This window comes from Trinickia symbiotica, from assembly GCF_002934455.1.
Lineage (GTDB): Bacteria > Pseudomonadota > Gammaproteobacteria > Burkholderiales > Burkholderiaceae > Trinickia > Trinickia symbiotica.
Genome location: NZ_PTIR01000004.1, coordinates 111,663 through 226,607, shown reverse-complemented (window position 1 = coordinate 226,607; position 114,945 = coordinate 111,663). Strand labels below are relative to the sequence as shown.

Annotated in this window: 98 protein-coding genes, 1 tRNA gene and 2 pseudogenes (1 of these 101 cut by a window edge); 61 read left to right on the top strand and 40 right to left on the bottom strand. The window is 64.1% G+C overall.

Annotation, left to right across the window (positions count from 1 at the left end):
- Window positions 1-119: 119 nt before the first annotated feature.
- Window positions 120-1,856, top strand: coding sequence for an autotransporter assembly complex protein TamA (locus tag B0G57_RS08795; protein WP_083925785.1), 1,737 nt, complete (start codon window positions 120-122; stop codon window positions 1,854-1,856).
- 24 nt (window positions 1,857-1,880) lie between these two features.
- Entirely contained in the window at window positions 1,881-6,047 is a 4,167-nt protein-coding gene (locus tag B0G57_RS08790; RefSeq protein ID WP_035469360.1) for a translocation/assembly module TamB domain-containing protein, read from the top strand.
- A 25-nt stretch (window positions 6,048-6,072) separates the two neighbouring features.
- Here B0G57_RS08790 and metG read toward each other — a convergent pair whose 3' ends face one another.
- Entirely contained in the window at window positions 6,073-8,244 is a 2,172-nt protein-coding gene (metG, locus tag B0G57_RS08785; RefSeq protein ID WP_018443105.1) for a methionine--tRNA ligase, read from the bottom strand.
- A gap of 347 nt (window positions 8,245-8,591) precedes the next feature.
- A complete protein-coding gene (locus B0G57_RS08780; protein WP_018443104.1) occupies window positions 8,592-9,257 on the bottom strand; it encodes an OmpA family protein in 666 nt (221 codons plus the stop codon).
- A gap of 284 nt (window positions 9,258-9,541) precedes the next feature.
- Between B0G57_RS08780 and apbC the strand changes: the two genes are divergently transcribed.
- The 5 genes from apbC (at window position 9,542) to B0G57_RS08755 (ending at window position 15,131) form a co-directional block, all read left to right on the top strand.
- Entirely contained in the window at window positions 9,542-10,630 is a 1,089-nt protein-coding gene (gene apbC / locus B0G57_RS08775) for an iron-sulfur cluster carrier protein ApbC (protein ID WP_018443103.1), read from the top strand.
- Between the two features lie 136 nt (window positions 10,631-10,766).
- On the top strand, window positions 10,767-11,312 hold the full coding sequence (locus B0G57_RS08770) for a superoxide dismutase family protein (protein WP_018443102.1): 546 nt from the start codon (window positions 10,767-10,769) through the stop codon (window positions 11,310-11,312).
- 93 nt (window positions 11,313-11,405) lie between these two features.
- Window positions 11,406-11,975 (top strand): dCTP deaminase, encoded by a 570-nt coding sequence (gene dcd / locus B0G57_RS08765; protein WP_018443101.1) that lies wholly within the window; start codon window positions 11,406-11,408, stop codon window positions 11,973-11,975.
- A 115-nt stretch (window positions 11,976-12,090) separates the two neighbouring features.
- Complete coding sequence (locus tag B0G57_RS08760) at window positions 12,091-14,370, top strand: arginine/lysine/ornithine decarboxylase (protein ID WP_018443100.1); 2,280 nt, start codon at window positions 12,091-12,093, stop codon at window positions 14,368-14,370.
- A gap of 2 nt (window positions 14,371-14,372) precedes the next feature.
- The gene (locus B0G57_RS08755) at window positions 14,373-15,131 is read left to right on the top strand and encodes a lysozyme inhibitor LprI family protein (protein WP_026230117.1); all 759 of its coding nucleotides are present in this window, start codon (window positions 14,373-14,375) and stop codon (window positions 15,129-15,131) included.
- A gap of 140 nt (window positions 15,132-15,271) precedes the next feature.
- On the opposite strand, the gene B0G57_RS30860 is transcribed toward B0G57_RS08755, so the two are convergent.
- The 7 genes from B0G57_RS30860 to B0G57_RS08725 all read right to left on the bottom strand — a co-directional run bounded on the left by B0G57_RS30860 (window position 15,272) and on the right by B0G57_RS08725 (window position 21,691).
- Entirely contained in the window at window positions 15,272-16,057 is a 786-nt protein-coding gene (locus tag B0G57_RS30860) for a hypothetical protein (RefSeq protein WP_146013363.1), read from the bottom strand.
- Between the two features lie 267 nt (window positions 16,058-16,324).
- Entirely contained in the window at window positions 16,325-16,732 is a 408-nt protein-coding gene (locus B0G57_RS31650; RefSeq protein WP_018443098.1) for a hypothetical protein, read from the bottom strand.
- A gap of 130 nt (window positions 16,733-16,862) precedes the next feature.
- Window positions 16,863-17,414 carry a hypothetical protein gene (locus tag B0G57_RS08745; protein WP_020566477.1) on the bottom strand — a complete coding sequence of 184 codons (552 nt, stop codon included), beginning with the start codon at window positions 17,412-17,414 and terminating at the stop codon, window positions 16,863-16,865.
- Between the two features lie 131 nt (window positions 17,415-17,545).
- Window positions 17,546-18,964: an argininosuccinate lyase gene (gene argH, locus B0G57_RS08740; protein ID WP_018443096.1), complete on the bottom strand. Its 1,419-nt coding sequence runs from the start codon at window positions 18,962-18,964 to the stop codon at window positions 17,546-17,548.
- A 172-nt stretch (window positions 18,965-19,136) separates the two neighbouring features.
- Complete coding sequence (locus B0G57_RS08735) at window positions 19,137-19,973, bottom strand: anti-sigma factor (protein WP_018443095.1); 837 nt, start codon at window positions 19,971-19,973, stop codon at window positions 19,137-19,139.
- 1 nt (window position 19,974) lies between these two features.
- Window positions 19,975-20,616 (bottom strand): sigma-70 family RNA polymerase sigma factor, encoded by a 642-nt coding sequence (locus tag B0G57_RS08730; RefSeq protein WP_051090111.1) that lies wholly within the window; start codon window positions 20,614-20,616, stop codon window positions 19,975-19,977.
- A 151-nt stretch (window positions 20,617-20,767) separates the two neighbouring features.
- Window positions 20,768-21,691: a helix-turn-helix transcriptional regulator gene (locus tag B0G57_RS08725; protein ID WP_102607142.1), complete on the bottom strand. Its 924-nt coding sequence runs from the start codon at window positions 21,689-21,691 to the stop codon at window positions 20,768-20,770.
- 283 nt (window positions 21,692-21,974) lie between these two features.
- Here B0G57_RS08725 and B0G57_RS08720 point away from each other — a divergent pair, with 283 nt between their 5' ends.
- Window positions 21,975-22,727: a class I SAM-dependent methyltransferase gene (locus B0G57_RS08720; RefSeq protein ID WP_018443092.1), complete on the top strand. Its 753-nt coding sequence runs from the start codon at window positions 21,975-21,977 to the stop codon at window positions 22,725-22,727.
- A 186-nt stretch (window positions 22,728-22,913) separates the two neighbouring features.
- Here the strand turns inward: B0G57_RS08720 and ppc are convergent, their stop codons facing one another.
- Complete coding sequence (ppc, locus tag B0G57_RS08715; RefSeq protein WP_018443091.1) at window positions 22,914-25,844, bottom strand: phosphoenolpyruvate carboxylase; 2,931 nt, start codon at window positions 25,842-25,844, stop codon at window positions 22,914-22,916.
- Between the two features lie 112 nt (window positions 25,845-25,956).
- Here ppc and hemC point away from each other — a divergent pair, with 112 nt between their 5' ends.
- From hemC to B0G57_RS08700, 3 genes are read left to right on the top strand one after another with little or no spacing between them, the layout of a single operon-like run.
- The gene (hemC, locus tag B0G57_RS08710; RefSeq protein WP_026230115.1) at window positions 25,957-26,940 is read left to right on the top strand and encodes a hydroxymethylbilane synthase; all 984 of its coding nucleotides are present in this window, start codon (window positions 25,957-25,959) and stop codon (window positions 26,938-26,940) included.
- 8 nt (window positions 26,941-26,948) lie between these two features.
- The gene (gene hemDX, locus B0G57_RS08705; RefSeq protein WP_018443089.1) at window positions 26,949-29,015 is read left to right on the top strand and encodes a fused uroporphyrinogen-III synthase HemD/membrane protein HemX; all 2,067 of its coding nucleotides are present in this window, start codon (window positions 26,949-26,951) and stop codon (window positions 29,013-29,015) included.
- A 2-nt stretch (window positions 29,016-29,017) separates the two neighbouring features.
- Window positions 29,018-30,211: a heme biosynthesis protein HemY gene (locus B0G57_RS08700; RefSeq protein WP_018443088.1), complete on the top strand. Its 1,194-nt coding sequence runs from the start codon at window positions 29,018-29,020 to the stop codon at window positions 30,209-30,211.
- 50 nt (window positions 30,212-30,261) lie between these two features.
- Here B0G57_RS08700 and B0G57_RS08695 read toward each other — a convergent pair whose 3' ends face one another.
- On the bottom strand, window positions 30,262-31,020 hold the full coding sequence (locus tag B0G57_RS08695; RefSeq protein ID WP_018443087.1) for an SDR family oxidoreductase: 759 nt from the start codon (window positions 31,018-31,020) through the stop codon (window positions 30,262-30,264).
- 78 nt (window positions 31,021-31,098) lie between these two features.
- Entirely contained in the window at window positions 31,099-32,538 is a 1,440-nt protein-coding gene (locus B0G57_RS08690) for an aldehyde dehydrogenase family protein (protein ID WP_018443086.1), read from the bottom strand.
- Between the two features lie 315 nt (window positions 32,539-32,853).
- On the opposite strand from B0G57_RS08690, the gene ppa reads away from it, so the two are divergent.
- The 12 genes from ppa (at window position 32,854) to B0G57_RS08630 (ending at window position 47,871) form a co-directional block, all read left to right on the top strand.
- The gene (gene ppa, locus B0G57_RS08685) at window positions 32,854-33,381 is read left to right on the top strand and encodes an inorganic diphosphatase (RefSeq protein ID WP_020566475.1); all 528 of its coding nucleotides are present in this window, start codon (window positions 32,854-32,856) and stop codon (window positions 33,379-33,381) included.
- A gap of 649 nt (window positions 33,382-34,030) precedes the next feature.
- Window positions 34,031-36,760: a TonB-dependent receptor gene (locus tag B0G57_RS08680; protein ID WP_026230114.1), complete on the top strand. Its 2,730-nt coding sequence runs from the start codon at window positions 34,031-34,033 to the stop codon at window positions 36,758-36,760.
- A gap of 14 nt (window positions 36,761-36,774) precedes the next feature.
- Window positions 36,775-37,443 carry an energy transducer TonB gene (locus B0G57_RS08675; protein ID WP_018443083.1) on the top strand — a complete coding sequence of 223 codons (669 nt, stop codon included), beginning with the start codon at window positions 36,775-36,777 and terminating at the stop codon, window positions 37,441-37,443.
- Between the two features lie 143 nt (window positions 37,444-37,586).
- Window positions 37,587-38,513 (top strand): MotA/TolQ/ExbB proton channel family protein, encoded by a 927-nt coding sequence (locus B0G57_RS08670; protein ID WP_018443082.1) that lies wholly within the window; start codon window positions 37,587-37,589, stop codon window positions 38,511-38,513.
- A gap of 12 nt (window positions 38,514-38,525) precedes the next feature.
- Window positions 38,526-38,945, top strand: coding sequence for an ExbD/TolR family protein (locus B0G57_RS08665; RefSeq protein WP_018443081.1), 420 nt, complete (start codon window positions 38,526-38,528; stop codon window positions 38,943-38,945).
- A gap of 12 nt (window positions 38,946-38,957) precedes the next feature.
- Window positions 38,958-39,389 (top strand): ExbD/TolR family protein, encoded by a 432-nt coding sequence (locus tag B0G57_RS08660; protein WP_026230113.1) that lies wholly within the window; start codon window positions 38,958-38,960, stop codon window positions 39,387-39,389.
- A gap of 26 nt (window positions 39,390-39,415) precedes the next feature.
- A complete protein-coding gene (locus B0G57_RS08655; protein ID WP_018443079.1) occupies window positions 39,416-40,624 on the top strand; it encodes a tetratricopeptide repeat protein in 1,209 nt (402 codons plus the stop codon).
- A gap of 17 nt (window positions 40,625-40,641) precedes the next feature.
- On the top strand, window positions 40,642-42,588 hold the full coding sequence (locus B0G57_RS08650) for an extracellular solute-binding protein (protein WP_083925783.1): 1,947 nt from the start codon (window positions 40,642-40,644) through the stop codon (window positions 42,586-42,588).
- Between the two features lie 8 nt (window positions 42,589-42,596).
- Window positions 42,597-43,643 carry an ABC transporter permease subunit gene (locus B0G57_RS08645; RefSeq protein ID WP_018443077.1) on the top strand — a complete coding sequence of 349 codons (1,047 nt, stop codon included), beginning with the start codon at window positions 42,597-42,599 and terminating at the stop codon, window positions 43,641-43,643.
- Complete coding sequence (locus tag B0G57_RS08640) at window positions 43,597-44,706, top strand: ABC transporter permease (RefSeq protein ID WP_026230112.1); 1,110 nt, start codon at window positions 43,597-43,599, stop codon at window positions 44,704-44,706. Before B0G57_RS08645 ends, B0G57_RS08640 begins: the two co-directional genes overlap by 47 nt.
- Window positions 44,703-46,355: an ABC transporter ATP-binding protein gene (locus tag B0G57_RS08635; protein ID WP_018443075.1), complete on the top strand. Its 1,653-nt coding sequence runs from the start codon at window positions 44,703-44,705 to the stop codon at window positions 46,353-46,355. The genes B0G57_RS08640 and B0G57_RS08635 overlap by 4 nt, the downstream gene beginning before the upstream one ends.
- A 13-nt stretch (window positions 46,356-46,368) precedes the next feature.
- A complete protein-coding gene (locus tag B0G57_RS08630) occupies window positions 46,369-47,871 on the top strand; it encodes a peptide MFS transporter (RefSeq protein ID WP_018443074.1) in 1,503 nt (500 codons plus the stop codon).
- A gap of 43 nt (window positions 47,872-47,914) precedes the next feature.
- On the opposite strand, the gene B0G57_RS08625 is transcribed toward B0G57_RS08630, so the two are convergent.
- The 3 genes and pseudogenes from B0G57_RS08625 to B0G57_RS08615 all read right to left on the bottom strand — a co-directional run bounded on the left by B0G57_RS08625 (window position 47,915) and on the right by B0G57_RS08615 (window position 50,076).
- Window positions 47,915-48,490, bottom strand: a complete 576-nt coding sequence (locus B0G57_RS08625) for a helix-turn-helix domain-containing protein (protein WP_018443073.1) — start codon at window positions 48,488-48,490, stop codon at window positions 47,915-47,917.
- 150 nt (window positions 48,491-48,640) lie between these two features.
- A pseudogene (locus B0G57_RS08620) lies at window positions 48,641-48,904 on the bottom strand (GIY-YIG nuclease family protein); the annotation flags it as partial.
- A gap of 2 nt (window positions 48,905-48,906) precedes the next feature.
- On the bottom strand, window positions 48,907-50,076 hold the full coding sequence (locus B0G57_RS08615) for a GNAT family N-acetyltransferase (protein WP_026230110.1): 1,170 nt from the start codon (window positions 50,074-50,076) through the stop codon (window positions 48,907-48,909).
- Between the two features lie 63 nt (window positions 50,077-50,139).
- On the opposite strand from B0G57_RS08615, the gene B0G57_RS08610 reads away from it, so the two are divergent.
- Both B0G57_RS08610 and B0G57_RS08605 read left to right on the top strand, forming a co-directional pair.
- Complete coding sequence (locus B0G57_RS08610; protein WP_018443070.1) at window positions 50,140-51,855, top strand: NAD+ synthase; 1,716 nt, start codon at window positions 50,140-50,142, stop codon at window positions 51,853-51,855.
- A gap of 65 nt (window positions 51,856-51,920) precedes the next feature.
- Window positions 51,921-52,259: a P-II family nitrogen regulator gene (locus tag B0G57_RS08605; protein ID WP_018443069.1), complete on the top strand. Its 339-nt coding sequence runs from the start codon at window positions 51,921-51,923 to the stop codon at window positions 52,257-52,259.
- 222 nt (window positions 52,260-52,481) lie between these two features.
- Here B0G57_RS08605 and B0G57_RS08600 read toward each other — a convergent pair whose 3' ends face one another.
- The 5 genes from B0G57_RS08600 to B0G57_RS08580 all read right to left on the bottom strand — a co-directional run bounded on the left by B0G57_RS08600 (window position 52,482) and on the right by B0G57_RS08580 (window position 57,404).
- Window positions 52,482-53,615, bottom strand: a complete 1,134-nt coding sequence (locus B0G57_RS08600) for a porin (RefSeq protein WP_018443068.1) — start codon at window positions 53,613-53,615, stop codon at window positions 52,482-52,484.
- Between the two features lie 590 nt (window positions 53,616-54,205).
- Window positions 54,206-54,973 carry an ABC transporter ATP-binding protein gene (locus B0G57_RS08595; RefSeq protein WP_018443066.1) on the bottom strand — a complete coding sequence of 256 codons (768 nt, stop codon included), beginning with the start codon at window positions 54,971-54,973 and terminating at the stop codon, window positions 54,206-54,208.
- Window positions 54,974-55,000: 27 nt separating this feature from the next.
- Window positions 55,001-55,714: an ABC transporter permease gene (locus tag B0G57_RS08590; protein ID WP_018443065.1), complete on the bottom strand. Its 714-nt coding sequence runs from the start codon at window positions 55,712-55,714 to the stop codon at window positions 55,001-55,003.
- A gap of 16 nt (window positions 55,715-55,730) precedes the next feature.
- Window positions 55,731-56,420, bottom strand: coding sequence for an ABC transporter permease (locus tag B0G57_RS08585; RefSeq protein ID WP_018443064.1), 690 nt, complete (start codon window positions 56,418-56,420; stop codon window positions 55,731-55,733).
- A 432-nt stretch (window positions 56,421-56,852) separates the two neighbouring features.
- Window positions 56,853-57,404 (bottom strand): periplasmic heavy metal sensor, encoded by a 552-nt coding sequence (locus B0G57_RS08580; RefSeq protein WP_018443063.1) that lies wholly within the window; start codon window positions 57,402-57,404, stop codon window positions 56,853-56,855.
- Window positions 57,405-57,632: 228 nt separating this feature from the next.
- Between B0G57_RS08580 and B0G57_RS08575 the strand changes: the two genes are divergently transcribed.
- Window positions 57,633-58,355, top strand: a complete 723-nt coding sequence (locus B0G57_RS08575; RefSeq protein ID WP_018443062.1) for a response regulator — start codon at window positions 57,633-57,635, stop codon at window positions 58,353-58,355.
- Window positions 58,339-59,652: an ATP-binding protein gene (locus tag B0G57_RS08570; RefSeq protein ID WP_018443061.1), complete on the top strand. Its 1,314-nt coding sequence runs from the start codon at window positions 58,339-58,341 to the stop codon at window positions 59,650-59,652. Before B0G57_RS08575 ends, B0G57_RS08570 begins: the two co-directional genes overlap by 17 nt.
- Before the next feature lie 28 nt (window positions 59,653-59,680).
- Here the strand turns inward: B0G57_RS08570 and B0G57_RS08565 are convergent, their stop codons facing one another.
- Window positions 59,681-59,944: a hypothetical protein gene (locus tag B0G57_RS08565; protein ID WP_018443060.1), complete on the bottom strand. Its 264-nt coding sequence runs from the start codon at window positions 59,942-59,944 to the stop codon at window positions 59,681-59,683.
- 450 nt (window positions 59,945-60,394) lie between these two features.
- Between B0G57_RS08565 and B0G57_RS08560 the strand changes: the two genes are divergently transcribed.
- Both B0G57_RS08560 and B0G57_RS08555 read left to right on the top strand, forming a co-directional pair.
- Entirely contained in the window at window positions 60,395-62,152 is a 1,758-nt protein-coding gene (locus B0G57_RS08560) for an ABC transporter permease (protein ID WP_018443059.1), read from the top strand.
- Between the two features lie 41 nt (window positions 62,153-62,193).
- Window positions 62,194-63,555: an ABC transporter ATP-binding protein gene (locus B0G57_RS08555; protein ID WP_018443058.1), complete on the top strand. Its 1,362-nt coding sequence runs from the start codon at window positions 62,194-62,196 to the stop codon at window positions 63,553-63,555.
- A 32-nt stretch (window positions 63,556-63,587) separates the two neighbouring features.
- Here the strand turns inward: B0G57_RS08555 and B0G57_RS08550 are convergent, their stop codons facing one another.
- The gene (locus B0G57_RS08550; RefSeq protein WP_018443057.1) at window positions 63,588-64,652 is read right to left on the bottom strand and encodes a sigma-54 interaction domain-containing protein; all 1,065 of its coding nucleotides are present in this window, start codon (window positions 64,650-64,652) and stop codon (window positions 63,588-63,590) included.
- Window positions 64,653-64,926: 274 nt separating this feature from the next.
- On the opposite strand from B0G57_RS08550, the gene B0G57_RS08545 reads away from it, so the two are divergent.
- The gene (locus tag B0G57_RS08545; protein ID WP_018443056.1) at window positions 64,927-65,196 is read left to right on the top strand and encodes a hypothetical protein; all 270 of its coding nucleotides are present in this window, start codon (window positions 64,927-64,929) and stop codon (window positions 65,194-65,196) included.
- Window positions 65,197-65,331: 135 nt separating this feature from the next.
- Window positions 65,332-66,750 (top strand): sigma-54-dependent transcriptional regulator, encoded by a 1,419-nt coding sequence (locus B0G57_RS08540; RefSeq protein ID WP_018443055.1) that lies wholly within the window; start codon window positions 65,332-65,334, stop codon window positions 66,748-66,750.
- Window positions 66,751-66,802: 52 nt separating this feature from the next.
- Here B0G57_RS08540 and B0G57_RS32110 read toward each other — a convergent pair whose 3' ends face one another.
- On the bottom strand, window positions 66,803-66,925 hold the full coding sequence (locus tag B0G57_RS32110) for a hypothetical protein (RefSeq protein ID WP_262984467.1): 123 nt from the start codon (window positions 66,923-66,925) through the stop codon (window positions 66,803-66,805).
- A 1-nt stretch (window position 66,926) separates the two neighbouring features.
- On the opposite strand from B0G57_RS32110, the gene B0G57_RS08535 reads away from it, so the two are divergent.
- From B0G57_RS08535 to otsA, 3 genes are all read left to right on the top strand, one after another.
- Window positions 66,927-67,103 carry a hypothetical protein gene (locus tag B0G57_RS08535; RefSeq protein ID WP_189595333.1) on the top strand — a complete coding sequence of 59 codons (177 nt, stop codon included), beginning with the start codon at window positions 66,927-66,929 and terminating at the stop codon, window positions 67,101-67,103.
- Window positions 67,104-67,241: 138 nt separating this feature from the next.
- Window positions 67,242-67,463, top strand: coding sequence for a hypothetical protein (locus B0G57_RS08530; RefSeq protein ID WP_026230108.1), 222 nt, complete (start codon window positions 67,242-67,244; stop codon window positions 67,461-67,463).
- A 192-nt stretch (window positions 67,464-67,655) separates the two neighbouring features.
- The gene (gene otsA, locus B0G57_RS08525; RefSeq protein WP_026230107.1) at window positions 67,656-69,077 is read left to right on the top strand and encodes an alpha,alpha-trehalose-phosphate synthase (UDP-forming); all 1,422 of its coding nucleotides are present in this window, start codon (window positions 67,656-67,658) and stop codon (window positions 69,075-69,077) included.
- A gap of 102 nt (window positions 69,078-69,179) precedes the next feature.
- Here the strand turns inward: otsA and B0G57_RS08520 are convergent, their stop codons facing one another.
- On the bottom strand, window positions 69,180-70,670 hold the full coding sequence (locus B0G57_RS08520) for an RNA polymerase factor sigma-54 (protein WP_018443051.1): 1,491 nt from the start codon (window positions 70,668-70,670) through the stop codon (window positions 69,180-69,182).
- A gap of 313 nt (window positions 70,671-70,983) precedes the next feature.
- Between B0G57_RS08520 and B0G57_RS08515 the strand changes: the two genes are divergently transcribed.
- Window positions 70,984-71,367: a BON domain-containing protein gene (locus tag B0G57_RS08515; protein ID WP_018443049.1), complete on the top strand. Its 384-nt coding sequence runs from the start codon at window positions 70,984-70,986 to the stop codon at window positions 71,365-71,367.
- Between the two features lie 84 nt (window positions 71,368-71,451).
- Here the strand turns inward: B0G57_RS08515 and B0G57_RS08510 are convergent, their stop codons facing one another.
- From B0G57_RS08510 to B0G57_RS08495, 4 genes are all read right to left on the bottom strand, one after another.
- Window positions 71,452-72,816, bottom strand: a complete 1,365-nt coding sequence (locus B0G57_RS08510; protein WP_018443048.1) for an MFS transporter — start codon at window positions 72,814-72,816, stop codon at window positions 71,452-71,454.
- Window positions 72,817-72,851: 35 nt separating this feature from the next.
- Entirely contained in the window at window positions 72,852-73,361 is a 510-nt protein-coding gene (locus B0G57_RS08505) for a YbhB/YbcL family Raf kinase inhibitor-like protein (RefSeq protein ID WP_018443047.1), read from the bottom strand.
- A gap of 68 nt (window positions 73,362-73,429) precedes the next feature.
- The gene (locus B0G57_RS08500) at window positions 73,430-74,863 is read right to left on the bottom strand and encodes a heavy metal sensor histidine kinase (RefSeq protein WP_018443046.1); all 1,434 of its coding nucleotides are present in this window, start codon (window positions 74,861-74,863) and stop codon (window positions 73,430-73,432) included.
- On the bottom strand, window positions 74,860-75,546 hold the full coding sequence (locus B0G57_RS08495; RefSeq protein WP_018443045.1) for a heavy metal response regulator transcription factor: 687 nt from the start codon (window positions 75,544-75,546) through the stop codon (window positions 74,860-74,862). Before B0G57_RS08495 ends, B0G57_RS08500 begins: the two co-directional genes overlap by 4 nt.
- Window positions 75,547-75,889: 343 nt before the next feature.
- Here B0G57_RS08495 and B0G57_RS08490 point away from each other — a divergent pair, with 343 nt between their 5' ends.
- From B0G57_RS08490 to B0G57_RS08475, 4 genes are all read left to right on the top strand, one after another.
- On the top strand, window positions 75,890-76,231 hold the full coding sequence (locus B0G57_RS08490; RefSeq protein ID WP_020566470.1) for a DUF4148 domain-containing protein: 342 nt from the start codon (window positions 75,890-75,892) through the stop codon (window positions 76,229-76,231).
- A gap of 80 nt (window positions 76,232-76,311) precedes the next feature.
- Window positions 76,312-76,974, top strand: coding sequence for a carbonic anhydrase (locus tag B0G57_RS08485; RefSeq protein WP_018443042.1), 663 nt, complete (start codon window positions 76,312-76,314; stop codon window positions 76,972-76,974).
- 21 nt (window positions 76,975-76,995) lie between these two features.
- On the top strand, window positions 76,996-78,597 hold the full coding sequence (locus B0G57_RS08480) for a SulP family inorganic anion transporter (RefSeq protein ID WP_018443041.1): 1,602 nt from the start codon (window positions 76,996-76,998) through the stop codon (window positions 78,595-78,597).
- A gap of 193 nt (window positions 78,598-78,790) precedes the next feature.
- Complete coding sequence (locus B0G57_RS08475; RefSeq protein WP_018443040.1) at window positions 78,791-79,321, top strand: TIGR00645 family protein; 531 nt, start codon at window positions 78,791-78,793, stop codon at window positions 79,319-79,321.
- 76 nt (window positions 79,322-79,397) lie between these two features.
- On the opposite strand, the gene B0G57_RS08470 is transcribed toward B0G57_RS08475, so the two are convergent.
- Entirely contained in the window at window positions 79,398-80,213 is an 816-nt protein-coding gene (locus B0G57_RS08470) for an IclR family transcriptional regulator (protein WP_018443039.1), read from the bottom strand.
- 248 nt (window positions 80,214-80,461) lie between these two features.
- Here B0G57_RS08470 and B0G57_RS08465 point away from each other — a divergent pair, with 248 nt between their 5' ends.
- The 7 genes from B0G57_RS08465 to B0G57_RS08435 all read left to right on the top strand — a co-directional run bounded on the left by B0G57_RS08465 (window position 80,462) and on the right by B0G57_RS08435 (window position 86,238).
- Window positions 80,462-82,033, top strand: a complete 1,572-nt coding sequence (locus tag B0G57_RS08465) for a class I adenylate-forming enzyme family protein (RefSeq protein WP_018443038.1) — start codon at window positions 80,462-80,464, stop codon at window positions 82,031-82,033.
- A gap of 25 nt (window positions 82,034-82,058) precedes the next feature.
- Complete coding sequence (locus tag B0G57_RS08460) at window positions 82,059-82,853, top strand: citryl-CoA lyase (RefSeq protein WP_018443037.1); 795 nt, start codon at window positions 82,059-82,061, stop codon at window positions 82,851-82,853.
- 51 nt (window positions 82,854-82,904) lie between these two features.
- Window positions 82,905-84,230 carry an MFS transporter gene (locus B0G57_RS08455; RefSeq protein ID WP_018443036.1) on the top strand — a complete coding sequence of 442 codons (1,326 nt, stop codon included), beginning with the start codon at window positions 82,905-82,907 and terminating at the stop codon, window positions 84,228-84,230.
- 97 nt (window positions 84,231-84,327) lie between these two features.
- Entirely contained in the window at window positions 84,328-84,810 is a 483-nt protein-coding gene (locus B0G57_RS08450; RefSeq protein ID WP_018443035.1) for a cupin domain-containing protein, read from the top strand.
- 252 nt (window positions 84,811-85,062) lie between these two features.
- Window positions 85,063-85,425: an SNARE domain-containing protein gene (locus B0G57_RS08445; RefSeq protein WP_146013362.1), complete on the top strand. Its 363-nt coding sequence runs from the start codon at window positions 85,063-85,065 to the stop codon at window positions 85,423-85,425.
- A gap of 118 nt (window positions 85,426-85,543) precedes the next feature.
- The gene (locus B0G57_RS31645) at window positions 85,544-85,837 is read left to right on the top strand and encodes a hypothetical protein (protein ID WP_020566468.1); all 294 of its coding nucleotides are present in this window, start codon (window positions 85,544-85,546) and stop codon (window positions 85,835-85,837) included.
- 116 nt (window positions 85,838-85,953) lie between these two features.
- Complete coding sequence (locus B0G57_RS08435; RefSeq protein ID WP_223258665.1) at window positions 85,954-86,238, top strand: hypothetical protein; 285 nt, start codon at window positions 85,954-85,956, stop codon at window positions 86,236-86,238.
- A gap of 67 nt (window positions 86,239-86,305) precedes the next feature.
- Here B0G57_RS08435 and B0G57_RS08430 read toward each other — a convergent pair.
- Both B0G57_RS08430 and B0G57_RS08425 read right to left on the bottom strand, forming a co-directional pair.
- Window positions 86,306-86,380 (bottom strand) — tRNA-Arg (locus B0G57_RS08430).
- A 145-nt stretch (window positions 86,381-86,525) separates the two neighbouring features.
- The gene (locus B0G57_RS08425) at window positions 86,526-86,708 is read right to left on the bottom strand and encodes a rubredoxin (RefSeq protein ID WP_026230105.1); all 183 of its coding nucleotides are present in this window, start codon (window positions 86,706-86,708) and stop codon (window positions 86,526-86,528) included.
- A 260-nt stretch (window positions 86,709-86,968) separates the two neighbouring features.
- Between B0G57_RS08425 and B0G57_RS08420 the strand changes: the two genes are divergently transcribed.
- From B0G57_RS08420 to B0G57_RS08405, 4 genes are all read left to right on the top strand, one after another.
- Window positions 86,969-88,906 (top strand): ATP-binding cassette domain-containing protein, encoded by a 1,938-nt coding sequence (locus tag B0G57_RS08420; RefSeq protein ID WP_018443030.1) that lies wholly within the window; start codon window positions 86,969-86,971, stop codon window positions 88,904-88,906.
- Window positions 88,907-89,165: 259 nt separating this feature from the next.
- Window positions 89,166-91,151 (top strand): DNA topoisomerase IV subunit B, encoded by a 1,986-nt coding sequence (locus B0G57_RS08415; protein ID WP_018443029.1) that lies wholly within the window; start codon window positions 89,166-89,168, stop codon window positions 91,149-91,151.
- Between the two features lie 52 nt (window positions 91,152-91,203).
- Complete coding sequence (parC, locus tag B0G57_RS08410; RefSeq protein WP_020566467.1) at window positions 91,204-93,519, top strand: DNA topoisomerase IV subunit A; 2,316 nt, start codon at window positions 91,204-91,206, stop codon at window positions 93,517-93,519.
- 66 nt (window positions 93,520-93,585) lie between these two features.
- A complete protein-coding gene (locus B0G57_RS08405) occupies window positions 93,586-94,044 on the top strand; it encodes a CopD family protein (RefSeq protein ID WP_018443027.1) in 459 nt (152 codons plus the stop codon).
- 55 nt (window positions 94,045-94,099) lie between these two features.
- On the opposite strand, the gene B0G57_RS08400 is transcribed toward B0G57_RS08405, so the two are convergent.
- The 6 genes from B0G57_RS08400 to B0G57_RS08370 form a co-directional block, all read right to left on the bottom strand.
- Window positions 94,100-95,368 carry a chromate transporter gene (locus B0G57_RS08400; RefSeq protein ID WP_102607139.1) on the bottom strand — a complete coding sequence of 423 codons (1,269 nt, stop codon included), beginning with the start codon at window positions 95,366-95,368 and terminating at the stop codon, window positions 94,100-94,102.
- Between the two features lie 62 nt (window positions 95,369-95,430).
- The gene (locus B0G57_RS08395) at window positions 95,431-97,788 is read right to left on the bottom strand and encodes a bifunctional diguanylate cyclase/phosphodiesterase (protein ID WP_018443025.1); all 2,358 of its coding nucleotides are present in this window, start codon (window positions 97,786-97,788) and stop codon (window positions 95,431-95,433) included.
- Window positions 97,789-98,387: 599 nt separating this feature from the next.
- On the bottom strand, window positions 98,388-99,275 hold the full coding sequence (locus tag B0G57_RS08385) for a PhzF family phenazine biosynthesis protein (RefSeq protein WP_018443022.1): 888 nt from the start codon (window positions 99,273-99,275) through the stop codon (window positions 98,388-98,390).
- A 12-nt stretch (window positions 99,276-99,287) separates the two neighbouring features.
- Window positions 99,288-99,752: a RidA family protein gene (locus B0G57_RS08380; RefSeq protein ID WP_020566466.1), complete on the bottom strand. Its 465-nt coding sequence runs from the start codon at window positions 99,750-99,752 to the stop codon at window positions 99,288-99,290.
- A 104-nt stretch (window positions 99,753-99,856) separates the two neighbouring features.
- Window positions 99,857-101,053 carry an aminotransferase-like domain-containing protein gene (locus tag B0G57_RS08375; RefSeq protein WP_018443020.1) on the bottom strand — a complete coding sequence of 399 codons (1,197 nt, stop codon included), beginning with the start codon at window positions 101,051-101,053 and terminating at the stop codon, window positions 99,857-99,859.
- Window positions 101,054-101,135: 82 nt separating this feature from the next.
- Window positions 101,136-102,056: a DMT family transporter gene (locus B0G57_RS08370; protein WP_020566465.1), complete on the bottom strand. Its 921-nt coding sequence runs from the start codon at window positions 102,054-102,056 to the stop codon at window positions 101,136-101,138.
- 133 nt (window positions 102,057-102,189) lie between these two features.
- Here B0G57_RS08370 and B0G57_RS08365 point away from each other — a divergent pair, with 133 nt between their 5' ends.
- The 7 genes and pseudogenes from B0G57_RS08365 to B0G57_RS08330 form a co-directional block, all read left to right on the top strand.
- On the top strand, window positions 102,190-103,671 hold the full coding sequence (locus tag B0G57_RS08365) for an aminotransferase-like domain-containing protein (protein ID WP_018443018.1): 1,482 nt from the start codon (window positions 102,190-102,192) through the stop codon (window positions 103,669-103,671).
- A gap of 44 nt (window positions 103,672-103,715) precedes the next feature.
- A complete protein-coding gene (gene htpG, locus B0G57_RS08360; RefSeq protein WP_018443017.1) occupies window positions 103,716-105,608 on the top strand; it encodes a molecular chaperone HtpG in 1,893 nt (630 codons plus the stop codon).
- Window positions 105,605-106,321, top strand: coding sequence for a chorismate--pyruvate lyase family protein (locus B0G57_RS08355; RefSeq protein WP_018443016.1), 717 nt, complete (start codon window positions 105,605-105,607; stop codon window positions 106,319-106,321). The genes htpG and B0G57_RS08355 overlap by 4 nt, the downstream gene beginning before the upstream one ends.
- Window positions 106,318-106,818, top strand: a complete 501-nt coding sequence (locus tag B0G57_RS08350; protein ID WP_026230104.1) for a DNA-deoxyinosine glycosylase — start codon at window positions 106,318-106,320, stop codon at window positions 106,816-106,818. Before B0G57_RS08355 ends, B0G57_RS08350 begins: the two co-directional genes overlap by 4 nt.
- 307 nt (window positions 106,819-107,125) lie before the next feature.
- Entirely contained in the window at window positions 107,126-107,416 is a 291-nt protein-coding gene (locus B0G57_RS08345) for a type II toxin-antitoxin system ParD family antitoxin (protein ID WP_035469335.1), read from the top strand.
- 688 nt (window positions 107,417-108,104) lie between these two features.
- Window positions 108,105-108,767, top strand: a complete 663-nt coding sequence (locus B0G57_RS08335) for a glutathione S-transferase family protein (RefSeq protein ID WP_199189631.1) — start codon at window positions 108,105-108,107, stop codon at window positions 108,765-108,767.
- Between the two features lie 149 nt (window positions 108,768-108,916).
- Window positions 108,917-109,300, top strand: a pseudogene (locus tag B0G57_RS08330) (DNA-deoxyinosine glycosylase); the annotation flags it as partial.
- Window positions 109,301-109,778: 478 nt separating this feature from the next.
- Here the strand turns inward: B0G57_RS08330 and B0G57_RS08320 are convergent.
- The 3 genes from B0G57_RS08320 to B0G57_RS08310 all read right to left on the bottom strand — a co-directional run bounded on the left by B0G57_RS08320 (window position 109,779) and on the right by B0G57_RS08310 (window position 112,438).
- A complete protein-coding gene (locus B0G57_RS08320; protein ID WP_018443009.1) occupies window positions 109,779-110,372 on the bottom strand; it encodes a nucleotidyltransferase domain-containing protein in 594 nt (197 codons plus the stop codon).
- A gap of 304 nt (window positions 110,373-110,676) precedes the next feature.
- Window positions 110,677-111,051, bottom strand: a complete 375-nt coding sequence (locus B0G57_RS08315; RefSeq protein ID WP_018443008.1) for a nuclear transport factor 2 family protein — start codon at window positions 111,049-111,051, stop codon at window positions 110,677-110,679.
- A gap of 442 nt (window positions 111,052-111,493) precedes the next feature.
- On the bottom strand, window positions 111,494-112,438 hold the full coding sequence (locus tag B0G57_RS08310; RefSeq protein WP_223258664.1) for an alpha/beta hydrolase family protein: 945 nt from the start codon (window positions 112,436-112,438) through the stop codon (window positions 111,494-111,496).
- A gap of 232 nt (window positions 112,439-112,670) precedes the next feature.
- On the opposite strand from B0G57_RS08310, the gene B0G57_RS08305 reads away from it, so the two are divergent.
- The 4 genes from B0G57_RS08305 to B0G57_RS08290 all read left to right on the top strand — a co-directional run.
- Window positions 112,671-113,228 (top strand): hypothetical protein, encoded by a 558-nt coding sequence (locus tag B0G57_RS08305; RefSeq protein WP_018443005.1) that lies wholly within the window; start codon window positions 112,671-112,673, stop codon window positions 113,226-113,228.
- 55 nt (window positions 113,229-113,283) lie between these two features.
- Entirely contained in the window at window positions 113,284-113,574 is a 291-nt protein-coding gene (locus B0G57_RS08300; protein ID WP_018443004.1) for a hypothetical protein, read from the top strand.
- A gap of 60 nt (window positions 113,575-113,634) precedes the next feature.
- Window positions 113,635-114,555, top strand: a complete 921-nt coding sequence (locus B0G57_RS08295) for a class I SAM-dependent methyltransferase (protein ID WP_018443003.1) — start codon at window positions 113,635-113,637, stop codon at window positions 114,553-114,555.
- A 213-nt stretch (window positions 114,556-114,768) separates the two neighbouring features.
- Window positions 114,769-114,945 carry the 5' portion of a DUF3311 domain-containing protein gene (locus B0G57_RS08290; RefSeq protein ID WP_018443002.1) on the top strand. Its footprint extends 72 nt past the window's final position, so only the first 177 of its 249 coding nucleotides appear in the window; it begins with the start codon at window positions 114,769-114,771; its stop codon lies off the right edge, out of view.

Sequence of the window (114,945 nt, the reverse complement as noted above, 5' to 3'; positions counted from 1 at the left end):
CCGTAACCGATTCGCCCCGTGGCTCGCGCCGCGTACGCGGGCGCGCCGCGCCGGCCGCGGCGCTCGCGCTCCTCGTGCGGCCCCTGAGGCCCCCGAGGCCCGTGACGCCCACGGGCTGCGTGCGCGGCTGGCTTCTCGCCGCCGCGCTGGGCGGATTGCTCCTCGCGCTATCGGCGCCGGCCGCCGCCCGATACCGCATCGACATCGATGCGCCGCGCTCGGTCCGCAAGCTGCTCCAGCAGCATCTCGATCTGGCGCGCTTCGCCAAGCGGGACGACGTCAGCGACGATCAATTCGAGTTCCTCATTACCGCCACGCCGCAACAGGTGCGCGATCTCGTTGCGACCGACGGTTACTTCTCGCCCGTCGTGCGCACCGACGTGCGAACCGCGGGCGGCAAGCGAAACGTCACCGTGCACGTCGATCCTGGCCCGCGCGCGACCGTTACCTCCGTCGAGCTCGAGTTCGAGGGGCCCGTTTCGACGGAGGCGCCCGCGCGCGAGAACGCGGCGCGTTTCGCCTTTTCGTTGCACGTCGGGGATCCGTTCACGCAATCGGGTTGGAGCGAGGCGAAGGACGCGGCGTTGAAAGCGCTGCAGGCGCGACGCTATCTCGGCGCCAAGATCGCCCGTTCGGAGGCGCGCATCGACCCGCTGCGAAAGTCCGCGGCGCTTTCCGTGACATTCGCGAGCGGGCCGACCTTCACGCTCGGTCCGCTCGACGTTTCCGGCGTGCGCCGCTATCCGGGGTGGATCGTGTCCAACGTCAATCCACTGTCGGTCGGCGAGACCTACAACAGCGATCGCATCGCCGAGCTCCAGCGCCAGCTGCAAAATACGCCGTACTACGCGAGCGTGGCGATCGACATCGACAACGACGTCGACAAGCCGCACGATACGCCGGTCCATGTGAAAGTCAGCGAGTTTCCGTATAACAGCGTGCGCAGCGGCGTAGGCTATGCGACCGATACGGGTGCGCACATCCAGGGAGCCTACTCGTATTTGAACACGTTCGGCGCCGCCTGGCCGTTTTCGGTGCAAGGCCGGCTCGACCAGATCCAGCAATACGGTCAGATTCAGCTCTCGATGCCGCCGGGCAAGCGCGGATGGGTCAACAGCGCGCTCGCCTCGTACACGACGACGAACGTCTCGGGCACGCGCATCTACAGCGCGCGCGCGGGCCTGCAGCGCACGCGCACGTCGCAGTTCATCGACTATGCCTATTCGATCGAGTACTACTCGGACCGGCTCGATCAGAATACGGCGGGCCCAACCACGAGCCATGCGCTCATGCCGCAATGGTCGTGGACGCGCCGACACGTCGACGACCCGCTCTTTCCCCGCTCGGGTAACCTGCTTCATGCGGAAGCCGGGTTCGCGATCAAGGGGCTGCTCTCGGATCAGACGTTTACGCGCGCCTACGCTCGCGGCGAGCAGTATCTGCCGATCGGCAAGCGCGATCTGATGGTGTTCCGAGCCGAGTTCGGCGGCGTATTCACGACGGGCGGCTCGCGCGGCATCCCCGCTTCGCTGCTCTTTCGCGCGGGCGGCTCGAACTCGATCCGCGGCTACGGATTTCAGAGCATCGGCACGACTGTCGACGGCTCGGTCTTGCCGGCGAAATATCTGATGACGGGGACGGCCGAGTATCAGCATTGGTTCTCGCACGACTGGGGCGCAGCCGTGTTTTACGACATCGGCACCGCGACCGACACGTGGCACGACAAGACGTTCTATCCGGGCGTCGGCGTCGGCGCGCGCTGGCGCAGCCCGGTCGGACCGATCAACGTCGACCTCGCCTACGGCATCCGCAACCGGAGCGTGCGGCCGTACCTGACGCTTGGCATCGCTTTTTGAGTTCCCCGGAGCATGACAAACGAATTGCCGCCCTCGCCATCCGCCGCCACGAAGCCGCACGCTCCGCCTTCGCCACCCGGCGGCGCCGCGCCACCTGGGCCGCCAGGGCGGCCCGAACCGCCGCGGCGGCGTCGGCATCGCGCCTTGCGCGCGGCGTTTTGGACGGCCGGCGTCCTCGTGGTCCTCGTCGTGCTCGCCGCGCTCGCGCTCTATGGCGCGCTCACGACCGAGCGAGGAACCCGGCTCGCCTGGCGAGCGGCAGTCGCGGTCGCGGGCGGCCGCTTGTCGGGTACGCTGATCGGCGGCACCCTCGCGACGGGCGTGCAGCTTGCCGACGTCCGTTGGCGCAGCGGCGCGACGACGGCAGCCGAGGCGCCAGCAGCAGCGGCGTCGAGTGCAACGACTGCGTCCGGGCCGGCGGCCGGCGGCACCGACATCCGAATCGATCGCCTGACGGGTCGCTGGGCGCTCACGCACTCGCCGTGGCGCTTCACCGTCGAAGAACTGAGCGCCGGCACGATCGACACGCAGCTCGCGCCGTCCGGCCGCCATGCGCCGCTGAAGCTGCCGACGAACCTCAGGCTGCCGCTCGAGCTCGAGATCCGATCGGTTGCCGTCGACAGGCTGCGCCTTCGGAACGGAACCAGCACGGAGGAGTACGATCGATTGAGGCTGCATGGGCGCAGCGACGGGCGCCATCATGCTCTGTCGCTCGACGGGATCGACACGCCCTACGGCGCGGTCACCGCGGAGCTGTCGCTCGACGGCGTTCGGCCCTTCGCGCTCGCCGGCGACGTCGGCTATGCCGGCAATGTCGACAAAGAGGCGGTGCGGGCAAGCGCGCGTTTATCGGGCACGCTCGAAGCGCTCGCCGCCGATGTCGCCGCGAGCGGCTTCAAGCTCTCGGGCCAAGCGCACGTCGAAGCCGAGCCGTTTGCTGCCGTTCCGTTGAAGCGCGTTGCGCTCTCGTTCGCCCATATCAATCCGCAGGTTTTCAGCGCGGGCGCGCCGTTCGCCGACTTGTCGATCGAGGCGCGGCTCACGCCTGTCGACGGCTCGAGCGGCGCCTCGCTCGTCGTCGCGGGACCGCTTTCCATCGTCAATGCCGCGCCCGGTGCGATCGACGCCAAGTTGTTGCCGCTGATCGACGCCCATGCCGACATCCGGTTCGACGCAAACACCGAGCGCATCGACAACCTGCGCGTGAGGCTCGTGCCCGGCGCGACGCTCACGGGCGGCGGCGTGCTGCACCGTGGGAAGGGTCGTTTGAACCTGCATGCAACGGGGCTCGACGTCAATACGTTCACGCCATACGTGCGGCCCACCGCGTTCGACGGTCCGATCGGCATCTCGCTCGACGGCGGGACGCAGGCGGTCGATTTCGATCTGGCCGACGAGCACGCGCGGCTCGGCGCGCGCGCCGAGGTGACGCTCGACCGAACGCGGATCGCGTTGCAGGGCGTGCGCGTGAGCGCAGGGGCCGGCCGTGTCGAGCTCGACGGCACGCTCGCGCGCGATACACATGAAACCTACAATCTGCGCGCGAAGCTCAGCGATTTCGATCCGCGTTTGCTGATGGCTTCTGCGCACACGACGAAGGCGCACTCGCCAGCGGGCGGTGCGAAGGTGCCCGCAACGGCGACCCGGGGCGCCACAGGCAGACCACCCAAGAAGCTACCGAAATTGCCGGAGGCCCGCGTGACGGGGACGCTGGCGGCGACGGGCGCGCTCGCGCCGGCGTTCGCGACGAAGCTGCGCTTCGAGCTCGGCGACAGCGTCTACGACGGTTTCCCGCTCACGGGCTCGGGCACGGTGCAACTCGTCGGCAACCGGCTGCTGCCGAGCGACGCGGCGGTTTCGATCGCGGGCAACGACGTCGAGCTGCACGGCAGTTTCGGCGGCCGAGGCGACCGGTTGCGCTTTCACGTTGCTGCGCCGAGGCTCGATCGGCTCGGCTTCGGCTTGGGCGGCACGATCGTCGCCGATGGAGATCTGACGGGCACATTGGCCCATCCCGATGCGACGTTGACGTACGACGCGAAGGACGTCGCGTTCGGAGAGAACCGTGTCGGGGCGGCCACGGGCCGCGCGTTGATTCGCGACGGCGCAAACGGGGCACTCGAATTCTCGACGGATGCGCGCGACGTCCATATGAATGCGGGCGACTTCACGAGCCTGTCGGCCCATGCGAGCGGCACGCGCGCAAAGCATACATTCGATGTCGCGGGCAAAGGCACGGTGCGCGGCCGGCCCGTCGACCTGACGCTGGCCGCCTCGGGCGGCTTGCAGGAGACCCCCGGCGGCCCGCGCTGGGACGGCACGGTGACGCGTCTGGCGAACCGCGGCATGCCGTCGCTCGAGCTGCAATCGCCGCTGGCGGTAACGGCGTCGCGCGACCTGATCACGCTCGGCGCGACGCGGCTCGCGCTCGAAGGAGCGCGCTTCGACCTTAAATCGTTCGCGTACGATCGCGGGGCGCTGAGCTCGGCCGGCTCCGCCACGAACCTGTCGATTGGCCGTCTGCTCGCGGTACGCGAGGAATTGACCGGCACGCCGTCGCGCGTGAGAAGCGATCTCGTGCTCGCGGGCGATTGGGACTTCTCGGTCGGCCGCACGGCGCGCGGATATGCGCATATCGATCGCGTCGGCGGCGACCTATCGGTCGATACGGGGCGCGGGGGGCTGGTGCCGCTCGGGATCACGGCGCTCAGCGCCCGCGTGGAAGCGAGCGGCGGCACACGGATCACGGCGACCCTGCACGCCGCGGCAAGCCGGGTCGGCAAGGCCGATGCCAATGCGAGCGTGCCGCTCGCGCCCGACGCGGCGCGCGGCGGCTTGCTCCGTGTCAGCGCCGATGCGCCGCTTGCCGGCGCGGTGACGGCCGACGTCCCGTCGCTGACAACGACGGGCGGCCTCATCGGCCCGAGCTACCTGCTCGACGGCCATCTTGCGCTGAAATTGACGCTCGCCGGCACCGCGGCGAAACCGGCCGTTTCGGGCTCGCTGACAGGCGACGGCCTTTCGGCGACATGGGTGGACCAGGGCGTACAACTGAAGGATGGCGTGGTGCGCGTGGCGCTTTCGAACAATCTCGTCGAATTTCGGCAGGTCGAGTTCCACGGCGGCAAGGGCACCCTGCGCGCGACGGGGCGCATCGGGCTCGATCGTGCCGAGCCCGATCTGACAGCGCAAATCGTCGCGGACAAGCTCGAGCTGTTCGCCGCACCCGATCGACAGCTCTCGCTCTCGGGCAGCGCGACGGTCGCCAATGGCGGCCCCGAAGGCGGGATGGACATCAACGGCAAATTCAAGGTGGATCGTGCCCACTTCGATATGCCCGAGCGGCCGGCGCCGAAGTTGTCGGACGATGTCGTGATCGTACGCGACAACGGGGGCCGGCCGAGCGGCGGCAATGCAACGCGCGCGTCGTCCGACACGACGCAATCGATGAACAAGCCCGTCGGCCGTTTCGCGCCGCGCGCCAACATCGATATCGATCTGGGCTCCGATTTCCGCTTCCGCGGCCAGGGCGCCGATCTCGGCCTGCGCGGCACGGTGACGCTGATGTCGGCGCCTTTGAAGCCGCTGCGGGCGATCGGCAACGTGCGCGTGACCGAAGGCTCGACTTACACGACGTTCGGCCGCAAGCTCGCGATCGAGAACGGGTTCTTCACGTTCAACGGCCCCGTGGCCAATCCCGGCATCAACATCCTGGCGATGCGGCGCAACCAGGACGTCGAAGCGGGGGTACAGGTCACCGGCACGGTCGGCGCACCGGTCGCCAAGCTCGTCTCCGAGCCGAACGTGCCCGACGACGAAAAGCTCTCGTGGCTGCTGTTCGGGCATGGGACCGATCAGGGCAACAACCTCGGCCAGCAAAGCACGATGACGACGGCGCTCGCACTGCTCGGCAGCGCGACGGGCAAGCGCGTCGCGCAAACGGTCGGTCTCGACGAGGTCTCGGTGGGACGCAGCGAGGTAGGCCTGACGGACCCGCAGGTCGTGATGCTCTCGAAGGCGATCACCGAGCGGCTCGTGCTCGGCTATGAGCAGGGGCTGCAGTCAGCGAGCAATGCCTTCAAGGCGACCGTGAACCTGTCCCGCTTCTGGTCCATTTCCGCTTACGGCGGCACGTTCGAGGGCGTCGACATCAGCTTCAGCCGCCGTTTCGACGGCTTCTGGTCGCGCTAGGGCCGATAAGCAGGGCGAGCAGGCCCTAACGCACGCGCATGCCCGGCCGCGCGCCGCTGTGCGGCTCGAGGATGTATAGGCCGGGCTCGGCTTTTTCGTCGGCAGCGGAGGCCGCGAGCACCATCCCTTCGGAGACGCCGAACTTCATCTTGCGCGGGGCGAGGTTCGCGACCATCACCGTCAGCTTGCCGACGAGATCTTCGGGGCGATACGCCGACTTGATGCCCGAGAAGACGTTGCGCGTCTTCCCCTCGCCGACGTCGAGCGTGAGCTGGAGCAGCTTGTCTGAGCCTTCCACGGCCTTGCAATCGACGATGAGCGCCACGCGCAGATCGATCTTGGCGAAATCGTCGATGCTGATGACGCCGTCCGCGTTCGCGCTCGCGACGGTCGCCTCGGCCTTGGCGCCTTTCGCGCCCTTTCCGTTGGCCTGCTGAGCCTTGCCGGCCTCGGCGGGCTGACCGCTTTGCTCAGCGGGCGCGCCGTTCGCGGGCAGCAGGCTTTGGCGATTCGCCGCGACGAGCGCTTCGATCTGCTTCGCGTCGACGCGCGTCATCAGATGCTTGTAAGCGTTGATCGGCCGTTCGGACGAGAGCGGCCGAGCGGCGTCGGCCCAGACGAGCGGCGCCACCCCGAGGAACGTTTCGACGTTCTCGGCGAGCACCGGCAGCACGGGTTTCAGTGCGATCGAGAGCAGGCGGAACGCTTCGATGCTGACGCTCACCGTCTCGTGCAGCGCAACGGCGTTCGCCGGGTCTTTCGCCTGATCCCAGGGCTTCGCTGTGTCGACATAGGTATTGACGGCGTCCGCCAACTCCATCGTCTGGCGGATGGCGCGGCTGTACTCGCGCGCTTCGTAATGCGCGGCGATCTGCGGCAGTGCCGCGCGCAACGTGTCGAGCAGCGGATGGCGCATCGCGCTGTCCTGCACGCGTCCGTCGAACCGCTTCGTCAGAAACCCGGCCGCGCGGCTCGCGATGTTGACGTACTTGCCGACGATGTCGCTGTTCACGCGCGCCTGGAAGTCCTCGAGGTTGAGGTCGATGTCTTCCATCGTCGAGTTCAACTTGGCGGCGAGGTAGTAGCGCAGCCATTCGGGGTTCAGGCCCGTTTCCACGTAGCTCGACGCGGTGATGAAGGTGCCGCGCGACTTCGACATCTTCGCGCCGTCGACGGTCAGGAAACCGTGGGCGAAGACATTCGTCGGCGTGCGGTGCCCCGAGAACTCGAGCATCGCGGGCCAAAAGAGCGTATGAAAATAGAGGATATCCTTGCCGATGAAGTGATACTGCTCGGCGTCGGAGCCTTTGCAGATCCAGCTCTCGAAGTCGAGCCCCTTGCGCGCGGCCAGGTTCTTGAAGCTCGCGTAATAGCCGACCGGCGCGTCGAGCCAGACGTAGAAGTACTTGCCCGGCGCCCCGGGGATCTCGAAGCCGAAATAGGGCGCATCTCGCGAGATGTCCCAGTCGGCGAGCTTGGCCTCGCCTGCCTCGCCGAGCCACTCCCTCATCTTGTTCGTGGCCTCGGGCTGCGCGAGGCCGCTAACCCATCTGCGCAGGAACGCTTCGCAGCGCGGATCGGAAAGCCGGAAAAAGTAATGTGTCGACGTCCTGCGCACCGGCGTCGCGCCCGAGACGACCGAGTACGGGTTGATGAGGTCCGTCGGCTGATAGGTCGAGCCGCAGACTTCGCAACTGTCGCCGTACTGGTCCTTGGCGCCGCACTTCGGGCACTCGCCTTTGATGAAGCGGTCCGGCAGGAACATCTCTTTGACGGGGTCGTACGCCTGCTCTATCTCGCGCGCATCGATGAACCCGGCGTCCCTCAGAGCGAGGTAGATCGACTCGGACAACTCGCGGTTCTCTTCTGACTCGGTCGAGTAGTAGTTGTCGTACGAGATGTGAAAGCTCGCGAAGTCACGCTGGTGCTCGCGCGCCACGCGCTCGATCAGCGCGGCGGGCGTGATGCCCTCCTTTTCGGCGGACAGCATGATCGGCGTGCCATGGGCATCGTCGGCGCAGACGTAGTAGACCTCATATCCGTGCATTCGCAGGGCGCGGACCCAGATATCGGTCTGGACGTGCTCGACCATGTGGCCGAGGTGGATCTGTCCGTTCGCGTAAGGCAAGGCGGACGTGACGAGAATCCGGCGGCGCGGTGCGTCGGTGCTGGCGGCGAATGGGGCGTGCGATGTCATCTGCGTTTCGGGACGGACTGCCGGTGCAAGGGGAAGCAGCGATTTTAACAGGCGGGGCACGCTTCATCGTGCCAGCGGCCGACGGCGGGCGATTCGCGCGGCACGGGGCAAAAGGCACGAGGCAAAAAAAACCGGGGCAATCGCCCCGGAGCAACAACGACAAGAGGAGAATGGTGACGCGGCTGGCTCGCGCCAACCACGTACCAATTCTAGTGACAGCGAATCGCTCGGCGAGTTCGAAATTTTTTTCGATTCGTTTACCGGCAGATTCCGGGCGGCTTCCGCGCCCGTCCGACGGGGCTCCCAGCCGATGTCGGCAGCGCCCCGCGGCCTCCCCTCGTTAATCCTTACTGGTAACGAGGTTGTTGACCGGGCTGAGCCGTCGCACGCAAATAGATTTCGACACGGCGATTTTGGGCACGACCCGCGTCGGTATTGTTGTCGGCGACCGGATTGTTCTCGCCGTAGCCCTGCGCGGCCAGGCGATTGGGCGAAATGCCGTGCTGGGTCAGATAAGTGGCCACGCTCTGGGCGCGATTCACCGAAAGCGTCTGGTTGTACTGAGGGCTGCCCGTGCTGTCGGTATATCCGCGAACCTCGGCGACGAGCTCGGGATGCTGCTGCATCTGCGTCGACAGCTCGTTCAGCGTCGGGTAGAGCGCCGGGTTGATCTGGTAGCTGTTCGTCGCGAACGTGACGTTGCTCGGAATGTTCAGCTTGAGCGAGCCGTCCGGCTGCTCGCTGACCTGCGTGCCCGTTCCCCTCGACGCCCCCGAGAGTCGGTTGCGGATCGCGTCCCACTTGTAGCCCGTGATGCCGCCGAGCAGCGCACCGGCGCCGGCGCCGATGGCCGCCCCCTTGCCGCCGCCCGCCAGCGCGCCGATCACGGCGCCCACGCCGGCACCGGCGCCCGTGCCGTAGGCGGCGTTCGTCTGGTCTTGCGACGCGCAGCCGGCGACGAGCGCGCCGACCACGGTCAACACTGCCAGGCGGGTCACTGTTTTCGCTTGCATTTTTCAGGTCCTCTCATAAAAACGTGTCGGAACGGCGTAACCGTGCCGCGCGCGAGCGTCAGCCGACGCCCGCGGCGCGAACCACTACAATAGCGTTTATGCGGCCGGATGCGGCCCCACGGTGTGCCGACGCGAAGGTGCCCCTCGGGCCTGTTTTTGGCAATGGCGCGCAACATTTTTTTTCAATTTTCCGCTTAACGGCGAGCGGGGCGCCGGTCGCCGCAATGCGAGCGCTGCCGATCCGCCCGTTCGCCGCAAGCCGTTTCCTTTCCGGAGTCGTCTCAATGAGCATTGATCGGGCCTTGGTCGACGCTGCCCTCGCGGCCGTCACGGACCCCAACACGGGCCGCCCGTTCTCGGCAGCGAAAGGCGTCAGGAACGTCACGATAGACGGCACGACGGTGCGTGCCGAAGTCGTCCTCGGCTACCCCGCCAAAACGCGGCATGAGTCGCTGCGCGCGCTCGTCGAGGGCGAGCTGCGCAAAGTGCCCGGCGTCGAGCGGGCCGAGGTCGCGATCTCGCAGTCGATCGTCGCCCATGCCGTGCAGCGCGGCGTCAAGCTGCTGCCGAACGTCAAGAACATCGTCGCCGTGGCCTCGGGCAAGGGCGGCGTCGGCAAGAGCACGACAGCCGTCAACCTGGCGCTCGCGCTCGCGAGCGAAGGCGCGTCGGTGGGCCTGCTCGACGCCGACATCTACGGGCCGTCGATCCCGACGATGCTCGGCATTCATGACCGGCCCGACTCGCCGGACGGCCAGTCGATGAATCCGCTCGAAGGCTACGGGGTGCAGGCGAATTCGATCGGCTTTCTCGTCGAGCAGGACAACCCGATGGTCTGGCGCGGTCCGATGGTGACCTCGGCGCTCGAGCAGCTCCTCAGGCAGACGAACTGGCGCGAGCTCGACTATCTGATCGTCGACATGCCGCCCGGCACGGGCGATATCCAGCTCACGCTCGCGCAGCGCGTGCCCGTGACCGGGGCGGTCATCGTGACGACGCCGCAAGACATCGCGCTCATCGATGCGAAGAAGGGCTTGAAGATGTTCGAGAAGGTCGGCGTGCCGATTCTCGGCATCGTCGAGAACATGAGCATCCATATCTGCTCGAATTGCGGCCATGCGGAGCACATCTTCGGCGCGGGCGGTGCCGAGCGGATGGCGGGCGACTACGGCGTCGAGCTGCTCGGCAGCCTGCCGCTCGATATCGCGATCCGGGAGCAGGCGGACAGCGGGCGCCCGACCGTCGTTGCGGAGCCCGACGGGCGCGTTGCCGAGACCTATCGCGAGATCGCCCGCAAGGTCGCGATCCATATCGCCGAGCGCGCGCGCGACATGACGTCGAAGTTCCCGAGCATCGTCGTGCAGAACACCTGAGCGCGGTTGCGCCCCGGCCGTTCGGACATGCCGCGCGCGTGCGCCGCGCGTCGCGGTATCATGTCGCCTTCGCTTGAGTCCGGCATGGCGGTGCCCGCGTGAGACGTGTAGGGTACGCGGCCGGCGTGAGGATCGCATGAGAGAACGAACCGACGGGCGGTGCGCGCATGCGCTGAGCGTCCTCGCCTGCATCGGCCTGCTGGGTCTGATGGGCGCGACGCTCGCTGGCTGCACCGCTTTTTTCGGACCCCACGAAAAGCGCGCGAACGCGCAACTGCTCCCGACCGTCGGCAACACGGCGCGCGGCTCCGTCACGTTCATCGAACGCTCGGATGGCGTCCAGGTCACCTATAACCTGACCGGCCTGCCGGCCAACAGCGATCATGCGCTGCAAGTGCACGAGCGCGGCGATTGCAACGCGGCGGACGGCTCGAGCGCGGGCGCCGTGTTCGCGCCGGCGGCATCGAGGCTCCGGGCGGGCGTGCGCGTGGAGGGCGATCTCGGCAACATCCATGCGGATGCCACGGGCGTGGCGACGGGGTTCATCGTCGCCCCGGATCTGGCGCTCGATGGCGTGCGCTCGGTGATCGGCCGTTCCGTGCTGATTCACCGCGAACCGGACGATCCGGCGTTCCCCGATCACAGTGTCGGTCCGGCGCTTGCCTGCGGCACCATCCGGTAGCGGGCGCGGCAGTGAACGACGGGCGGCGGACGCCGCGAGGCGATTGAAACCAGCGAGCAGTGAAAGGCAGTCTCCGAGGCTAACCACACCTTTATGACAATCAAATCCGACAAGTGGATTCGGCGCATGGCCGAAGAGCACAAGATGATCGAGCCGTTCACGGCCGATCAGGTGCGCACGGCCGAGGACGGCCGCAAGATCGTGAGCTACGGCACGTCGAGCTACGGGTACGACATTCGCTGCGCGGACGAATTCAAGATCTTCACGAACATCAATACGACGATCGTCGACCCGAAGAACTTCGACGAAAAATCGTTCGTCGATTTCAAGGGCGACGTCTGCATCATTCCGCCGAACTCGTTCGCGCTCGCGCGCACGGTCGAGTACTTCCGGATTCCGCGCAATGTGTTGACGGTGTGTCTCGGCAAGTCCACGTATGCGCGTTGCGGAATCATCGTCAACGTGACGCCGTTCGAGCCCGAGTGGGAAGGCTATGTGACGCTCGAGTTCTCGAACACGACGCCGCTGCCGGCGAAGATCTACGCGAACGAGGGTGTCGCACAGGTGCTCTTCTTCGAGAGCGACGAGGTGTGCGAGGTCTCGTACGCGGACCGCGGCGGCAAGTACCAGGGGCAGCACGGCGTCACGCTGCCGAAGACGTAACGCGTCGTCCGTCATACTGTTGACGCATAGCGGCGAGAAGCTGTCGGGTTGTTCGAGCGACCGCTCGGCACGGAGCTGAAACCGGGCCGGCGGTCCTTGTTTTTGGAGATGGTTCATGAAGTTTCGTTTCCCCGTCGTCATCATCGACGAAGACTTTCGCTCCGAGAACATCTCGGGTTCCGGCATCCGGGCGCTCGCCGAGGCGATCCAGGGCGAGGGTGTCGAGGTGCTGGGGCTGACTAGCTATGGTGACCTCACCTCGTTCGCGCAGCAGTCGAGCCGCGCGTCGTGCTTCATCCTGTCGCTCGACGACGACGAGCTGATGCTCGGCGAGACCGGACCTGACGGCGAGCTGCCCGAGCTCGCGACGGCGATCATCGAGCTGCGCGCGTTCGTGACTGAAGTGCGGCGCCGCAACGCGGACATCCCTATCTTTCTCTACGGCGAGACGCGCACCTCGCGCCATCTGCCGAACGACATCCTGCGCGAGCTGCACGGCTTCATTCACATGTTCGAGGACACACCCGAGTTCGTCGCCCGCCATATCGTGCGCGAAGCGAAGGTCTACCTCGATTCGCTTGCGCCGCCGTTCTTCAAGGAGCTCGTCAAATACGCGGACGAAGGCTCGTACTCGTGGCACTGCCCGGGCCACTCGGGCGGTGTCGCGTTCCTGAAGAGCCCGCTCGGCCAGATGTTCCACCAGTTCTTCGGCGAGAACATGCTGCGCGCCGACGTCTGCAACGCCGTCGACGAGCTGGGGCAGCTGCTCGATCATATCGGCCCAGTGGCGGCGTCCGAGCGCAACGCCGCGCGGATCTTCAGCGCGGACCATCTGTTTTTCGTAACGAACGGCACGTCGACGTCGAACAAGATCGTCTGGCATGCGACGGTGGCGCCGGGCGACATCGTCGTCGTCGATCGCAACTGTCACAAGTCGATCCTCCATGCGATCACGATGACGGGCGCGATTCCCGTGTTCCTCACGCCGACGCGCAACAACTTCGGCATCATCGGGCCGATTCCGCTCGACGAGTTCAGGCCCGAGAATATCCGCAAGAAGATCCAGGCGAATCCGTTCGCGCGCGAGGCGCTCGAGAAGAACCCGCGCCTGAAGCCGAGGATTCTCACGATCACGCAAAGCACTTACGACGGCGTCGTCTACAACGTCGAGATGATCAAGGAACTGCTCGGCGACTTCCTCGATACGCTGCACTTCGACGAGGCCTGGTTGCCGCACGCCGAATTCCATCCGTTCTACAAGGACATGCACGCGATCGGCGCGGGACGCCCGCGCACGGGCGCGCTCGTCTTCGCGACGCATTCGACGCACAAGCTGCTCGCCGGGATCTCGCAGGCTTCGCAAATCGTCGTGCAGGATTCGGCCGACGGTGCCTTCGATCGGCACCGCTTCAACGAGGCGTATCTGATGCATACGTCGACGAGCCCGCAATACGCGATCATCGCCTCGTGCGACGTAGCCGCCGCGATGATGGAGCCCCCGGGCGGCACGGCGCTCGTCGAGGAATCGATCGCCGAGGCACTCGATTTCCGGCGCGCGATGCGCAAGGTCGACGCCGAGTACGGCGACGATTGGTTCTTCCAGGTCTGGGGGCCGGAGGCGCTCGCCGAGGAGGGGATCGGCTCGCGCGAGGACTGGGTGCTTCGCGCGAATGATCCGTGGCATGGTTTCGGGCCGCTCGCCGAGGGCTTCAACATGCTCGATCCGATCAAGGCGACGATCGTGACACCGGGCCTCGATCTGGCGGGCGATTTCGGCGAGACGGGCATTCCGGCCGCGATCGTGACGAGGTATCTGGCCGAGCACGGCATCATCGTCGAGAAGACGGGCCTTTACTCGTTCTTCATCATGTTCACGATCGGCATCACGAAGGGCCGCTGGAACTCGATGGTGACGGAGCTGCAGCAGTTCAAGGACGACTACGACGGCAACCAGCCGCTCTGGCGCGTGCTGCCGGAATTCGTCGCGCAGCATCCCGCTTACGAGCGCATGGGCCTGCGCGATCTGTGTCAGGCGATTCACAGCGTCTACCGCGCAAACGACATCGCGCGGCTTACGACCGAGATGTATCTCTCGAACATGGAGCCCGCGATGAAGCCGTCCGATGCGTTCGCGAAGCTCGCGCATCGCGAGATCGACCGCGTGCCGATCGACGAGCTCGAAGGGCGCGTCACCAGCGTGTTGCTGACGCCCTATCCGCCCGGCATTCCGCTTTTGATTCCGGGCGAGCGGTTCAACAAGACGATCGTCAGCTACCTTAAGTTCGCGCGCGATTTCAACGAGCGCTTCCCCGGGTTTTCGACCGATATTCACGGGCTCGTTGCCGAACCGGTCAACGGGCGCTTCGAGTATTTCGTCGATTGCGTGCGGACCTGACGATGAGTGTTGCCGACCGAAGCTTCGGCCGCGCGCTGTTGACAGTTGCCGCGGCCGTCGCCGTTCTTTACGGCGCTGCCATACCCACCCTCGGGCGCGCGGAAGCCGCGCCCGCGGACCCGATCGATACGGCGATGCGCGCTTGCCTCGCGCGGGCCGATCGTTCGACGCCCGCGGGCCAGGCGCAATGCATGGACGCGGCGCGCGCTTCGTGGGAGGCGGCGATCGATTCCGCTTACCGGTCGATTATCGCCAATGCGCCGGACAAGGCACGGCGCGGCTGGCAGGAGAGCCAGAAGCGGTGGCTGACTTGGCGCGAGCAGGAGGCATCGCTCGTGCATGCCGTATTTGCCACGACAGACGGCTCGTCGTACCTGATCGCCGAAGCGAACGTGCTATTGCAGCCCGTGCGCGATCGTGCGTTGCAACTGCGGCGCGCGGCGGCGCAGTTTCAGGCGCAGGCGACGGGCGTGGCGGCCAGTGCTTCCGATCCCAAGTCGGAGAAGAAGTCTTCGCGTATGCGGTCTTGCACGGCCGATGCTGCGTGCGAGCATGCGCTATTCGATTTGAATCGCTACGTGCATCGGCTGCGCGTTAAGTTGCCGGCGCAGTCGCGCACCGTACTGACGCGCGCGCAACGCGCTTGGCGCAGCTATTTCGATGCGACCGCGGGGCTCGGGTCGGAAACCGATCGCGTCGATCTGATCGGCGGGCGCGTCGCGACGTTCAAGCGGTTGTCGGATACGGTGGGGGGGGATTGAGGAGAAGGTGTTGCCAGTAGCCGCCCCTCAAACACTGTGTCCGAGTGGTACTGCAAATCTGGGCTACTGGCTTTTCGTCCAGACTTGCTAGTCAGCGATTGGCGCTCGAGAATCTCTTCTGTTGCTGCCTAATCTCGTCCCTATCGGGGAAAGTGCAAGTCGCTTGGCCGTGTTCCTGCTGGCAGCGTAACGCGATGGTCCGGAACGTTAGCGTCGGGGTTCGGCCAGTGTGACCAGACCACGTCCAAACTTTTATCCAGAGTTACGGCTGTCCATGTCCCCGAGCTACCTTGCCGCGGAACGCTAACGTGCGGCGGAAGGTGAGGTGGCTGAACGCCGGCAGTTGGCGAGACTGGATTTCTCCCAAGCGTTAAGCTGCTTGTATCGATTTTGCTGAAATCGAAGTTCGGTATTTCCGCTTCCGGCGGTAGCACGGCGATACCCTGACGAGAAGTGGCGAGGACCAAACCGCCATCTTTCATTTTCATGATTGTGGCTAGGCCTAACCGAGGATCGTAAAATTTTTCCTGGAACCGATCTCCGTTCCAAATTCGATCATGCGTCTGGTTGTTGTTATCGATCCAATGCTGCTCTGCCAGTGGTGAATTGATGTCTGCAGAGGCATGGATCTCCTCGTAATACTTTCCATCCGGACGGACGACTTTTTCGTGCAATCGACCCGCTGAATCAACGAACTGTTCTTGATTGTTTGATGGGCGTATTTTTATCACGTCGTATTCAACCAAGTGGCCGAATTCGTCCCATGTCGCAGACTCCTTGAGCGTCCCGTCTGGATGGTAATTGAATACTGTTGAGCTGCCGTCCGCATTGAACATTCCGCGTACAGCATCTCGATTAAATTTACTGTAATCGATTTCAACTTTACTGTGGCCGCTGCCTGCATAACGTGGTAAGCCGCTTTGCATAATTTCTCCAGACGCGCTGGCGATTTTTATGCCGCCTGTATAATGTTGCAGGCTGGTTTGTATGCTTTCTTCCGATGCGTTAGTGACGATTGTTTCTAAAAATAGTGGTTTGAAATTAGTTATCGTTCTTTTGACAATTGGCCAGAGATACCGACTTGCAATGCGTCTAGATTGTTGAGCAGCGACTTGATGTGTGCCGCCCGCTCCCTCGACTTGTCGGCCAGTGCTCCAATATCATCCGCAATCTTTCGCAGTGCCTCTCCCGCTTCAGTGGAAAGCTTTGCAGCATATTTTGTGGCAGTTTCTTGCGCCGCGGTGCTTGCAATTTCTTGATGATCGATTCTTATTGACATTTTTTGCTCTGATTTGTTTAAAAATTAGGATAAATACGATAAGCGTGATTCCGATCGTCCACCACCATACGAGCCATTGCTTGACGTCGGAAAGCAGTTCGGTCGCGCTCTCGATGCAGGCTCTCACCGCCGAATCAGAGACGAGATCGCCCGAGTAGTCCGACAGGTTGCGCTGTTTGCGCAAAGCATCAAGCACGATGACCCCCTCCGCGGAAAGACCGACCGTCTTTGACAGCGTTTGAATCGCCGTCTGATGATGTCCGGAGCGACTCGTCAAAGTACGGTAGCCGTGCGCGTGCAGTGCCAACATCGCCAATTGCATGACAGCTTTATATGCAGCATCGAATCAATTTTCGCTGCTGAGGCCAGCTAGCCTCGCGTCGGCCAGATTCCGTTCGGCTGCGGCGAGAAATCTGGCAACGTGTCCGCGGTCGGGTTGAACGGCGTCGAGGCTAACGCCGAGCAAGTTCTGCAATGTCATGGTCATTACCAATCAGAAAGATTTTTGGTTTGCCCATGACATCTATCAGAAACGGCTCCAGATTACGTATAGCGTCGGTCCATTCGGACGGAGTCAGCACCTTTGGGTTGATCTCGCGACCGATGGTGGTTTGCGCCTCGTACAGTGCACGCACGGCATCGGCGAAGCTGATTGAGCCGATGATCATGACATCGACATCGCTGGCCGCGCTTTCTCGGGCGCGCGCGACTGATCCATAGATGAATGCAGCTTCGATTCCCTTCGACAGTGGGGCCAGCGCTTCGGCCAATACGTCCGCAAGCCCGGCTGTCTTGCGCATGATGCTCGCCAACTCCTCGTAAATCGGCGAGCTCCGGTTGGCGCAGTAGAGAATTTGATTGCCTCTTCGTTCGCGGCTGAGAATGCCCGCGTCGCCGAGCTTGCTCAGCTCCTTGTGAAGCGTTCCAGCGACGGTCCCCGTCAAACGAGCAATCTCGCGAACGTGATATGCCTTCTCAGGATGCAGCAGCAGGAGGCTCAGCACGCGGCGGCGGTAGTGGCTAAAAAGGACGTCCGAGGGTCTCTGTAGCATGATCGGCTACAAATGTAGCACATTTAGCTACGAATTCACGAGAAACGATACTGTCGCCGCAGGGTGGCCGCTCGCCGACACTATTATTGCCGCTCCGCCGCTATCGCCTTCCGCACCGCGCTGGCGGCCGCCCGCACCTGTTCCGGCGCCGTGCCGCCGGGGTGATTGCGGCTTGCCACAGAACCTTCGAGCGTCAGATAGTCGAAGACATCGTCCCCGATCAGATACGCGACGTTCGGCAACTCGCGACGCATTTCATCGAGCGTAAGGTCGGCCAGGTCGCACTGCCGGTCCACGCAGACGCGCACGGCGTGGGCGACGGCTTCATGCGCATCTCGAAACGGCAGCCCGCGCTTGACGAGGTAGTCGGCGAGGTCGGTCGCCGTCGAAAACCCCTGCAGAGCCGCCGCGCGCATCGCTTCGGGCTTCACCGTGATGCCCGCCACCATCTCGGCAAAGATCCGCAGCGTGTCCGCGACCGTGTCGACGGTATCGAAAAGCGGCTCTTTGTCTTCCTGATTGTCTTTGTTGTAGGCGAGCGGTTGCCCCTTCATCAACGTCAGCAATGCCATCAGATGGCCGTTGACGCGCCCGGTTTTGCCGCGCGCGAGCTCGGGCACGTCCGGATTCTTCTTCTGCGGCATGATCGACGATCCCGTGCAGAAGCGATCGGCGAGGTCGATGAAGCCGACGCGCGGGCTCATCCAGAGCACGAGCTCCTCAGAAAAACGCGATACGTGCGTCATGACGAGCGCGGCCGCGGCGGCGAATTCGATCGCGAAGTCGCGGTCCGAGACCGCGTCGAGCGAGTTCGCGCAAATGCCGTCGAAGCCGAGCGTACGCGCCACTGCGTGTCGGTCGATGGGATAGCTCGTGCCTGCGAGCGCCGCCGCGCCGAGGGGCAGGCGGTTCACACGCGCGCGGCAATCGCGCATGCGCTCCGTGTCGCGACTAAACATTTCGACGTAGGCGAGCAGGTGATGGCCGAACGTCACTGGTTGCGCGACCTGCAGATGCGTGAAGCCCGGCATGATCGTCCCCGCGTGCTGTTCGGCAAGCTCGACGAGCGCCAGACGCAGATCGCCGAGCAAACCGCGGATGCGGTCGATTTCGCCGCGCAGCCAGAGCCGGACGTCCGTCGCGACCTGATCGTTGCGCGAACGGCCCGTATGCAGACGCTTGCCAGCATCGCCGACCAGCGCCGTGAGCCGCGCCTCGATATTGAGGTGGACGTCCTCGAGATCGAGCTGCCAGACGAATTCGCCGCGCTCGATTTCCCCCTTGATCTGCGCCATGCCGCGCTCGATCGCGGCAAGATCGTCGGCGCTGATGATCTTCTGCGCCGCCAGCATCTTCGCGTGCGCAAGCGAGCCTTCGATGTCGACGAGCGCCATCCGCTTGTCGAAGAAGACCGACGACGTGTAGCGCTTGACGAGCTCCGACATCGGTTCGGAGAAGCGTGCCGACCAGGCTTCGCTCTTTTTGTGCAGTTGGGACGTCATGGTGGTGGGACCGTTCGGGTGGATCGAGGCGATGTTCGCTGATGCGGTGGCCTCAGTGGCCAGTACTCAGTACTATGCCCGCAGGGAAACGCTCGATTTTATCATTGCGCCGAGGCGCCACCGCGCAAAGCGGGGTTGCCAGGCGGCGCGATTCGTCGAGACGAAGACGCACTCAAGCCGTCGACATCAGCTTGCCCGTGCAAACGACGGGGCCGCTCGGACCGTTGGCGCTCGTCGAGCCGCCGGGCGGCTCCACCGACACGGCAAGCTTCACGAATGCGCTCATTCCGCGCACTTTCATATGAATGATCTTACCCGGCGGCAGCATGCCGAGCGATACGGGCTGTCCGTGCTCGGGGATTCCCCAAAGCTGTTCCGATTTGCCTGGTGGCGGAGCGTCTCCGCCGCTCATCCGGTGCGCGCTCATCATCGCGCTTTCGTCGTCCCACATGACGAACACCATCGTCTTGTTCGTCTGCACGTCGGCGAGGGCGGCGACATAGGAGACGCGCTCGATGACGGGGCGGCCGCTTGCAGTGGTGACTTCGTCGTTGACCACACCAGGCGAAACGGTGGGCGCCGTGGCCGGAGCAAACGGACGCACCGTCCAGGCGAGCACGACGGCGGCGACGAGTGCGAACCCTGTCGCGCCAATCGACCAGCCGCGCCAGAACGACAGGCTCTCGAACCAACGCGGGTTTCGGCGCTGACCAAGAATCGACGTTGCGGTACCGCCACGGGCTTGCTGCTGGTCCTCTATCGCCGCGTTTGCCGAAGACAGGCCGAGCCGGCGCTCGAGCGATCGCCACGCACTCGCAGGCGGCGCGATTGCCGGCGCGAGCTCGGCGAGCGCTCCGATTCGCGCGGTCCACGTGTCGATGGCGGCGCGCACGACCGGATCGCTCTGCGCGAGCCGCTCCAAACGGCGGCGCGCGCCGCCGCGCAGCACGCCGAGCGCGTACTCGCCGGCTAACCGGTCGATCAGATCGGGATACCGGTGCAGATCCATCTCACTGGCCTCCCATGCAAAGTTTCAGCTTCTCGAGGCCTCTGCGCACCCAGGACTTGACGGTGCCGAGCGGCACGTCGAGCGTCTGCGCGATCTCGCCGTGGCTTTGATCGCGCAGGTAGGCAAGCGCCACGGCCTGCCTCTGGTTCGCATCGAGCCTCTTCATGCAAATCTCGAGCTGCCGCGCCGCTTCGCTCAAGAGCGCCGACTCGGCGGGATCCCGCTCGTCACCGGGCAGCAATTCCTCGAACGATTCGCTCCAGTCCTCGAGTGCGATCGTCGATCCGACGCCAGCCGAGTTCATCCCCTCCGCACTTTCCCGCTCGACGGCTTCGGCCCGTCCGGTTTTCTGCCGGCGCAGGAAATCGAGGGCGCGATTGCGGACGATCGCCGTCATCCAGGTCAACGGCGCGGCGAGGTCTTCCCGATAGTCGCCGGCGTAACGCCAGATATTGATGAATCCGTCCTGCAATGCTTCCTCCGCCCATTCCCGCCTGCTCAATATACGAAGCGCGACGCCGAACAGTTTCGCGGCGGTAAAATCGTATAAGGTGCGCAACGCACCGGCGTCCTTCAGCGCGACACGCGAAAGCAGCGCCGCGAGGTCTCGCGGCGTGGGTTGGGGGGGCAGACGCGTCGTCATCGGGAAGGGTGAAAGGGCGGCATGGCGCGCAGTTTCGTCGGAATCCTGATCGCCAGAAAGCCGCTCGTTGCGGTCGTCGGCATTAAAGGGGCTGATCTCCACTGTCGGCCGCTATCTTAACCGCGCTTGACAACGTTCGCCCGCGCCGCGATCAGCGTCGAATCAGCACGACCAGCAGCAGGTCTTCACGGTGCGCGGGCTTGAACGTGATCTGGTCATAAACGATGCGCCCGTCGCGGGGATGATCGAACTCGCGCGCGCCGCCTTCGCGAACGCCCACGTCCTGCGATGCCCAGAAGCGCGCGAACGCTTCGCTTTCGGCTGCCAGGGTGTCGATCAATGCGCGTGTCGGCGCGTCGTTGAGGTGACGGATCGAATCGGCGCGAAACTCGGCGACCAACCGTCGCGCACGCGTTTCCCAATCGACGATCAGTCTGCGCCCGGCGGGCTCCAGAAACGCGAAATAGAGCAGATTGCGGTCGTGGGCCGGCGCTTGGGCTTTGCCGGATCCATCGTCCGGCCCGGTCGGCTCGTCGAGCCAGCCGACGAAGAGCTCGGCCGCCTGCCTGTTCCAAGCCAGCGCGTTCCACTGGCGATCGAGCACGTAGGCGGGCGTGTCTAGGTGATCCACGGTCGCGATGAGCGTAGCCGGCGCGTCGGCGGCGGCCAGTGCGGGCTCCGCCGGATCACGTTCGCCCGCGAGCTCGAAAAGATAAGCGCGCTCGGCACGCGAGAGCTGCAGCGCCACTGCGATGCGTGCCAGCGCCTCGGCCGAGGCCGACACCGGCCGGCCCTGCTCGATCCACGTGTACCAGGTCGCGCTGACGCCGCAAAGCTGCGCGACTTCTTCGCGGCGCAGCCCCGGCGTGCGCCGCCGTGGCCCGGGAGGCAGGCCGACGGCGAGCGGGGACAGACGCTCGCGATGAGCACGGATGAATTCGCCGAGCGCGCGTGCCGGAGTATCGGTGATCGGGGTGGCTTTCGAGGCGCGCGCCTTTGCTGAGCGCCCGGCGATGGTGACGTTGGCCGTAGCGGGAGGCGCCGCTCGGTTGCGGGTGGGGGGTGGGCTAGCCATCGTTTTTCTCGTTGCGAATGCCAAAACAGAAACCAAAAGCCAAACGGATCGAAGCGCAAGCCATCGCGATTTGCCTGACGATAGTCGGGTGGCTCTGATACCAGGATAACTGGTTGCCTTGTACCGGTACTGTGACGACTCTATTGTAGCGACAAGCGCATCGCTTGGATCACGGTTATGCGGACTCGGTCGATGGCAGGTTTCCGCGCCGTATGACGGGCGTCGCCCAACACAACTATCGCTGCTCGCGTGGCTAGCGCCACCGACTTTTCTGGAGGAATCTATGAAACAACACGATCAAGTCGCCGATGCCTTCGGCTCGACGGCCGCTGCCTATTTGGCGAGCCCTACGCATGCGAGCGGTGCGGATCTGGCGACGCTTGCCGCCGAGATTGCGTCGACGCCCGATGCGAAGGTGCTCGACCTCGGTTGCGGGGCGGGGCACGTCAGCTTTGCCGTCGCGCCGCATGCCCAATCGGTGATTGCCTACGATATCGCGCCGCAAATGCTCGCGACCGTCGTTCTTGCGGCGCGCGAGCGCGGGCTCGCTAATGTCGCGACGGAGGAGGGCCCGGCCGAGGCGTTGCCGTTTGCCGATGCCTCGTTCGACTGGGTGGTGAGTCGCTTTTCGGCGCACCACTGGCACGATGTGCCGCGCGCGCTGGCAGAAGTGCGGCGGGTGCTCAAGCCACGCGGGCGGGTGATCTTCGTCGATGTCGTGAGCGCGGCGCATCCCCTCTTCGACACGCACTTGCAGGCGGCGGAAGTGCTGCGCGACGGTTCGCACGTGCGCAACTATGGCGCTGACGAGTGGATCGCGTTTTTCGCGGGCGCCGGGTTCACCGCGCGCATTCGCGAGAACTGGCGCTTGCGGATGGAGTTCGACCAGTGGGTGGCGCGCATGCGAACTCCCGAGGTGCGAGCCGCGGCGATCCGTTCACTGTGGGCCAACGCGCCCGACGAAGTGCGCGAGTACTTCGGCGTACAACCCGACGGTTCGTTCATGATCGATGTTGCGATGATCGAGGCAAGCTAGGCGGTCTCTCTTCGTTCCAGCATGCTCAACCAGAATGAAAAAGCCGCCCTTTTTGGGCGGCTTTTTCGTCCTGAGCGAAGACCAACCGAATGGCCTCACTAGGATGTGTCGTGGCGGCATGATATGTAAGACCGGAGTCGGCCGCAACATTGCGCGCAACGAAAATCGGACGCTTTTACGGCACCGTCACCCCGTATTCCGCAACCCTGCCGCGATCCCGTTGATCGTCAGATGGATCCCGCGGCGCAACCGCGCGTTCGTATCCCCCGCCCGGTGGCGCTTGAGCAACTCGACCTGCAAGTGGTTGAGCGGATCGAGATAGGGGAAGCGGTTCTTGATCGAGCGCGCGAGAAGCGGATTGTCGGCGAGCCGTTCCTCCTTGCCTGTGATCTGTTCCAGTGCCTGCGTCGTGCGTTCCCACTCGGCGACGATGCGCTCGAACACATGCTTGCGCAGCTTCTTGTCCTCGACGAGTTGCGCGTAGCGCGAGGCCACGGCGAGATCGGTCTTCGCGAGCACCATGTCCATGTTCGAAAGCAGCGTCGAGAACAACGGCCAGGTCTTGTACATCTTCTTGAGCGTCGACAGGCGCCGCGTCCGCTCGGTTTCGCTGGAGGCGCCCCCGAGATGCGCGGCGACCGCGCTGCCGAAGCCGTACCAGCCCGTCAGCAACAACCGGCATTGGCCCCACGAGAAGCCCCAGGGAATGGCCCGCAGGTCTTCGATGCGGCGATTCTTCGGATCCTGCAGCTTGCGCGAGGCCGGGCGGCTGCCAATGTTGAGCTCGGCGATCTCGGCGATCGGCGTAGACGAGAAGAAGTATTCGGTAAAGCCCGGCGTCTCATAGACGAGCGCCCGATAGGCGCTCATCGCCGCGTCGGAAAGCGCCTGCATCGTCTCTTCGAAGACGGGCAGGTTCGTCGCGGGCGCGTTGCCGTGCGGCAGCAGGGACGCCTCGAGGGTCGCCGCGACGACCGTCTCGAGGTTGCGCCGGCCGATCTCGGGGTTGCTGAACTTGCTGCCGATCACTTCGCCTTGCTCAGTCAGGCGAATATGACCTTCGACCGTGCCCGGCGGCTGCGAGAGGATCGCCTGATAGGTCGGGCCGCCGCCGCGCCCGACCGTGCCGCCGCGGCCATGAAAGAGGCGCAGCTTGATGCCGTGCTCTTTGAAGAGCGTGACGAGCGCGAGCTCGGCGCGGTAGAGCTCCCAGTTCGACGTAAGAAAGCCGCCGTCCTTGTTGCTGTCCGAGTAGCCGAGCATGACTTCCTGCTCGCTCCCCTGGTGCGCGATCAGCGGCTTGACGCCGGGCAGTCCGAAGTACTCGCGCATGATGACGGGCGCGTTGCGCAAATCGGGAATCGTCTCGAAGAGCGGAATCACCATGAGCCCGCTCCGCGCGCCCGCGTGCTTGCCTGCGAGCGTGCCTTCGAGCAGACCGGTTTCCTTTTGCAGCAGCAGGACCTCGACCAAATCGCTGACTGTTTCGGTGTGCGAAATGATGTAATTGCGCACGGCGCGCGCGCCGAAGCGCTCGCGCACGACGCGCGCCATCTCGAGCACGCCGAGCTCGCTGCGAACCAGCGGCGAGTACTCGAGATAAGCGGAGCGCAAGAGGCGCGGCTGCTCGAGTTCGGCCAGCAGCAGACGCAGCTTGTCGGCTTCGGGCAGCGACGCATAGTCGTCGTGGACGTCCGCGCGCTTGAACAGTTCGGCGATGACGGTCTCATGCACGTCCGAGCTTTGCCGCAAGTCGATGCTCGCCAGGTGAAAGCCGAAGACCTCGGCCGAGCGGGCGAGGGGGGCGAGCCGCGTGCCGACGAGCGATTCGCCGTGATGCGCGTTCAACGAATCGATCAGGACGTTCAGATCACGCGCGAATTCGGCAGCATCCGCATACGGCGTCGCGCGCACGGGTGGCACGCCGGGGCTCACGCCGCGCAACGGCACCGTGCCTTCTCCGAGCCGCACGCGCACGCTTGCCGCGAGCCGCGTGTAGATGCCGATCAGGGCGCGCCGGTAGGGCTCGTCGACGCGATGCGGCGATTGATCGGGCGACGCCTGCGCGAGCGCCTTCAACTCGTCGCTGCAGCCCGAGAGCAGGTTGGACACGGAAAGCTCGGCGCCGAGCGCATGCACTTCCTCGAGGTAATGCTCGAAGATGACGGCGGCCTGGCGCCTCACTGCATGCTCGAGCGTCTCGGAGGTCACGTTCGGGTTGCCGTCGCGATCGCCGCCGATCCAGCTGCCCATCTGAAAGAAAGGCGGCAGACGCGCTTCGAGCTGATGTCGTTCGGCCAGCGCCTCTTCGATGTCGGCATAAAGGGCCGGAATTTCGCGCAGGAACGTCGCACGGTAATACGAAAGCGCGTTTTCGATTTCGTCGGCGACGGTCAGCCGTGAGTCGCGCAGCATACGGGTTTGCCAGAGCGTCGACACGCGTGCGCGCAACAGCGCCTCGTTGCGAGCGCGCTCGCGTGCGGTCAACGGCTGATCTCGCTCCGCCAGCAGCCACGCGATCTGGTGCTGCGCATCGAGAATGCTCTTGCGTTGAACTTCGGTCGGATGCGCCGTCAGCACAGGTACGATCAATGCGTCGTCGAAAAAACGCTTCAGCGCTTCGCCGTCGATGGTGCCCGCGAGCGCGAACCGCTCGAGCGCGTAGGCGATCGTTCCCGCCTGCGGCGCCGACCCCGCCAGCGCGTGAATGCGGCGGCGCCGGTTGTGATGACGATCCTCGGCGATATTGGCGAGATGCGAGAAGTAGCTGAATGCGCGCACGACGCTCACCGTCTGCTCGGGTGTGAGCGCGCGCAATTGCTTCTCGAGCGCGAGTGCGGCGCTGCTGTCGTCCTCGCGACGAAACTTCACGGCGTTCTGGCGAATCGTTTCGACGACCTCGAAGACAGCGTCGCCCTCCTGCTCGCGGACGACGTCTCCGAGCAGGCGGCCGAGGTAGCGGATGTCCTGAAAGAGCGGCTGATCCTTATCTTCGCGGCCGCGGCCGGCGGGCTTCGGTTGCACGAGCGGGCCTGCGGAAGCGGGGGGCACGGTCGCTGAAACGGGCAATGCATCGTTAGTGCGGCGGGCAGCGCGCGCCGATCCGGGGGACGTCACGATGGGTTTCCTCAGTGAAGCGCGGCGGCATCGCGGCCGTCGCGAAAAAGGGGGCAAGGCGTGCGTGCTACCATTCTTCGATGTTCGATCCCGTCATTCGAAGTATCTGTCGATGAATTCCGAGACGCATCATTGCGCGCCACCCGCCACGCTCGTCATCGCCTCGCGCGAGAGCCGTCTCGCGATGTGGCAGGCCGAGCACGTGCGCGACACGCTGCACAAATTATATCCATCTTGCGACGTGCGAATTCTAGGGATGACGACACGTGGCGATCGCATTCTCGATCGCACGCTCTCGAAAGTGGGCGGCAAGGGGCTCTTCGTGAAGGAGCTCGAGAATGCGCTCGCCGACGGTCGCGCCGATCTCGCCGTCCATTCGCTCAAAGACGTGCCGATGGAGTTGCCCGACGGCTTCTCGCTCGCCGCGATCATGGAGCGCGAGGATCCACGCGATGCGTTCGTCTCGAACGCCTATGCGGCGCTCGATGCGCTGCCGCCCGGCAGCGTCGTCGGCACGTCCAGTCTGCGTCGCGAGGCGATGTTGCGCGCACGTTATCCGCATCTCGCCGTCGAGCCGCTGCGCGGCAATCTCGATACGCGGCTCGCGAAGCTCGATCGCGGCGACTATGCGGCCATCATTCTCGCCGCCGCGGGCCTCAAGCGGCTCGGGCTCGGCGCGCGCATCCGCGGCTACCTCGATGCGGCCGAAAGCTTGCCGGCGGCGGGGCAAGGGGCGCTCGGCATCGAAATTCGCTCAGGCAGACCCGAGCTCGCGGCGTGGCTGGCACCGCTGAACGACGAGGCGACGGCCCTTGCGGTCACGGCTGAGCGAGCCGTGTCGCGCGCGCTCGGCGGTAGTTGCGACGTGCCGCTTGCGGCTTATGCGCGCTGGGACGGCGGCGTTTTACGCCTGGCGGGTCGTGTCTCGATGCCCGATGGCTCGCGCATCGCCGCGGCCGAAGCCGAATCGCGCGTTGCCGACGCCGGGGCGGCGCAGGCGCTCGGCCGTGAAGTGGCAGGCGCGCTCGAGGCGCAAGGGGCGCGCGAGATCGTCGCCGTGCTCGCGGCGCAGCGGCCGGGCGAGTCGGCTGTTTGACCGGCGCCATGTTCACGGCCGTCCTCACGCGTCCCGCCGGTCAGTCGGCCGGACTCGCGGCGCGGCTGGCCCGCGACGGCATGGCCGTCCTCGAGTTCCCGCTCATCGGGATCTCCGCGGTCGAGGACGATGCGCCGCTTCGCGCCGCGCTCGCGGCGCTCGAAACGTACGGGCTCGTCGTCTTCGTTTCGCCCAATGCGATCGATCATGCGCTCGCGCGGTTGGAGGGTGCGTGGCCGCGCGGTATCCCCGTCGGCGCGGTCGGCCCTGGCAGCATCGCCGCGCTCGCGCGGCACGGCATCGCGACACCGGTGTATGAAGTCCTCTGTCCGAGGGGAGCCGATCGCGGCGACGCCGGCTCGAGCGGAGGCGAACCTGACTTCGGCGCGCTCCCCGGCGACGACACGGCGGCGAGCGCCGGGCAGGCCAATGGGTCGGCGGGCGCGGAGGAAGGCACGCGCTTCGATTCGGAAGCGCTGTGGGCCTCGCTCGTGGCCCGATTCGGCGAACAGGGCTTCGATGGCCGCCGCGTGCTGATCGTGCGCGGCGACGGCGGCCGCGAATGGCTCGCCGATCGCTTGCGCGAGGCGGGTGCCGAAGTCGACTATGTCGCCGCCTATCGCCGCGTGGTCCCGCAACCGTCGTCCGAAGCGTGGTCGCGCATACGCGCGCTGCTCGCAGGCACGCCGCACGCATGGCTGCTGACGAGCTCAGAGGGCGTGCGCAATCTCGCGGTGCTCGCGCGTGCGCATCTGACCGAAACGGAGCGGGCGGCGCTTGCGCGCGCCCCTTTCGTCGTTCCGCACCCGCGCATCGCCGAGACGGCGCGGGAGTTGGGTTTTGATAGGATTACGCCATCCGGCCCCGGCGACGAGCGTATCGCTACGGCGTTGCGCGGCTTGTCGGCATCGTCTCGCGCATCCCTCGATCAACCGGCTCACGCCTCACCCTCGGCTCATTCGCGCATGACTGATTCGAACCACGATTCACCCAGGACCGTTCCACCGCCGCCGTCGGCCGTGCCGCCGCTGCCGCCCAATGTCCCGTTCCCTTATGACGAACCGCGGCGCCGCGGCGGTGGCGTACTGCTATGGCTCGTGGTGGTGCTCGTCGCGATCGCCACGGGCATCGGCGCCTACGCGCTCAACCGCAAGATGGACCGGCTCGACGCCCGTATGGCCGCGCGCCAGCAGGCGCTCGACACGCAAGCGGCGGAGCTGCGGTTGAAGATGGACGAAGCGCTTGCGTCCGTGCATCAGATGAGCGGGCAGTTCTCGCAGCTCGAGGGCAAGCTCGCCGATGCGCAGACGGCGCAGCAGGCCTTGCAGAAGCAATATGACGATCTCGCGCGCAATCGCGACGACTGGACCTTCGCGGAAGTCGAGCAGATGCTGTCGGCGGCGAGCGAGCAGTTGCAGCTCACGGGCAATACTCAGCTCGCGCTGGCGGCGCTGCAAAGCGCCGATGCGCGGCTCGCGGCGCTGGCGAGCCCGCAGGCGCTCGTCGTGCGCCGCGCGATTGCGCAAGACATCGACAAGCTGAAGAGTGTGCCGTCCGTCGACCTCGCGGGCCTTGCGATCAAGCTCGACGATGCGATCGCGCGGATCGACTCGCTGCCGCTCGCCGGCGAAGCCCCGGTCGTTCACGCGGCGCCGAATACGGCGGCCCCCGCGACGGCGAGTTCGGCCGTGGCGGGCGAACCGCGCTGGAAGGCCTGGTGGCGAACCGTTTCGGCTGCCGTCGGCGCCGAATTAAGAAGCGTCGTGGCGGTGCGGCGAATCGACAATGCCGACGCGATGCTGGCCTCGCCCGATCAGGGCCGGTTCGTGCGCGACAACGTGAAGCTGCGGCTCTTGTCGGCGCGCATCGCGCTGCTCTCGCGCGACCAGACGACGCTGAAGTCCGACCTGCAGGCGGCCGATGCGGCGCTCACGCGCTATTTCGACGGTTCGGCGAAAAGCACGGGCACCGTGCGCGAGCTTTTGAAGCAAGTCGGCGACGGCGCGGCATCGGTGCAGGCGCCCGACATCAACGCGAGCCTGCAAGCCGTGCACAACGCGAAGGCCGGGGGGTGACAATGGCGGTGAGGGGACTCTTGTGGCTCGCGCTCCTGTTCGTGCTGGCGGCACTGCTCGCGACGGTGGGGCGGTTCGATACGGGCCAGGTGCTGATCGTCTATCCGCCTTATCGCATCGACGTTTCGCTGAATTTCTTCGTCGTCGCGATCGTGGCGATCTTCGTCGCGCTCTATGCGCTCACGCGGATCGTCCGCAACGTCTGGATGATGCCGCAACGCGTGGCGGCCTACCGGGCGCGCTCGCGCACAGCGAAGGCGCATGCGGCGTTGCGCGAAGCGATCGGCAATCTTTATGCGGGCCGGTTCTCGCGCGCTGAGAAGGCCGCGCGCGAAGCCCTCTCGAACGACGCTAACAAGGGCGCGGCTAACCTTATCGCTGCAGGCGCCGCGCATCGGATGCGCGAGTACACGCGGCGCGACGAATGGCTCGCGGCCATCGACGCGCCTGACTGGCAGGACGCGCGATTGATGGCGAGCGCCGACATGCGCGCCGACGGCCGCGATGCCGATGGGGCGCTCGCCGCGCTGACCGAAATGCAGTCGCAGGGCGCACGCCGCATTCACGCGCAGCAGATCGCGCTGCGTGCGCACCAGCAGGCGAAGAACTGGGGCGAAGTGCTCAAGCTCGTGAAGACGCTCGAAAAGCGCGAGGCGATCCATCCGGCCGTCGCGGTCCGGCTGCGCCAGCAGGCCGCCGAGAACCTGCTGCGCGACCGGCGTCACGATCCCGAAGCCTTGCTCGCGCTTTGGCAGTCGCTATCGGCGGCCGAGCGGCAGTCGCCGCGGCTCGCCGATCTCGCGGCCGAGTTGCTGATCGCGCTGAACCGGCACGAGGAGGGGCGCAAGATCATCGAGGACGCGCTGCAGCACAACTGGGACGCGCGGCTTTTGCGCCGCTACCCGGACGCCGTGGCGGGCGATGCCCTGCCGCTGATCCAGAAGGCCGAGACGTGGCACAAGACGCGGCCCGACGATGCGGACCTTCTGTTCACGCTCGGCCGTCTGTGCCTGAAACAGCAGCTCTGGGGCAAGGCCCAATCGTTCCTCGAAGGCGCGCTGCGGCTCTCGAACGACAATGAAGCATTGACGATCCGCACGCATCGCGCGCTCGCGCGGCTTTTCGAGGAGCTGGGCGATACGACGCGCGCGAACGAGCATTACCGTGCGAGCGCGCTCGCGATGAACGTCGTCTAAGGTGTCTGCTTCGGAGCGCGCGGCGACATCGAAGCCGCGGCTGCGGGGGCTCAGACGCAGCGGCCGCCGTCGACTTCCAGGCAGACGCCGGTCACGAATTCGGCCTCGTCCGAAGCGAGAAAGAGCGAGGCATTGGCGACATCCTGCGGCGTCGAGAACCGGCCGAGCGGAATCCCGGCGAGAAAGCGCCGGCGATTCTCGGGCGTATCGTCCACGCCCATGAACTCGGTGAGGAGGGCCGTTTCGCCCATGACCGGGTTGACGCAGTTCACACGGATGCGGTCCGGTCCGAGCTCGGCGGCGAGCGCCTTGCTCGCTACGATGACGGCGCCCTTGCTGCCGTTGTACCAGACGAGGCCGGGGCGAGGCCGCACGCCCGCCGTCGACGCGATGTTGACGAAGACGCCGCCCCCTTGCTGACGGAAGTAGGGGACGAACGCCTGCACGCTCCAGTAGATGCCTTTGACGTTGACGGCAAAGACGCGATCGAACTCGGCTTCCGCGACTTCGAGCACGGGCTTGTTGCGATGCGTGGTGCCCGCGTTGTTGACGACGATCTGCACGCTGCCGAAGTCCTCGAGCGCCGCTTGGCGCAATGCCTCCCAATCGGCGCGCTGCGTGACGTCGCCTGCAACGGCGATCGCGCGCGCGCCGCCGAGCGCGATTTCGCTCGCCACGCGTTCGGCCGCGGCGCCGTTCAGATCGTTGACGACGACGTTCGCGCCTTCACGCGCGAACGTCTTTGCGATGCCCTCGCCGAAGCCCGAGCCGCCGCCCGTGACGATGGCCGTCTTGCCTTGCAGTCTCATCGGGATGTCTCCTGGTTGTCTTTCTTGCTCTGGCTCGTTGATTCGGGGTACTGACCGTCTCTGCGTCCCAAACCGTCGTTATCCGTGGCGAATCGCGATCGTTTTGAGGACCGTGAACCCGTAAAGCGCCTCGAAGCCCTTCTCTCGGCCGTAGCCCGATTGCCCGGTGCCGCCGAACGGCAGTTCGACGCCGCCGCCGGCGCCATAGTTGTTGACGAAGACCTGGCCGGCGCGCAGGCGCCGCGCGAGCCGCAGTTGGCGCGCGCCGTCGCGCGTCCAGACACCGGCCACGAGCCCGTAAGCCGTGCCGTTCGCCAGCGCGATCGCATCGGCTTCGTCTTCAAATGGCAAGGCAGCGAGCACGGGCCCGAAAATCTCCTCGCGCGCGATGCGATGCGTGCGCGGGACGTCGGCAAGAAGCGTCGGCGGCTGGTAGAACCCGCCTGTCGGCGCTTCCTCACTGACCGTGCCTTGTGCGGCGATGCGGATACCGTCGCGCTTCGCCTCGTCGATGAACTGCGCGACGCGTTGCCGCTGCTTCGCGTTGATGAGTGGCCCGCAATCGGGATCGAGTCGTGCCGGCCCCGCGCGCAACCCGGAAAATGCTGACGAGAGCCGCTCGACGAGCGGCTCGTAGATCGCTCGCTCGATCAGCAATCGGCTGCCCGCCGAGCACGTCTGGCCTGCGTTTTGGAGAATGGCCGACATGAGCGCGGGCATCGCCGCATCGAGGTCGGCATCGGCGAAGACGATCTGGGGCGACTTACCGCCGAGCTCGAGCGTTACGGGCGCATGATGCTCGGCGGCCATTCGCGCGACGAGCGCGCCCACCTGGGGTGAACCCGTGAACGAAATGTGGCCGATGCCCGCGTGCTGCGCCAGCGCCGCGCCCGCTTCGGTGCCGTAGCCCGTCACGATGTTGAGCGCGCCCGCCGGCAGCCCGGCTTCGGCCGCAAGCGCGGCGACCCGCAGCAGCGAGAGGCAGGCGTCCTCGGCCGGCTTGACGACGCAGGCATTGCCGGCCGCGAGTGCCGCGCCGACACTGCGTCCGAAAATCTGCATCGGGTAGTTCCACGGCACGATATGGCCCGTGACGCCGTGCGGCTCGCGCACGGTGAGGACGGTGTAGCCGGTTTGATAGGGGATGGTCTCGCCGTGCAGTTTGTCGGCGGCGCCCGCATAGAACTCGAAGTAGCGCACGAGCGCGGCCGCATCGGCACGCGCCTCGCGCAGCGGCTTGCCTGTGTCGCGCGCTTCGAGTTCGGCGATTTCGTCGCGGCAGGCGGCGACGAGCATCGAAAGACGGTAGAGCAGACGCCCGCGCTCGGCGGCGCTCAAGGCGCCCCAGTCGCCTTCGAACGCCGTGCGTGCCGCGGCGACGGCCGCATCGATATCGGCGGCGCTGCCGCGCGCAATCCGTGCGAACGGCAAGCCGTCGGCTGGATCGATCACATCGATGGTCTCGTGATTCGACGGAGCGGCCCACTGTCCGCCGATGAAATGCTTCGCTTCCTCCATGCAGGCTCCTCCTCATCGAAAGGTAGAACCGAGCGGCAATTATCGCGCCGATCGGCGCCGATGTGGCGTGAGCTACGGGAATGCCCGCAGACACTGAAAGACGCATGCGCGAAAGCGGGCATGCGAGCGCGCAGTGGGGGGCATGGAAGCCGGGCGTTTGCGGCGGACAATGGGGCGGCAGGGGCGTCACATGCGCTCGGCTATAATGGCGCGCATCGCCTTCGTCGGGCCGCCGCACTATTTTTGCGTCCTTCGCCGCCCGTCGTCACCACGCTTCATCAACGTTTTGTTTCCACCGTCCGTCGAGAAAACGTCATGAGCTTCAACAACGTCCCCGCAGGCAAGGATTTGCCGCACGACTTCAACGTCATCATCGAAATCCCCGCGCAGAGCGATCCGGTGAAATATGAGGCCGACAAAGAACTCGGCCTGCTCGTCGTCGATCGCTTCATCGGCACCGGCATGCGCTATCCCGTCAACTACGGCTACATTCCGCAGACGCTGTCGGGCGACGGCGATCCCGTCGATGTGCTCGTCATCACGCCGTTTCCGCTGATTCCCGGTTGCGTCGTGCGCTCGCGCGCGCTCGGCATGCTGCAGATGACCGACGAGTCGGGCGTCGATGCGAAGCTCGTCGCCGTGCCGCACGACAAGCTCTGCCCGATGACCGCGCACATGAAGTCGATCGACGATGTGCCCGCGTACTTGAAGGATCAGATCAAGCATTTCTTCGAGCAATACAAAGCACTCGAGAAGGGCAAATGGGTGAAGGTCGAGGGCTGGGCCGATCTCGATGCAGCACACAAGGAAATCACTGAAGGCGTCGTGAACTTCAAGAAGTAATCGCCGAAGCTTCACCGGAGGCGAGCCTCGCGCCGAGGGGTTCGCCGATCTACCGCAACATCGCCCTGCCGCGCGTCTTCTTCGCGGCCCGGTTCTCGCCCCAATCCCCCTCTCCGCAAGCAGGTCGTTACCCGGCGTTCGTGACTTCGGCGTCCAGAGCATTTCCTCTAAATCTGTTACTAGAAATTACCGGTGCGCTCCAAATTGGTGCGTTTCGGTCGCTCGTCCGCGAGACGACTGCGCCGCTGCATGCGCCTCTGCACGCGCCACGGACCGGTCCGTCCATTTTTTTTGCACTAAAAGCGTGCACAAAAAGCGCGCACTGCACCTTAAAAGATTTTTATTCCATCAAACAAATTTTGACGCCTTGTTTGTGTCTTGATATGTTCGCGTCCATCTCGCGGCCGGGCAATTCGAGTTGAGCCAGCGAAACGAGCGGAAACGTTGGCGTCGGCTATTTGAATAGTAGTCCTAATTAATTTGTAAGCTAGACCGCGATGGAGAAGACGAGGGGATGTCGGCGTATTGAATAGGACTCCTAATTAATTTGTAAGGAACGACCGACGTAAATGGCTAGGCATGCAGCGGCATGCCGACGGCCCTTGCTCGCCGGTACGTTCCTGCGCGACAACGGCATAGAAGGGGTGAAATGAAACTAACGATTTTGGGATCGGCCATACGGAAAATCCTATGGGCGGAAATGGCGCTGACGGCGGCATTGGGTGCGAATGCGGCGTTCGCGCAGACGGAGCCCGCCGCGACAGGGAATTCGAATGCGGCCCAGGCCGAGGCTCCGAAGGCTGCATCCGGGGCGGCGGCCGCTGCCCCGGATGCGGCGTCGGGGGCCGCGGCAACCGGTGCCGTTCACAAGATCCAAGGCATCCAGGTGACGGGATCCTTGATCCGCAGCTCCGACAAGGTCGGCTTCAACCAGGTTCAAACGATCACCCCCAAGGACATCCAGCAAAGCGGCGCGACGACTGTCGCCGACTTTCTGCGCAATGTCTCGGCCAATTCGGCCAATAGCTGGAGCGAAGGCCAGGCGGGCAACTTCGCGGCCGGCGCGGCCGGCATCGCGCTGCGCGGTCTGTCGGAGAAGTACACGCTCGTCTTGGTCGATGGCCAGCGCGTCGCGCCGTTCGCATTCTTCTCGAACAGCGTCGACTCGTTTTTCGACTTGAACACACTGCCGCTCAACGATATCGAGCGCATCGAGATCGTCAAGACGGGCGCCGTCTCTCAGTACGGCTCGGATGCGATCGCCGGCGTGGTCAACATCATCACCAAGCACAACTTCCACGGTCTACAGCTCGACGGCAGTTACGGCAGCGCCATCAACGGCGGCAATGGCGACGGCACGACGAAGTTCGGCATCCTCGGCGGCTTTGGCGATCTGAACGCGGATCGTTTCAATGTCACGGTGGCCGCGAGTTACTATAAGTCGAACGGCTTCACGCTCGCCGATCGCGATTCCACGCGCAATCAGGATTTCACGAACAAGCCGGGCGGCTTCTCGCTGCTTGCGCCGTCGTACTGGAACATGCCCGATGGCAGTGCACAGGCCCTGAGCGGGTGCCCGTTCGGCGGCTCGGTGCACCCGGCGGCGACCAACTCGCTGACGGCGGGCTTGCCGGGCACGGTCTGCTCGTACAACACGGCGGAAAGCACGTCGATCGCGCCGATGACGGAGCGCCTCAACGCAAAGCTTCACGCGGACTTCAAGATCAACGACACCACGACGGCGTTTGCTGACTTCCTCGAGAGCAACAACAGGACGACGACCAACGACGGCCTATGGAACAACGTCATCGGGAATCCGCAGAACCCGGCGCTCGTCTGGAACCCGCAGACGCAACTGCTCTCGCCGTTCAACACGGTCGTGCCGGTCACGAACCCGTATAACACCACGGGCGCGGCGACGCCGTTGACCTATGCGTTCCCGGGCGCCGTGGCGGAAAAGACGTACTCGAACTATTGGCGCGCCGCCACCGGCGTGAAGGGAACGTTCTCGCTGCCGTACGGCGACTGGGACTGGGCAACGTCGGTCAGCCACTCGCAAAACACGGTCTCGAACGTCTTTACGAACCAGCTCAACGTTGCCGCGCTCAACAATATCTATCAGAACGGCACGCTGAACTTCGCGAATCCGGCGGCCACGCCGAACGCGTTCAACGGCTTGTACCAGGACGCGAACACGCTGGGCATCTCGAAGCTGGACACGATCGACGCGACGATCTCGACGCCGAACCTGTTCCACCTGCCGACCGGCGATGTCGGTATCGGCTTCGGCGCTCAATTCACGCACCAGAGCGAAGCGCTGACGCCGGGCGCGGAGTATCTGTCGGGTGCCGTCATCACTCCGAACCTGCAGACGGTGAACGGTTCGCGCAATGTCGCGGCCGTCTATTACCAGGTCGACATTCCGGTCGTGCGCAACCTGACGTTCAGCCAGTCGGGCCGCTACGACCATTACACCGACGTGGGCGGCGCGTTCTCGCCGCGCTTCGCGCTCCGGTATCAGCCGGTGCAGGCATTGACGATGTACACGTCGTATAACCGGGGCTTCCGCGCGCCGACGTTCGTCGAAGACAGCAAGTCCCAGACGCTCGGCATCCAGGTCGACCCCGCCACCGGTCAGAACTATACGTCGATCACCGTCGGCAACCCGAACCTGGCACCCGAGCGCACGCGCAACCTGAACATCGGCTTCCAGCTTTCGCCGAGCCGTTACACCGATTTCGGTCTCGACTGGTACAAGATCCGCATCGACAACGTCATCGGCCAGGGGGCGCCTTCTCAAATCGCCATCGATCCGACGACGGGGCAACTTCTGTACAAGGTGATTCCGTACCAGAACCTTGGATACCTCGACACGAACGGGTTCGAAGCCACGTTCCGTCAGTCGGTGCCGGTCAAAACGCTGGGTACTTTCACGCTGTCGGGCGACTGGGCCTATGTCAAGAACTACCGCCTCGGCATTCCCGGTCAGGCTCCGGTCGACGGCGCGGGCAACAACTTCACGCTCACGCAGCCGTTCGGCGGCAGTTTCCCACGTTGGCGCGGCAATACCACGCTGGATTGGAACTACCACCGCTGGGACGCCGCTCTGACGTGGCAATTCACGGGCCCTTACGCGCAGAACCTCTTCGCCGCGCCGGCTCCGACCAAAGTGGGTTCGTACAGCCAGTTCAACCTGATGGTGACGTACACGGGCTTCAAGCATTGGACGATTTACGGCGGCATCGACAACATTTTCAATCGCACGCCGCCGTATGACCCGATCTTCGCGAACGGCACGTTGGATCAGACTGGCTACGACACATCGCTCTACTCGTACATCGGGCGATTTGCGCAGATCGGCGCGACCTACAAGTTCTAAGTCCCGAGCCGAGTATGAAAGAGCTTGCCGCCCGCCCGCGCGAATTCGGACGCAGACAGCAGAACCCCGCGCGCCGCTTCGGCGGCCTCGCGGCTGTCATCGCGCTGCACATCGTGATCGTCTACGCGCTCGTCAACGGCCTTGCCAACAAGGTCGTGCGCGTGATCGAAAAGCCGATCGAGACGAAGATCATCGAGCCGGTCAAACCGCCGCCGCCTCCGCCGCTTCCGCCCGTGCAGCTTCCGCCGCCGAAGTTCGCGCCGCCGCCCCCGCCGTTCGTGCCGCCGCCGGAAGTGCCGGTCCAGGCGCCGCCGCAGCAGACGATCGTGCATCAGGCCACGCCGGTCGAGACGCCGAAAGCGGTGCCGCCCGCGCCGCCGGCCGCGCCCGCGCCAAAGCCCGCACCGTTGCAGACCTCGGTTGGCGTCGTATGTCCGAATTCGGACGAGGTCCGCAATTCGATCGTCTACCCGAAAGACGCGCAGGAAAACGGCGATACGGGCAACGTCGTGATCGAGTTCACCGTCGATCCGCAAGGACACATCACGAACGAGCACGTGGCGCAATCGTCCGATCACGACAGTCTCGATACGGCTGCGTTCCGGGCGGTCAAGCGATTCAACTGCATTGCGCAAGGTCAGGCCGTTCGCGTCCAGGTGCCGTTCTCGTTCAATCTCAATTGAGCATCGAACGCCTACGGACGCGCGCAACGCCTACCCAGCATTCGCGGCCGCCGTTGCGTCGTGCTATCGACAGCGGGCAACGGCGGCGCATTGATCAACCGATCTTAGACCGGCTCATCGAGCGAGCCGGATTGGAGCAGAAGATGAAAAAGCGTTCCCTTACCGCACTGGCTGCCAGCCTCGTGATCGGTTTCGCCGCTGCCGAAGGTATCGTCGTGCCGACCGCAGCCCATGCGCAGGCCAGCGACGCGAGCGCCGCGGCGTCCGCCTCGAATGCCGCCACGGCCGCCGCGTCCGCGCCGGCGCCGCAAAGCGCCGCCCCGTCCGCCGACAACACGGCTGCGCCCGACGCCTCGCCCGCGGGCGAGACCGTCACGAACCCCTACGGGCTCGGGGCGCTCTGGAAGAACGGCGATTTTGTCGCGCGCTTCGTGCTCGGGCTGCTCGTCATCATGTCGATGGGCAGTTGGTACATCATGATCACGAAGTTCTTCGAGCAACTGCGCGCGAACCGCCGCGCGAAGCATGCCGACGAGCAACTCTGGAGCGCGCCATCGCTTGCCGAAGGCGTCAAGCAGCTCGACGAGTCTTCGCCGTTCCGCTTCATCGCCGAGACGGCCATCGAGGCCGGCGCCCATCACGACGAGGCGCTGCTCGAGGCCGTCGACCGCAACACGTGGATCGACGTCTCGATCGAGCGTGCGATCACGAGCGTCTCGAATCGCCTTCAAGACGGCCTCGCGTTCCTCGCGACGGTCGGCTCGACTTCCCCGTTCGTCGGGCTCTTCGGTACCGTCTGGGGCATCTATCACGCGCTCACCGCGATCGGCATCGCCGGGCAGGCATCGATCGACAAGGTCGCGGGCCCCGTCGGCGAGGCGCTCATCATGACCGCGATCGGCCTTGCCGTAGCGGTCCCGGCCGTGCTCGGCTACAACTTCCTCGTGCGTCGGAACAAATCCGTCATGGAGCGCGTGCGCGCGTTCGGCGCCCAGCTCCATACGGTGTTGCTCGCGGGCGGCAAACGTCCGGCGCGTGCCGCGCAAAAATCGCCCGCGGCCGTCGAGTAAGCGAGGTCAGTCATGGCAATGAGCGTTGGAGAGAGCGACGACGAAGTCATGTCCGACATCAACACGACGCCGCTCGTCGACGTCATGCTGGTGTTGCTGATCATCTTCCTCATCACGATTCCCGTCGTCACGCACACGGTACCGCTCCAGTTGCCGAAGGAACGGGTCCACCCGCTGCAGACGCAGCCGAAGAGCATCGAGATTGCCGTCAATCGCGACGGCGACGTCTTCTGGAACGAAGCGCGCGTCGACGCGCCGACGCTGCTCGCTCGCCTGAAGGCGGCCTCGGTCTCGACGCCGCAGCCGGAGGTGCACGTGCGCGGCGATCAGGAGACGCGCTACGAGTTCATCGGTCGCGTCATCACCGCATGCGAGCGCGCGGGCATCGCGAAGGTCTCATTCATTACGCAGCCGCCCGCGCGCGGCGAGTAGGAGATACGAACGATGGGAATGAACGTTTCTTCAGGCGGGCGCGGCGGCGAACCGGAAGTGATGGCCGACATCAATACGACGCCGCTCATCGACGTGATGCTCGTGCTGCTGATCATGCTGATCATCACGATTCCGATCCAGATGCATGCTGTCAAAATGGATCTGCCCGTCGGCAATCCGCCGCCTCCGGCCACGCCGCCGCAGATCGTGCAGATCGATATCGACTTCGACGGCACGACGACGTGGAATGGTGTCGTCGTGCCCGATCGCGCGACGCTCGAAGCCAAGTTCGCGCAGGTCGCGGCCCAGCCCGTCCAGCCCGAGATTCATTTGTTGCCGAACAAGCTCGCGCCGTACAAGACGGTCGCCCAGGTGATGGCCGCCGCGCAGCGCGAGGGCGCGACGAAGATCGGGCTCGTCGGCAATGAGCAATACATGCAATAAGCAATACGCGCAATAAGGATCTGGCAATGCATAGGATTTACCAAGGGTTCCGCCTCGCGGCCGCTGCCTCGGTGATCGGCGGATGCATCGTGCTCTTCGGCGTGTCCAACGCGGGCGCTGCCGACGCGTTGCACCCCGACGTCGCGAAGCCGCTCAACGCCGCGCAAGATCTCTATCGCGCGCACAAATACAAGGATGCGCTCGCGAAGATCGCCGTTGCGGCGGCCGTGCCGAACAAAACGCCGTATGAAACGACGATGATCGAAGAGATGCGGGGCGCGGCCGCTATGGCCGCAGGCGATACGGGCACTGCCACGCAGGCTTATGAAACGTTGCTCGCCTCGGGCCAATTGAAGGGCGACGACGAGCAACGGGTCACCGCCGCGCTCGCCGGCATCTATTTTCAGCAACACGCCTGGCCGAAGGCGATCGCGACGGCGCAACGCTACCTGAAGGCGGGAGGTACCGACCCGCAGATGCGCACGCTGCTGGTCGAGGCCTATTACGAATCAGGCAACTATGTCGATGCCACGAAGCTGCTCGAAGCGTCGATCGATGCGCAACTGCATGCGGGCCGCGCGCCCGACGAGTCCGAGCTGCAATTGCTCGGCACTTGTGCTCAACATGCCAAGGACGATGCGGCGTACCGCGGCGCGCTCGAAGCGCTCGTCGCCTACCACCCGAAGCCCTCGTATTGGCAAGATCTCTTCGCGGCCATACGGAGCAAACCCGGTTACTCGTCGCGGCTCGACATCGACATGTATCGGCTGCGACGCGCGACCGGTTCGTTGAATACGGCCGACGATTACATGGAAATGACGCAGCTCGCGATCGTGGCCGGCAGCACGGCCGAGGCGAAGCAGGTCATCGACCAAGGTTTTGCTTCCGGCGTGCTCGGGCACGATGCCCAGGCCGAGCGCGAAAAGCGGCTGCAAGCCCTCGCGGCGAAGCGCGCCCAGGGCGCGGCGCCCGACGATGGCGCCCATCCGGTCGCGCCGATCGACGAGGGGCTCAACCTCGTCTTTGCCGGCAAGGCCGGCGAGGGCATCGCGGCGATCCAATCGGCGATTGCGAAGGGCGGCCTCGATCATCCCGATCAAGCGCAACTGCATCTCGGTGTCGCCTATTACGTTGCCGGACAAAAGGCGCGCGCCGTGCAGGCGTTCCGCGCGGTGAAGGGTAACGACGGATCGGCCGATCTCGCGCGGCTGTGGCTGCTCGTCGCGTCGAAGTGAAGCGCTTCGATTTCCTCATGCGGATCGTCCACTCTTTGGCGTTCAGCCGGGCACGCCGCGGGTCGATCCGTGCCGGCGCCAGCGCCGGTGGCGGCGCGGGCCGATGGGCTCGCGCCACGGTCGCGGTGCTTGCAGCGTCGCTCGCGCTGCCCGCGCTGCCCGCGTATGCGGCGCCCGGCATTGCGCAATTCGGCACGCCGAAATATCCGCCGAACTTCACGCACTTCGACTACGCCGATCCCGATGCGCCGGCGGACGGCGAGCTCGTTTTCCAGAACTACGACCAGCCGCAGAGCTACGATTCGCTGAACCCGTTCATCGTGCGCGGGCTCGCCGCGCCAGACATTCAGAATCTGATGTTCGATACGCTGATGCAGCGCAGCTGGGACGAGCTCGCATCCGAGTATCCGCTGATCGCGGACGACGTCGAAGTGGCGGCCGACGGGCGCTCCGCTACGTTCCATATCAATCCGGCCGCGCGCTTCTCGAACGGCGATGCGATCACGGCCGCGGAGGTCAAATATTCGCTCGATACGCTGAAAAGCCCGCAAGCGTCGCCGCTCTTCGCGTCGCAATTCGCCGTCATCAAGGACGCCGTCGTTCTCGACCGGCTCACGGTGCGCTTCGACTTCGGCGATGCGTCGCGCGCGAATCCGCTGATCGCGGGCGATTTGCCCGTCTTTTCGCCGAAGTGGGGCGTGCAGCCGGACGGCAGGCGCTTGCCGTTCGATCAGATCGCCACCGATTTGCCGATTGCAAGCGGTCCGTATCTGATCGAGTCTCGCAAGAACGACAAGACGATCATCTATTACCGCAATCCAAAATACTGGGCGGCGGACTTGCCTGCGCGTCGCGGCATGTATCGCTTCCGCCGCATCACCTTCAAGCTGTACCTCGACCAGTACACGAAGCTCGAGGCGTTCAAGGCCGGCGATGACGACGTCGACGTCGAATACAGCGCAACGCAATGGGCGCGCAAGTACGTCGGCAAGAACTTCGACAACGGCATGCTCGCGAAAGGCATGTTCCGTGAAGGTCCGGCGCAGATGCAAGGCTTCCTCATCAATACGCGCGAGCCGCAGTTCCAGGACGTGCGCGTGCGGCACGCGCTCGCGCTGGCCTTCGACTACGACTGGATGAACCGGATGATGTTCTACGGCCAGTATCGACGTCTGAACAGCTATTGGGAGGACAGTCCGTTCGGTGCGACGGGCGTACCGAGCGAGAAGGAGCTGAAGCTGCTCGAGCCGTTCCGCGCGACGCTGCCGCCCGAGGTGTTCGGGCCGATGGTGCGCCAGCCGAGCACACTGCCGCCCAATTCTCTGCGGGGCAACCTGCGCCACGCGCGCGAACTGCTGGCTGAGGCGGGCTGGCATTTCCGCGACGGTGCGTTGCGCGACGAGAGCGGCACGCCGATGCGGATTGAGATCATCGACGATCAACCGGGCATGGACCGTCTTATCGTTCCCTATACGCAGGCGTTGCAGACGCTCGGTATCGACGCGCATATGCGCGAGCTCGACAGCGCGCTTTATCAGAAGCGCCTCGATAACTTCCAGTACGACATGACGACGTTCATCTACCCCGAGGTCACGATTCCGGGCATCGAGCTCATACGCCGCTTCACGAGTGAGGCCGCCGCGCAGGTCGGGTCCGAGAACTATCCGGGTATTCGCTCCAAAGCCGTCGACGCGCTCGTTCATGCGGCCGTCGGCGCGACCACGCTCGACGATCTGGAAGCGGCCACACATGCTCTTGACCGTGTGCTGATCAACGAGTACTACCTCGTACCGCAGTACTACATGCCGCATGCGCGGATCGGCTACAAGACCACACTCGGCCACCCGAACGTGGTGCCCGTGAGCTACCGGTACGAGGACTGGGTCATCGACTACTGGTACCGTAAGCCGCCGCGGCGTACGCAGACCGCTTCGTCTGCGTCTTCCGCCACAGCGGTCCACTGAGGCGCATCATGCTTGCCTACCTTCTCAGACGCCTGCTGCTGATGGTGCCGACGTTGCTCGGCGTCGTGACGCTGACTTTCATCGTCACCCAGTTCGTGCCAGGCGGCCCGGTCGAGCAGATGGTGACGCAACTGCGTCATGGCGCGCATCGGGGCGATGGCGGCGGAGGCGGCGGCTATCACGGCAGCCAGGGCGTCGACGCCCAGCAGATCGAGCAGATCAAGAAGCAGTTCGGCTTCGACAAGCCGCCGCTCACGCGCTACGTCCTCATGCTCGAGCATTACGCGACGTTCGATCTCGGACAGTCGTACTTTCAGCACGACAGCGTCTGGAACGTGATTCGTGCGCGCCTGCCCGTATCGGTCTCGCTGGGTTTCTGGACGATCGTGCTCACGTACCTCGTCGCCGTGCCGCTCGGCATCGCGAAAGCCGTGCGCAACGGCTCCCGCTTCGATACGGCAACGAGCGTGCTCGTCCTCGTCGGCTATGCGATTCCCGGCTTCGTGCTCGGCGTCTTGCTGTTGATGTTGTTCGGTGGCGGCACGTTCTTCGAGCTCTTTCCGATGCGCGGCCTCACCTCGGACGACTTCGACACCTTGAGCGCGACGGGCAAGGTGCTCGACTACGTCTGGCATATGGTGTTGCCGGTCTGCGCCTCGGTGGTCGGCAACTTCGCGATCGTGACGATTCTCACCAAGAACACGTTTCTCGAGGAAATCGGCCGGCAGTACGTGCTGACGGCCCGCGCCAAGGGTGCCCCGGAGCGCGACGTGCTCTGGAAGCACGTGCTGCGCAACGCGGCGATTCCGCTGCTGACGGGCTTGCCGGCCGCGTTCGTCGGCGCCTTTCTCAACGGCAACCTGCTCATCGAGACACTGTTCTCGTTGAACGGCATGGGCCAGCTCTCTTACGATGCGGCGATTCGCCGCGACTATCCGGTGGTGCTCGGCTCGCTGTTTCTGTTCACGCTGATCGCCCTGGTCACAAAACTCATTGCTGACGTCTGCTATGTCCTCGTCGACCCCCGCATTCAATTCGACAGCGTCGATCGTTGATCCGATGCGGCCAGTCGCGCCGGTGTCGCCGTGGCGGCTCACCTGGTTGCGCTTCAAATCGCAGCGGCTCGGCTATTGGAGTCTCGTCGTCTTCGTGACGCTCTTCGTCGTCAGCCTGCTCGGAGAAATGCTCGTCAACGACAAGCCTCTCCTCGTTCGGTACGACGGGCACTATTACTTCCCGATCTTCAAGACGTATCCCGAGACGCGGTTCGGCGGCGACTTTCCCGCGAAGGCGAACTACCTCGATCCCTATATCCATTCGCGGGTCACGTCGAACGGCAACTTTGCCGTTTACCCGATCGATCGCCACTACTACGACACGATCGACTATTTCGCCTCGCGACCGTTTCCGGCGCCGCCGTCGCCGGAGAACTGGCTCGGCACCGATCAGTTCGGGCGCGACGTTCTTGCGCGGCTGCTGTATGGCTTTCGCGTATCCGTGGTGATGGCACTGGCGCTGACCGTATCGGGCGTTTTCTTCGGAGTCCTGACGGGTGCGCTGCAAGGCTTCTATGGCGGCCGCGTCGATCTGATCGGGCAGCGCTTGATCGAGATCTGGGGCTCGATGCCCGATCTCTATCTGCTCATCATCTTCGCGTCGATCTTCGAGCCGACGCTGTGGCTGCTTTTTGGCCTGCTGTCGCTCTTCGGCTGGCTCGTGCTCTCCGATTACGTGCGAGCCGAATTCCTGCGCAATCGCTCGCTCGACTATGTCAAGGCGGCGCGCACGATGGGACTCTCGAACTGGCAGATCATCTGGCGCCACGTGCTGCCCAACAGCCTCACGCCCGTGATCACGTTCCTGCCGTTCCGAATGAGCGCCGCGATTTTGTCGCTGACGAGTCTCGACTTCCTCGGCCTCGGGGTGCCGCCGCCGACGCCGAGCCTCGGCGAGTTGCTGCAGGAGGGGAAGAACAACCTCGACGCATGGTGGATCTCGATCTCGGCATTTGCCGCGCTCGTCGTGACCCTACTGCTGCTGGCGTTCATGGGCGATGCGCTGCGTACCGCACTCGATACGCGCAATCGCGGTTCGGCTTTCGGCGGGGTCGGGCGATGAAATCGAACGCGAGCGTGGACGGGAAAGCGAAGCCGGATCCGAGCACGAACGCGCGCTCGCTGCTCGATATCGAGAATCTCTCGGTTTGCTTCGGGCAGAAGCTCGCCGTGCGCAATCTGAGCCTCTCGATCGCACGCGGCGAGCGCGTGGCGCTCGTCGGTGAATCGGGCTCGGGCAAGAGCGTGACCGCGCTCTCGATTCTGCGGCTGGTTGGGCATGCCGCATTGAGCGGGCGCATTGTGTTCGACGGCGAAGACCTGCTCGGCAAATCGGAGCAGCAGATGCGCGGCATTCGTGGCGCCGACATCGCGATGGTCTTTCAGGAGCCGATGACGGCGCTCAATCCGCTCTATACCGTCGGTCAGCAGATCGCCGAGAGTCTGCGATTGCACGAAGGCTTGCGCGCCAATGCCGCGCGCGCACGTGGCATCGAGCTCCTAGCGCGCACGGGCATTCCGGAACCCGAGCGGCGCATCGATAGTTATCCGCATCAGCTCTCGGGCGGTCAGCGCCAGCGCGCGATGATCGCCATGGCGCTCGCTTGCCGGCCGCGCTTGCTGATCGCCGACGAGCCCACGACGGCGCTCGACGTGACCGTGCGCGAGCAGATCGTCGACTTGCTGATCGACCTGCAGCAACAAGAAGCGCAAGAGCGCGGAATGGCCGTGCTGCTGATTACGCACGATCTTCACCTCGTGCAACGCTTTGCGCAACGGGTGGCCGTGGTGGAGAAGGGCGTGCTCGTCGTGACGAACGCGACGGACGAACTCTTCGCCAATCCGCGCCATCCTTACACGAAGCGGCTGCTCGATAGCGAGCCCGCGCGTGTCGTCGAGCCGGTTGCCGAGCACGCGCCTCGGATATTGGACGTGGTCGAGCTTGCCGTCGATTACCGCACGCGCGCGAAGGGGGTCGCCGGCATGTTCGGCAGCGCGAGGTTTCGGGCGCTGCACGAGGTCGGACTCTTCGTGAGGCAAGGCGAGACGCTCGGGATCGTCGGCGAGTCGGGCTCGGGCAAATCGACGCTCGCCGCGACGGTGCTTGGGTTGCAGCGTATCGCGCAGGGCGACGTCAAAATCGGGGGCCGGTCGCTGGCGACCTATCGGACGTCCAACGACGAACGTCGCAAGCTTTGCGGTCGCATACAGGTGGTGTTTCAGGATCCGTTCGGTTCCCTGTCGCCGCGCATGACGATCGAACAGATCGTCGGCGAAGGGCTGCGTGTGCATCGCCCCGAGCTCGGTGAGAAAGCGCGTTCGCGACGCGTGGCCGAGCTGATCGCGGAGGTGGGCCTGCCCGACGATGCGTTGCCGCGATATCCGCATGAGTTCTCGGGCGGCCAGCGTCAGCGCATCGCAATTGCGCGCGCGCTCGCGGTGGAACCGGAGCTCGTCGTGCTCGACGAGCCGACGAGCGCACTCGACGTATCGGTGCAAAAGCAAGTGCTCGGCTTGCTCGCGCGATTGCAAAAGCGCTACGGGCTCAGTTATTTGCTGATCACGCACGACCTTGCCGTCATTCGGGCGATGGCGCATCGCGTCGTCGTCATGAAGTCAGGACGCATCGTCGAATCGGGCGAGACGCTGGCGCTCCTGAGCGCGCCGTCACGTCGGTACACGCGAGCGCTCGTCGCCGCGTCGCTTCAATAGAAGGGAACATTCGATGACCTCTTCGGCTTCGCAGTCACGCGCATTCGCCACGGTCTTCCTCGTGGAAATCTGGGAGCGCTTCGGCTTTTACGGCATGGCCGCGCTGCTCGTCCTCTTCATGGTCGAGCGCGCCGGCTTCAGCGACGGCGAGGCCAATCTCGTCTGGGGGTCGTTTACGGCACTCGTCTATGCTGCGCCCGCAATAGGCGGCTGGATCGGCGACAAGCTGCTCGGCGCGCGCCGCACGATGCTGATGGGCGCCTTCGTGCTCGCCATCGGCTATCTGATGCTCGCGCTGCCAGACGACCGCATTTCGTTCATGTACGTCTCGCTCGGTGTGATCGTGGTCGGCAACGGTCTGTTCAAGGCGAATTCGTCGAATCTCGTGCGCCGCATCTATGAAGGCGACGACGCAAGCCTCGACAGCGCATTCACGATCTACTACATGGCGGTCAACATCGGCTCGACAGTATCGATTCTTGCGACGCCGTGGATCAAGGATCGATGGGGCTGGCACGCGGCTTTTGCTGTCTGTTGCGCGGGGATGGTCGTCGGGGTGGTCAACTTCCTGACGCGCTACCGCTCGCTAGTCCATGCCGGCTCCGCGCCCGATGACGCGCCGATCGACTGGCGGCGCGTCGGGCTCGTCGCCGCCGGGGGCATTCTGCTCTGGCTCGCGTCGACCTACGTGCTCGCGCACGAAGCCCTCGCGCTCGCTTGCGTCGATGCGGCCGCCGCCACGGTACTCGTCGTTTTCGGCTATCTCATCGTCAAGTGCGAGCCGGCCGAGCGCGCCGGCCTTATCGCCGCGTTGATCCTCGTTTTGCAATCGATACTGTTTTTTATCTTCTATCAGCAGATGTCGACGTCGCTCACGCTCTTCGCACTGCGCAACGTGGACCCCGACTTCACGCTCGCCGGCGTTCGGCTTTTCACCTGGAGCGCGGCACAATTCCAGGCGCTCAACCCGATCTGGATCATGCTGCTGAGCCCCTTGCTCGCCTTCGCTTATACGCGCCTTGGCCGGCGTGGCCGCGATTTGTCGATTGCGGCCAAGTTCGCGGTGGGGTTTGTTGCGGTCGCGGCCGGCTTTTTCACCTACGCGCTGAGCGGCCGCTATGCGGTGGACGGGCGCGTCTCATCGTGGTTCATGGTCTGGGGATACGGACTCTACTCGCTCGGCGAGCTGCTCGTGAGCGGCCTCGGCACGGCCATGATCGCGCGCTACACGCCCGTGCGAATGAGCGGCTTCATGATGGGGGCCTACTTCATCGCCACTGGCGTGTCGCAGTATCTCGGCAGCGTCGTGGCGAATTTCGCGCAGTTGCCGTCCCAAGGAATCGAAGCCGAGCAATCGCTGCGCATCTATACGCGGCTCTTCGCCGAGTTGGGCTGGCTCGCCACCGCGGGCGCCATCCTGACCATCGCAATGTTGCCGCTGATGCGAGCCCTTTCGAATCGGCACCGTCTCGCCGCATCGTCGAGCGCGGTGGCGCTTGCGGCCGCGAGCGAGTGAGGAACGCGAGCGGAATGCGCGCCGTCACGCCGTCGCGCCGGCGTCAGAAAAGCCGCGGAGAGCCAACCCACAACAGCGTCGTCTCGACGCTGCCCGTGTTCGCCCAGCTGTGCGGGACCGTGGATTCGTAATGGGCGCTGTCGCCGGTGCGCAGGCTGAACGTCTTGCCTTCGAGCGTCAACTGCAACTCGCCCTCGATCAAGTAGACGAACTCCTCGCCAGCGTGCGTCGTGACTTCCGACGCCTTCTTCTGCCCGGCGGGCAGCTTTACGAGCAGGCTCTCGAGCTGGCTTCCGACCGATGAACTAGTTAGGCGTGCAAACAAATTGGCCGAGCCGGCGAAGCTGAAGAACCGCAGCTGCTCGGCGCGCCGCACCGTGCGCTCTTCGCTCGGCGTATCGACGAAATACTGCAGCTGAACGCCGAGCGCGTGAGCGATGCCCGCCAGCGAAGTCAGCGACGGCGTGGCGAGCCCGCGTTCGACCTGCGATAGAAACGGCTTGGAAATGCCTGCGGCGGTAGCGGTCTCGTCGAGGGTGCGCTTGAGGCGCTGCCGCAAGGCGCGGATTTTTCCCCCTAAATTCGGCGCCTGACGGGCGCTTTCGGCGGTCGAAACCATGAGGTGCTCGGATTTATAGTGAAGTCAACCACGCGCCGTATGTTGCCAGAGCCGCGGCGCCAAATGCAAAAAAGTATTACGTCCCCGTACCATTGCGCAGTTTAGCGCATCTATACAGCCCGACGTTCTGCGATGCGGCCGTTACGTTGACAACACTGAGGCAAGCGAGCACTCGCCGGCGGCAAGCGCACGCTTTTTCGCCGCGGTGAGGCGCTTCACGCGAAGCTCGGCACGCAATGCGCTCGAGCGGTCGCCGACTTCGAACGATGCGAGCAGGGCCACGGCCTTTTTCGCGCGTGTATACCGTGCGCCGATTCCGTTCGCATGTTTCTCGAAGCGCGCGGCGACATCGGTTGCGATCCCCGTATAGACGCTGCCGTCCGCGCATTCGACGAGGTAGAGAAACCAAGTCATCGTCAGCACTTGAACGGATTGTGCTCGCGCAGCTCATCGACATGCGCGTGGATCATATTGGCCTCGTTGGCGAGAAAATGCGCGACCGCATCGGAGAACGCGGGATGCGCGAGCCAATGCGCGGAACGTGTGACGGTCGGCATGAAGCCGCGCGGCATCTTGTGCTCGCCTTGGGCGCCGCCTTCGAAAACGGCGAGCTTTTCCTCGATGCAGAACTCGAGCGGCTGATAGTAGGCCGTCTCGAAGTGAAGGCAGGGGACGTGCTCGAGTGCGCCCCAATAGCGCCCGTAGAGCGCGCCGCCCGTTTGCCCGTTGCGCTCGTAGACGACGAGTGCGCTCGCAATCGGCTTGCCCCGGCGCTCGGCCACGACGAGCAGCAGATTCTCGGGCATCGTCGTGCCGATCGTGCGAAAGAAGTCGAGGTTCAAATACGGTTGCGAGAAGTGCTCGCGATAGGTCTGCCGATAGCAGCGCGTGAAAAAGCGCCAGTCGTCGTCGGTGGCGTCCTCGCCGCGCACGCGTCTGAACGTGATCCCGGCTTCGCGCACCTTGCGCCGCTCGGCCCGGATGTTCTTCCGCTTTTTCTGCTCGAGCGTGAAGAGGAAATCGTCGAAGTCGCGGTATCCCGCGTTGAGCCAGTGAAATTGAATCCCTTCCCGTCGCATCATGCCGAGCTCGGCGAGCGTGTCGCTTTCGGCCGGGGTGGGAAAGAGGACGTGCAGCGACGAGACGTCCGATTGCTCCGCGAGCGCGATGAGCGAGGCCGCGAGCCGCCGGCGCGCGGTATCGTCGACGGCGATGAGCCGCGTGCCCTGCACGGGCGTGAACGGTATCGCGCAAAGGAGCTTCGGGTAGTACTCGAGCCCGTTGCGCTGGTAGGCGTCGGCCCAGGCCCAGTCGAAGACGTACTCGCCATAGGAGTGGCTCTTCAGATACACGGGCGCCACGGCCGCGAGCGCGTCGGTGCGCGCGTCGACGAGCGTGACGAAGCGTGGTGCCCAGCCTGTGCGCTCGGTGGCGCATTGGGTGGTCGCCAGCGCGCTCAGGAATTCATGGCGCAAGAACGGCGTGGGCTGATCCTGCCGAGCGAGCAAGGCGTTCCATTGCGCCGCGTCGACCTCCTGAACGGAGGCGAGAAGACCCATGCGATAATCGATGCGTTCCTGTTTCAACTGTGTGACCGTGTCAGCGAAGCGGGCGGCACATCGTGTCGATCGATCGCCGCCCAATTGACCATGAAGACCCGAATCGCTCTCGCCCAAATCAATACCACCGTTGGCGACTTCGCCGGCAACATCGCGAAGATCGTCGAGGCCGCGCGCGCGGCGCATCGCGACGGCGCCAGGCTGCTCGTGACGCCGGAGCTCGCGCTCTCGGGCTATCCGCCCGAGGATCTGCTGTTGCGCCCCGCGTTCTATGCCGCCTGCGCCGCCGCGCTCGCCGAGCTGGCCGCGCAGTTGAAGCCGTTCACGGGCCTCTCCGTCGTCGTCGGTCATCCCCACCGGGATGGGGCCGAGGCCGACGGCATCGCGAACGCCGCGAGCGGTCATGGTAATGCAAACCGGCCCATCGAGCGCGGGCTTCCTCCCGTCGATACCTACAACGCCGCTTCGCTCGTCGTCGACGGGCGCATCGCGGGCACCTATCGCAAGCAGGACTTGCCGAACACCGAAGTGTTCGACGAGAAGCGCTACTTCGCTTCCGACGCGGCGCCGTTCGTGTTCGAGCTCGACGGCGTGAAGTATGGCATCGTGATCTGCGAAGACGCCTGGCATGCCTCGGCCGCGCAATTGGCGAAGGCCGCGGGCGCCGAAGTCCTGCTGATCCCGAACGGCTCGCCGTACCATCTCAACAAGGACGCGACCCGCATCGACATTTTGCGCGCGCGCATCGCCGAGACCGGGCTGCCGATGGTCTACGTGAATCTCGTTGGGGCGCAGGACGAGCTCGTTTTCGACGGCGGCTCGTTCGTGCTCGACGCGAAAGGCGAAGTCGTCGCGAAAATGCCGCAGTTCATCGAAGGCCATATGGTCGTCGAATTCGACGGCGCGCATCCGCAAAAAGGCCGGATCGCCGCGAGCGAGTCGCTCGAAGCGCAGGTCTATGCGGCGCTCGTGCTCGGCGTGCGCGACTATATCGGCAAGAACGGATTCCCGGGCGCGATCGTGGGTCTCTCGGGCGGCGTCGACTCGGCGCTCGTGCTGGCCATTGCCTGCGATGCGCTGGGGCCTGAGCGCGTGCGCGCCGTGATGATGCCGTCGCGCTACACGGCCGATATTTCGATGCTCGATGCGGCCGACATGGCCCGGCGCCTCGGCGTGCGCTACGACGAGATTCCGATCGCGCCGATGGTCTACGCATTCCGCAGCTCGCTCGCGCGCGAATTCGAAGGGTTGCCCGAAGATGCGACGGAAGAAAACATTCAGGCGCGCATTCGCGGCACGCTGCTGATGGCGCTTTCGAACAAGTTCGGCTCGCTCGTGCTGACGACGGGCAACAAGAGCGAGATGGCCGTCGGCTACTGCACGCTTTACGGAGATATGGCGGGCGGCTTCGCCGTCATCAAGGACATCGCGAAGACGCTCGTCTATCGGCTCTGCCGCTATCGCAACGAGGCGGCGCTCTTCGCGCAACGCGACGTCATTCCGGAACGGATCCTCACGCGCGCGCCGTCGGCGGAATTGCGCGAAAACCAAACCGATCAGGACAGCCTGCCGCCCTACGACGTGCTCGACGCGATTATGCAAATGTACATGGAGGAGGACAAATCGCTCGCCGACATCGTCGCGGCGGGCTTCGCGCGCGAAGACGTGACGCGCGTCACGCGCCTGCTGAAGCTGAACGAATACAAGCGCCGTCAGGCGCCGATCGGCATTCGTGTGACGCACCGTGCGTTCGGTCGAGATTGGCGCTACCCGATCACGTCGCGCTACACGGAACCGATTCAGTAACTCGGCGATGGCGGGCGACCGTGGCGTAGAATCGATTTATTCGTTCCAGAGAAAATGAGGAAGCCATGAAACGCGTCACAGCGATCATCAAACCGTTCAAGCTCGACGAAGTCCGCGAGGCGCTGGCCGAGGTCGGCATGACCGGGCTTACTGTCACGGAAGTGAAGGGGTTCGGCCGGCAGAAGGGACACACGGAGCTCTATCGGGGCGCCGAGTACGTCGTCGATTTTCTGCCGAAAGTGAAGATCGAGGTCGTGGTGCCGGACGGGCAGTGCGATCAGGTCATCGATGCCATCGTCGGCGCCGCGCGCACGGGCAAGATCGGCGACGGCAAGATCTTCGTCACCGACGTCGAGCGCGCCATTCGCATTCGCACCGGCGAAGAGAACGAAGCGGCGATTTGACAGCGTCCCTGCCCCCCGGGGGGGGAGGGATTCACACTACTGACGGTATGCCCGCGGTCTTCTCCTGCGGGACGCACACCGCGCCGGCATGCCTCATTCGGCTCAAATGCGCGCCATAAAAAAACGGTGCGACGCCCTGACGGACACCGCACCGATACGCGCCTCTCGCAGCAGCGTTAAAACTTGGATCTGTGAAGCAGTTAGGTTCGCTACGTCGTTCGATTAGAACACGTGCTGGATGCCGACGTAGGCACCCGATTGGCTGTGGCCAGGCAGCGGGTTCTCGTCATAGCTGCCGGCAGGCGAAACGTTCGGGTTGCCCGTACCACCGACACCGAACGTGTTCGCGTCGAGCCCGAAGTTGGCCGACTTGCTGTTGCGAACCGTCGCGATTTGCAGGTCGAGCAACGTGCGCTTGGACAGGTTATACGTGCCGCCGATCGTGTAGATCGTCGCGTTGCCAAAGCCGTTGTTCGCGTTGACGTGATAGACGGCAGCGATAGCGGCTGCAGCCGGCGTCGCTTGCCAGGTGATGCCGCCCCACTCATGATCGAGCGACGTCGGAGCCGACGCTCCAGCTGTGAAGCCGGACGTGCGGATTGCCTGATATGCGCCCTGGATCTTGAACGGTCCGAGGAACACGTTGGCAGCAGCCGTGTACTCACGCGAGAACGAGAAGGCGCCGTCACCGCCGTTCAAGAGGCCGTTCTTCGGATTGCGGATTTCGTCATAGATGCCGCGAACTTGGAAGAGCGGGTTCGTGTAGGTGATCTGCAGACCGCCTTCACGGCCTTGCGACGTGGTGCCGTTGCCGTTCCAGTTCGTGGCGTTCGACAGAGCGTATTGGCCGTAGACGTCGAATCCAGCCCACTTCGGCGACTGATACGAAATGTTGTTGCTCGACTGCGGCCAGTTACGTCCACGGACGAGCGAAGCCGACGACCAGTTCGACTGGCCGAACGGATCGAAGTCCCACACGCCGTTCGAGATGAAGAGCTCGCGGCCCAACAGGAACGTACCGTAGTTGACGTTCGAGAAACCGACCGTCGCCCAGCGATTCCAGATGGAGCCGGCCGAGCCGAGGTTGCCGTTCATGGTATTGAACGCGCCTTCCAATTGGAAGACGGCCTTCGTGCCGCCGCCGAGATCTTCAGCGCCCTTCAAGCCCCAGAGGCTCGTGCCCCAGTCGCCGCTTTCCGCGCGCCAGCGCGAAACCGAACCGGTATAGCTGTTGTTCGGCAGGCCGCTGATGTACTCAATGCCAGCGTCAAGGCGCCCGTACAGCGTCACGCTGCTTTGCGCATGTGCGATCACGCCAGCAGACATCAGCGCCGCGGCGAGCAATGCTTTCTTCATCTTCTCCTCCGTTACCCTGTCAAAAAGTGAAGCCACTACTGCGAATAGCGCCCAGGCGTTGTAAGGCGCCTGGGCGGGAATCCGTACTCAGGGAGATCGCTGCGGAACACGCGGGGGCTTCTCCGCTTATCAGCGTTCCGGTTCGCTGTTATGGCAGCGCGGCGTCTCCTTGGTTGGAGTAAAACTACATTTGCAGCACTGCGTTTTGCTACTTTGGTTACTAATTTAGCAAAAATACACTTGCGTGGCGAAAGAAATCGTAGTCCGGCTAGCGCCCTGTCTCTAAATTGCAATACTATTGTGGTCCGCTGCACTGCAGCACGTCCCAAAAGAGGGCGCCAAGCCTTGTGGAATAAGGGGATTAGGGGGCTTTCGGCGTTGAGTCAAGGAATCCCGGTATTGACTGGCCGGTGAGACGGCGTTATAAGCGCGCGCCGGCACCGCAAAGGCGCGGGAATCGCGAAAACCATAAGAACCAAAAGCGGAAAACGGAATGACAAAGGGCGCCGGATGCGCCCTTGATCTCGTTGCCGTAGTCGGCCGCAACGCGCCGTGGAACGGGATTGCCGACGGCAATGCCGGCGAAGCGCCTATTTGAGACTGCCCGAAAGAAACTGCCTGAGCCGTTCGCTGCGCGTATTGCCGAATACCTCGGCGGGAATGCCTTGCTCCTCGATTCGCCCTTGGTGCAAAAACACGACGTGATTGGAAACATTGCGCGCGAAGCCCATCTCGTGCGTCACGACGATCATCGTGCGGCCTTCCTCGGCAAGCTTCTGCATCACCTTCAGCACTTCGCCGACGAGCTCGGGATCGAGCGCCGAGGTCGGCTCGTCGAAGAGCATGACGTCGGGATGCATCGCGAGGGCGCGCGCGATTGCCACGCGCTGCTGCTGGCCGCCCGACAGATGCGACGGGTATTGCTGCTCGAGCCGCGGCGCCAGGCCCACCTTTTCGAGGTACGTTCGCGCGCGCTCCTCCGCCTCGCGGCGCGAGAGTCCAAGCACATGAATGGGCGCCTCGATCACGTTTTCGAGCACGGTCATGTGCGCCCACAGGTTGAAGTGCTGGAAGACCATCGCGAGCTTCGTGCGCATGCGCTGAAGCTGCTTCTGGTCGACGACGCGCAGCGCGCCCGCTTTGTCCTTGCTCGTGCGGACCTCTTCTCCGTCGAGAAAAATGCGGCCCGCGCTCGGCTGCTCGAGAAAGTTGATGCAGCGAAGCATCGTGCTCTTGCCGGAGCCCGACGAACCGATGACGCTGATCACGTCGCCCGCGTTCGCCTTGAGCGAGACGCCTTTGAGGACCTCGTGGTCGCCGTAGTGCTTATGGAGTTCATCGATGAAGAGCTTTTGCATCGGGGAGAGTCCGGATTACTTGGCTGGTTACCTGCCTTGCGGCCGCAGAAAAGCGAGCCAGCGTCGCTCCGCGCGGCGGAAGAGCCCGACGAGGGCGAACGAGATCGCCAGATAGAGCAGCGCGGCAATGCCGAATGCCTGGAACGACATATAGGTGGCCGAGTTGGCGTCCCGCGCGATCTTGAGAATGTCGGGCACCGTCGCCGTGAACGCGACCGTCGTGGCATGCAGCATGAGGATGACTTCGTTGCTGTAGAGCGGCAGCGCGCGGCGCAGCGCCGACGGCACGATCACGCGCCGGTAGACGGTGAAGCGCGACATGCCGTACGCGCGCGCCGCTTCGATTTCGCCATAGGCGGTCGCTTTGATTGCGCCCGCGAAGATCTCGGTCGTGTAGGCGCAGGTGTTCAGCGTGAAGGCAAGCAGCGTGCAATGCATGCCGTCGCGGAAAAAGTCGTTGAGCACCGCGTGGGAGCGCACGACTTCGAGGCTGTAGATGCCCGAATAGCAGAGCAGCAGCTGCACGTAAAGCGGTGTGCCGCGAAAGATGTAGGTATAGAGCCAGACGGCGCCGGCGAGCACGCGGTTTTTCGATACGCGCGCGACCGCGAGCGGCACCGACAGGCAAAAGCCGATGCCGATGGAGACGACGAGAAGCCAGAGCGTGACGACGAGGCCTGTTGCGCGGTAGCCGTCCGTGAAAAGGTAGTTGCGCCAGTAGTCGTGGATGAGCTCGATCATGGGTAGGGAGCGGAGTCTATAGCTCGGCTTTGCGGACGCCGATCGAATAGCGCTTTTCGAGCCAAAGCAGCACGACGTTCGAAATCGTCGTGATCGCCAGATAGACCGCGCCGGCGATCAGCGTGAAGAAGAAAAAGCGCAGCGTGCCCTTGCCGGCGTCCTGCGATGCCTTGACGACGTCGGCGAGGCCGATGATCGAGACGAGCGCCGTCGCCTTCACCATGACCTGCCAGTTGTTGCCGATGCCGGGCAACGCGAAGCGCATCATCTGCGGGAACATGATGCGGGCGAACGTCTGCCAGCCCGACATGCCAAAGGCGGCGCCCGCTTCGAGCTGCCCGCGCGGCACCGACAGAAAGGCGCCCCGGAAGGTTTCGGTGAAATAGGCACCGTAGATGAAGCCGAGCACGATGACGCCGGCCACGAACGGATCGATGTCGATCTGATCCCAGCCGAGAAGATCGGTCAGGTTATTGAGCCAGATCTGGATGCTGTAGAAAAGCAGCAGCATCAGCACGAGGTCGGGCACGCCACGCACGAGCGTCGTATAGGCCGTGCCGAGGCCATGTGCAAGGCGATTCTTCGCAAGCTTCGCCGCCGCGCCGATGAGGCCCAGCACGAACGCGAGCGCGAGGGAAAGGATCGCGAGCTTGACGGTCTGCCAGGTGCCGGCGAGGATCTGCGGGCCGTAGCCTTCAAGAAACATGGTCTGGAGTGGTAGTCCTTGGGCGGCGCGCGAGGGTAGCGCGCGCCGCGAAAAATTCTAGCCGGCCAAAAATGGCCCGCCGCGAGCGCGGCCTACGGTTAAAGCCGGATATCGAGCGCGTCCGGCCCGGCGTCGGGGCCTCGCGGTGGTTTCGACATCCGAAAAGCGCGGTATTTTACCCGAAGCCGACTGGCGCGCCACCGCGGCGAACTTTTAGCCACCCGCGCGCCAGCCACGCATGCGGCCAAATGGAGATGCGGCGGAAGACTCTGAATGAGAAACGCTGAATTGAAACGCCGAATGAAAAACGCCGCGGCCCGAAGGCGCGCGGCGTTGCCGGCGGGGAATCGAGGCGGCCCGTCCCGCGCTTCGCGTTGCACGGACGCGAGCTCCGTGCGCGGCGGACGAGCGCGCGAGGCCGGGCCGGACGGCTTACTGACTCATCGAGGGACTGCTCGCCGCGGCGCCGTCGTGGTGCTGCTCCCAGCGCTCGCGCATTTTCTCGTGCCGGGCCTCCATCCGCGCGAAGTGGCGCTTGAGCTCGGTGCTGACCGTCGTCTTCTGCTGGTCGTTGAGGCTATCGTAAAAGGCCAGCCAGGCCGTCGCCGTCTGTTCGCGCAGCTGCGCGTTTTGCTGCTCGGCCTGCTGATGGGCGGCGTGGAGCGCGTCGAGGTCGAGAATCGGCTGCTGCTCGGCAGCCTTGAACTGCTGCCGCATTTTTTCGTGGCTCGCGTGCATCGCTTCATGGTTCTGCTTCATCGTCGCCAGGGCGCTCTGCCACTTCTGCTCCTGATCGGGTGTGAGGTGCAACTGGGCGTGCAGCGCTTCGAGCTGATGCATCATCCCGCCGCGTTGGCCGCCATGCATGCCGGCACCGTCCGCCGGCATGCCGTCGCCGGCCGCGTACGCGGCGCCGAACGTGACGGCGAGCGCCGCGGATGCAACGGCGAGGTAGCGTGCCGTCGTACGGAAGATCGGGTTCATCGACAACTCCTGTCTATCTATGAATGAGAAAGGTCGCTCACGCGAAGGCGCGCAAGCGGCGCGGCCTTCGTTGTCGATAAGGCTAGTCATCGGCCGCCGACATCGTGTTACGCCACCCGTCGAGGCGATTACGCGCCATTACGCCCTGGTTTGACGGTAACGTTCCGTAACCCTTTCGTCAGGTGGCGGCTTTCCGTGCGGCAGGCGGCTCGCGCTAAACTTCAGCGCATGACCACGCAAATCCTTATCGTCGACGACGACGCCGAACTGCGCGACCTGCTGCGCGACTATCTCGTCAGGCAGAGCATCGAAGTGTCGGTGCTGCACGACGCCGCAAACCTCGAGCGCCGGCTTGAGCGCGAGCGTCCCGATCTCATCGTGCTCGATCTGATGATGCCGGGCGTCGACGGGCTGACGGCGCTGCGCAAGCTGCGCGCGGCGGGCGACGACATTCCTGTGATCATGTTGACGGCGCGCGCCGACGACGTCGATCGCATCGTCGGCCTCGAGCTCGGCGCGGACGATTATCTCGGCAAGCCGTTCAACCCGCGCGAGCTGCTTGCGCGCGTGCAGGCCGTGCTGCGGCGTCGCCGCACCGTGCCTTCGGCCGCGCCGGAGCAGCGCGAGCCGTTCTCGTTCGGGCGCTTCGTGCTCGACTTCGAGACGCGCACGCTGAATATGGACGGCCGTCCGCTGACGCTCTCGGGCAGCGAGTTCGCGCTGCTCAAGATCTTCGTCAACCACCCGATGCGCACGCTCACGCGCGAACGACTGCTCGAATTGCTGCACGGCCCCGAGTACGACGGGACCGATCGCGGTATCGACGTGCAAGTCTGGCGCTTGCGTCGCATTCTCGAATCCGATCCGTCGACGCCGCGGTTCGTGCAGACGGTGCGCGGCCGCGGGTACGTCTTCGTGCCGAACGGCGAGCCCAATGCGCCGGCCAATTGATTCGCTGTTCGGGCGGCTCGCGCTGCTCGTCGTCGCGGTGCTGCTCGCATCGCATGTCGCCGGCTACCTGATGTTCCGGTGGGACAAGAACCACTCGCAATCCCGCTATGCCGTCGAAGAGGCCGTATTTCTCGTCGAGGCCGTCCGCGAGCACGTGGCCCGCGCCGGCAGCACGCCATTGCCGCCTCGCGTGCGCGTCGTCGGCCTGTCGGCCGCCGATCTCCCGGCGGCGCAGAACGATCTGTCCGAGTCGCTCACGCGGTTCATCAGCGACCTGAGCGAGCGGATGCCGCCTGGCTCGCAAGTGCGCGTGGCACCGGGACATCCGCCGATGCTCTGGGTTCACGAGGCGGCCGACTCGCATTGGATCGTCGTGCCGATGATTCCGATGCACCCGCCGCGCTCGCTCGATCGGCTCTTCATCTGGCTGACCTCGATCCTGACGATCGCCGTCATCTGCGCGCTGTTCGTCGCGTGGCGGCTGCAGCGGCCGTTGATGGACCTCGCCCAGGGCGTCGCGCGTTTCGGCCGCGGCCAGCCTGTGCCGCCGCTCCCCGAGCGAGGCCCGCGCGAGGTCCGCGATCTCACGCACGGCTTCAATCAGATGGTCCGCGAAGTGTCTCGCACCGAGAAGGACCGCGCGGTCATGCTCGCGGGCATCGCGCACGACTTGCGCACGCCGCTCGCCCGCATGCGGTTGAGGGCCGAAATGATGGAGGACGCGAAGCTGCGCGACGGCGTGGTGCGCGACGTCGACTCGATGACGCACATCGTCGACCAGTTCCTCGTATTTGCGCACGATGGCGTGGACAGCAGCGAAATGGTCGAAGTCGACGATCACTGCGAGCGCATCGCGCGCAGCTATCGCGCGGTTGCGCCCGGCACGCCGACCGTGCGGACGGATCTCGCGGCCGGCGCCGGCTTTCGCCTGCCTACCGCGACGCTCGATCGCATCCTCTCGAATCTGCTCGACAATGCGCACGCGTACGGCGCGCCACCCGTCGTCGTCAGAACGGCGCGCACGTCCGATGGCTGGCTCCTCTCGGTCAGCGACCATGGCCAGGGCATCGCGCCGCAGGATTTGATTCAGGCAAGCCGCCCCTTCGTGCGGCTCGATCCGGCCCGCGGCGGCAACGGGCACAGCGGGCTCGGGCTCGCCATCGTCGAGCGGCTCGTGCGCCGGCTCGGCGGCGGCTGGGAGATCGGCAACGCCGAAAACGGCGGCCTGCGCATCGTCATGACGTTCCCGCGCGACACGCTGGCGAGCGTCACGGCCCAATCGGAGGCGGCCTGGTAGACGTCGGCTTCCGCTCGCGCCGGAATCGCTAGGAAAAAAGGGCGTCGAGCGACGAGGCCGCTTCGTTGTCGACGGTGTTATAGGTCACGCTGTCGGCGCCGAAGATGTAGTGCGTCGTGTACTTGCCGAGCCTTGCCAGAATGTCTTCCTGCACGTTCTCGGGCGCGGTGTCGAGTTTCAGGTACCACGCCGTGGAAGAGAGCTTGACCTGATACGCGCCGTACTCGGCCATCAACTGATCGAACGCTTCCGCGTCCTGGTCGCGACAAACGATGACCAGATTGCCCTTCATGCGCACCTCCAGGTAGTCGGCGGCTCATCGCCATCAAAACGCCGATGATACCCGGTCTTTCCGGCGCGCTGCGCGTTGCGGTGGCGGCGTGGGTTTTCCCAAAGCCTGGTTCCCGGCATAATTCGCCGTTGTATCGGCGCAACGGCATTTTCCGCCAGCCCGGCCGGCCGTCGTCGGCTGGCGCGTGCGCCGTCTTGCGGTTGTGCCTGTCACAAAGGTTGTAGTAGTGTCGTGCCGTCAAAAAAGAGATCGAACCGCTGGGCAGTCATCGATCCGCACCCAACGAATCACTATTTACTCCGTCATGCTCTTACTCCGCACTTCGGTCCGCCCAGACTTTTCGCGTGCCGCGCACCTCGCACGCTGTTTGCCCGCATGCCATCACGTGGCCGCAGCCGGGGCGGCCCCGGTGACCCGAAGGACGTTCCATTGTGGACGGGAGGCTCGCTGATGGACTTCAGTTTCGATCCGAACCGCACGGCGAACGCGTCGGCCTGGCGGCTGTTGCCCAACCGCTGGGACTTCGTCGCGTTTCCCCTCATCATCTGCCTGATCGCGATGACGGCCATCGGCTTTCACCAGACGATGGCGCCGATCTCGACGCTCAAGACGCAGGTGATCTCGCTCGACCCGGCCAATCTGCCCGAGTACGCGCTGCGCACGACGCTGCGCATGCTTGCCGCGATGGTGGCCTCGCTCGTCTTCACGCTCGTGTACGGCACGCTCGCCGCGAAGAGCCGGCGCGCGGGCATGGTGTTGATCCCGATCCTCGACATTCTTCAATCAGTGCCGGTGCTCGGATACATCTCGTTCACCGTGACGTTTTTCCTCGCGCTTTTTCCGAAGCAGGTGCTCGGCGCCGAGCTCGCGGCCGTCTTCGCGATCTTCACGAGTCAGGCCTGGAACATGACGTTCAGCTTCTACCAGTCGCTGCGCACGGTGCCGCGCGATCTCGACGAGGTCTCGCGCGGCTTTCACCTGACCGCCTGGCAGCGCTTCTGGAAGCTCGAAGTCCCGTTCTCGATGCCGGGCCTCATCTGGAACATGATGATGTCGATGTCGGGCGGCTGGTTCTTCGTCGTCGCATCGGAGGCCATCACGGTCGGCAACAACACCATCACGCTGCCCGGCATCGGCGCATACCTTTCGCAGGCGATCACGGAGCGCAACCTGGGCGCCATCGGCTGGGTCATTGTCGCGATGTCGGTCGTGATTCTGGCCTACGATCAGCTCATGTTCCGGCCGCTCGTCGCGTGGGCCGACAAGTTCAGGATGGAAACGACGAGCTCGGGCGATGCGCCGGAATCGTGGCTGCTCGACCTCGTGCGCCGGACGCGGCTCATTCATCAGCTGCTCGTGCCGGCCGGGTGGGTCTTCTCAAAGCTCGCGCGTGTGCCGCTGCGCGTTTCGCTTCCGCAAGGCCTGCGGCTCGGTCAGCCCGCCGTGGCGAAGCGCGCGTCGTCGCTGGCGGGCGATGTCGTTTGGGCCCTGGTCCTGATCGCGGCAACGATCTACGTGGTCTGGCGCGTCGTGGCCTACGTCAGCACGGGCGTGACGGGCTCGGAAGTCGGGCATGTCTTTCTGCTCGGCGTCTTCACGTTGCTGCGCGTCGCCGTGCTGATCGTGATTTCATCGCTGATCTGGGTTCCGCTCGGCGTGCTGATCGGCCTGCGGCCCGCCGTCGCCGAAAAAGTTCAGCCGCTCGCGCAGTTCCTCGCCGCGTTCCCCGCCAATCTGCTGTTTCCGGTGTTTGTGATCGTGATCGTCCGCTTTCATCTGAATCCGGACATCTGGCTCTCGCCGCTCATCGTGCTCGGAACGCAGTGGTATATCCTCTTCAACGTGGTCGCGGGCGCGACGGCCTATCCGAACGACTACCGCGAGGCCGCCACGAACTTTCGCATTCGCGGCTGGCAATGGTGGCGCCAATGCATGCTGCCGGGCATCTTTCCCTACTATGTGACCGGCGCGCTCACGGCTTCGGGCGGCGCCTGGAACGCGAGCATCGTCTCGGAGGCGGTCCAGTGGGGCGATACGCACGTCACCGCGCATGGGCTCGGCGCCTATATCGCCGAAACCACCGCTGCGGGAGACTTTCCGAAGATCATCCTCGGAATCGCCGTAATGTCGCTGTTCGTCACGTTGTTCAACCGAAGCGTGTGGCGGCCGCTTTATGCTTACGCGGAATCGAAGCTCCGGCTCGACTGATGCGAAAAACACCCGATAGGTCCATTCGAGAGTGAAGCGCAATGCAAAATCCCAAAGCTGAACTGAGCCCGGCGTCGTCCGCCTCTCCCGCATCGGTCGGCGCCGGTGCCGCGCCTCGTCTCGGCGAGGAAGTGCTCAACGTGCGCGGTGTGCGCCGCGGCTTTTCAAAAGCGCAAGGCGAGCTGCTCGTGCTCGACGACGTCAACCTCTCGCTGCGCGAAGGGGAGATCGTCGGCTTGCTCGGACGCTCGGGCTCGGGCAAGTCCACGCTTTTGCGCATCATCGCCGGGCTGATCAAGCCGACGGACGGCCAGGTCGACTACCTCGGCAAGCCGCTTTCGGGTCCGGCCGAAGGCGTCGCGATGGTGTTCCAGACGTTCGCGCTCTTTCCCTGGCTGACGGTGCTGCAGAACGTCGAGGCGGGACTCGAGGCGCAAGGCGTCGGGGCGCGCGAGCGGCGCGAACGCGCGCTGGCCGCGATCGACCTGATCGGCCTCGACGGCTTCGAGAACGCCTATCCGCGCGAAATGTCGGGCGGCATGCGCCAGCGCGTCGGCTTTGCGCGCGCGCTCGTCGTCGATCCGACGCTGCTGCTGATGGACGAGCCGTTCTCTGCGCTCGACGTGCTCACCGCCGAAACGCTGCGGACCGACCTGCTCGATCTCTGGACACAGCGACGCATGCCGATCAAGTCGGTGCTGATCGTCACGCACAACATCGAGGAAGCGGTGTTCATGTGCGACCGGATTCTCGTGCTTTCATCGAACCCCGGGCGCGTGATCGCCGAGATCAAGGTGCCGTTCGCGCATCCGCGCAACCGGCTCGACCCGGCCTTCAAGCGTCTCGTCGACGACATCTACGCGAAAATGACGGCGCGGCGCACCGACGAGGCGACGAAAAAGGGGCTCGAGCTCGGCAGCTGGCTGCCGAGCGTCTCCACGAACCTTATGGCCGGTCTCATCGAGACGCTGGCCGCGCCGCCCTATCATGGCCGCGCCGACATGCCGGAAATCGCCCGCTCGCTGCATCTCGAGGTCGACGACCTCTTTCCGATCGCCGAAGTGCTGCAGCATCTCGGGTTCACCGACGTGCGCGAGGGCGACATTTTCCTGACGCCGCCGGCGCGCGTGTTCGCCGAGTTCGGCACTCAGGAGCGCAAGATGATGTTCGCCGAGCATTTGCTGCGGCACGTGCCGCTTGCCGCGCGGATCAAGAAAGTGCTGAACGAGCGCCCCGGCCATCGCGCGCCGCGCGTGCGCTTCGAGCAGGAGCTCGAGGACTTCCTATCCGACAGCGCGGCCGAGGAAACGCTCGACGCCGTCATCAACTGGGGCCGCTACGGCGAAATCTTCTCGTATAACGACCAGACCGAGATCTTCAGTCTCGAGGACGTCGAGTCGTAACGCGGAGGGCGGTGCACGGTGCCTGAGCGGGCTCAGCCTTCGCCCGCGGGCGGGTTGTCGTCCTCGTCCTCGTAGGCGCCGAGCCGGTTATAGAGCGTTTTCAGGCTGACTCCGAGCGCCTTCGCCGCGCGCCGCTTGTCGCCGCCGCAGTACTTGAGCGTGCCGAGGATGATCTGCCGCTGAGCCTCGGCGAGCGGCGTGCCGACCCAGATGCTCATCGCATCGCCTTGCGTGACGGCCTTCTTCGAGCGGGCGGCCAGACGCGGATGCTCGATCTCGACCGTCTTCTCGGCAAGGATGAACGCCCGATAGACGCTGTTCTTCAGCTCTCGAACATTGCCGGGCCACGAGTACGTGCGCAGCGTCTCGCGCGCACGCTTGCTGAACGACTTGTTCGTGTTTTCCTGCGCGTTGAGCTCGGCAAGGAAGTGCTGGGCGAGCAGCTCGCGGTCGCCCTCGCGCTCGCGCAGCGGCGGCACGCGCAGCGGAAAGACGGCGAGCCGGTACATCAGATCCTCGCGCAGCCCGTTCTCCTTGACCGCGACCATCGGATCCCGGTTGGTCGCGGCGATCACGCGGACGTCGCTGTGCAGGAGCTCGGTGCCGCCCACGCGATAGAACGTGCCGGTTTCCAGCGCACGCAGCAGCTTCACCTGCCGCACGGGCATCATTTCGGTGATTTCGTCGAGAAAGAGCGTGCCGCCGTTGGCATTTTCGAAATAGCCGGCGCGGCCCTGCACGGCGCCGGTGAAACTGCCGCGCTCGTGGCCGAAGAGCTCCGCCTCGATGAGGTTGTCGGGAATCGCGCCGCAATTGACGGCGATGAAGGGGCCGTCGCGCCGCGCGCCCCGATCGTGGACCGTGCGGGCGATCAGCTCCTTGCCCGTGCCCGATTCGCCGACGATCAGCACGGTTGCATCGGTCGCGGCGACGCGCTCGATCTGCTCGTACAGTTCGAGCATTGCGGGCGACGAGCCGTAAAGCATCCCATACGATTCGAGCCCGGCCGAATCGCGCGCGAGAGCTTTGTCGAGTCGCCGCGCGGCATCGCTCATGTCGGCTGCCGCGGGTGTGTCCAAGTCGCTTGACGACGCCATGTATCGCAATCTTCCGCGAGCGGCGGCCACGGCGGTTGAGCCGTTGTCGCCGCTCCGAAAAGGGTGGTTGCAAACCCCTATTTAACCACGCATGACGGGTCCGACGCCCGCCAGTCGTCATGGCGGATATGGCATGAATCGTGCGGCACGTTCGGGTTCCGCACGGAACTCGCGGACGCGGAATCGATCGGAATGAGAGTCGGCAGCCGGACGCCGGTGCTGGCGGCTTGGCCGTATCTTTCATACACTTCGGGCAAATTACGAAGGGGGTCAGATGGCTCGTCCCAAAATCGGCATCTTCGGCGCGCTCGTCGCGGTGGGGGGCGTGATCGCGTGGCGCTGGTCACAAAAGCACCGCGCGTCGCAAGCGCGGCTCGCCAGCGAATTGAACCGTTGGGAAGGCGAGGGCGGCGCAGTGGCGTCCGTGACGCAAGCGGCACCGTCAACACCCGCGTCGGCGTCGGCGCCAACGGGCGGCCCGATCCCGGACGGGGCCGCCCGGGTGGGCGGTACGCGCGACGCCTGGGTTTTCCCGCACAGCTGAGAAATGGGCGTCGCTCGTCGATGCTCTGGCTCCTCCAGGGCGGCGAGCGGAGGCAAAATATCGATCTGCTTCGAGCGCCGGCACATCTCGCCGGCGTGTCGATCTTCTTGACCCTTTTATACGCGATCCAACCCGATGCCACATGTGCTGATTGTCGACGACGACCCGGACACGCGCGAAGCGCTCGTGTCGATCATCGCGGAGGATGGCCTCACCACGGCCACCGCCGGCGACTTGCGCGAGGCCCGCATTCAACTCGTGCGGCAAACGCCGGACGTCGTCTTCACCGATTTGCAGTTGCCGGACGGCAGCGGGGTCGACTTGTTCGAAGACCTCGATCCGCGCTCGGGCGTCGAGATCGTCGTCATCACCGGCCACGCGACGGTCGAATCGGCCGTCTCCGCGCTCAAGATGGGTGCGTCCGACTACCTCGTCAAGCCGATCAACATGCAGCGCGTGCGGGCCGTGCTCGATCGTTTGCCGCGCGCGGGCGATTTGAAGGCGCAAATCGGCACGCTGCGCGGCGAGCTGCGGCGCATGGGCCGCTTCGGGCTCATGCTCGGCAGCTCGCCGGCGATGCAGTCGGTTTACGATCAAGTGAGCCGCGTCGCGCCGACCGCGGCGTCGGTGCTGCTCGTCGGAGAGTCCGGGACGGGCAAGGAGGTGGCCGCGCAGACGATTCACGAGTTGAGCCTGCGCCGCAAGCACGCGTTTCTCGCCGTCAACTGCGGCGCCATCTCGCCGAATCTGATCGAATCGGAGATGTTCGGACACGAGCGCGGCTCCTTCACGGGCGCGGACCGTCAGCACAAGGGCTATTTCGAGCGCGCGAACGGCGGGACGATCTTTCTCGACGAAATCACCGAAATGCCGGCCGAATTGCAGGTCAAGTTCCTGCGCGTGCTCGAGACGGGCATGTTCATGCGCGTCGGCACGACGAAGGAAATCGAGACCGACGTGCGTGTCATCGCCGCAACGAACCGCGATCCCGAACAGGCCGTGCTCGAGGGCAAGCTCAGGCTCGACCTCTACCATCGGCTCAACGTCTTTCCCATCAGCCTGCCACCGCTGCGCGAGCGCGGCAACGACGTCTGGTTGCTCGCCGAGGCGTTTCTCGCCGAGCTCAACGAGCGTCACGGCACGAGCAAGCAATTTCCGCCCGCGACGAAGGAAATGCTGCTGTCGTACCCCTGGCCCGGCAACGTGCGCGAGCTCAAGAACTACGTGCAGCGCGCCTACATCATGGCGGGCGCCGACTCGAACACGACGGCTGCCGTACCGCTGCAGATCTCGCTATCCAAGCCGTCGACCGGGACTGCGGTGACGATTCCGTTCGGCACCTCGCTCGCCGCCGCGGACCGGCAATTGATCCTCGCGACGCTAGAGCAATGCGGTGGCGTCAAAACGCGCGCCGCCGAAATCCTCGGCATCAGCTTGAAGACGCTCTACAACCGGCTCGTCGAATACAGCGACGAGGCTGGCAAGCCACAGGCCGGCGAAGGCGATGCGGCCGGCGAGCCCGGGGAAGCCGGCGAGCCGGCGGCCGGCAAATGAACGGCTCGCACGCTCGCGGCGCTGCCCGTACCGTCTGCTGAGTAGCCCAGCACTAGGCAAACCGATTGCTCGCATCGTCAACGTAACGAACGGCGGAGTTGGCGCCGGGCGCGACGAGTGCGCCGACGGTGAGCGTCGGCCGCGCGACCCGCGACACGCCAAGGGGAATGTTCACGATGTCAGCATCCACGAGCGAGCCGTTGCGCGCGCATACGCCCGAGCCCGACCCACCCGGGCCTCCACCGACGAAGGAACCGCCGGGGCCGCATCCCGAGCCCGAGCGTGAGCCCCCGGGGCCGCCGCATCCACCGATCGGCGATCCGCCGCCCAATCCTCCAGACATTCCGCAGTGAAGGCGGCAAATCCGGGGATGGGCCTCTGTATGAGTTACAAATCTGACGCACTTGTTACCGAGCGAAACCGATTTCCGCGTTCTAGACTTCTAGTTCGATGCACCCAATTCGGGCCCGCCTTCTCGAAGGAGGCATTCGATGAGACATCCAGCGTTGCGGCGCTCTCCGCGCCACGCATCCAAGCGTGCGGCAAAGCAGGCGGACACGACGGCCGCGTCGCCTTCGCAGCCGCCGCACGATCCTTCCGCGCAAAATCGCGTCGCGCCCAATGCGCCGCCCGACGGGACCTATAACCAAGGCGGCGCACGCCCTGAAGGGCTCGATTATCAGCGCGATTTAGGCGCCGAGCAGGACGCCTGAGCGCGCCGGAAGCTTGTTGCACGTTCGCCCGGCGCTCGCCCGTCGGCGCGCGCTGGCTTTTTCCGCTCGCCGGTCGGAGAGCGGGGCGTCGCCGCATTGCGGTTGCGGATCGGGGCATGCTGCTTGCACACGACCAACCGAGCGGCGATCGTCGTCGCCATGCGAGTCAGCAACCCGAGAGGTGAAGCCGCAATGAGTAGACTTATCGTCGTCTCCAACCGCGTCGCGCCGACGCAAGAAGGATCGCCCGCCGCCGGCGGGCTTGCCGTTGGTGTACTGGACGCATTGAAGGAGACCGGGGGGCTCTGGTTCGGATGGAGCGGCGAAATCGTGGGGCATGGCGGTGCGCCGTCGATCGACCAGCAGGGTACCGTCACCTATGCCACCGTCGGCCTGACGAGGCGCGACTACGATCAGTACTACCGAGGATTCTCGAACGCGACGCTCTGGCCCACGTTTCACTACCGCACGGATCTCTCGCGCTACGACAGACGGGAGTACGCGGGCTACGTGCGCGTCAATGCCATGCTGGCCAAGCAGCTCTCCACGCTCATCAAGCCTGACGACGTAATCTGGGTGCACGACTATCACCTGCTGCCTTTTGCTCGAGCGCTGCGCGATCTCAACGTGACGAACCCGATCGGGTTTTTCCTCCACACGCCGTTTCCGGTCGGCGAAGTGCTGCGCACGGTGCCGCCGCATGAAGAGCTCGTCAAGGCGATGTGCAGCTATGATGTCGTCGGGTTTCAAACTCACTCGGACCGGCAATCGTTCGTCGATTACATCGAGCGCGGCCACTTTGGCGTTTCGACCGAAGAGGGGGTGATGCAGGCGTTCGGCCGCGTGCTGAAAGTCGGCACCTATCCGATCGGCATCTATCCCGATGCGATCGCGAAAGCGGCCGAGCAGCTTTCCGATCGCAAGGCCGTCGCCGAACTGCGCGACGCGATGCGAGGCCGGCGCATCATCATGAGCGTCGACAGGCTCGATTATTCGAAGGGGCTCGTCGAGCGATTCCAGGCGTTCGAGCAACTGTTGACCGATGCGCCCGAGTGGCAGGGAAAAGTGTCGCTCGTTCAGATCGCGCCGCCGACCCGCTCGGACGTGCAGACCTATCAGCGCATTCGGCAAGCGCTCGAAGGCGAGGCGGGGCGCATCAACGGGCGTTTCGCTCAGCTCGATTGGACGCCGATCCAGTATCTGAACCGCAAGTACGAGCGCAATGTGTTGATGGCGCTCTTCAGGCTTTCGCAAGTCGGCTACGTGACGCCATTGCGCGATGGGATGAATCTCGTCGCGAAGGAGTATGTCGCGGCGCAGAATCCGGAAGACCCAGGCGTGCTCGTGTTGTCTCAGTTCGCGGGTGCCGCGGAGCAGATGCCGGGCGCGCTCGTCGTCAATCCTTTCGACCTCTCACAAATGGCGGCGGCGCTCGCCAGTGCATTGTCGATGCCGCTCAGCGAACGCAAGGCGCGCCATTCTGACATGATGGCGCGCTTGCGGGCGAGCGATCTGTCGACGTGGCGAGATGCCTTCCTCGATGACTTGCGTCATGTGGCCACTGCCGCATCGGTGACACGCAAGGCGGTGAAGCTGGCCGATTTCGCGGCCTGACATCGTTGCCGGCTCGCGGCCGGTTTTCCGAAGGCTTCCGAAGAAGGAGAAGGCTCCTTGGGCAGCGCCCCTTTTTGGGGGGGCGCATACCAAGGCGAGACGCTATCCCTGCTTGCGCAGTTGAGCGGGCGGAAGCTTCAACAGATTGCGGTACTTCGCCACCGTGCGGCGCGCGACGATCATGCCCTCCTGCGTGAGCAGACGAGCGAGCGTGACGTCGGACAGGGGATTGCGCGGATCCTCCTGCTCGATCATCTCCTTGATGAGCGCGCGGACCGCGGCGGCCGAACACCGGCCGCCCGTCTCGGTCGCGAGCTCGCGCGGGAAGAAGTGGCGGAACTCGAAGATGCCGCGCGGCGTGGCCATGTACTTGTTGCTCGAGGCCCGCGAGACCGTCGACTCGTGAAGCCCGAGCTCTTCGGCCAGCTTGCTGAGCACGAGCGGCTTCAGTGCGATTTCGCCGTACTCGAAAAACGCTTTCTGGTACGAGACGATGCATTGCGCCACGCGCTGGATCGTTGTAAAGCGCTGCTCGGCATTGCGCAGCAGCCAGCGCGCTTCCTGCAACTGTTGCGCGAGCGGCGTGCCGTTGCCGCCCGATTGGGCGAAAAGCTCCGCGTAGACGCGGTGAATGCGCGCGCGCGGGAGCACCGCGGGATTGATCGTCGCGACCCAACGGTTCTTCACCTTGCGCACGATGACGTCGGGAATCACGTAGTTGTCGTCGGTGCGTCCGTAGTATTCGCCCGGCTTCGGGTCGAGTCGGCGCACGAGGGCGCAGGCGGTGCGCAACGCTTCGGCCGAGCAGCCGATCTGCTTTTGCAACTCGGCGTGTTCGCGCCGCGCGAGCTTTTCGAGGTGATGCAGCACGATTTCGCGGGCGACGGCGCGGCCCGGCGTATCTTCCGGCAGCGCGTCGAGCTCCAGGCTCAGACACTCGGACAACGAACGTGCTCCGACACCGGGCCTGTCGAGCGTTTGCACGAGGCGCAGTGCGACGCGCAGCTCCTCTTCGGTCAATGGCGGGTCGGCTTCGAAAGCCTCGGCCAGATCCGCGAGCGAATCACGCAGATAGCCGTCGTCGTCCAATGCTTCGATCACGACTTGCGCCGCGGCACGGTCGCGCTCGTTGAGCGGGTAGAGCTGAAGTAAGTTGTGCAAATGCTCGTGCATCGTCGGCTGAGCGCGCGCCCATGCACCGGGATCCACGTCGTCGGCATCGCTGTTATGGCGCGAGGCCGCGCGCATCGACCAGTCCTGCGCGAATTCGCCGGCCGCCTCATCGACCGGCGCGGCGGCCGCCGTCTCGGCGCCCGCCAGCCCATCGAAGCCGTCGACTGCCTCGGTCGGCGCGGGCGTATCGCTGACGACGTGCGTTTCATCGGCGCCGTGACCGGGAAGCACGCCGTTCGTTGGCGGCTCCGTATCTTCGCTTTGCGGCTCGTCGTATTCGAGGAACGGATTGCTGTCGAGTGCCTGACGCAGTTCGCGCTGAAACTCCAGAGACGACAACTGCAGCAGCCGTACCGATTGTTGCAGGCGCGGGGTCAACGCGACGTGTTGTTTGCTGCGCAGTTCAAGAGTAGGCGGCATATCGATGTCCTCGCGAATGGGTGCTCCCACTCAAGCAACGGACATACCATGCAGCGCTTCATACGCTTACTGCGCCACGGGCGCTGGCAATGAGGCATTTGCTCAGCAGCTTTTACATCCGCCGTGCAAAAAACGCGCCGCGTTCGCTATGGAATCCCCCAGTTGCATTGAAAACGCGCTCCACTCTCATCACCGCGGCGGCCATTTTCGGCACGAGGCTTGCGGAAGAAAAGGAGGGTACGACGGTGCGCGCCAAGTTCGCGCGTGGATCGGCGGGCCCGACAGTCCTTTCAATCATTGAGCAGGAGTCACTGTGAAAGCGCTTCAGTCATTGAAAATCGCGTCCATCGTCGCCTCCGTCCTCTTTGCCGTCGGCGCGAGCGCGCAGACGACGAGCGGCGCATCGTCCCAACGGACGGATTCAGCCTCGAATGGAACGTCGGCCTCGTCGGAGTCGCTCGGCCAGCACATCAGTGACGGCGCGATTACGGCCAAGGCCAAGGCCGAACTCATCGGCGCGAAGGATGTCCACGCTTCGCGCGTCCACGTGAAGACGCGCCATGGCGTCGTCTGGCTGACGGGATCGGTGCCGCGCGCGGCCGACAAGCAACGCGCGCAGGAGATCGTGCGAGGCATCTCCGGCGTTCAATCGGTCCATAACCGCCTGAAAGTCATCGAAGCGGGATCCAGCGAATAAGCCAGCGGCGGTAATCGATTTGGCGGGCCAGCGCGCGCCTCGGGGCGTTGCCGCGATTGAGTGCGCGCGGGGGGCGCTCGTCGCTCAGGCCGCCGCGCGCCGCGGCTGCCTCAAGCGCATGAGGCTGACGCCCGATGCCAACGCGGAGAACGCGGCGGCGAGTTCGAGCGAGATCGTCGGACCGCCGGTCGGCGCAATGCCGAAGATCAGCGCGACGAGCGCCGCGCCGAGTGTTTGTCCGGTCAGACGGGCGGTGCCGAGCATGCCGCTCGCGCCGCCGCTGCGTTCGCGCGGCGCCGAAGACAGCATTTGCCGATTGTTGGGCGATTGGAACGTGCCGAACCCAACGCCGCATACCGCCATGCGCCATGCGATGTCGAAGGCGCTCGGATGCGGGCCGAGCGTCGCGAGCAGCACGAGGCCGATCGTGAGAACGACGAGCCCAATGCCGCCCAGTATCCCGGCAGAGAAGCGATCCGAAAGGGTGCCGGCGATAGGCGCGGCGAAGACGATCGCGCATGGCCACGGCGTGATCAGCAGACCGGTCTCGACTTGGCTCATCCCGAGCGTGTTCTGAAACAGGAACGGCAGCGAGACGAACGCCAGCATTTGCGCGGTGAACGAGCAGATCGAGGTCGCGACCGAGAGACCGAAAACCGGAATCTTCAGCAGATCGACAGGCAGCAGCGGCGCCTTTTGGCTCAGTTGGCGACGCACGAAGAAATATCCCACGACGACGATCGCGATGAACTGCGCGGCCGTCCAGCGATGCGCTTCGCCGTGGCCGAGACCGTCGATCGTCACGATGAGCAGGCCGAACACGAACGCGTTCATGACCGCGCTGATGTAGTCGTACGGAGTGTCGTGGCCGATGTTGCGCGGTAGCGCCTTCACGGAGACCGCGGCGGCGACGATGCCGATCGGGACGTTGATGGCGAAAAGCCATGGCCAGGAAGCGACCGAGAGGACGGCCGAAGCGACGGTCGGCCCGACCGCGGAGGACACGGCGACGACCATCGCGTTGATCGCGACCCCGCGCCCGAGCATATTGCGCGGGTAGATTGCGCGCACGAGCGCTGTATTGACGCTCATGATGCCGGCCGCACCGAAGCCTTGCACGACGCGTGTCGCGGCGAGCGCGGCGAGCGACGTCGATAGCGAGCAGCCCAGCGAGGCGATCGTAAAGACAATCACTCCCGCCGTGTAGACGCGTCGGTAGCCGATGCGATCCCCGAGCGACGCCAGCGGCAACAGCGAGATCGTGATCGACAGTTGGTAAGCGTTGACGACCCAGACGGATGCGGAAGCGCTCGCGCGCAGTTCGCGCGCGATGGTCGGCAGCGCAACGTTGGCGATGGCGCTATCGAGCACGGCGAGGGTGATGCCGAGCGCGATGACGACGATGGCCCAGTAGCGTTGGGGGAGGGGGAGGCCCTCTTCCGGTTCCATCGTCGGTGGGGCCGATGACGCTTGCGCAATACGTGTCACTTCAGCTCGTATAGGCCGGTGTAGGTCGCCGAGTCGATTTCGTTGAGGTGGATCATGAAGCGCGCGACCGCGTTCGTCGTGTCGGGCGTGATCGGCAGATGTTCCGCCTTCAGCGCGTGCACACGGAAGATATAGCGGTGCGGCTTGTCGCCGCGTGGCGGCGCGGCGCCGCCGAAGCCGGGCGTGCCGTAGTCGTTGCGGACCTGGATCGCGCCGGCTGGCAGGAGCGAGCCGTCGGCCTTGCCGGCGCCTTGTGGCAGCGAGCGCAATTGCGGGGAAAGGTTGACGACGACCCAATGCCAAAAGCCGCTGCCTGTCGGCGCGTCGGGATCGTAGACCGTGAGCGCGAGGCTCTGCGCGTCCTCGGGGGGCGCTTCCCATTGCAGCGCGGGCGATGCGTTGCCGCCGCTGCCATCCACGCCGAACAGCTTGTCGGCAAATTCCTGCGCTTTCGGCATGAAGCCGTTATTCGGGAAGTCGTCGGACCAGATTCTGAAATCAGCCATCGGAAGCCTCCTGAGGGAAACGATTCGATCTTGAGCGCGGCCGCGAGGCGGCGGGCGAGGCGAGTGTATCACCGCGGCGCTTCCCGCGCCGGCAGCCGATCGTCCGGCACCACCCGGCCGTTGCGGGGAAAGCGCAGAGAGAACGCCGTTCTCACGCCCGGCACGCTCGTCACCTCGCATTCCCCGCCGTGCTCGTCCATGATCGACTTGACGATCGCAAGTCCCAGGCCCGTGCCCGAGGCGGAATTCTGGCGCGCCGGATCGGGGCGGTAGAAGCGATCGAAGATGCGTGTCAGATGCTCGGCGGCGATGCCGGGCCCCGTATCGACTACGCGGATGACGGCAAAGTCGCTGCGGTTGGCGCATTCGATCGTTACGGTCGAGCCGGCCGGCGCATGCACGCACGCATTCGAGAGGAGATTGCCGATCGCGCGCTGCACGAGCAGTGGCTCGCCATCGAAGATGCACTGCCCTTCGACGCTGATCGCGATATCGCGATCTTCGGCGATCGATTCGTAATAACGGGCGACACGCAACGCTTCGCCCGCGCCGTCGACGCGCCGCAGCCGCGCCGTGCGTTGACGGGCGTCGATGCGAGCCAGGAACAGCATGTCGTCGACCATGCGCGAGAGGCGCTGCAATTCTTCGATGCTCGATTCGATGATCGCGCGATATTGCTCGTTCGATCGAGGCTGCACGAGCGCCACCTGCGCTTGCGCGAGCAGATTCGTGAGCGGCGTGCGGATATCGTGGGCAAGGTCGGCGGAAAACTGCGTGAGACGTGTGAACGATTCGCCGAGGCGAGCGAGCATTCGGTTGAACGCCAGGCTCAGTTCGCGCAGCTCTCCGGTCATGAATCGATCCGGCAGAGGATGCGCGAGCCGGCTCGTCGAAATCTCGTCGGCGCATGCCGCAAGCTCGGCGAGCGGCTGCAGCGCGAACGCCGCGATTCTGTGCGCCACCACTGCCGCGACGAGGGCGCCGCAGAACGTCGCCAAGGCGATGCAAATGGCGCAAAGGCGCAAGAACGCGCGCGTGCTGCGATAGCTGCCTTGGACGACGATGCGTGCGTCGCTTGAAACGTCGTCGTCGAGATGCGCGGTGGCGACGAGGTACCGCACCGCCCGACGCGGATCGTCGATCCAGGTGGGCGTCGCGCCGGCGCGTACTCGACCGATTTCGTCGGCGCCGCTGAAGCCGTCGCTTTTGACGACGACATTACCCTTACCGTCGAGTATCGCGAAATCGAGATTCTCGTGGTCATCGGGCGCGGCATGCGCGGTCACGCCGCCGCTTCGCAACTCGTCCCAATCACGGGCCGCGGTGACGTGCGCGGTCGTGCTGCGAACGCTTGCCTGCATCTCATGCGCCAGCGAGTGGGCCGTGGAAGTGACGAGCGCCCTGTAAAGCAAGGTCCCGCTTACCGCGAGGATGATCGAGGTGGACAGCGCGAACAGCACGGCGAGCCGCGCTCGCATCGTATTCGGCCACCGCCACCTCATTGCGACGGCGCGCGCTCGCGCTTCTCGAGGACATAGCCCATGCCGCGCACGGTGTGAATCAGCTTCGGCACGAAGGGATCGTCCACCTTCGCGCGGACTCGGCGAATGGCGGCGTCGACGATGTTCGTGTCGCTGCTGAAATTGATGTCCCATACCTGCGAGGCGATCAGCGAACGGGACAGAATCTCGCCCTCGCGCCGCATCAAGAGCCAGAGCAGGGAGAACTCCTTGGCGGTGAGCAGAATCGTATTGCCCTGGCGCCTCGCCTTGCGCCGAACGAGGTCGAGCTCGAGGTCGCCCACGCTGAGCACGGACTCTTCGCGCCCTTGGCCGCGGCGCAAAAGCGAACGTACTCGAGCGAGCAACTCGATGAAATCGAACGGTTTGGCCAGATAGTCATCGCCGCCCACCTCGAAGCCTTTCACGCGATCGTCGACGTCATCGCGTGCCGATAGGAACAGCACGGGCGTCCGATGCGTCTTGCGCAACTCCTGCACGATGCTCCAGCCGTCCTTGCCCGGCAACATGATGTCGAGAATCGCGAGGTCGTACTCCTCGGTTTGCAGCTGATGGAGCCCGGTGACGCCGTCAGCCACGCAATCGCATACGAATCCTGCCTCGGTCAGTCCCTGTCCCAGATACGTTCTTGTCTTCCCTTCATCCTCGACTATCAGGATTTTCATTTCGGTTTTCCCTCAATTCCTTCAATATCTTTTGGGGACAGTTGCTCGGAATAACGGTAACTGAATTAGAAGAAATCAGGGACATCGATTTATCTCAATAGTTCCGGGCGAATGTTGGAGAAGATTCCATGTGACGCAGGATCGAGGCGCCCGACGGGCCTGCCGCGGACAATTCAGAAAATTCGCGTTGAGCGTCGCGAGAAGATGTACATCTCGAATTGTGAAAGATGACGGGAATTTCATGCGAGAAACGTCATCTTCTCGTCATGTCGACGATCCACCCAATCGAGACAATTGCTCCCATCGACGTCGCAATCGCGATGTCCCTGATAAAGGAGTGAATATGAAAACCCGACTACTCGTTGCAGCGCTTCTCGCGGCGGCCGTGGCTGCACCCGCGCACGCCGAGAGCATGACGGGGAAAACGCGCGCTCAGGTCTACGAGGAGCTCATCGAAGCCCAACGCAACGGCCTGCGATACATCACGAACACATCGTACCCGGACGTATCGCGGATCTACGCTCCCCAAGCGGCCAAACGGGCCGACGAGACGCTCGTCGCCGATGCGAAGGGGCCGTCGCCGGCAGCGGGTGCCGAGGCGTCGGGTTCACCTGCGCGGGCCGTGCATGCGGCGCCAGCCTGCCAGGGTCCCGCCTTTTTCTGCGAACCGTTTTTCGGTTCATAGCAGCGCGCTTGGCAGCCCCGTCAGGGGGCCTGCCGCTCGCATTTCATCGCAAACGTAAGCCTCTTCGGTAAGGGATAAACATGGACTTTGCTGAACAAATGCTCTCGCGGAACAAGGCATGGGCGCACGAGACGGCCCGTCGCGACCCCGCGCTCTTCGGCCGCATGCGGCAAGGGCAGCGGCCCGCGATTCTCTGGATCGGCTGCTCCGACAGCCGGGTGCCCGCGGAGATTGTGACGGGCGCGGCGCCGGGCGACCTTTTCGTGCATCGCAACGTGGCAAATCTTTTTTTGCCTCACGACGACAATTCGATGAGCGTGCTCGAGTACGCCGTCCGCGTCCTCGAGGTCAGCGATATCGTCGTTTGCGGGCATTATGGCTGCGGCGGTATTCGAGCCGCGCTCGAAGGTACGACCGGTGGGATGCCGCACGTCGAGCGGCGGATCGTCGCGCTGCGTGAGCTCGTTCGGCGCGAGCGAGAGGTGCTCGCGGCGATTCCAAGCATCGAGGAACGGGCGAACTGGTTGGCCGAGCTGAATGCCGTCGAACAGGCGAGGACGCTCAACCAGATGCCGCTCGTGCGCGACGCGGTATCGCGGCCCCGCGTGCACGCCTGGATCTTCGATATCCGGAGCGGGCTGATCCGCAGGCTCGCATCGTCCGGCGATTCGTCGCTCGGGATCAATGCCCAAAGGCCGGCTGCCAATGATCATCGCGAGACGACGTCCGTGTGGACGATCTGATCGCTTTCACGGGTTCCTACGATGACGAATGCCAAGTTCATGGCGACGCTGCCGCGCGATTGCTGCGCGGGCGTCGCGGTATTTCTCGTTGCACTGCCTCTTTGCCTCGGTATTGCACAGGCATCGGGCGTCAACGCCATCGCCGGTCTTCTCGCAGGCGTGATCGGCGGCCTCTTTGTCGCACTTCTGAGCGGATCCCGCCTGAGTGTCAGCGGGCCGGCCGCCGGATTGATCGCGATCGTGGTCGAGGGCCTGGCCAATGTCGGCGGCTTTTCCGCCTTCTTGAGCGCTGTTTTCGTGGCCGGCGTGGCGCAATTCTGTTTCGGCGCGTTGGGATTGGGCCGTTTCGCATCTTGCATCCCGTCGACGGTGATCAAGGGTATGCTCGCAGCCATCGGCCTGTTGCTGATCGTCAAGCAGTTCCCCGTTGCGTTCGGCTGGTTCGACGCCGATGCAAATCCCATGGGCGGCGGCACCGATGCACGGCTGGATACCCCATTCGGCTCCGTGTCGCTCGTCGCCTGCGCACTGGCGCTTCTCTCGTTCGCCGTTCTCTGGGCATGGGACACGAAGTGGGTCCGCCGCAGCGCGTTGCTCCGCTCAGTCCCGGCGCCGCTCGTCGTCGTTGCGCTCGGCATCTTCGCCACGGTGGCAATCGATGCGTGGTCGCCGCAACTCGCGCTGCCCGCCGACCAGCGCGTGAATCTCGCGCCGATCGATTCCTTGGCGGCATTGGCGCAATGGCTCACATTGCCGGATTTCTCGGCATTGACGAGTGTCGAGGTATGGCGACTCGCGGGCACGCTCGCGATCGTCGCGAGCGTGGAGACGTTGCTGAGCCTCCAGGCCATCGAGCAGATGGATCCCATGCGGCGCTCGGCGTCGCTGGACCGCGAGCTGCGGGCGCAAGGCGTCGGCAACATGTTGGCGGGCATGCTCGGCGCACTGCCGATCACGGCGGTCATCGTCCGCAGCACGGCCAATCTGCATGCGGGCGCTCAAACCCGGGCGTCGGCATTCGTTCACGGCGTGCTGATTCTCGCCAGCCTGTTCGCATTGACTTCGGTTCTGAACTTGATTCCGCTCGCATGTCTCGCCGCGATCCTGATCGCGACGGGCGCCAAGCTGGCCAAGCCTTCGGTTTGGTTCGAGACGGCCAAGAGCGGCGTGGATCGATTCGTGCCGTTCATCGCCACCATCGCCGGCGTGATGGCCACCGACTTGCTGATCGGTGTCGCCATCGGGGTGGCCTGCAGTGCCGTCCTTGCGCTTCGGTCCACGCTCAAGCAGGCATTCGTCATCGAGACACGAGCGGGCGAGTTCGTCCTGCAGTTTCGCAAGGACCCTTCGTGCTTCATCAAGGCGGGCCTGAAGGACAGGCTCGGCGCGCTCCCGGACGGCTCGACGCTCGTGGTCGACGCTTCGCGTGCCGACACGCTCGATGCCGACATTCGCGAGTACATCGGCGAATTCGCGCGGCGCTCCGCCGAACGAGGAATCAAAGTGCGGTGGCGCGACGCGGCCGCACGCGCGCCGGCCGAGCTCGCGCGCAATGAGCATGGCGAATGGGGACGGCCGTCGCCGCGCGGCAACCGCGCCTTCGACCATCGGGTTCTCGAATAACTCAAATCTGGGCGGAACTGGCCGCGCACCGGCGGCCAGTTCGCTCGCCGCGGCGTTCATCGTCCCATATGTGGGCTCGTGGCGGAACGGTGTTTTTTCTCTTTGCCGAGGCGCGGCACCCTCAGAAGCTGTACGACGGACCCGGTTGAAGCGGATAAACTCTCGCCAACGCAACCGGAATGAGCCGCATAACATGCATCAAAGAAAAGCCCTCGAAATCGTGCTGGAACGCATTCTGTTCAAATCGCGCTGGCTGCTGGCGCCGTTTTATGTCGGCCTCGTGCTGTCCCTCGTGATGCTGCTCGTGGCATTCGTCGGCGACATCGCTCACGTCCTGCCGAATCTTCTTTCGGCGAGCCCGGAAGAAATCATTCTCGCCGTCTTGACGCTCATCGATCTTTCATTGGCGGGCAACCTCGTCGTGATCGTGATGTTCTCCGGCTACGAGAACTTCGTCTCCAAGATCGATACCGGAACGAGCGAGGATCGCCCCGATTGGATGGGCACACTCGATTTCTCGGGCCTCAAGATGAAGCTGATCGGCTCGATCGTCGCGATTTCGGCGATCTCGCTGCTGCGCGCGTTCATGAAACTGACGGAGCCCGGTGCCGTGATGGACGAAGCGCGCATCCGCTGGCTCGTGATCCTGCATGTGACGTTCGTGGTGTCTGGACTTCTTTTCGCCTTGATGGACTGGGTGGCCGTGCAGGCGGAGAAACACTGATAGCGCCATTCGGCGACGATAGAAGATCGCCTGCGAGTGCGGGCCGCGATGAAGCTGGCGTCGGTGGCGTTTCGGTTCAGTCTTGCTTTTCGATGGCGGATGACCGAAGCGCGGATCGAATGGCATCGACGATGAATGCCTGCCTTTGGCGCGACATTCGCTCGGTAGGCGCCGCGACGCTGATCGCTGCGATCGGATAGCCCCGACGATCGCACACCGCGACGCCCACGCCGAGCGCGCCCTTGGCCGCATGATTGCCTATCACGGACCAGCCACGCTCACGCGCTGCCTTGACGAGCAGACGCAACGTCTCGCTGTTGAGCCCGCCGTAGCTCGACAGGGCGTCGCCATGCTGGACGATGACGGCTTGCGCCTCGTCGTCGGGCAGTGCGGCGAGCAACGCAAGGCCCGCGGCGCCGACGCCGAGCGGCTGGCGCGTCCCGACGTCCACGGCGAGGATTTGCACCGGGTAGCTCCCGATCCGGCGCGCGATGCATGACGACATCCGTCCTTCGCGAACCACGGCGAATGCGGCGTCTCCGCTCTCGGCGCTGACGTGCTCGAGCACGGGCTCGAGCCGTTTTGCAATGATCGATTGCGTGAGGACATTGTCGGCGCGCCACCGGCGTACGGCTTCTCCCGCCACATATCGATAGCGGCCGCTGATTTCGACGTAGTCCGCCTCGACGAGCGTTTCCAGGATGCGATAAACCGTTGCCCGTTCCAATTGGCAGCGGCGCCCTATCTCGGCCACGCGCAGGCCCGCGCTACCGGCTTCGATGATGGCGGCGAGTACGTCGAGGCCGCGACGGAGCGCGCGCAAGCCCCCGCTTTTGTTGTCGTCCAAAACGCCCGTCAGGCGAACGGTTGAATCGGCAGCGGTCGATTGCATGAAAGAAGTCGTCGTGAAATGGCGGCCCACCTTTGCAGATGCCGAATGGAGTCACAAGCAGGGAAAACACTAGTCGGCGAATCGGATGTCATGCCCCCAAAACGTCCGCTTGACGGACGATTCGATTTCCCGTCACCGAAGTGCGCCTGGAGAATTGCCGCTGTCGAAGGCGACGGCCGACCAGAGGAACGCCGTCGATGGAAGGGGCTATGTGCACGTTCACCGCGTGCATCTCTGGGATTTCGTACATGTATCCGATTGATTTTTTCTGGCGCGCCGTGCGCCGCTGGCCGGACCGGACCGCGATCGACGCACCTGACGGCGCCGTTCGCTACCGCGATCTCGGTCACGCTGTTGCCGCGCTCGCCGTGGCCTATCAGACCATCGATCCGGCACCGCAAAGCCGCGTCGGGATCTGCGCAGGCAACGGTAAGGCGCACCTCGTCGCGCTGCTTGCGACGCTTGCGAGCGGCAAGGTGTGGGTGCCGCTCAATCCGCGCAGCACGCAACCGGAGATTCGCCGAATCCTCGATACCACGGAGCCGACCATCGTCGTGACGGATGCGGCATCCGAGCAGCTGGTCGCGGGCGCAGCCGGATATCGGATCTACTGCGACGAGCGGCAGCAAGAGCCGGGCGAAGACGCGGGGACAGGCGCGTCGCCGCTCGGGCCGCGCGTATCGTTGAGCAGGCTCATCGCGGCGCATGACGGAGCGGCGCCGCGCACCTTCGATCTATTGCGCGACAGCGCGACGCAGGCCATCAAGTTCACGGGCGGCACGACCGGCATTCCCAAGGGCGTGATGCAGCCGTATCGTGCCTGGATGGCCAATGTGGCCAACCAGATCCAGACGTGGCGCCTCACCGAGCATGATCGTTACGTCGTTGCGGCGCCGATTACGCATGGCACGTCGACGTACGTTCTCCCGATTCTCGCGCAGGGCGGGTGTCTCGTCATTCCGTCAGAAGCGGGTGCGCCCGGCGTTCGCGAGGCGTTCCGCGATGGCGGCGGCACCGTTTCTTTCATGCCGCCGACGTTGATCTACAAGCTGATGGGCTTATCGGGCGTTTCACGCCACGACTTTCCTCATCTGCGATTGCTGATCTACGGCGGCGCGCCGATGCCCGAGGAAAAGATCCGCGAGGCGCGCGCGTTTTTCGGCCCCGTCCTCGCGACGCATTATGGCCAGACCGAAGCGCCTCAGATACTCACTGCGATGCGTCCCGAAGATTTCGCCGATCCGGCGCGCTGGTCGTCCGTCGGCGCGGCGACCTGGTTCTCCGAGGTGGCGATCATGTCGGCCGACGGCAAGCGCTTGCCGCCGGGCGAAATCGGCGAGGTCGTCGCGCGCGGCGACTTGCTGATGACCGGATACTGGAGACTGCCTGAGAAGACCGCTGAAACGTTGATCGACGGCTGGTTGCACACGGGCGATCGCGGGTATCTCGACGAAGCGGGTTTCCTGTATCTGAAAGATAGAATCCGCGACGTGATCATCACAGGCGGGTTCAACGTCTATCCGATCGACGTCGAGAACGCGCTCGGTCAGCATCCGAGCGTGTTCGAGTGCACGGTGTTCGGCGTGCCGGACGACGTCTGGGGCGAAGCCGTCCAGGCCGCCGTCCAGTTGCGGCCTGGCCGGTCCGCCACCGAAGCCGAGTTGACTTCGTTCGTGCGAGAAAAGCTCGGCGCCGTTCATACACCGAAGCGCATTCACTTTTTCGACGATTTGCCGCGGTCCTCCGTGGGCAAGGTGGCGAAGAACGCAGTGCGGGACCAGGTGCTGTCCGGCGGCCAGCCCGTCAATGCGAAAGCTTGAAGATTTGTGAGGTCTCACAAAACCTATGAAGCCTGAACTCAAGACCGAACGTAAGGGGCCCGTGACGCGGCTTTGCACGCATACGCTGACTTCGCTCAAGTACGGCGAAGCCGACCTTGTTGAAGAGTTGATCGGGAAGCAGACTTTCACCGAGGTCCTGTTGCGACAAATTCTCGGCCGCCCCATCCGTCCCGTGGATGTGCGGATCGCCGACATGGCGCTCGTCGTGCTGATGGAACATGGACTCACGCCGAGCTCCATCTCGACACGCCTCGTCTACATGAGCGCCCCGGAGAATCTCCAGGGCGCCGTGGCCGCAGGGTTGCTGGCGGTCGGCAGCCAGTTCGTCGGGACGATGGAGAACTGTTCGCGCCTCATCGACCGGATCCGCGATTCGGATGACGCGCGAGCCGAAGCGTCGGCGATCGCGCGCGAGTATGTGCAAGCTCGCAAGGCCATTCCGGGATTCGGCCATCACTTGCACAAGCCTGTCGATCCGCGCGCCTACAAGCTGCTCGATCTTGCTCGTGCGGAGCCCGAACTCGCGGGAACGCATATCGAGACGCTGATGCTGCTTTCGCGCGAGATCGACGCCACCTTTGGGCGGCCCATCACGATCAACGCGACGGGTGCCGTTGCCGCACTACTCGGCGAAATCGGCGTAGCCACCGAGGTCATGCGCGGATTCGCCGTCATTTCGCGCGCGGCCGGCCTCGTATCGCACGTGGTCGAAGAGCGGCAATCTCCTTCGGGACGCTTCATCTGGGAAACGGTGGAAGACGCCATTCCTTTCGTTTCGGGGGAACCGGGCCCGGCCTGACCGGCCGGCCTCGGCAAGACAGACAACATACGACAAGCGAGGAGACGATTCATGAGCGCGATATCGGAGCAGACCGTCGCGGACCACGCGTTCCAACAGCGCACGATGGCGAAGGTCGCGTGGCGCATCCTGCCCTTCCTTTGTTTCTGCTTTCTCGTCAATTACATCGACCGAACGAACGTGAGCTTTGCCGCGCTCACGATGAATCGCGATCTCGGCGTGACGCCGACGGGATTCGGCTGGATCGTCGGTGCGTTCTTTTTCGGCTACTGCATCTCGGAGATTCCCAGCAACCTTGCTCTGCAGCGATTCGGCGCGCGAGTATGGCTTGCCTGCATCATGATCGCCTGGGGATTCATGACGATGGTGTGCGCGTCCGCTCGCACGCCCGCGGAGCTGATGGCCGCGCGCTTTCTTCTCGGCGTTGCCGAGGGGGGCTTCTCGCCGGCCGTCTTCATCTACCTTGCCCATTGGTTTCCGTCCCGATGGCGCGCCAAGGCGATCGCGACGTTCCTGCTCGGCGTTCCGCTCGCCGCCGTGATCGGCGGGCCGCTCTCCGGCGCGATCTTGTCGCTCGCGGGGGTAGGGGGCTTGAAACATTGGCAGTGGCTATTCGTGCTCGAAGGAATCCCGGCGCTGGGTCTCGGCGCGCTTTGCTTGCGCACGCTGATCGATTCGCCTTCGAAGGCGGGCTGGCTCGATGCCGGCGAGAAGGCGTGGATCGAGTCCGAGCTGCGCGTCGAGCGCGCGGAGATCGAACGAGCCGGGCATATGACGCTCGGGCAGTCGCTGACCGATTTTCGTGTCGTCGTGCTGTCGCTCACTTACCTCACGGGGTTGATCGGCCTCAATGGCGTCTATTACTGGATGCCGCAGATCCTGAAGTCGTTCGGTCTCGATACCGTCACTGTGGGCTTCGTCAGCGCGATACCGAATTTCGTCAGCGCGGTGGGTATGGTGCTCTGGGCCCGCAGCTCGGATCGCACCGGCAAGCGGGTCGGGCACGTGATCGCCACGTGCATCGTCGGGGCGGCCGCGCTTGCCGCCAGCAGCGTTCTCACCGATCCCAAGTGGGTGATGGTCGGCCTGACCGTCGCGCTGATCGGCGGGTTCGGGTTCCTCGCCACCTTTTGGGCGGTACCGTCGACGTTCCTGACGGGGCGCGCGGCCGCCGGCGGATTCGGGCTGATTCTGTCGATCGGCAACTCGTCCGGCTTTTTCGGACCGTACATCGTCGGCTGGCTCAAGGAGGAGACACACGGGTACGGCGGCTCGTTTTTCGCCTTGTCGGGGTTCCTGCTCGCCGCGGTGCTGCTCTCGCTGACGTTCGCATACCGTGCGAGGGCGAGCGGCGCGGTTGCGGCAGCGGAGTCGTAACCGCGGGTGACCTATCCGGGCTCGATTTGGCCACGGGCAGCGGCTATCCTGGTGGTTTGAGGTTGCGCTTGCAAATTGCCAAACCGGGAGGCTGTCAATGTCTCAACCGCTTTCCTCGCACGATTGGCGCGAACATGGCGTTCGCGTCATCTCGGGCAATCAACTGGATACAAACGTTCCGCAGACGCCCGGCATGAACCGGGCCGCGGCGATCAATTACGCGCGCGTCGGCGCCGAGAAGATCTGGGCGGGGACCGTTACGATCGAACCGAGCGCGAAGACCGGTGCCCATCACCACGGGCATGTCGAAAGCGTCATCTATGTCGTGCGCGGCAAAGCGCGCATGCGCTGGGGCGAGCAATTGGAATTCGTCGCCGAGGCGGGGCCGGGCGACTTCATCTACGTGCCGCCCTATGTGCCGCATCAGGAGATCAATGCCGATCCGAGCGAGCCGCTCGAATGCGTGATCGTGCGCAGCGACAAAGAACCTGTGGTCGTCAATCTCGACATTAAAGCCGTCGAGCCGCCCGAGGCTGTGTACTGGGTCGATCCAGGGCATCCGCGGCCTGGCGATGCCTAAGGGCGAAAGCGGGGCTGCGCCTATCGGCATTGGCCGGGCGCAGCGGGACCGCTATCACCGGTGCAGCGAACTTCCATTCGTCCTGGCGATGTCCCGGGTCGTACCTATGCGATTGCGACTATCGTAGAGTGTGTCGCTGTGCGACCGAGGGTCGCTCGCGGGAACCCCCGCTGGTCATATCGGGTATACGGGTTGATGAGCGTGCTTTCACGAGAAGAACTTGATGCGCGCCTCGAGACGATCGAGGCGCGGATGGATGCCAGGGTCGCTAATATCGAGGGCCAGGTCGCCGCTTTTATCGCTCGAGCCAATGAGCGTGACCTACGGCTGGCCGAGCACGAGGATCGGCTGAACTTCATGTTCGAGGAACGGGACAAGCGGCTCGCGGAGCGCGACAAGCGAATCGAATACCTCGCCGAGCAAGCGACCTCGGCGGCCCAGAGTGCCTCGACATTGAAGGCGAACTTGTGGGCGGCGACATTGACGATCATCGTTTCGGTAGCGGGGATGGTCATGGCCGCCTACCACGCAAACCAGTCGTCCAACCTCGCGCTGATGCAAACGGTGATTTCAGCGTTTCAGCACGGCCAGCAAACGCTGCCGTCGAACCAATGAGCGCTTGGATTTTTGCTGGCTTTTCAATGCGCTAATTTCGCTCGTCAGTCGTATCCTATCGCTCGCCTGCAGTAAAGAACGTCGGCGGCAGTCAGATAAAAAACATGAGAGAGAGCATATGGGCCAAAACTGTGTGGCGGGGTTTTATCCCGCATTCAAAGCCAATATGGAAGCGCTCGGCCTGCAAGTGCCGACCGGTCTGTTCGCGACCCAGGAGAAAGCGCTCGGGACGATCACTGTGCTAACCGGCTTTGTGAAATCGTTCGGAATGAAGGTGACGATTCGTGAACTGATCGGTGCTGGGAAGCTAACCGAAATCCTTTCTGTCGCAGGAGCGTACTACGTCTCCTACTACCTCGGCGCCGTACTTGGCAGCTTGCTCGTCGCAACAGACGAGGCCTACGCGTGCTAGTCGGGTGCGGCCGCATCGGCGCGCTTACATCAGAAGCTCATGAGTGTCGGCCTGCCGCTGCCTGCGTCGATCACACTCTTGCTTGCCCACCACCCAGAAGTATTCAAGCCGTTGCCGTGGCGGGCCGTGTATCGTGTTCGTGCGACCGCACCATCTGGGGCGAAATGATGAAATGGTTGATCGACCGCGGATTGCTGTTGCTAACCGGCCTGGTCTTTGTCACTTCTGCATGGTTTTTCACGCATTGGCTCGGGAGCGACCGCTTTTACTCGATCGTTAATACGGTCATGGTTGCAGCGCTATGGTTCGAAGTCGCGCGCCTTCGAAAGATTCTTCGGGAGAACGGCATTGACCCGAATATGAGACGGAAGGGCGGCGACGATGGAAAGCGCCAAAAGTGACGAACTGCGGGCACCCTGGCGAGCACGGGGGCGTTTTGCCTTGCTGGCCGGCGGCTGAGACTTTCTTTGGTCCCCCCGACAGGAATCGAACCTGTATCTAGCGCTTAGGAGGCGCTTGTTCTATCCATTGAACTACGGGGAGCGGACCGGATAGGGCGCGTGGCGCCGCTTGAATGTGCCGATGCGGCCAGAGTATAGCAAACATGCCGCAGACGCTTACCTGCGCATCGGCGCTACGTTCGACCCCCGCTACGCTTGCTCGGGCGCGCACCGCCCGCCAGACGCGCTCAAAACTCGACGACGCTGAATTCGCTCTTGCTCACATCGCAAAGCGGGCAGCGCCAGTCGTCGGGGATGTCGGCGAAACGCGTGCCCGCCGCGATGCCTTCGTCGGGAAGACCTTCCTCTTCGTTGTAAATCCAGCCGCAGATCAGGCAAACCCAACTCTTGTACTCGGCTACATCACTCACAGCAAACCACCTTTCTCTATCCCGAAAATCGATACGATAGCGTCTTGGAGCCACATCCTCGATCGGTCCAATCGTCGCATCCTCGACTGCGTACAGCGCTTTCACGCCGGCCGGGATGCTCCCGGCCTGATGCCCAACATGCGTGGCGATTGATCGCGCGGCGCACGCGGCGCGCCATTTTACCCGAGCGTCGGTGCCGAAGCGCCAATCCGTATAGCCGTACAATCGGGCTTTCGGATTTTTTCAGGCAGCGCTTTTCCATGTCGCTTTATTCCATCGCCGATGCCCAGCTTGCCTTCGGGCACGTCGCCCTGCTCGACCACGCCGATTTCTCGCTCGAGGCGGGGGAACGCGTCGGGCTCATCGGCCGCAACGGCGCCGGCAAATCGTCGCTTCTGAAGATCGTCGCGGGCCTCATGCAGCCCGACGATGGGCTCGTCTCACGCCAGCAGAACCTGTCGACCGTCTATGTGCCGCAGGAGCCGGAGTTCGCCCCCGACATGACTGTCTTCGACGCAGTGGCGGCCGGGCTCGATGAAGCGCGCGCGGCGCTCGACGAATACGATGCGGTCGCCCACGAGCTCGCGGCCACGCCCGAGGGCGCGGCGCACGACACGCTGCTCGCGCGCATGAATGCGTTGCAGTCGAGGCTCGACGTCACGAACGCCTGGAACTGGCGCACGCGCGTGGCAACGACGCTCGCGCAATTGAGCCTCGATGGCGACGCACGCGTCGGCGCGCTATCGGGCGGCATGCAAAAACGCGTCGCACTCGCTCGTGCGCTCGTCGTCGATCCTGATGTGCTGCTGCTCGACGAGCCGACCAACCATCTCGACTTCGACGGCATTCGCTGGCTCGAGGATCTGCTCGTCGGGGCGCGCGCGGGACTCTTTTTCATCACGCACGATCGCGCGTTTCTCGATCGCGTCGCGACGCGCATCGTCGAGCTCGATCGCGGCAATCTCCTGTCCTATCCGGGAAATTTCTCGGCCTATCAGACGCGCAAGGCGCAGCAGCTTGAGGTGGAGCGAGTCGAGAACGAGAAGTTCGACAAGCTGCTCGCGCAAGAGGAGGTGTGGATCCGAAAGGGCGTCGAGGCACGCCGTACGCGCAGCGTCGGACGCATCGCACGGCTCGTCCAGATGCGCCGGGAGCGCGCCGAGCGGCGCAACGTGCAAGGCAACGTGAAGCTCGACGTGGGGCAGGGCGAGCGCTCGGGCAAGATCGTCGCGGAGCTCGTCGACGTGACGAAGCGCTACGGCGAGCGCACGATCGTCGATCGCTTTTCGACGACGGTGATGCGCGGCGACAAGATCGGCTTCGTCGGTCCCAACGGCGCCGGCAAGACGACGCTGCTCAAGCTGATCCTCGGCGAAATCGCGCCCGACGAGGGCACGGTGCGCGTCGGAACGAATCTGCAAGTGGCCTACTTCGATCAGATGCGCGCGCAACTCGATCAGGAAAAGAGTCTCGCCGACACGATCAGCCCCGGCAGCGACTGGATCGAGATCAACGGCGCGCGCAAGCACGTCATGAGCTATCTCGGCGATTTCCTGTTCGCGCCGGAGCGCGCACGTTCGCCGGTGAAGTCGCTCTCGGGCGGCGAGCGCAATCGCCTGCTCCTCGCGCGGCTCTTCGCGCGTCCCGCGAACGTGCTCGTGCTCGACGAGCCGACGAACGATCTCGACATCCCGACGCTGGAGCTGCTCGAGGAATTGCTCGGCGATTACGACGGGACGGTGCTGCTCGTCAGCCATGATCGCGCGTTCCTCGACAACGTCGTCACTTCGGTCATCGCCTCGGAAGGCGGTGGGCGGTGGCGCGAATACGTCGGCGGCTTCACGGACTGGCAGACGCAGCACGAGCGCGCGACCCGGCTCGCCGAGGAGGCGGCCGCGGCGCGCGCGCCATCCGCGCCGCCGCGCGCGGCGCAAGCGCAAGAGGCCGCGGCGGGCCGCGCCGCTCAACGCGCCGCGAAGCTCTCTTACAAGGAACAGCGCGAGCTGGAAGCGCTGCCCGAGAAGATCGCGGCGCTCGAGGCCGAGCAAAAGGCGATCGGCGCGCAGCTCGAGGACGGCTCCATCTTTGCGAAGGACGCGCGCGAGGGCGCCCGCCTGACCGAACGGTATGCCGCCATCGACGACGAGCTCATGGCTGCACTCGAGCGATGGGAGGAGCTGGAAGCGAAGCGCAAATGAACGCGAAACGAGCGGCTCGACGACATTCGGGGCCGGGCCACCTGACCGTTGAGCCGAATTGCTCCGCACGTCGAACAAAGTAAAATACGCCGCGTTTCCCGGGACGCCAGGGCGCGGCTCGGCTTGTCTTCGCCTGATTCGCCCGTTGCGCAGGCACGCCCGTCGCACCCTTTGTTCCGATTCGTTTTTTTTGATCTTTCAACGTTTTGTCCACGCGGATATCCACAACCGCTGTGGACAACGATGACTTAACGACACGATGCCCACGAAAAAGCCAAGCGCCGCGTACAGCGAGGCGTCGATCAAGGTGTTGAAGGGCCTGGAGCCGGTCAAGCAGCGGCCCGGCATGTACACGCGCACCGAGAATCCGCTGCACATCATTCAGGAAGTCATCGACAACTCGTCCGACGAGGCGCTCGGCGGCTACGGTCGACAGATCACGGTGACGCTGCACGCCGATCACTCGGTCTCGGTAGAGGACGACGGCCGTGGCATTCCGTTCGGCCTGCACCCCGACGAGGGGGTGCCCGTCATCGAAATCGTGTACACGCGCCTGCACGCGGGCGGCAAGTTCGACAAGGCGGCGGGCGGCGCCTATACGTTCTCGGGCGGCCTGCACGGCGTCGGCGTTTCGGTGACGAACGCGCTTTCGTCGAGGCTCGACGTGACAGTCTGGCGCGACGGCAAGGTCGCCCGGATCGGCTTTGCGCATGGCGATGTCGTGGGTCCTCTCGAAGTCCGCGCGGCCGAAAAGGGCGAAAAGCGCTCGGGCACGCGCGTCACGGCGCTGCCCGATCCGAAATATTTCGATTCGTCGAACGTGCCGCTCGGCGAGTTGCAACGCCTCTTGCGTTCAAAGGCGGTGCTTTTGCCTGGCGTGGAAGTGACGCTCGTGATCGAGAAGACGGGCGAGCGTCAGAGCTGGAAGTATGAGGACGGCTTGCGCGGCTATCTGCTCGAGGGCATGGCGGGCAGCGATCTCTTGATCCCGCTTTTCGAGGGCGAGCGCTATGCGGAAAGCGCGCGCACGACCGAAGACGCGTTCGCCGAAGGTGAAGGCGCGGCATGGGTCGTCGCCTGGAGCGAGGAAGGCCCGCTCACGCGCGAGTCTTACGTCAACCTCATTCCGACGCCGGCAGGCGGGACGCACGAAGCGGGCCTGCGCGACGGGCTCTTTCAGGCCGTCAAGAGCTTCGTCGAACTGCACAACCTGCAGCCAAAGGGCGTGAAGCTGCTCGCCGAAGACGTGTTCGCGCGGGTGTCGTTCGTGCTGTCGGCCAAGGTGCTCGATCCGCAATTCCAAGGGCAGATCAAGGAAAGGCTCAACAGCCGCGACGCCGTCAAGCTCATCTCTTCGTACGTCAAGCCCGCTCTCGAGCTTTGGCTCAATCATCACGTCGAGCACGGCCGGAAGCTGGCCGAGCTTGTCATCAAGCAGGCCCAGGCGCGCACGCGCGCGGGTCAGAAGATCGAAAAGCGCAAGAGCTCGGGCGTGGCCGTCCTGCCGGGCAAGCTGACCGATTGCGAGTCGACCGACATTTCGCGCAATGAGCTCTTTCTCGTCGAAGGCGATTCGGCCGGCGGCTCGGCGAAAATGGGTCGCGACAAGGAGTACCAGGCGATCTTGCCGTTGCGCGGCAAGGTGCTCAATACATGGGAGACGGAGCGCGACCGGCTCTTTGCCAACAATGAGGTGCACGACATCTCGGTGGCGATCGGCGTCGATCCGCACAACCCTGACGACGAGGTCGATCTATCGAACCTGCGATACGGCAAGATCTGCATCCTGTCGGACGCGGACGTCGACGGCGCCCACATCCAGGTGCTGCTGCTCACGCTCTTCTTCAAGCATTTCCCGCAGCTCATCGAGCGCGGCAACGTCTACGTGGCGCGGCCGCCGCTCTTTCGCGTCGACGCGCCGGCGCGCGGGAAGAAACCCGCGCAAAAGCTCTATGCGCTCGACGAAGGCGAGCTGGAGGCTATCCTCGACAAGCTGAGGAAAGACGGCGTGCGTGAATCCCAGTGGTCGATCAGCCGCTTCAAGGGGCTCGGCGAAATGAGCGCCGAGCAGCTTTGGGATACGACGATGAATCCCGACACGCGGCGCCTCATGCCCGTCGCGCTCGGCGAGCTCGATTACGATTCGACGGTCTCGCGCATGACAATGCTGATGGGCAAGGGCGAAGCGGCCGCGCGCCGCAGCTGGCTCGAAGAGAAGGGCAACGAGGTCGAAGCCGACATTTGAAGCGAATGGCCACGGCCGAACACGCTCCTCCTGAATACGGACACCATTTTCGATGGCTCAACAAGACGATTTGTTCGCCCCGGCCGTTGTGCCCGACGGCGAATCCCTGACGCTCGGTCACTATGCCGAGCGGGCCTATCTCGACTACGCGGTGAGCGTCGTGAAAGGCCGCGCGCTGCCCGACGTGAGCGACGGCCAGAAGCCCGTACAGCGGCGCATCCTCTATGCGATGAACGAAATGGGCCTCGCCGCCGATGCCAAGCCGGTGAAGTCGGCGCGCGTCGTCGGCGATGTGCTCGGCAAGTACCATCCGCACGGCGACCAATCGGCCTACGACGCGCTCGTGCGCCTTGCGCAGGATTTTTCGATGCGCTATCCGCTCATCGACGGCCAAGGCAATTTCGGCTCGCGCGATGGCGATGGCGCGGCGGCGATGCGTTACACCGAGGCACGGCTCACCCCCATCGCGCGGCTTTTGCTCGATGAAATCGACGAAGGCACGGTCGACTTCATGCCGAACTACGACGGCTCCTTTCAGGAGCCGAAGCTTTTGCCGGCGCGCTTGCCTTTCCTGCTGCTGAACGGCGCGTCGGGCATCGCGGTCGGCCTCGCCACAGAGATTCCCTCGCACAACCTGCGCGAAGTCGCGGCAGCGGCCGTCGCGATGATTCGGCATCCGAACATTTCGCACGCCGAATTGATGGATCACCTGCCGGGCCCTGATTTTCCGGGCGGCGGTCAAATCATCTCGAGTCCCGCCGAGATCGCGGCGGCCTACGAGACAGGACGCGGGAGCCTCAAGGTACGGGCGCGCTGGAAGATCGAAGAACTCGCGCGCGGCCAGTGGCAACTCGTCGTCACCGAGTTGCCGCCGAATACGTCGGGACAGAAGGTGCTCGAGGAAATCGAGGAACTGACGAACCCGAAAGTCAAGCTGGGCAAGAAGACGCTGACACCGGAGCAGTTGACGCTCAAGCAAACGGTGCTCGCGCTCGTCGACACGGTGCGCGACGAATCGGGCAAGGATGCGCCGGTGCGGCTCGTCTTCGAGCCCAAGACGAGTCGCATCGATCAGACCGAGTTCGCGAACTCGCTGCTCGCGCATACGAGCCTCGAATCAAACGCGCCGCTGAACCTAGTCATGATCGGTGGGGACGGGCGGCCGAAGCAAAAGGGCTTGACCGAAATCCTGCGGGAATGGGTGGGGTTCCGTTTCGCGACCGTCACGCGGCGCACGCGTCATCGCCTGACGAAGGTCGACGATCGCATCCATATCCTCGAAGGGCGGATGATCGTCTTCCTCAATCTCGACGAGGTCATCCGCATCATTCGCGAATCCGAGGAGCCGAAGCAGGCGCTCATCGCGGCGTTCGGTCTCTCCGACCGTCAGGCCGAAGACATTCTCGAGATCCGGCTGCGCCAACTCGCGCGGCTCGAGAAGATCAAGATCGAGAAGGAACTGCAGTCGCTGCGCGACGAGAAGGCGAAGCTCGAGGAACTGTTGGCGAGCGATACGGTGATGAAACGGCAGATCATCAAGGAAATCGAAGCCGATGCGAAGCAGTATGGCGACGAGCGCCGCACGCTGATTCAACAGGAAAAACGCGCGACGTTCGAAGCGCGCGTCGTCGACGAGCCGGTGACCGTCGTCGTTTCGCAGCGCGGCTGGGTCCGTGCGCTCAAGGGGCATGGGCTCGATCCGGCGGGCTTTTCGTTCAAGGACGGTGACAGCCTCTATGCGGCGTTCCAGTGCCGCACGCCCGATACGCTGATCGCCTGGGGCAGCTCGGGACGCGTCTACTCGGTTGCCGTCGCGATGCTGCCGGGTGGGCGCGGCGACGGCGTGCCCGTGACTTCGCTCATCGAGCTCGAAGCGGGCACGCACTTGCTCCACTACTATGCGGCGAATGCCGAGCAGCCGCTTTTGCTGGCATCGAGCAACGGCTTCGGATTCATCGCCAGGGTGAGCGACATGGTAAGCCGCGTGAAGGCGGGCAAGTCGTTCATGACGATCGACGCGGGCGCCGCGCCGCTCGCGCCGATGCCCGTGGTGCCCGACGCCGTGCAGGTGGCCTGCCTGTCCAGCTCGGGACGTCTGCTCGTGTTCGGAATCGACGAGATGAAGACGCTGACAGGCGGCGGACGCGGCATCACACTCATGATGCTCGACGAAAAGGAGACGCTCGTGCAGGCGCTCGCGTTCGGTGCGGCCGGACTGATGCTGCTCGGCACGGGGCGCGGCGGCAAGCCGCAGGAGGAGACGTTCGCGGGTGCGGCGCTCGAGCCGCACGTCGGCAAGCGCGCGCGTCGCGGCCGCGCACCCGACACGCGGCTCAAGGTGAGCGCATTGCGGCCGGCGCTCGGCTGATACGGCTCGCCGCATGCCGCGAGCGGTATCGTTCGTTCGGACACCTCAATTTCGGAGAGACGCCTGATGTCGATCGCCATGAACGTTGCGTTGTTTCTACATCTCGCCGCCGTCGCGGTTTGGGTCGGCGGGATGATCTTCGCGCAGTTTTGTCTGCGCCCGTCGCTCGCGGACGTATCGCCGCAGTTGCGGCTGCCGCTGATCGAAGCGGTGTTCGGGCGATTCCTGACCTGGGTCGGCGTCGCCGTGATCGCGCTTCTGCTCTCGGGTGGCTTCATGATGGCGCGCTTCGGCGGCAGTCATGCACCCTGGCCGTTGACGCTGATGGCGGTGCTCGGCGTCCTGATGATGCTGAACTTTGGGCACCTGCGCTTCGCGGTCTTTCCACGCATCCGGCGCGCGGTGCAGGCGCAGAAGTGGCCCGACGGGGCCCGGGCCGTCGACACGATGCGGAGGCTCGTGGCGATCAATCTCGTCCTTGCCGTCGTCACCATCGGCGCGGCCGTCTATTCGCGCGGCTTTTGATCGCGAGGCATCCGTCGGCTCATCTCACTTTGCGGGAGCTCTGTCTGCGCGCGCTTCATCGGGGCGAGAGCGCTGTCGACGCGGTGTAGATGATCGCCACGATCAAATAGACCGCATAGACGGGCATCTTGAACCGGGCAAGCGCGATCAGCGAGAACAACGCGGTGCCGAGAGCGGGGCCCGTGAACGGCACGTGTCTATAGACGTGCGCGACGGCGGCGACGAGAAATGCCGTCGTCGCGGCCCGCAGCACGCGCATCCCGTGCTCAAAGCGAATATTCGTCTCCAGCCGCTGCAAGTGTCGCCGTGCGAATACCACCAGTGCGCCTGAAGGGACGAAGTACGCCAGCGTGGCGGCGGCGGCCCCCGCCATGCCGTGAATCAAGTAACCGAGAAACGGCACGACGTTGAGAAGCGGCCCCGGCGATACAGGCGAGAGCGCAAACGCGAGCGTGAAGTCGCGCAACGTCACGCCGACGCCAGGCGCGACGAAGAGCATCTTCAGCACCGGCAACGCGGAGAACCCGCCGCCGAAGAGCGTCAGCGCCGCCCCCGCGAGCCGTGGCAGCACCAGGAGCGACTGATAGTGCGCCGGGAGGGGCAGCGCGAATATCGCGATCAATGTTGTCAGCGCCGCGAGCAGCAGCTTGTCTCGACGCGTGAGCGAGAACGCCAGCCGTCGTCCCGTGCGCTCGGGGCTCGCCGCCCAGCCGGCAAAGAAGGCGCAGGCGAGCAGCAGCACGAACACGCTGCCTATCTGCGCGAATAGAAGCACCGCCGAGGCGAGCACAGCGGCGATCCATTCGATTCGGGAATGCATGAGCGTGCGCACCTGACGGTACCAGGTCAGGGCGATCAGCGTGCCCAGTACGACGGCGAAATGATTGATCAGCGCAGGCGTCGCGAATGCGCGAACGACCGGCGAGTGATAGAAGGCGGCAAACGCGGTCATCGCGCAGAAGAAGGGCAGCACCGACGCCGCGCCGGCTATCCAGGCTCCGGCGCCGCCGGCCAGCGCGTGACCGACGAGCACGGCGACATTGCAGCCGACAGCACCGGGCGACATCCAGGCGAGCGCGACGAGATCGGAGAATTCGCTGCGTGTCAGGCGGCGTGCCCGCTCGACATATTGGAGCTCGAGCTGTGCGATCAGCGCGATCCCGCCCCAGGAAAGCGCCGAGAGGGCGAAGACGGAACGAAAGAGCGCCCAGCGGGGCTCGCGCCGCGGCTGCACGGCCGCGCTCGGCGTTGTTTCCTCGGGCGTGGCCGCGGCGCGACGTTCGGCGCTGCCCTGTTCGGTCTCGGTTGTTGCTTCCTCGGACATCGGCTCGGTCCTCGCGCAGCGCGCGGCGAACATCTCGTCGCGGGCGCCCCGCGATCATGTTTTCAAGCGGACTGTCCGCTCGTGCTCTTTTGACTGCTGCCGCTGCCATAGACAGCAAGCGGCTCACGCATTCCACATACGCCGAATCGATCGAGCAACGTGGAGATACCGTCGGCCGGGACTGGGCGTGAGAAGAGAAAGCCTTGCGCCTGGATGTTACCGAGCGCGGACAGCCACGCGATCTGCTCTTCGGTTTCGGTTCCTTCCACGACAACCGTGAGCCCGAGCGAGCGCGCAAGGTTGACGATGGCCGACACCATCACGCAAACGCTGCGATCGGCAGGAATGGCCTGCACGAACGATCGATCGACTTTGAGCGTATCGACCGAAAAGCGGTTCAGGTAGGAAAGCGACGAGTAGCCGGTGCCGAAATCGTCGAGCGCAATGCTGACGCCGAGCCGTTTTTTGAGCGCCGCGATTTTCTCGGATACGAGATCGGGGTACTCCATCATGGCGGTCTCGGTGATCTCGAGCTCGAGCCGGTGTGCGGCGATCCCTGTTTCTTCGATTGCACGAGCGATCGTCTCGTAGAGATCGCCGCGCCAAAACTGCACAGCGGAAATGTTGACGGCGAGCGTCAGCGTCTCGTGCCCCTGACTTTGCCACGCTGCCAGCTGCCTGCAGGCCTCGGCGATGACGAAATCGCCAATCGGCACGATAAGGCCGGTCGATTCGGCCACGGGAATGAACTCGCTCGCCGAGATCACGCCTTGCTGCGGATGATTCCAGCGCGCGAGCGCTTCGAAGCCCGTGATACACCGCCGCGCAAGATCGATCTTCGGCTGATAGACGAGGAAGAGCTGGCGTTCCGTGAGCGCGACGCGAAGCTGCTGCTCCCACTGCATCAAGTGATCGGCCCGGTGCGACAAGTGCGGCGAGTAGAACTGATAGCAGTTCTTGCCTGCGTCCTTGGCGCTGTACATCGCGAGATCGGCTTTTTTGAGCAGATCGATCTCGCTTTCGCTCGCGACCGAATAAAGTGCGATGCCGATGCTCGCATGCAACACGAACGAAGTGCCGCGGACATCGAACGGTTGTTCGAACACGTCGCGCATGCTTTCGGCGAGCTGAACGGCTTGCCGCTCGACGTCGCCGCCCTTCAGCACGACGACGAACTCGTCGCCGCCGATGCGCGACAGCACGCCCGCGTTCCCGACCGTATCGGCTAGCCGCGAGGCCGTCATCTGCAACACGATGTCGCCCGCGTTGTGGCCGAGCGTGTCGTTGACCGTTTTGAAGTTGTCGAGATCGATGAAGAGGATCGCGAGCCGGCCGACGTTGGCGGGATCGCCTACGTCGTGGCGCAGACTCTGCAGCGTGGCGTAGCGGTTGCGCAGGCCTGTCAGCAGATCGTATTCGACGAGATGCGTCATCTCCCGCTCGCGGCCGAGCAGTTTGCCGATGAGCCCTGTCGCGACGGCGAAGAACCCCAGCATCGCGAGCGAGATGAAACCGGCCATCAGCAGATAGACGTTGCGCGTGTGATGGTAGTCGGCGAACTCTTCCGCTTGGGAGAGCCCGACGAGCACGCCCATCGGATAGCCGTCGATATGTCGATACGACACGATGCGCTTGATGCGGTCGATCGGGTCGACCTGTGTGCCCGAGACGTGCTCGGAGATCGGATAGACGCCCGTTGCCGAAAACGCGGTGGCCGATCGCGCGGCGCCGGTGCGGCGCGCGAGCACGGCTCCGCTGTCGGCCACCACGGCGATCACGCCGTCCTTGCCGATTGCCGCGTTGTTGTAGAAGTCGCTCGTGAAATACCCCGGATTTTCCGATACGACGACGACCCCGGCGAACGAGCCGTCCAGGTGGTTAAGGCGGCGCGTCATCTGCAGCGTCCATTGATGGGAGACGCGGCCGAGAACGGGCGTGCTGATATAGAGCTGGTCGTCGTTTTCGTGCTCGTGCACCTTGAAATGCTCGCGATCGGAGAGGTCGATCGGCGCCGGATTCACCTCGGCCGTCGACGCAACGAGCGTGCCGTGCTCATTGATGATCGAGACTTGGACGAGCGTATCGCTCTGGACGACTCCTTTTTCGACCGTGCTGCGCAGGTCGAAGTGCTCGGGATTTTTCTCGAACTCGAATTTGACGAACCGCGTGATCTGGTCGACCTGATGGATCGCCTTGATCGTGTGCTGCTCCAGCGCGGCGGAGAGAATGGCAGCTGAAGCGGCCGCTTCCCGGTAGGTCGACTCGCGCTCCACTGAAAGGCGCGCCGAGATGACGGTCCATAGCAGCACGAGCACGAGCAGGCCGAGCACCGGGATCGCGACGAGCGCACGGCGTCGCGAGCCGACCGGGTCGTGCCTTGTGCGCGCGTCACGGGCGGAATGGGACCGGGAAAAGTTCATCGGGGCCGGGGCCTGGCAAGCGGCGAGAGCGAGAGCGGGTGTCCTACTAGCATGGCAGATTCATTCATTGGCTGCATGGCGAGCATCTGCGTGGCTGATCGCGGCGCCCCGTGAAAGACATCCACAGTCGCCGGCTCACCGCGCGAGCCCCGGACGGAGCACCTTTTCGTAGGCTCCCTGATGAAGTCCTCGCGGGGGCTCCCCGACTCGAGCATCCTATCGGGGCTTTTCAAAGAAGTCCTCTCGGGGGTTCCCGGAGAAAGTCCCCGTTTGGAGCAGGCAGTCTTCAGAAGGATATTACTGAATGGTCAGCAATTTAGATAGCCTGACTTAATCGGGTAAACGTGTGCAATGGCGGGCACGTTTCCGGCGCCGGAGGCGTTTTTGCTCATGGAACGCGCTTTTTGTCCGGCTCATGCCCGGCAGCGCCTGCTTCGGGGCGGCACTGCCTCAACGTTGGGCAGCGGCGCACCGGCGCTGAAGAGCAATTCCTCGGCGCCGTGGCAACTCGTGATTGTGAAGAAGGACCGCCGGGGGCGCGGCGGGGGCCGCATTGGAGCGGAGCCGGCGGTACGGGCCGAGTAGAGGAGACGCCCGATTCAGGGCAGCTGGATCGTACCGTCGACGATCGTCGCTGCGGCCCCGCCGATCCAGATTTTGCCGCGTGTGTCGTCGTATTCGACGAAGACACGACCGTCGCGTCCGAGCGCGGTGCCCTGCCGCACCGTATAGCGCTCGCCGTGGCGGCGCCCGTGAGCGGCGAAAAGGCTCGCGAGCCCCGCGTTGGCGCTTCCCGTCACAGGATCTTCATAGATGGAGAGGTTGCCTTCGACGACGATGCAGCGCACCTCGAGCGTCGCGGGCCCGCCGTCGCCGTGGGAGGCGTATAGGGCGACCCCGCTGGTGCCGGTGCGCTCGGCGATGCGGGCGAGCGCGCCGGCATCGGGAGCGAGCGCGACGCACGTTTCCGGCGAATCGATGCCGACCATGAGCCAGTGCACGCCATTGTCGACGGACGTTGGTGCAATGTGGTGGAAATCGATCGTCTCCGTACCCAGCGCTTCCCTCAATGCGGCCCAATCGGCTTCGGCCAAAGGCGTGAGCCGGGCCGGCGGAGCGCTGAACGCTCGCACGCCCGCTGCGCGCTCCTCGATTTCCACGAGGCCGACGCCGCACTGCTGCACGAGACGGCCCGCCGTTTTGGGGCGGTAGCCACTATCAACGAGCGCGTGCGCCGTGCCGAGGGTCGGATGCCCCGCGAACGGCAGTTCATGGACCGGCGTGAAGATACGCACGAGGTAATCGGCCGACGGGTCGGTCGGCTTGCAGATGAACGTGGTCTCCGAGAGATTCGTCCATCGTGCGATCGCCCGCATCTGATCGGTGTCGAGCCCGTCGGCATCGAAAACGACCGCCAGCGGATTGCCCTTGAAGGGCGCCGCTGAAAACACGTCGACCTGCTTGAAGCGAACCTGGCGTGAAGGCATCCAGCCTCTCCCTTATGCCACTTCGGCGATGAGCTCGATTTCGACGCAGGCGCCGGTCGGGATTTGCGCGACGCCGAAAGCCGAACGTGCGTGCTTGCCGGCTTCGCCGAAGACGTCGACGAAGAATTCCGACGCGCCGTTCGTCACGATGTGCTGCTCGGTGAACTCGAGCGTCGAATTGACGAGGCTCATGACCTTGACGATCCGCTTCACGCGATTGAGATCGCCCGTGAATGCGTGGAGCGTGGCAAGCAAATCGATCGCGATCGCGCGGGCGGCCTTTTGGCCCTCTTCCGTCGTCATCGTCGAACCGAGCTTGCCCACCCACGGCTTGCCGTCCTTCCTGGCGATGTGGCCGGACACGTACACGGTGTTGCCAGTTTGCGCGCACATGACATAGGCGGCGGCCGGCGTAAGTGCCGTGGGCAGCTCGATGCCGAGCGACTTGAGCTTGTCGTACACGTTTTGCTGAGCCATGAGATGTCCTTGAAAATTCATTGAATTGAACAACCGGCAAAGCGCCTCGGCGGCCTTCGCGCGGACCGGAGCCCTGAGCGAGAAAGCCGCCGTTGCGCCGCCGATCAGAGGCGTTCGCGAGTCAACGCGGCAAGGCGAGCGATGCCTTCGTCGATGCGTGCGGGCGGAACCGTCACGAACGAGAGGCGCAACGTATTCGATGCGGCTTCATTCGCGAAAAACGGTGCGCCGGGCACGAAGGCCACATCATGCGCGATGGCGGCTTCGAGCAACTGCATCGTGTCCATGCCTGCCGGCAACGTGACCCAGAGAAACATGCCGCCCTCGGGCCGATTCCAGCTCACCCCCTGGGGCATATGGCGCGCCAGCGCGTCGAGCATGGCCTCGCACTGGCTCGCATAGAGCGCGCGAATGGCGGGCACTTGCTCGTCGAGGAAGCCGTCCTTGATCACTTCGTGGACGATGCGCTGCGTGAGGCTCGGCGTATGCAGATCGGTCGCCTGCTTGGCCTGCACGAGTTTGTAGTGGAGCTCCTCGGGCGCGACGATGTAGCCGAGCCGGAGCCCTGGAGCCAAAATCTTCGAGAAAGTGCCGCAATGGGCGATATGGTCGGGCGCCATCGAGAGCAACGTCGGCAGCGGCTTGCCTGCGTAGTCGAGGGCGCCGTACGGATCGTCCTCGACGACGGGAAAGGCGCTCGTCTTCGCGAATTGGGCGAGCGCCAGACGCCGCTCGAGTGTGAGCCGGCGGCCCGTCGGATTCTGGAAGTTCGGCTGCGCGTAAAGCAACCGCGCACCTTTCACGAGCTCTGAAGTCAGCGCCTCGGGAATGAGCCCATCGTCATCGGTCGGCACCTGCACGTAGCGCGGCTCGTAGAGCGAAAACGCCTGAAGCGCGCCGAGATAGGTCGGCGTCTCGACGAGCACGGGGCTTGCCGGATCGATGAGCGCCTTGCCGATCAAATCGAGCGCCTGCTGAGAGCCCGTCGTGATCAGCACCTGCGATGGGCGGATCGTCGCGCCTGCCGTCGAGCATCGTGCGGCGATCCATTCGCGCAGCGGCGCATAGCCTTCCGTGGCGCTGTACTGCAACGCGGCGGCCGGCGCTTCGCGCAGCACGCGATCGGTGGCCGCGCGGATTCGCTCAGCGGGGAAAGTGGACGGCGCGGGCAAGCCGCCCGCGAACGAAATGACCTCGGGCCGTTCGGTAACTTTCAGGATCTCGCGGATGGCCGAGCTCGTCAGCTTGCGGGCGCGCTCGGAAAGCTGCCAGTTGCGGTGTGGCAAGTCGCTTTGATCCATGAAAGTCTCCTTATAGCGGTTGGGGAAGCGGCGGCAAGCGCATCGGCGAGCGGCCCGCTGCGTTGCTTGGCGAAAGCCGCGATTATCGCTCCAGTCGCAGGCCCGGGCGAGCCGGGCTTGCCGTGCGGACGGCCGCCTTTCGGCCGATGAGTACGGTCGCGATCACCGCGGCGGCGAAAAGCCACGTGGACGGCGCGACCGACTCGCCGAAAAAGAGCGTTGCGAAGGCGATCGTGAAAAAGATCTGCAACAGCTGCACTTGGCCGACGCGTGCCGTGCCGCCCATCGCGAGGCCCGCATACCAGGCGAAAAAGCCGATGAACTGCGAGAAAAGGGCGACATAGCCGAACGCAAGCCAGGTTTTGAGCGCGACCGGACCGGGGTGATGAACATGCTGCTCCCAGCCGAGCCAGCCGACCGGCACGACGAGAAACGGCGCGGCGACGACGAGCGCCCAGCAGATCACCTGCCATCCGCCCAGTTGACGCGCGAGGCGCGCGCCCTCGGCATAACCGAGTGCGCCGACCGCCACCGCCGCGAGCATCAGCGCATCACCCGGGGCGAGCGCGCCGCCGCCGGCGTGAAGCGCGTAGGCGACGACGAGTGCGCTGCCCACCACCGCGCTCGCCCAGAAAGCCGGCGATGGCCGCTCGTGCGAGAGCCAGGCCGCGTAAAGCGCGACGAAGATCGGCTGCAGTCCGACCACGAGCGCGCCGTGTGACGACGGGACGGTCTTCATCGCCCAAGCCGAAAAGACGGGAAACGCAACGATGCAACCCAGCGCGACGACGAAAAGGCCCTTCAATTGCGCGCGCGTCGGCCATGGCTCGCGTCGCCAGGCGAGCAGCGCGCCCGCCGGCAGTGACGCGGCGAGCGCCCGGCCAAGACCGTTGAGCAATGGATGGAACTCCTGCACCACGATGCGCGTCATCGGCAGCGTCAGGCTGAAGACGATCACGCCGACGAGACCGAGCAGCATGCCTTGCGATTCGCGCGAATTCATCCTCATGAAAGTCCGGACCGTTGCTGTTGGAAAGAGGTTGAAAGGAAGAAGCAGCGTCCACTTTAATCGCCCGCGCCAGCACAGTAACGGTACAATTGCAGCGATACTTTTCTGTACAGTTCATGGTGCCGCCATGTCCGTTCCCCTCGATCTGATTCCCGCTCCGCACGGCGCCGCGTCGCTCACGCTCGTCGATCAGCTCGTCCAATGGGCCCGCCGCCGCATCGACGAGCGCGTGTTCAGGCCCGGCATGCGCATGCCGTCGATCCGCAAGCTCGCGCAGGACAAGGGCGTCTCGCGGTTTACCGTCGTGGAGGCGTACGAACGGCTCGTCGCGCAGGGCTATATCGAATCGCGGCGAGGCTCGGGCTTTTACGTGCGCGAGCGCTCGGCCATCGGCGCGCCCGATGCGCGGCGCCGGCAGGAGACGCGCGCGGAGCCGGCCCGCAGCGCCATCGACGTGGCCTGGCTCGTGCGCAATACGCTGCAAACGAGCAGCCCGGAGAAGGGGCCGGGGCTCGGTTACCTGCCGGCGCGCTGGCTCGACGGCGAGCTCGTGGCGAGCGCGCTGCGCACGCTCGGCCGCCAAAGCGCCACGCAGTGGCTCGGCATGGGTACGGCGCAGGGCTTTTTGCCGCTGCGTCAGCAATTGCAGACGCGCCTCGCGGAGCTCGAGATCGGCGCAACGCCCGAGCAGATCGTGCTCGTCTCCGGCATTACTCAAGCGATCGATCTGATCGCGCGGCTCTATGTGCAGGCGGGCGATACGGTGATCGTCGGCGATCCGGCCTGGTTCCAGATGTTCGGCCGCTTCGCCTCGCAGGGCGCGCGGCTCATCGGCATGCCCTATACCGCGGCCGGGCCCGACGTCGATGCGCTCGAGGCGCTGGTCGCGACCTGGCGGCCGAAAATGCTTCTGATCAATTCGGTGCTGCACAACCCGACGGGAACATCGGTGTCGCCCGCGCAGGCATTTCGCATTCTGCGGCTCGCGGAGGAGTACGACTTCGTCATCGTGGAAGACGACGCCTATGGCGATCTCGTGCCGCCGGGCTACCCCGCTACGCGCCTTGCAAGCCTCGACCAATTGAAGCGCGTCATCTACCTCGGGAGCTTTTCGAAGACCCTGACCGGCAATTTGCGTGTCGGCTTCGCGGCATGCTCGCACGAGATGGCGCGGGTGCTTGCCGATCAGAAGCTGCTCGTCGGCATGACGACACCCGAGCTCAACGAGCGGCTGCTCTACAAGGTGCTGACCGAGGGGCACTACCGGCGCCACGTCGAGCGGTTGCGCGCGCGGCTCGACGGCGTGCGCGACAAGGCGGCGCGGATGCTCGAGACGGCCGGCATGAAGCTCTTCACGATGCCCGCGGCCGGCATGTTCCTCTGGGCCGATACGGGCGTCGACGCCGACACGCTCGCGGCGGCCGGGCAGGAGGCCGGATTCGTGCTTGCGCCGGGAAGCCTCTTTTCGCCGCACCAGTCGCCGACGAGCTGGATGCGCTTTAACGTCGCCAACTGTGGCGATCCGGCGCTGCCTGGATTTCTCGCCGGCTATCTCGATGGCCGGCGCGGCGCGAAGCCCTTGAAAACGGCGGTGGCCGTCCCCAGTTGAGCGCCGGTCAATCCTCTTTCACCAAAAAATTGGGAACCGAGAGCATGGCACAAGAAACCCTCAGCTTTCAGGCGGAAGTGAAGCAGCTTCTGCAACTGATGATCCATTCGCTCTACAGCAACAAGGAGATTTTCCTGCGCGAGCTGATTTCGAACGCGTCGGACGCGGCGGACAAGCTGCGATTCGAGGCGATCGCGAAGAGCGAGCTGTTCGAGGACGATCCGAATTTGCGCATTCGGGTTTCGTTCGATAAGGCCGCGCGGACCGTGACGGTCGACGACAACGGGATCGGCATGAGCCGGGATGAGACGATCGCGCACCTCGGGACGATCGCGCGCTCGGGGACGAAAGAGTTCTTCGCGCAGCTCTCCGGCGATCAGCAAAAGGACGCGGCGCTGATCGGCCAGTTCGGCGTCGGTTTCTACTCGGGGTTCATCGTCGCGGACAAGATCACCGTCGAGACGCGCCGCGCCGGACTGCCGGCCGCCGAAGGCGTGCGCTGGGTCAGCGCGGGAGAGGGCGACTTCACCGTTGAGGCCATCGAGCGCAAAGCGCGCGGCACGACCATCACGCTGCATCTGCGCGAAGGTGAGGATGAGCTGCTCTCCGGGTACCGGTTGCGCTCGATCATCCGCAAATATTCCGATCACGTCGCGCTGCCGATCCTCATGAAGAAAGAGGAGTGGGACAGCGAAAAGGGCGAGCTCGTCGAGAAGGAGGAGGACGAGACCGTCAATCAGGCGAGCGCGCTATGGACTCGTCCGAAAAGCGAGATCACCGAGGAGCAGTACAAACAGTTCTATCAGCACATCTCGCACGATCACGAGGATCCGCTCTCGTGGACGCACAACCGCGTCGAGGGCCGCAGCGAGTACATCCAGTTGCTGTATGTGCCGAAGCGCGCGCCGTTCGATCTCTGGAGCCGCGAGCGCCACGGCGGGCTCAAGCTCTATGTGAAGCGCGTCTTCATCATGGACGACGCCGAGCAGCTGCTGCCGTCGTATCTGCGCTTCATCAAAGGGGTCGTCGATTCGAGCGATCTTCCGCTCAACGTTTCGCGCGAAATTTTGCAGGAAAGCCGCGACGTGAAAGCGATTCGCGATGGCGTGACGAAGCGCGTGCTGTCGATGCTCGAGGAACTCGCGAACGCCGAGAGCGATGAGGACAAGGCGAAGTATGCCGCGTTCTGGAAGGAGTTCGGCCAGGTGCTGAAGGAAGGGCTCGGCGAGGATTTCGCGAACCGCGAGCGGATCGCAAAGCTCGCGCGCTTTGCGACGACGCACACGGACACGCCTGAGCAGACCGTTTCGCTCGCCGACTACGTCGCGCGGATGAAGCCCGAGCAGACGAAGATCTACTACGTGAGCGCGGACAGCTGGCAAGCGGCGAAGAACAGCCCCCATCTCGAAGTGTTCCGCAAGAAGGGCATCGAGGTGTTGCTGCTGTCGGATCGCGTCGACGAATGGGCGCTGGCGTACTTCACCGAGTTCGACGGCAAGCCGCTGGCGAGCGTTGCTCGCGGCGACCTCGATCTCGCCGCCTTCGACGATGAGGAGAAGAAGGCGCACGAAGCGATGAACGAGACGATGAAGCCGCTCGTCGAGAAGATGAAAGACGTGCTCAAGGACAAGGCCAAGGATGTCCGCCTCACGTTTCGCCTGACCGATTCTCCGTCGTGTCTCGTCGCCGATGAGGGGGAGATGAGCGGCTATCTGCAGCGGATGCTGAAGGCGGCGGGGCAAAACACGCCCGAGTTCAAGCCCATCCTCGAAGTGAATCCCGACCATGCGCTCGTCAAGGCAATCTCGCCGGAGCGCGGCGATTTCGGCGACTGGTGCCACTTGCTGTTCGATCAGGCGATGCTGGCCGAAGGCGGTGCGCTCGAGGATCCGGCGAGCTTCGTGAAGCGCACGAACGCGCTGCTGCTCGCCCGATGATCCGTGCAGGACGGCTGCGTCTTGCGGCCGCGCGCGGAGCGTGGCGTGCCACGCCGCGTCCGTCGTTCACCTTCGACCAGAAGGATTGGCTTACGCGCGGTGGTTCCTTGACGGCGCATTTGAGGATGCTCGGCAGCGTCACGTTGCGCGTGACGCGCGAGGCGGTTGCCTGCGCCTGGGCCGATGAACGGGCGGCGCTCGGGGTCGCGCGGCGCGAACGGGTGTGGGTGCGCGAGGTCGTCCTGCTCGTGCAGGGGGTGCCGTTCGTCGCGGCGCACAGCATCGCACCGCTCGCGGCGAGCCGCGGCGTCTGGCAGTCGATGCGTCGGCTTTCTTCCCGGCCGCTCGCCGAGCTGCTCTATGACGATGGCAGCGTGTCGCGCTCCGCGCTCGTCAGCGTGCGGTTGACGTCGCGGCATCCGCTGTTCGACTTGGCGCGGCGCGAGATCGCGGCCCAGCCGCCGCATGGGCTCCTTGCGCGCCGCTCGGTGTTCCTGCGCCGCGGAAAGCCGCTGATGGTGACGGAGTGCATGCTGCCGGCGCTATGGGCGCATCTCGAAGCGCGGAACTCGCGCGAGAAGGGGGCGTCACCTGCCGTGCGGCGGTTGGCAGGAGACACAGCGGCGACCGCTCACGACAGGCGCGGACGGCTCGCGCGGCCGTTGCATGCGCCGCATCCGCATCCGCATTCGGTTCGCCCCAAGTCATCGTGATGCTGAAGCGTTCGTTTGCACCGGTCGTCGACGAGCACACTCGCGTCCTAGTGCTCGGCAGTCTGCCGGGCGAAGCGTCGCTTGCGCAGGGGCAGTACTACGCGCATCGGCAAAATCGATTTTGGCATTTGATCGGGGATGTGATTGGTGAGCCGCTGCCGGGTATGGAGTACGAGGCGCGGCTGCAGGCGCTGGTCGATCATCGCGTGGGGCTGTGGGATGTGATCGCGAAAGCGAAACGCGAGGGCAGTCTTGATAGCCGGATTCGTGATCATGCGACGAACGATCTGGCTGCGCTCGTGGCGGCGTTGCCGAATCTCGCGGCGGTAGCTTTCAACGGCGGCACCGCAGCGAGGATCGGGATGCAAGCGCTGGGGGAAAGCCGGGTATCGCTCGACCTCGTCAAATTACCGTCGAGCAGTCCGGCTTACGCGGCCGTACCTTATGTCGAGAAGCTGCGGGCGTGGGAAGCGTTGCGCAAGTGGTTGGTGGTGTAGGCCGCCGAAAGACGGTTCTCTGCGCAGTTCGGGGAGTGTTTGCTCGCCTGAAACGTCCTGATACATCCAGAGGCGCGCTTGTCCAAAATTCCTAACCAGCGATTCGGTAATTCTGCTCGTTCGACCCTAGTCTACGGGGTTCCTTTGCTCCTGGTTTTGAGATGTATCCGATGATAGGGTGACGCTTTTGACCGCAGTGCGGGACAGCGAGGGACAACACACATCGAGCACTGATCCTGCCCATAGGGTGGGGCGCGTCCTACCCGTGTATGATACTGTCATACTGGAACGGATAGGGAGCCAAATCATGGCTAGCGAACGCTTGACGATTACGTTGACGCCTGAACTGCTCGACTTCGTCCGCGAGCAAACCGCGGGCGGGGACTACAACAGCGATAGCGAGGTGATCAGAGACGGGCTTCGGTTGCTGAAGGAGCGGGACAAGGCTGTTCGGCAATGGCTAGCCGAGGAGGTGGTGCCTGCCTACCTCCAATACAAAGCCAACCCGGGAACTGCGATGACCCGGGAGCAGATCGAGGAAAAGCTGAATCGTGAGCGCCGCAAACGTCGTGGGAATAAAACGGGACCTACTGGGTGAGGAAGTATAAAGTTCAGTACTTGCAGTCGTTCTATGAAATGCTTCAGAACATAGAGTCCTACATGGTCGACCATGGTCGCTCGGATGCTTCAATCGATCGCTACAGGTCCACCGTGTTCGATACGTGCGAAACGTTCGCCACATTTCCGAATCGTGGCACCAGTCACGGTGACCTGATGTCTGGGCTTCGAACGTGGAACATCGAAGGGGAGACTATCCTCGCATACGCTGTGGATGACTCGGCGTCGACGGTTACGTTCGCGGGCATCACGTACGGCGGTCAAAACTGGACCGAAATCTTCTCTTTGCATCCGTCCGGATTCTGGCCTGCACGCCATTGACGGTCGCGTCGATGTGGGAACGTCGGCGATGCGATCGCATCTGCTATAAAGCAGCACTGACAGAACAGTAGGCCGGCTATGGCCGTCAGCCAACGAATCTGGCTTTGAGAATTCGTGATTGTTACGCAAAAGGGTGACTTGGCGGCACGCTCAAGATGCATGCGGGTGAGCGGCTGCAATCGACCTAGGGTGTGTGAAAACGCGCTGATCGCCTAAACTTGATCAACGCATTCACGCTCGGGTGACCGGATGAAGAGATTCATTGAGGGCGAAGACCGCAAGCAAGTCACGTTGCTTCCAGAGTGCCTCGATGATATGGCACAGTGGCCGATGGGTCAATTTCGAACATGCAGACTATGAGTAGAGAATACAAGCTGCACTGCTTCGCCCAGTCGGGCAACGCTTATAAGGTGGCGCTGATGCTCTCATGCGCCGATGCCGACTGGGAGTCGGTATTTGTCGACTACATGAGTGGCGCAACGCGTACGGCCGAATGGAGACAGGACGTCAACGAAATGGGCGAGGTTCCGGTTCTCGAACATGCTGGCAAAAAACTGTCGCAGTCGGGGGTCATCCTGCACTACCTCGCCGATCATCTCGAGAAGTTCGGTGCAAAAAGCGACGACGAAAAGCACGAAGTCTTGCGATGGATGCTGTTTGACAATCACAAGTTCACGAGCTATCTCGCCACTTACCGATGGATCCGGTCATTCGCTTCAACCCAGCCACATCCAGAGGTCCTGGTTTTTTTCAGGGGCCGTGCCGAAGCAGCGTTTGCTGTTGTCGATCGCCATCTTGCCGACAACAAATTCATTGTGGCGAACAGGCCGACCATTGCTGATATCTCGATGGCCGGATATGTTTTCTATCCGACCGAGGAGACGGGCTTCGACTTTTCCGCAACACACCCGAACATCGCCCGCTGGATGGACCGAATTTCATCGCTACCGGGTTGGAAGCAGCCGTACGACCTGATGCCCGGCGAACGGATCCCTCCGCGTCATTCATAGCGGCAAGCTTGTCGCGCCAGAGGGAACGTACGGAGCACACAGCTTGCCGCAAGAGACGGCGATAACATCGAGGACAGTGACGCGAACGCTATTGGCACTTCGTTGATGGCCGGGGTCGCTCCGCCAGATGTCAAATTGAACAAAACACCAACCGGTTTTGGCATTTGATAGGCGATGTAATCGGGGAGCCGCTGCCCAGCATGGAGTACGAGGCGCGGTTGCGGTTGCTGCTCGATCATCGCGTGGGGTTATGGGATGTGATCGCGCAGGCAAGGCGGGAAGGAAGCCTCGACAGCCGGATTCGCGATCATGCGACGAACGATCTCGCGGCACTCGTGGCCGCGTTGCCGAATCTCGTCGCGGTCGCATTCAACGGCGGCACGGCGGCGAAGATCGGGATGCAGGCGTTGGCGGAAAGTCGGGCGTCGCTGGACCTCCTCAAGCTGCCGTCGAGCAGTCCTGCGTATGCGTCTGTGCCTTATGCTGAGAAGTTGAGGGCGTGGGAGGCGTTGCGTAAGTGGTTGGCGATCTAGCTTTGCTCAAATCACATTGTTGTGCGCCTCAGTAGCGGCCGGACGAGTGCCCCCGCGAAGCGGCATCAGGCAGGCGGCAGCAGATGTTCGAGTGCGGAGACCGTGTCAATGAGTTCAGCAGTGAGCCGAACCAACTCAGCGGTGAGACTCGCGGGAAGATCGATATTGCCTTCGTATTCGGCCGCATTGCGCCTCCGATGGCAGTTATCGAGTACGCGCCATTTTCCTGTTGGCCAGCCAATCGTGTGTTCGAGGCATTGAAAGACGAGGTATCGATCGTCGCTCCGATATCCGTGAGCGCGTAACGCTGCGCGTGATGCGGCATGAGCGGCATCGTACGCAAGGATGAACTGACTCTCCGTGGCCATCGAGGCACTGCTCGTGACTGTGCCCAGCAGTGTCCGGGGCGAGGCCAAGTAGATGCTCGAATTCGCTGCGGTTCGCCCGGAAGGGCTTTAGTTTCCCTATGGGTACGAGGTTATCCAACGTTGTCAATGTCATCCTCTGTTCCTATGACCATCAGCTTCGGTTGGCGAAGCACTTCCGCGAGGAAGGGATGATTGCTGCGCTTGCGGTCGAGAAATTCTTCGAGAGTGTACTGGGTAATCTGCACCGCGCGACCTAGCTGCTTTTCAGCAGACCCGAGTGCGGCCATGATTTGCCCATAGCTGAGGGTTTCGCTGATCAACATGAAGTCGATATCGCTGCTGGCGCGGTCACTGCCTTGAGCCACCGATCCGTATACAAAGGCGAGCTTGATGTTGGAAGCGAGCTGCGCTAGCGCTTCGCGGAGAACCTCGACGACGCCAAAGGTCTTGATAACAATGAGACGTAGCTCATCGAAAATGGGGTTGTGTTCGCAGGCTCGTACCTGTTTGAGGTTTGCGATGCGTCGCGTTTCGATGAGACCGCCCTTTTCGAGACGGTTGAGTTCGCGTTGGACGGTGGCGCTGCCGAGATTGGTCAGCCGAATCAACTCTTGGACGTGGAACCATTGCTCGGGCCGCCCAAACAAGCATGCCAAGATGGGTTGCTGCGCGCTGGAGAAGAGGGCATCACCAAGTTTTGTCATGTGCTAAATTCTAGCATGACCAAGCTAAAATCTAGCACGACGGCTCCTAACCTCTTCCAAATTCACGACGCAACCGCGGACAGCTTGAGACAACATTCCTTGCGCGCCGACGGGAGCCGATCGAGGAAAAGCTGAATCTTGGGCGCCGCAAACGTTGGAATAAAACGGGGTCTATGTAGCGATCGATCGAAGTATCTGAGCGCCCATAGTCAACCATATAGCCCTCTCAGCCACACAGTGGACCTGTTGGACGCAGCGCGACGTTGAGTCGTAACCGGTCTACAACTCGCCGTGTTGCCCGTGGCTAGCGATGGATCGTTTCCGCGTGATGAAAAATCTTTGCGACAATCATCCAATGCCCGTCGAATTTCAGTAGATTGAGGTTATCGACGTAGACCTTCTCGAAGATGCGAACGCGAACCTGCGCGAACGCAATCTCGGATGACAGCACCTGGATCTGCAGAATGTCATCCATGCGCGGTTGTTGCACGCTCTTCGGCGGCGTTCGGGCGGCAATCTCTTCACGATACTGAGCAAACGGACGCAGGTTGAACTCACCATTTCTCATGGTGAAGAGTGAACTGGATGGATGAAATACCTGATCAAATTTTTTCAGGTCGCATTCGTACATCACGTCGAAGTAGGTTTGTAAAGCGTGCTGAATGCTGTCAATTTCCATTGCGTGTCCTCCTGCATGAGTGAAATTTGCGAGGTATTGCATCGTGTGCAGCAAAGCACCCAGTCTGCAGACGGCTCAACCTGGTCGAAGACCAATTCCGCACGGGATCACAGTGCTAGTATCGGCGAAACAAGTCCTCGAACGTTTCATCGGACGGTGAACTATGGACGATACGCCTAATATTGCACGGGTCGCCAGACCCCTTGCTGACGCGGCACGCACGAGGATCAGAGCGTCGCGTGTTTGCACGGCCTTGTGCCGATCTTACGCAACGGCAGCCGCATCTGGGCGGCGCCTTGGGAACGCACATGCTCCGACTCTACGTCGATCAGAGCTGGATCGTGCGCTCGCTGAAGTCTCGCATTGTCAGCGTAACGCCAAAGGGAAACGAGATGTTTCGGAAGCTTCTGGAACTCGCTTGAGCTTACGTCAGCTTGGGTGGTTATCGAGCGGGGAATCCTTGACGCTCGAGAAATTCGGATACCAGGGGCTCCCAGACGTCGGTACCGTGCGCGAAGAGCATGTGCCCGTTTTTCTCAAACGGTGGGAGCAGCCGATAGTCGGCGTTGCCACCGGCTCGGACGAATGCATCGTGCCAGGCGCTGCTATAGGCCGGAGAGAAGTACTGATCGTTTTCGGTATAGATCCAGAGCATCGGGACACGAGCCGTTTTTCCGAATTGCGAATACATGGCTTCGAGGCGTTCACCCTGACATGGCACGCCGGGATGCTCGACGGGATCGCCGCCGGAACCGCCGGCGAAGTTGATTGCCCCGACTACGCCGTCCGGATTTTCGGCCGCCATGGCCGTCGTGACGAAGCCACCGACCGATTGGCCAACAATGACGATTCGATGTGGGTCAACATGGGGCTGCCGCCTCGCGTATTCCAGTACGGCAAGCTCTTCGGTGCGCGCTGCATCGATCATCGGTGCATAGTCTTTCTGACGACATTTGCCGCTGTATTCCGGATCGAATTGCGTGCCGAACTGACCGTAGCCGATACGCGTAGGCTCGAATACGGCGAAGCCTCGTTTCACGAAAAAGGCAACTTGTCGGGTATAGCGAAAACGCGGCGGCGTGCCGCGATCTGACGGACTGCGACCATGATTGAGAATCAGGATCGGGAACGGCCCGTCGCCGTCCGGAAGGAATTGCGTTATGACAACCTTGCCCGTCTGTTCCGTTCCGTAAAAATCCTTCACCGTCACGTCGATCGTCGAGACAGATTCGTGCAGCTCTGATCTAAGCTCTTCGGCTCGGACGCCGGAGACAAGCAGTGCAAGGCAGATCCATAACAGGCGTCTGGTAATTGTCATAGTCATCTGCATTTCAAAAATAGATGGACCCAGCATGGCAACAAGCGAAGCGTGAAGCGCGGCCGTCAAAGCAACTGTGCATAATGGCTCCGTTCGGGCAATACCAGTAACGGATCTTATGCCGACTACCGGCGAGTGTCTTGAACGATCGTGACATGCTCTGCGCTAGCCGGCGCGCCGAGCGTGCATCAGGGGACGGGCTTGCATCGTCTGTTCGTCATAGTCGCGCATATGCTGCCTGCCTGACGGCTAAAATGGCGTGCGTTGTGCCGAATGCCTTCCACGAAACCACTGACCTGCAATGACCGATAAGTCCGTTCCATCATCCGATCCCGCCACCGATCTCATCGCCGATTCCGCCGCTGAAAGTCCGGTCTCGGAAACCCCGGAAACGCTGCACGAGGACGGTCTGTGGCGCGACGGCGGCTGGACCGCGCGCGTCATCAAGAACGAGGACGACGATGGGTGGGCCGTCGAAATGATCAAGGACGGGGAGCCCGAGCCCGCGCTTGTCGGTCCATGGACGATGGGGCGCAACAAGAAGGATCCGAAGCCGCTCGATGCTTCTGCGTTCAACACGCTCGTGAAGACGGCGTCGGAGGTATTGCGCCGACATGAGCAGCAGCTTCGCGCGCAGTTGCATAAGAGCCTGACGGTGCCGGCGGCAACAGGCGATGGCGAATTGGAAATCACGCTGGACATCGTGCCCGACGAAAATGAGCCTTATGCGCTGCTGACTGCCCTCGACGCCTTCGGAAAGCAGCTCGCTCAGGTTCAGGTGGCGCCGAACTTCAAGCTCAGCAAGGCGAGCGCCGCGAGCTGGGTGGAAAACGAGTTCCGGCGGCCAAGCGGATCGTGAATGATTTGACTGATTCGACGCAGATTTCCCGATTAGAACGACGGAGCACTACCGGATGGCAATGAAAAAAACCGACCTTGAAAAAAACAAGGCGCTCAAACTGACCCACTCGATGAAGCAGACTCGATCCGAACGTTTCGGAAAAGGCGCGACCGATGCGCCGCTTGGCCGGCGTGAGCAGCGGAAGCTGGACCAGGAAAAAGGGCTCGTGCCATTTGCCTGCAAGCTCGATGGCGAGTTGGTGCGCGAGCTCAAGGAACGGGCCGCCACTCACCCGGAGGGTATGACGGGCTTGCTCGACGAGTTGTTGCGGCAAGCTCTGGCGGCGACGAGCGGCGGCGCCTGAGCGAGGCTGCTATCCTCTCGTCCGTTCCAACGAGGCGCAACGCAGCGCCACCAAGATCCCATGACGAACCTCATCAAGCGTGCTTCGGCTGAAGCACGCGCGTTCCGCCGAAGCGGCAAGACCCGGATTCACGACGACACCGCCCCGACGCGAAAGCTCAAACGCGCGAACGGCAAACCGGCGCTCGATCTCGATGCCGGTCCGCGTATCGACATGCCGCGCAAGCCCCGCTTCGCTCCCGTGACGTTCTCGGAAGAGGGCGGCGTTCGCTATCTGCACTTCGGTACCGAATGGGTGCAAGGGGCGATGCGGCTAAGGAAGCCCGACCATATCGAGCTCGAGTATGCGCAGCAGATGATGGCATGGCTGCTCTTTCTCGAAACGCCGAAGCGCATCGTGCAACTGGGCCTCGGAGCGGCGGCGCTGACGAAGTTCGCCCATCGCTTCCTGCCGCGCGCCCGCGTGGACGCGGTCGAGCTCAACCCGGCCGTCGTCGTGGCGGCGCGGACCATGTTCGCGTTGCCGCCCGACGATGCCCGGTTGAGCGTCCACGAAGCCGATGCCTGGGATTTCGTCAACGATCGCGCCAATCACGGCACCATCGGCGCACTGCAAATCGACCTCTACGACGCCACGGCCCGCGGACCGGTGCTCGATAGCGTCGCTTTCTATCGCGCCGCGCGCGCATGTCTGACCGAAGCGGGCGTCGCGACGATCAACCTCTTTGGCGATCACCCGAGCTTCGTGCGCAACATGAAGCATCTAAACACCGCCTTCGAAGGCCGCGTGATCGCGCTGCCCGAGGTCCACGAGGGCAACCGCATCGCGCTCGCGTTCTCGGGACCGGCGCTTTGCGTACCATTCGCCGCCCTCGCGACTCGCGCGAAGCTGATCGAAGAGAAACTCGGCCTGCCGGCGCGCAAGTGGGTCAAGGGACTCGTCGCCTCGCTCGGCGAAAAACCGGACTTTTTCGAGATCTAAATCCGGCGCCGACCGGAAGCGCCGCATGCCGACACCCTTGCGGCTGCCCCAAGCCGGGCCGGACGCCCCGGGTCCGCCCTGCTTGACCGTCGGTGTGGCACTCCTATACTCTTGCCAGACTTTTGAGAGGCCGGAAGGCTGCTGTAAGCAGGGCCGGCCCGACATCGGTCGATACGGGTAGCAGGTTCGATAACGAGTAAAAGAGGAGACGTCATGGCTCATAACGCCGACGCTCAACGAGCCGCCAAACGCTGGCTCTGGCTGCTGGTTCTTCCCTGGATCGCGATGATCTGGGTACCGTCCTACAACAGCATGGACCCGCAGCTTTGGGGATTTCCGTTCTTCTACTGGTACCAGTTGTTGTGGGTGCTCGTGAGTGCGGTCATCACC

Excerpts from the sequence above, each read along its gene's own strand:
- metG (WP_018443105.1), bottom strand. The coding sequence starts at position 8,244 with ATGACATCGCACGCCCCATTCGCCGCCAGCACCGACGCACCGCGCCGC.
- B0G57_RS08780 (WP_018443104.1), bottom strand. The coding sequence starts at position 9,257 with ATGCAAGCGAAAACAGTGACCCGCCTGGCAGTGTTGACCGTGGTCGGC.
- apbC (WP_018443103.1), top strand. The coding sequence starts at position 9,542 with ATGAGCATTGATCGGGCCTTGGTCGACGCTGCCCTCGCGGCCGTCACG.
- B0G57_RS08770 (WP_018443102.1), top strand. The coding sequence starts at position 10,767 with ATGAGAGAACGAACCGACGGGCGGTGCGCGCATGCGCTGAGCGTCCTC.
- dcd (WP_018443101.1), top strand. The coding sequence starts at position 11,406 with ATGACAATCAAATCCGACAAGTGGATTCGGCGCATGGCCGAAGAGCAC.
- B0G57_RS08760 (WP_018443100.1), top strand. The coding sequence starts at position 12,091 with ATGAAGTTTCGTTTCCCCGTCGTCATCATCGACGAAGACTTTCGCTCC.
- B0G57_RS08755 (WP_026230117.1), top strand. The coding sequence starts at position 14,373 with ATGAGTGTTGCCGACCGAAGCTTCGGCCGCGCGCTGTTGACAGTTGCC.
- B0G57_RS30860 (WP_146013363.1), bottom strand. The coding sequence starts at position 16,057 with ATGCAAAGCGGCTTACCACGTTATGCAGGCAGCGGCCACAGTAAAGTT.
- B0G57_RS31650 (WP_018443098.1), bottom strand. The coding sequence starts at position 16,732 with ATGCAATTGGCGATGTTGGCACTGCACGCGCACGGCTACCGTACTTTG.
- argH (WP_018443096.1), bottom strand. The coding sequence starts at position 18,964 with ATGACGTCCCAACTGCACAAAAAGAGCGAAGCCTGGTCGGCACGCTTC.
- B0G57_RS08735 (WP_018443095.1), bottom strand. The coding sequence starts at position 19,973 with ATGGATCTGCACCGGTATCCCGATCTGATCGACCGGTTAGCCGGCGAG.
- B0G57_RS08730 (WP_051090111.1), bottom strand. The coding sequence starts at position 20,616 with ATGACGACGCGTCTGCCCCCCCAACCCACGCCGCGAGACCTCGCGGCG.
- B0G57_RS08725 (WP_102607142.1), bottom strand. The coding sequence starts at position 21,691 with ATGGCTAGCCCACCCCCCACCCGCAACCGAGCGGCGCCTCCCGCTACG.
- B0G57_RS08720 (WP_018443092.1), top strand. The coding sequence starts at position 21,975 with ATGAAACAACACGATCAAGTCGCCGATGCCTTCGGCTCGACGGCCGCT.
- hemC (WP_026230115.1), top strand. The coding sequence starts at position 25,957 with ATGAATTCCGAGACGCATCATTGCGCGCCACCCGCCACGCTCGTCATC.
- hemDX (WP_018443089.1), top strand. The coding sequence starts at position 26,949 with ATGTTCACGGCCGTCCTCACGCGTCCCGCCGGTCAGTCGGCCGGACTC.
- B0G57_RS08700 (WP_018443088.1), top strand. The coding sequence starts at position 29,018 with ATGGCGGTGAGGGGACTCTTGTGGCTCGCGCTCCTGTTCGTGCTGGCG.
- B0G57_RS08695 (WP_018443087.1), bottom strand. The coding sequence starts at position 31,020 with ATGAGACTGCAAGGCAAGACGGCCATCGTCACGGGCGGCGGCTCGGGC.
- B0G57_RS08690 (WP_018443086.1), bottom strand. The coding sequence starts at position 32,538 with ATGGAGGAAGCGAAGCATTTCATCGGCGGACAGTGGGCCGCTCCGTCG.
- ppa (WP_020566475.1), top strand. The coding sequence starts at position 32,854 with ATGAGCTTCAACAACGTCCCCGCAGGCAAGGATTTGCCGCACGACTTC.
- B0G57_RS08680 (WP_026230114.1), top strand. The coding sequence starts at position 34,031 with ATGAAACTAACGATTTTGGGATCGGCCATACGGAAAATCCTATGGGCG.
- B0G57_RS08675 (WP_018443083.1), top strand. The coding sequence starts at position 36,775 with ATGAAAGAGCTTGCCGCCCGCCCGCGCGAATTCGGACGCAGACAGCAG.
- B0G57_RS08670 (WP_018443082.1), top strand. The coding sequence starts at position 37,587 with ATGAAAAAGCGTTCCCTTACCGCACTGGCTGCCAGCCTCGTGATCGGT.
- B0G57_RS08665 (WP_018443081.1), top strand. The coding sequence starts at position 38,526 with ATGGCAATGAGCGTTGGAGAGAGCGACGACGAAGTCATGTCCGACATC.
- B0G57_RS08660 (WP_026230113.1), top strand. The coding sequence starts at position 38,958 with ATGGGAATGAACGTTTCTTCAGGCGGGCGCGGCGGCGAACCGGAAGTG.
- B0G57_RS08655 (WP_018443079.1), top strand. The coding sequence starts at position 39,416 with ATGCATAGGATTTACCAAGGGTTCCGCCTCGCGGCCGCTGCCTCGGTG.
- B0G57_RS08650 (WP_083925783.1), top strand. The coding sequence starts at position 40,642 with ATGCGGATCGTCCACTCTTTGGCGTTCAGCCGGGCACGCCGCGGGTCG.
- B0G57_RS08645 (WP_018443077.1), top strand. The coding sequence starts at position 42,597 with ATGCTTGCCTACCTTCTCAGACGCCTGCTGCTGATGGTGCCGACGTTG.
- B0G57_RS08640 (WP_026230112.1), top strand. The coding sequence starts at position 43,597 with ATGTCCTCGTCGACCCCCGCATTCAATTCGACAGCGTCGATCGTTGAT.
- B0G57_RS08635 (WP_018443075.1), top strand. The coding sequence starts at position 44,703 with ATGAAATCGAACGCGAGCGTGGACGGGAAAGCGAAGCCGGATCCGAGC.
- B0G57_RS08630 (WP_018443074.1), top strand. The coding sequence starts at position 46,369 with ATGACCTCTTCGGCTTCGCAGTCACGCGCATTCGCCACGGTCTTCCTC.
- B0G57_RS08625 (WP_018443073.1), bottom strand. The coding sequence starts at position 48,490 with ATGGTTTCGACCGCCGAAAGCGCCCGTCAGGCGCCGAATTTAGGGGGA.
- B0G57_RS08610 (WP_018443070.1), top strand. The coding sequence starts at position 50,140 with ATGAAGACCCGAATCGCTCTCGCCCAAATCAATACCACCGTTGGCGAC.
- B0G57_RS08605 (WP_018443069.1), top strand. The coding sequence starts at position 51,921 with ATGAAACGCGTCACAGCGATCATCAAACCGTTCAAGCTCGACGAAGTC.
- B0G57_RS08600 (WP_018443068.1), bottom strand. The coding sequence starts at position 53,615 with ATGAAGAAAGCATTGCTCGCCGCGGCGCTGATGTCTGCTGGCGTGATC.
- B0G57_RS08595 (WP_018443066.1), bottom strand. The coding sequence starts at position 54,973 with ATGCAAAAGCTCTTCATCGATGAACTCCATAAGCACTACGGCGACCAC.
- B0G57_RS08590 (WP_018443065.1), bottom strand. The coding sequence starts at position 55,714 with ATGATCGAGCTCATCCACGACTACTGGCGCAACTACCTTTTCACGGAC.
- B0G57_RS08585 (WP_018443064.1), bottom strand. The coding sequence starts at position 56,420 with ATGTTTCTTGAAGGCTACGGCCCGCAGATCCTCGCCGGCACCTGGCAG.
- B0G57_RS08580 (WP_018443063.1), bottom strand. The coding sequence starts at position 57,404 with ATGAACCCGATCTTCCGTACGACGGCACGCTACCTCGCCGTTGCATCC.
- B0G57_RS08575 (WP_018443062.1), top strand. The coding sequence starts at position 57,633 with ATGACCACGCAAATCCTTATCGTCGACGACGACGCCGAACTGCGCGAC.
- B0G57_RS08570 (WP_018443061.1), top strand. The coding sequence starts at position 58,339 with ATGCGCCGGCCAATTGATTCGCTGTTCGGGCGGCTCGCGCTGCTCGTC.
- B0G57_RS08565 (WP_018443060.1), bottom strand. The coding sequence starts at position 59,944 with ATGAAGGGCAATCTGGTCATCGTTTGTCGCGACCAGGACGCGGAAGCG.
- B0G57_RS08560 (WP_018443059.1), top strand. The coding sequence starts at position 60,395 with ATGGACTTCAGTTTCGATCCGAACCGCACGGCGAACGCGTCGGCCTGG.
- B0G57_RS08555 (WP_018443058.1), top strand. The coding sequence starts at position 62,194 with ATGCAAAATCCCAAAGCTGAACTGAGCCCGGCGTCGTCCGCCTCTCCC.
- B0G57_RS08550 (WP_018443057.1), bottom strand. The coding sequence starts at position 64,652 with ATGGCGTCGTCAAGCGACTTGGACACACCCGCGGCAGCCGACATGAGC.
- B0G57_RS08545 (WP_018443056.1), top strand. The coding sequence starts at position 64,927 with ATGGCTCGTCCCAAAATCGGCATCTTCGGCGCGCTCGTCGCGGTGGGG.
- B0G57_RS08540 (WP_018443055.1), top strand. The coding sequence starts at position 65,332 with ATGCCACATGTGCTGATTGTCGACGACGACCCGGACACGCGCGAAGCG.
- B0G57_RS08535 (WP_189595333.1), top strand. The coding sequence starts at position 66,927 with ATGTCAGCATCCACGAGCGAGCCGTTGCGCGCGCATACGCCCGAGCCC.
- B0G57_RS08530 (WP_026230108.1), top strand. The coding sequence starts at position 67,242 with ATGAGACATCCAGCGTTGCGGCGCTCTCCGCGCCACGCATCCAAGCGT.
- otsA (WP_026230107.1), top strand. The coding sequence starts at position 67,656 with ATGAGTAGACTTATCGTCGTCTCCAACCGCGTCGCGCCGACGCAAGAA.
- B0G57_RS08520 (WP_018443051.1), bottom strand. The coding sequence starts at position 70,670 with ATGCCGCCTACTCTTGAACTGCGCAGCAAACAACACGTCGCGTTGACC.
- B0G57_RS08510 (WP_018443048.1), bottom strand. The coding sequence starts at position 72,816 with ATGGAACCGGAAGAGGGCCTCCCCCTCCCCCAACGCTACTGGGCCATC.
- B0G57_RS08505 (WP_018443047.1), bottom strand. The coding sequence starts at position 73,361 with ATGGCTGATTTCAGAATCTGGTCCGACGACTTCCCGAATAACGGCTTC.
- B0G57_RS08500 (WP_018443046.1), bottom strand. The coding sequence starts at position 74,863 with ATGAGGTGGCGGTGGCCGAATACGATGCGAGCGCGGCTCGCCGTGCTG.
- B0G57_RS08495 (WP_018443045.1), bottom strand. The coding sequence starts at position 75,546 with ATGAAAATCCTGATAGTCGAGGATGAAGGGAAGACAAGAACGTATCTG.
- B0G57_RS08490 (WP_020566470.1), top strand. The coding sequence starts at position 75,890 with ATGAAAACCCGACTACTCGTTGCAGCGCTTCTCGCGGCGGCCGTGGCT.
- B0G57_RS08485 (WP_018443042.1), top strand. The coding sequence starts at position 76,312 with ATGGACTTTGCTGAACAAATGCTCTCGCGGAACAAGGCATGGGCGCAC.
- B0G57_RS08480 (WP_018443041.1), top strand. The coding sequence starts at position 76,996 with ATGACGAATGCCAAGTTCATGGCGACGCTGCCGCGCGATTGCTGCGCG.
- B0G57_RS08475 (WP_018443040.1), top strand. The coding sequence starts at position 78,791 with ATGCATCAAAGAAAAGCCCTCGAAATCGTGCTGGAACGCATTCTGTTC.
- B0G57_RS08470 (WP_018443039.1), bottom strand. The coding sequence starts at position 80,213 with ATGCAATCGACCGCTGCCGATTCAACCGTTCGCCTGACGGGCGTTTTG.
- B0G57_RS08465 (WP_018443038.1), top strand. The coding sequence starts at position 80,462 with ATGTATCCGATTGATTTTTTCTGGCGCGCCGTGCGCCGCTGGCCGGAC.
- B0G57_RS08460 (WP_018443037.1), top strand. The coding sequence starts at position 82,059 with ATGAAGCCTGAACTCAAGACCGAACGTAAGGGGCCCGTGACGCGGCTT.
- B0G57_RS08455 (WP_018443036.1), top strand. The coding sequence starts at position 82,905 with ATGAGCGCGATATCGGAGCAGACCGTCGCGGACCACGCGTTCCAACAG.
- B0G57_RS08450 (WP_018443035.1), top strand. The coding sequence starts at position 84,328 with ATGTCTCAACCGCTTTCCTCGCACGATTGGCGCGAACATGGCGTTCGC.
- B0G57_RS08445 (WP_146013362.1), top strand. The coding sequence starts at position 85,063 with ATGGATGCCAGGGTCGCTAATATCGAGGGCCAGGTCGCCGCTTTTATC.
- B0G57_RS31645 (WP_020566468.1), top strand. The coding sequence starts at position 85,544 with ATGGGCCAAAACTGTGTGGCGGGGTTTTATCCCGCATTCAAAGCCAAT.
- B0G57_RS08420 (WP_018443030.1), top strand. The coding sequence starts at position 86,969 with ATGTCGCTTTATTCCATCGCCGATGCCCAGCTTGCCTTCGGGCACGTC.
- B0G57_RS08415 (WP_018443029.1), top strand. The coding sequence starts at position 89,166 with ATGCCCACGAAAAAGCCAAGCGCCGCGTACAGCGAGGCGTCGATCAAG.
- parC (WP_020566467.1), top strand. The coding sequence starts at position 91,204 with ATGGCTCAACAAGACGATTTGTTCGCCCCGGCCGTTGTGCCCGACGGC.
- B0G57_RS08405 (WP_018443027.1), top strand. The coding sequence starts at position 93,586 with ATGTCGATCGCCATGAACGTTGCGTTGTTTCTACATCTCGCCGCCGTC.
- B0G57_RS08400 (WP_102607139.1), bottom strand. The coding sequence starts at position 95,368 with ATGTCCGAGGAAGCAACAACCGAGACCGAACAGGGCAGCGCCGAACGT.
- B0G57_RS08395 (WP_018443025.1), bottom strand. The coding sequence starts at position 97,788 with ATGAACTTTTCCCGGTCCCATTCCGCCCGTGACGCGCGCACAAGGCAC.
- B0G57_RS08385 (WP_018443022.1), bottom strand. The coding sequence starts at position 99,275 with ATGCCTTCACGCCAGGTTCGCTTCAAGCAGGTCGACGTGTTTTCAGCG.
- B0G57_RS08380 (WP_020566466.1), bottom strand. The coding sequence starts at position 99,752 with ATGGCTCAGCAAAACGTGTACGACAAGCTCAAGTCGCTCGGCATCGAG.
- B0G57_RS08375 (WP_018443020.1), bottom strand. The coding sequence starts at position 101,053 with ATGGATCAAAGCGACTTGCCACACCGCAACTGGCAGCTTTCCGAGCGC.
- B0G57_RS08370 (WP_020566465.1), bottom strand. The coding sequence starts at position 102,056 with ATGAATTCGCGCGAATCGCAAGGCATGCTGCTCGGTCTCGTCGGCGTG.
- B0G57_RS08365 (WP_018443018.1), top strand. The coding sequence starts at position 102,190 with ATGTCCGTTCCCCTCGATCTGATTCCCGCTCCGCACGGCGCCGCGTCG.
- htpG (WP_018443017.1), top strand. The coding sequence starts at position 103,716 with ATGGCACAAGAAACCCTCAGCTTTCAGGCGGAAGTGAAGCAGCTTCTG.
- B0G57_RS08355 (WP_018443016.1), top strand. The coding sequence starts at position 105,605 with ATGATCCGTGCAGGACGGCTGCGTCTTGCGGCCGCGCGCGGAGCGTGG.
- B0G57_RS08345 (WP_035469335.1), top strand. The coding sequence starts at position 107,126 with ATGGCTAGCGAACGCTTGACGATTACGTTGACGCCTGAACTGCTCGAC.
- B0G57_RS08335 (WP_199189631.1), top strand. The coding sequence starts at position 108,105 with ATGCAGACTATGAGTAGAGAATACAAGCTGCACTGCTTCGCCCAGTCG.
- B0G57_RS08320 (WP_018443009.1), bottom strand. The coding sequence starts at position 110,372 with ATGACAAAACTTGGTGATGCCCTCTTCTCCAGCGCGCAGCAACCCATC.
- B0G57_RS08315 (WP_018443008.1), bottom strand. The coding sequence starts at position 111,051 with ATGGAAATTGACAGCATTCAGCACGCTTTACAAACCTACTTCGACGTG.
- B0G57_RS08305 (WP_018443005.1), top strand. The coding sequence starts at position 112,671 with ATGACCGATAAGTCCGTTCCATCATCCGATCCCGCCACCGATCTCATC.
- B0G57_RS08300 (WP_018443004.1), top strand. The coding sequence starts at position 113,284 with ATGGCAATGAAAAAAACCGACCTTGAAAAAAACAAGGCGCTCAAACTG.
- B0G57_RS08295 (WP_018443003.1), top strand. The coding sequence starts at position 113,635 with ATGACGAACCTCATCAAGCGTGCTTCGGCTGAAGCACGCGCGTTCCGC.